This is a genomic window from Inquilinus ginsengisoli (genome assembly GCF_031453975.1).
GTDB lineage: Bacteria > Pseudomonadota > Alphaproteobacteria > DSM-16000 > Inquilinaceae > Inquilinus > Inquilinus ginsengisoli_A.
The window spans coordinates 279,437-388,649 of the sequence record NZ_JAVDPW010000004.1 but is presented as its reverse complement, the minus strand read 5'-3'; the positions used below and the strand labels follow the sequence as shown (position 1 = coordinate 388,649).

General features: G+C 70.0%; 110 protein-coding genes and 2 tRNA genes (1 of these 112 only partly in view). 68 read left to right on the top strand and 44 right to left on the bottom strand.

Annotation, left to right across the window (positions count from 1 at the left end; genetic code table 11):
• Nucleotides 1-741 carry the 5' portion of an ABC transporter substrate-binding protein gene (locus E9232_RS13410; RefSeq protein ID WP_309794631.1) on the bottom strand. The gene continues 903 nt to the left of window position 1, outside the view, so the window shows 741 of its 1,644 coding nt (coding positions 1-741); its start codon is at nucleotides 739-741; its stop codon lies off the left edge, out of view.
• A gap of 44 nt (nucleotides 742-785) precedes the next feature.
• Nucleotides 786-2,144, bottom strand: coding sequence for an LLM class flavin-dependent oxidoreductase (locus tag E9232_RS13405; protein WP_309794629.1), 1,359 nt, complete (start codon nucleotides 2,142-2,144; stop codon nucleotides 786-788).
• 322 nt (nucleotides 2,145-2,466) lie between these two features.
• Between E9232_RS13405 and pgm the strand changes: the two genes are divergently transcribed.
• Nucleotides 2,467-4,140, top strand: a complete 1,674-nt coding sequence (pgm, locus tag E9232_RS13400) for a phosphoglucomutase (alpha-D-glucose-1,6-bisphosphate-dependent) (protein WP_309794628.1) — start codon at nucleotides 2,467-2,469, stop codon at nucleotides 4,138-4,140.
• 79 nt (nucleotides 4,141-4,219) lie between these two features.
• On the opposite strand, the gene E9232_RS13395 is transcribed toward pgm, so the two are convergent.
• Nucleotides 4,220-4,295, bottom strand: a tRNA-Asn gene (locus E9232_RS13395).
• A 239-nt stretch (nucleotides 4,296-4,534) separates the two neighbouring features.
• On the opposite strand from E9232_RS13395, the gene E9232_RS13390 reads away from it, so the two are divergent.
• A complete protein-coding gene (locus E9232_RS13390) occupies nucleotides 4,535-5,716 on the top strand; it encodes a class I SAM-dependent methyltransferase (RefSeq protein WP_309794627.1) in 1,182 nt (393 codons plus the stop codon).
• Nucleotides 5,717-5,795: 79 nt separating this feature from the next.
• On the opposite strand, the gene E9232_RS13385 is transcribed toward E9232_RS13390, so the two are convergent.
• Nucleotides 5,796-5,869 (bottom strand) — tRNA-Cys (locus E9232_RS13385).
• Nucleotides 5,870-6,104: 235 nt separating this feature from the next.
• Here E9232_RS13385 and E9232_RS13380 point away from each other — a divergent pair.
• The 5 genes from E9232_RS13380 to E9232_RS13360 all read left to right on the top strand — a co-directional run bounded on the left by E9232_RS13380 (nucleotide 6,105) and on the right by E9232_RS13360 (nucleotide 11,855).
• Entirely contained in the window at nucleotides 6,105-6,761 is a 657-nt protein-coding gene (locus tag E9232_RS13380; protein WP_309794626.1) for a protein-L-isoaspartate O-methyltransferase family protein, read from the top strand.
• 20 nt (nucleotides 6,762-6,781) lie between these two features.
• On the top strand, nucleotides 6,782-7,105 hold the full coding sequence (locus tag E9232_RS13375; protein WP_309794625.1) for a rhodanese-like domain-containing protein: 324 nt from the start codon (nucleotides 6,782-6,784) through the stop codon (nucleotides 7,103-7,105).
• 2 nt (nucleotides 7,106-7,107) lie between these two features.
• Nucleotides 7,108-8,571, top strand: coding sequence for a TolC family outer membrane protein (locus E9232_RS13370; RefSeq protein WP_309794624.1), 1,464 nt, complete (start codon nucleotides 7,108-7,110; stop codon nucleotides 8,569-8,571).
• Between the two features lie 105 nt (nucleotides 8,572-8,676).
• Entirely contained in the window at nucleotides 8,677-9,150 is a 474-nt protein-coding gene (locus E9232_RS13365; protein WP_309794623.1) for a DUF2497 domain-containing protein, read from the top strand.
• 59 nt (nucleotides 9,151-9,209) lie between these two features.
• The gene (locus E9232_RS13360) at nucleotides 9,210-11,855 is read left to right on the top strand and encodes a valine--tRNA ligase (protein WP_309794622.1); all 2,646 of its coding nucleotides are present in this window, start codon (nucleotides 9,210-9,212) and stop codon (nucleotides 11,853-11,855) included.
• A gap of 56 nt (nucleotides 11,856-11,911) precedes the next feature.
• Here the strand turns inward: E9232_RS13360 and E9232_RS13355 are convergent, their stop codons facing one another.
• Complete coding sequence (locus E9232_RS13355; RefSeq protein ID WP_309794621.1) at nucleotides 11,912-12,613, bottom strand: glutathione S-transferase family protein; 702 nt, start codon at nucleotides 12,611-12,613, stop codon at nucleotides 11,912-11,914.
• A gap of 119 nt (nucleotides 12,614-12,732) precedes the next feature.
• On the opposite strand from E9232_RS13355, the gene E9232_RS13350 reads away from it, so the two are divergent.
• Both E9232_RS13350 and E9232_RS13345 read left to right on the top strand, forming a co-directional pair.
• Nucleotides 12,733-13,071, top strand: coding sequence for a winged helix-turn-helix transcriptional regulator (locus E9232_RS13350; RefSeq protein WP_309794619.1), 339 nt, complete (start codon nucleotides 12,733-12,735; stop codon nucleotides 13,069-13,071).
• 25 nt (nucleotides 13,072-13,096) lie between these two features.
• Nucleotides 13,097-14,215 (top strand): hypothetical protein, encoded by a 1,119-nt coding sequence (locus E9232_RS13345; RefSeq protein ID WP_309794618.1) that lies wholly within the window; start codon nucleotides 13,097-13,099, stop codon nucleotides 14,213-14,215.
• A gap of 46 nt (nucleotides 14,216-14,261) precedes the next feature.
• Here E9232_RS13345 and ada read toward each other — a convergent pair whose 3' ends face one another.
• On the bottom strand, nucleotides 14,262-15,329 hold the full coding sequence (gene ada, locus E9232_RS13340) for a bifunctional DNA-binding transcriptional regulator/O6-methylguanine-DNA methyltransferase Ada (RefSeq protein WP_309794617.1): 1,068 nt from the start codon (nucleotides 15,327-15,329) through the stop codon (nucleotides 14,262-14,264).
• A 229-nt stretch (nucleotides 15,330-15,558) separates the two neighbouring features.
• On the opposite strand from ada, the gene E9232_RS13335 reads away from it, so the two are divergent.
• On the top strand, nucleotides 15,559-16,788 hold the full coding sequence (locus E9232_RS13335; protein WP_309794616.1) for an MFS transporter: 1,230 nt from the start codon (nucleotides 15,559-15,561) through the stop codon (nucleotides 16,786-16,788).
• Between the two features lie 5 nt (nucleotides 16,789-16,793).
• On the opposite strand, the gene E9232_RS13330 is transcribed toward E9232_RS13335, so the two are convergent.
• Nucleotides 16,794-18,020 carry an MFS transporter gene (locus E9232_RS13330; protein WP_309794615.1) on the bottom strand — a complete coding sequence of 409 codons (1,227 nt, stop codon included), beginning with the start codon at nucleotides 18,018-18,020 and terminating at the stop codon, nucleotides 16,794-16,796.
• 103 nt (nucleotides 18,021-18,123) lie between these two features.
• Here E9232_RS13330 and E9232_RS13325 point away from each other — a divergent pair, with 103 nt between their 5' ends.
• Nucleotides 18,124-19,032 (top strand): LysR family transcriptional regulator, encoded by a 909-nt coding sequence (locus tag E9232_RS13325; protein ID WP_309794614.1) that lies wholly within the window; start codon nucleotides 18,124-18,126, stop codon nucleotides 19,030-19,032.
• A gap of 114 nt (nucleotides 19,033-19,146) precedes the next feature.
• Entirely contained in the window at nucleotides 19,147-20,073 is a 927-nt protein-coding gene (locus tag E9232_RS13320; protein WP_309794613.1) for a DMT family transporter, read from the top strand.
• A gap of 25 nt (nucleotides 20,074-20,098) precedes the next feature.
• Here the strand turns inward: E9232_RS13320 and E9232_RS13315 are convergent, their stop codons facing one another.
• The 3 genes from E9232_RS13315 to uvrA form a co-directional block, all read right to left on the bottom strand.
• Nucleotides 20,099-21,124 carry a linear amide C-N hydrolase gene (locus E9232_RS13315; RefSeq protein WP_309794612.1) on the bottom strand — a complete coding sequence of 342 codons (1,026 nt, stop codon included), beginning with the start codon at nucleotides 21,122-21,124 and terminating at the stop codon, nucleotides 20,099-20,101.
• 501 nt (nucleotides 21,125-21,625) lie between these two features.
• Nucleotides 21,626-21,796: a hypothetical protein gene (locus E9232_RS13310; RefSeq protein ID WP_309794611.1), complete on the bottom strand. Its 171-nt coding sequence runs from the start codon at nucleotides 21,794-21,796 to the stop codon at nucleotides 21,626-21,628.
• A gap of 130 nt (nucleotides 21,797-21,926) precedes the next feature.
• A complete protein-coding gene (uvrA, locus tag E9232_RS13305; RefSeq protein WP_309794609.1) occupies nucleotides 21,927-24,776 on the bottom strand; it encodes an excinuclease ABC subunit UvrA in 2,850 nt (949 codons plus the stop codon).
• Between the two features lie 339 nt (nucleotides 24,777-25,115).
• Between uvrA and E9232_RS13300 the strand changes: the two genes are divergently transcribed.
• Together E9232_RS13300 and E9232_RS13295 are read left to right on the top strand one after the other, a co-directional pair.
• Entirely contained in the window at nucleotides 25,116-25,652 is a 537-nt protein-coding gene (locus E9232_RS13300) for an EndoU domain-containing protein (RefSeq protein ID WP_309794608.1), read from the top strand.
• 17 nt (nucleotides 25,653-25,669) lie between these two features.
• On the top strand, nucleotides 25,670-26,011 hold the full coding sequence (locus tag E9232_RS13295; RefSeq protein WP_309794607.1) for a hypothetical protein: 342 nt from the start codon (nucleotides 25,670-25,672) through the stop codon (nucleotides 26,009-26,011).
• A gap of 8 nt (nucleotides 26,012-26,019) precedes the next feature.
• Here E9232_RS13295 and E9232_RS13290 read toward each other — a convergent pair whose 3' ends face one another.
• On the bottom strand, nucleotides 26,020-27,243 hold the full coding sequence (locus E9232_RS13290; protein ID WP_309794606.1) for an MFS transporter: 1,224 nt from the start codon (nucleotides 27,241-27,243) through the stop codon (nucleotides 26,020-26,022).
• A gap of 509 nt (nucleotides 27,244-27,752) precedes the next feature.
• On the opposite strand from E9232_RS13290, the gene E9232_RS13285 reads away from it, so the two are divergent.
• Both E9232_RS13285 and E9232_RS13280 read left to right on the top strand, forming a co-directional pair.
• On the top strand, nucleotides 27,753-28,034 hold the full coding sequence (locus E9232_RS13285) for a hypothetical protein (protein ID WP_309794605.1): 282 nt from the start codon (nucleotides 27,753-27,755) through the stop codon (nucleotides 28,032-28,034).
• Nucleotides 28,035-28,151: 117 nt separating this feature from the next.
• A complete protein-coding gene (locus E9232_RS13280; protein ID WP_309794604.1) occupies nucleotides 28,152-28,790 on the top strand; it encodes a phosphohydrolase in 639 nt (212 codons plus the stop codon).
• 10 nt (nucleotides 28,791-28,800) lie between these two features.
• On the opposite strand, the gene E9232_RS13275 is transcribed toward E9232_RS13280, so the two are convergent.
• Nucleotides 28,801-29,889, bottom strand: coding sequence for an AbrB family protein (locus E9232_RS13275; RefSeq protein WP_309794603.1), 1,089 nt, complete (start codon nucleotides 29,887-29,889; stop codon nucleotides 28,801-28,803).
• Between the two features lie 28 nt (nucleotides 29,890-29,917).
• Nucleotides 29,918-30,490, bottom strand: a complete 573-nt coding sequence (locus E9232_RS13270) for a hydrolase (protein ID WP_309794602.1) — start codon at nucleotides 30,488-30,490, stop codon at nucleotides 29,918-29,920.
• Nucleotides 30,491-30,596: 106 nt separating this feature from the next.
• Between E9232_RS13270 and E9232_RS13265 the strand changes: the two genes are divergently transcribed.
• The gene (locus E9232_RS13265; protein WP_309794601.1) at nucleotides 30,597-31,229 is read left to right on the top strand and encodes a TetR/AcrR family transcriptional regulator; all 633 of its coding nucleotides are present in this window, start codon (nucleotides 30,597-30,599) and stop codon (nucleotides 31,227-31,229) included.
• On the opposite strand, the gene E9232_RS13260 is transcribed toward E9232_RS13265, so the two are convergent.
• From E9232_RS13260 to E9232_RS13245, 4 genes are all read right to left on the bottom strand, one after another.
• Nucleotides 31,226-32,455 (bottom strand): c-type cytochrome, encoded by a 1,230-nt coding sequence (locus E9232_RS13260; RefSeq protein ID WP_309794600.1) that lies wholly within the window; start codon nucleotides 32,453-32,455, stop codon nucleotides 31,226-31,228. The genes E9232_RS13265 and E9232_RS13260 overlap by 4 nt on opposite strands.
• Nucleotides 32,452-34,218 (bottom strand): GMC family oxidoreductase, encoded by a 1,767-nt coding sequence (locus E9232_RS13255; RefSeq protein WP_309794599.1) that lies wholly within the window; start codon nucleotides 34,216-34,218, stop codon nucleotides 32,452-32,454. Before E9232_RS13255 ends, E9232_RS13260 begins: the two co-directional genes overlap by 4 nt.
• 1 nt (nucleotide 34,219) lies before the next feature.
• Nucleotides 34,220-34,969: a gluconate 2-dehydrogenase subunit 3 family protein gene (locus tag E9232_RS13250; protein ID WP_309794598.1), complete on the bottom strand. Its 750-nt coding sequence runs from the start codon at nucleotides 34,967-34,969 to the stop codon at nucleotides 34,220-34,222.
• A 134-nt stretch (nucleotides 34,970-35,103) separates the two neighbouring features.
• On the bottom strand, nucleotides 35,104-36,396 hold the full coding sequence (locus tag E9232_RS13245; protein ID WP_309794597.1) for an MFS transporter: 1,293 nt from the start codon (nucleotides 36,394-36,396) through the stop codon (nucleotides 35,104-35,106).
• A 120-nt stretch (nucleotides 36,397-36,516) separates the two neighbouring features.
• Here E9232_RS13245 and E9232_RS13240 point away from each other — a divergent pair, with 120 nt between their 5' ends.
• The 4 genes from E9232_RS13240 to E9232_RS13225 all read left to right on the top strand — a co-directional run bounded on the left by E9232_RS13240 (nucleotide 36,517) and on the right by E9232_RS13225 (nucleotide 39,789).
• On the top strand, nucleotides 36,517-37,434 hold the full coding sequence (locus tag E9232_RS13240; protein WP_309794596.1) for a LysR family transcriptional regulator: 918 nt from the start codon (nucleotides 36,517-36,519) through the stop codon (nucleotides 37,432-37,434).
• 394 nt (nucleotides 37,435-37,828) lie between these two features.
• Nucleotides 37,829-38,530, top strand: a complete 702-nt coding sequence (locus E9232_RS13235) for a PhoH family protein (RefSeq protein ID WP_309794595.1) — start codon at nucleotides 37,829-37,831, stop codon at nucleotides 38,528-38,530.
• Nucleotides 38,531-38,592: 62 nt separating this feature from the next.
• The gene (locus E9232_RS13230; protein ID WP_309794594.1) at nucleotides 38,593-39,492 is read left to right on the top strand and encodes a cation diffusion facilitator family transporter; all 900 of its coding nucleotides are present in this window, start codon (nucleotides 38,593-38,595) and stop codon (nucleotides 39,490-39,492) included.
• Nucleotides 39,493-39,564: 72 nt separating this feature from the next.
• Nucleotides 39,565-39,789: a DUF2934 domain-containing protein gene (locus E9232_RS13225; protein ID WP_309794593.1), complete on the top strand. Its 225-nt coding sequence runs from the start codon at nucleotides 39,565-39,567 to the stop codon at nucleotides 39,787-39,789.
• Nucleotides 39,790-39,860: 71 nt separating this feature from the next.
• Here E9232_RS13225 and E9232_RS35825 read toward each other — a convergent pair whose 3' ends face one another.
• On the bottom strand, nucleotides 39,861-40,172 hold the full coding sequence (locus E9232_RS35825) for a con-10 family general stress protein (protein ID WP_374710615.1): 312 nt from the start codon (nucleotides 40,170-40,172) through the stop codon (nucleotides 39,861-39,863).
• A gap of 398 nt (nucleotides 40,173-40,570) precedes the next feature.
• Here E9232_RS35825 and E9232_RS13210 point away from each other — a divergent pair, with 398 nt between their 5' ends.
• Complete coding sequence (locus E9232_RS13210; protein ID WP_309794592.1) at nucleotides 40,571-40,951, top strand: winged helix-turn-helix transcriptional regulator; 381 nt, start codon at nucleotides 40,571-40,573, stop codon at nucleotides 40,949-40,951.
• Nucleotides 40,952-40,959: 8 nt separating this feature from the next.
• Here E9232_RS13210 and E9232_RS13205 read toward each other — a convergent pair whose 3' ends face one another.
• Nucleotides 40,960-41,667 (bottom strand): Crp/Fnr family transcriptional regulator, encoded by a 708-nt coding sequence (locus E9232_RS13205; RefSeq protein ID WP_309794591.1) that lies wholly within the window; start codon nucleotides 41,665-41,667, stop codon nucleotides 40,960-40,962.
• A 260-nt stretch (nucleotides 41,668-41,927) separates the two neighbouring features.
• Here E9232_RS13205 and E9232_RS13200 point away from each other — a divergent pair, with 260 nt between their 5' ends.
• From E9232_RS13200 to E9232_RS13175, 6 genes are all read left to right on the top strand, one after another.
• Nucleotides 41,928-43,517 (top strand): ABC transporter substrate-binding protein, encoded by a 1,590-nt coding sequence (locus E9232_RS13200; protein ID WP_309794590.1) that lies wholly within the window; start codon nucleotides 41,928-41,930, stop codon nucleotides 43,515-43,517.
• Nucleotides 43,518-43,536: 19 nt separating this feature from the next.
• Nucleotides 43,537-44,649 (top strand): serine hydrolase domain-containing protein, encoded by a 1,113-nt coding sequence (locus E9232_RS13195; protein ID WP_309794589.1) that lies wholly within the window; start codon nucleotides 43,537-43,539, stop codon nucleotides 44,647-44,649.
• Nucleotides 44,650-44,772: 123 nt separating this feature from the next.
• Nucleotides 44,773-45,291 (top strand): hypothetical protein, encoded by a 519-nt coding sequence (locus tag E9232_RS13190; protein ID WP_309794588.1) that lies wholly within the window; start codon nucleotides 44,773-44,775, stop codon nucleotides 45,289-45,291.
• Nucleotides 45,292-45,304: 13 nt separating this feature from the next.
• The gene (locus E9232_RS13185; RefSeq protein WP_309794587.1) at nucleotides 45,305-45,853 is read left to right on the top strand and encodes an AAA family ATPase; all 549 of its coding nucleotides are present in this window, start codon (nucleotides 45,305-45,307) and stop codon (nucleotides 45,851-45,853) included.
• Entirely contained in the window at nucleotides 45,850-46,470 is a 621-nt protein-coding gene (locus E9232_RS13180; RefSeq protein WP_309794586.1) for a dimethylsulfonioproprionate lyase family protein, read from the top strand. Before E9232_RS13185 ends, E9232_RS13180 begins: the two co-directional genes overlap by 4 nt.
• Nucleotides 46,467-46,934, top strand: a complete 468-nt coding sequence (locus E9232_RS13175) for a nucleoside deaminase (RefSeq protein ID WP_309794585.1) — start codon at nucleotides 46,467-46,469, stop codon at nucleotides 46,932-46,934. Before E9232_RS13180 ends, E9232_RS13175 begins: the two co-directional genes overlap by 4 nt.
• Before the next feature lie 12 nt (nucleotides 46,935-46,946).
• Here the strand turns inward: E9232_RS13175 and E9232_RS13170 are convergent, their stop codons facing one another.
• The 7 genes from E9232_RS13170 to E9232_RS13140 form a co-directional block, all read right to left on the bottom strand.
• Entirely contained in the window at nucleotides 46,947-47,384 is a 438-nt protein-coding gene (locus tag E9232_RS13170; RefSeq protein WP_309794584.1) for a YbaY family lipoprotein, read from the bottom strand.
• A gap of 99 nt (nucleotides 47,385-47,483) precedes the next feature.
• Nucleotides 47,484-47,891 carry a DUF2177 family protein gene (locus E9232_RS13165; protein WP_309794583.1) on the bottom strand — a complete coding sequence of 136 codons (408 nt, stop codon included), beginning with the start codon at nucleotides 47,889-47,891 and terminating at the stop codon, nucleotides 47,484-47,486.
• An 83-nt stretch (nucleotides 47,892-47,974) separates the two neighbouring features.
• Nucleotides 47,975-48,460, bottom strand: coding sequence for a YajQ family cyclic di-GMP-binding protein (locus tag E9232_RS13160; RefSeq protein ID WP_309794582.1), 486 nt, complete (start codon nucleotides 48,458-48,460; stop codon nucleotides 47,975-47,977).
• Nucleotides 48,461-48,494: 34 nt separating this feature from the next.
• Entirely contained in the window at nucleotides 48,495-49,409 is a 915-nt protein-coding gene (locus E9232_RS13155; RefSeq protein ID WP_309794581.1) for a ChbG/HpnK family deacetylase, read from the bottom strand.
• Nucleotides 49,363-50,379 (bottom strand): glycosyltransferase family 2 protein, encoded by a 1,017-nt coding sequence (locus E9232_RS13150; RefSeq protein ID WP_309794580.1) that lies wholly within the window; start codon nucleotides 50,377-50,379, stop codon nucleotides 49,363-49,365. Before E9232_RS13150 ends, E9232_RS13155 begins: the two co-directional genes overlap by 47 nt.
• Nucleotides 50,380-50,390: 11 nt before the next feature.
• Nucleotides 50,391-52,004, bottom strand: a complete 1,614-nt coding sequence (locus E9232_RS13145; RefSeq protein WP_309794579.1) for a glycosyltransferase family 39 protein — start codon at nucleotides 52,002-52,004, stop codon at nucleotides 50,391-50,393.
• A gap of 565 nt (nucleotides 52,005-52,569) precedes the next feature.
• Nucleotides 52,570-53,238, bottom strand: coding sequence for a CHAP domain-containing protein (locus tag E9232_RS13140; protein ID WP_309794578.1), 669 nt, complete (start codon nucleotides 53,236-53,238; stop codon nucleotides 52,570-52,572).
• Nucleotides 53,239-53,953: 715 nt separating this feature from the next.
• Between E9232_RS13140 and gabD the strand changes: the two genes are divergently transcribed.
• From gabD to E9232_RS13120, 4 genes are all read left to right on the top strand, one after another.
• Nucleotides 53,954-55,411 (top strand): NADP-dependent succinate-semialdehyde dehydrogenase, encoded by a 1,458-nt coding sequence (gene gabD, locus E9232_RS13135; RefSeq protein WP_309794577.1) that lies wholly within the window; start codon nucleotides 53,954-53,956, stop codon nucleotides 55,409-55,411.
• A 66-nt stretch (nucleotides 55,412-55,477) separates the two neighbouring features.
• Nucleotides 55,478-56,188 (top strand): ribose-5-phosphate isomerase RpiA, encoded by a 711-nt coding sequence (gene rpiA / locus E9232_RS13130; protein WP_309794576.1) that lies wholly within the window; start codon nucleotides 55,478-55,480, stop codon nucleotides 56,186-56,188.
• 179 nt (nucleotides 56,189-56,367) lie between these two features.
• On the top strand, nucleotides 56,368-57,762 hold the full coding sequence (gor, locus tag E9232_RS13125) for a glutathione-disulfide reductase (RefSeq protein ID WP_309794575.1): 1,395 nt from the start codon (nucleotides 56,368-56,370) through the stop codon (nucleotides 57,760-57,762).
• On the top strand, nucleotides 57,759-58,517 hold the full coding sequence (locus tag E9232_RS13120) for a class I SAM-dependent methyltransferase (protein WP_309794574.1): 759 nt from the start codon (nucleotides 57,759-57,761) through the stop codon (nucleotides 58,515-58,517). Before gor ends, E9232_RS13120 begins: the two co-directional genes overlap by 4 nt.
• A gap of 7 nt (nucleotides 58,518-58,524) precedes the next feature.
• Here E9232_RS13120 and E9232_RS13115 read toward each other — a convergent pair whose 3' ends face one another.
• The gene (locus E9232_RS13115; protein ID WP_309794573.1) at nucleotides 58,525-59,010 is read right to left on the bottom strand and encodes a YbjN domain-containing protein; all 486 of its coding nucleotides are present in this window, start codon (nucleotides 59,008-59,010) and stop codon (nucleotides 58,525-58,527) included.
• Nucleotides 59,011-59,265: 255 nt separating this feature from the next.
• Between E9232_RS13115 and E9232_RS13110 the strand changes: the two genes are divergently transcribed.
• Both E9232_RS13110 and E9232_RS13105 read left to right on the top strand, forming a co-directional pair.
• Nucleotides 59,266-60,654, top strand: a complete 1,389-nt coding sequence (locus E9232_RS13110) for a class II 3-deoxy-7-phosphoheptulonate synthase (protein WP_309794572.1) — start codon at nucleotides 59,266-59,268, stop codon at nucleotides 60,652-60,654.
• Between the two features lie 77 nt (nucleotides 60,655-60,731).
• Nucleotides 60,732-61,904: a nicotinate phosphoribosyltransferase gene (locus tag E9232_RS13105; RefSeq protein WP_309794571.1), complete on the top strand. Its 1,173-nt coding sequence runs from the start codon at nucleotides 60,732-60,734 to the stop codon at nucleotides 61,902-61,904.
• Nucleotides 61,905-61,913: 9 nt separating this feature from the next.
• On the opposite strand, the gene E9232_RS13100 is transcribed toward E9232_RS13105, so the two are convergent.
• The gene (locus tag E9232_RS13100) at nucleotides 61,914-62,441 is read right to left on the bottom strand and encodes a hypothetical protein (protein WP_309794570.1); all 528 of its coding nucleotides are present in this window, start codon (nucleotides 62,439-62,441) and stop codon (nucleotides 61,914-61,916) included.
• A 122-nt stretch (nucleotides 62,442-62,563) separates the two neighbouring features.
• Between E9232_RS13100 and pabB the strand changes: the two genes are divergently transcribed.
• The 3 genes from pabB to E9232_RS13085 are packed head-to-tail and all read left to right on the top strand — an operon-like array spanning nucleotide 62,564 to nucleotide 65,144.
• Entirely contained in the window at nucleotides 62,564-63,949 is a 1,386-nt protein-coding gene (gene pabB, locus E9232_RS13095; RefSeq protein ID WP_309794568.1) for an aminodeoxychorismate synthase component I, read from the top strand.
• The gene (locus tag E9232_RS13090) at nucleotides 63,949-64,752 is read left to right on the top strand and encodes an aminotransferase class IV (RefSeq protein ID WP_309794567.1); all 804 of its coding nucleotides are present in this window, start codon (nucleotides 63,949-63,951) and stop codon (nucleotides 64,750-64,752) included. Before pabB ends, E9232_RS13090 begins: the two co-directional genes overlap by 1 nt.
• Entirely contained in the window at nucleotides 64,749-65,144 is a 396-nt protein-coding gene (locus E9232_RS13085) for a GNAT family N-acetyltransferase (RefSeq protein ID WP_309794566.1), read from the top strand. The genes E9232_RS13090 and E9232_RS13085 overlap by 4 nt, the downstream gene beginning before the upstream one ends.
• Nucleotides 65,145-65,150: 6 nt before the next feature.
• Here the strand turns inward: E9232_RS13085 and E9232_RS13080 are convergent, their stop codons facing one another.
• From E9232_RS13080 to thrS, 3 genes are all read right to left on the bottom strand, one after another.
• Nucleotides 65,151-66,068: an extracellular catalytic domain type 1 short-chain-length polyhydroxyalkanoate depolymerase gene (locus E9232_RS13080; protein ID WP_309794565.1), complete on the bottom strand. Its 918-nt coding sequence runs from the start codon at nucleotides 66,066-66,068 to the stop codon at nucleotides 65,151-65,153.
• 94 nt (nucleotides 66,069-66,162) lie between these two features.
• Nucleotides 66,163-66,879, bottom strand: coding sequence for a hypothetical protein (locus tag E9232_RS13075; protein ID WP_309794564.1), 717 nt, complete (start codon nucleotides 66,877-66,879; stop codon nucleotides 66,163-66,165).
• A 113-nt stretch (nucleotides 66,880-66,992) separates the two neighbouring features.
• Entirely contained in the window at nucleotides 66,993-68,207 is a 1,215-nt protein-coding gene (gene thrS / locus E9232_RS13070) for a threonine--tRNA ligase (RefSeq protein WP_309794563.1), read from the bottom strand.
• A gap of 136 nt (nucleotides 68,208-68,343) precedes the next feature.
• Between thrS and E9232_RS13065 the strand changes: the two genes are divergently transcribed.
• From E9232_RS13065 to E9232_RS13025, 9 genes are all read left to right on the top strand, one after another.
• A complete protein-coding gene (locus E9232_RS13065; RefSeq protein ID WP_309794562.1) occupies nucleotides 68,344-68,544 on the top strand; it encodes a hypothetical protein in 201 nt (66 codons plus the stop codon).
• 19 nt (nucleotides 68,545-68,563) lie between these two features.
• Nucleotides 68,564-68,974, top strand: a complete 411-nt coding sequence (locus E9232_RS13060; protein ID WP_309794561.1) for an antitoxin Xre/MbcA/ParS toxin-binding domain-containing protein — start codon at nucleotides 68,564-68,566, stop codon at nucleotides 68,972-68,974.
• Entirely contained in the window at nucleotides 68,965-69,651 is a 687-nt protein-coding gene (locus tag E9232_RS13055) for an RES family NAD+ phosphorylase (protein ID WP_309794560.1), read from the top strand. Before E9232_RS13060 ends, E9232_RS13055 begins: the two co-directional genes overlap by 10 nt.
• Before the next feature lie 180 nt (nucleotides 69,652-69,831).
• A complete protein-coding gene (locus tag E9232_RS13050) occupies nucleotides 69,832-70,512 on the top strand; it encodes a GTP cyclohydrolase II (RefSeq protein ID WP_309794558.1) in 681 nt (226 codons plus the stop codon).
• Nucleotides 70,509-71,819: a bifunctional diaminohydroxyphosphoribosylaminopyrimidine deaminase/5-amino-6-(5-phosphoribosylamino)uracil reductase RibD gene (gene ribD, locus E9232_RS13045; protein ID WP_309794556.1), complete on the top strand. Its 1,311-nt coding sequence runs from the start codon at nucleotides 70,509-70,511 to the stop codon at nucleotides 71,817-71,819. Before E9232_RS13050 ends, ribD begins: the two co-directional genes overlap by 4 nt.
• 122 nt (nucleotides 71,820-71,941) lie before the next feature.
• Nucleotides 71,942-73,561, top strand: coding sequence for a protein translocase subunit SecD (gene secD, locus E9232_RS13040; protein ID WP_309794555.1), 1,620 nt, complete (start codon nucleotides 71,942-71,944; stop codon nucleotides 73,559-73,561).
• Nucleotides 73,561-74,520 carry a protein translocase subunit SecF gene (secF, locus tag E9232_RS13035; protein WP_309794554.1) on the top strand — a complete coding sequence of 320 codons (960 nt, stop codon included), beginning with the start codon at nucleotides 73,561-73,563 and terminating at the stop codon, nucleotides 74,518-74,520. The genes secD and secF overlap by 1 nt, the downstream gene beginning before the upstream one ends.
• A 7-nt stretch (nucleotides 74,521-74,527) precedes the next feature.
• Nucleotides 74,528-75,646, top strand: coding sequence for an acetoin utilization protein AcuC (locus E9232_RS13030; protein ID WP_309794553.1), 1,119 nt, complete (start codon nucleotides 74,528-74,530; stop codon nucleotides 75,644-75,646).
• A 78-nt stretch (nucleotides 75,647-75,724) separates the two neighbouring features.
• Nucleotides 75,725-76,213 (top strand): DUF192 domain-containing protein, encoded by a 489-nt coding sequence (locus tag E9232_RS13025; RefSeq protein WP_309794552.1) that lies wholly within the window; start codon nucleotides 75,725-75,727, stop codon nucleotides 76,211-76,213.
• Between the two features lie 3 nt (nucleotides 76,214-76,216).
• Here the strand turns inward: E9232_RS13025 and E9232_RS13020 are convergent, their stop codons facing one another.
• Entirely contained in the window at nucleotides 76,217-76,531 is a 315-nt protein-coding gene (locus tag E9232_RS13020; protein ID WP_309794551.1) for a hypothetical protein, read from the bottom strand.
• 271 nt (nucleotides 76,532-76,802) lie between these two features.
• On the opposite strand from E9232_RS13020, the gene E9232_RS13015 reads away from it, so the two are divergent.
• The 4 genes from E9232_RS13015 (at nucleotide 76,803) to E9232_RS13000 (ending at nucleotide 82,605) form a co-directional block, all read left to right on the top strand.
• Nucleotides 76,803-77,951, top strand: coding sequence for an efflux RND transporter periplasmic adaptor subunit (locus E9232_RS13015; RefSeq protein ID WP_309794550.1), 1,149 nt, complete (start codon nucleotides 76,803-76,805; stop codon nucleotides 77,949-77,951).
• Nucleotides 77,952-77,980: 29 nt separating this feature from the next.
• Nucleotides 77,981-79,939 carry a MacB family efflux pump subunit gene (locus E9232_RS13010; RefSeq protein ID WP_309794549.1) on the top strand — a complete coding sequence of 653 codons (1,959 nt, stop codon included), beginning with the start codon at nucleotides 77,981-77,983 and terminating at the stop codon, nucleotides 79,937-79,939.
• 2 nt (nucleotides 79,940-79,941) lie between these two features.
• The gene (locus E9232_RS13005; protein ID WP_309794548.1) at nucleotides 79,942-81,375 is read left to right on the top strand and encodes an efflux transporter outer membrane subunit; all 1,434 of its coding nucleotides are present in this window, start codon (nucleotides 79,942-79,944) and stop codon (nucleotides 81,373-81,375) included.
• Between the two features lie 111 nt (nucleotides 81,376-81,486).
• Complete coding sequence (locus tag E9232_RS13000; RefSeq protein WP_309794546.1) at nucleotides 81,487-82,605, top strand: helix-turn-helix transcriptional regulator; 1,119 nt, start codon at nucleotides 81,487-81,489, stop codon at nucleotides 82,603-82,605.
• A gap of 10 nt (nucleotides 82,606-82,615) precedes the next feature.
• Here the strand turns inward: E9232_RS13000 and E9232_RS12995 are convergent, their stop codons facing one another.
• The 3 genes from E9232_RS12995 to E9232_RS12985 form a co-directional block, all read right to left on the bottom strand.
• The gene (locus E9232_RS12995) at nucleotides 82,616-83,299 is read right to left on the bottom strand and encodes an O-methyltransferase (RefSeq protein ID WP_309794545.1); all 684 of its coding nucleotides are present in this window, start codon (nucleotides 83,297-83,299) and stop codon (nucleotides 82,616-82,618) included.
• Nucleotides 83,300-83,327: 28 nt separating this feature from the next.
• A complete protein-coding gene (gene hydA / locus E9232_RS12990; protein WP_309794544.1) occupies nucleotides 83,328-84,791 on the bottom strand; it encodes a dihydropyrimidinase in 1,464 nt (487 codons plus the stop codon).
• 187 nt (nucleotides 84,792-84,978) lie between these two features.
• Complete coding sequence (locus E9232_RS12985) at nucleotides 84,979-85,584, bottom strand: S24 family peptidase (RefSeq protein ID WP_309794543.1); 606 nt, start codon at nucleotides 85,582-85,584, stop codon at nucleotides 84,979-84,981.
• A gap of 19 nt (nucleotides 85,585-85,603) precedes the next feature.
• Between E9232_RS12985 and E9232_RS12980 the strand changes: the two genes are divergently transcribed.
• From E9232_RS12980 to E9232_RS12970, 3 genes are read left to right on the top strand one after another with little or no spacing between them, the layout of a single operon-like run.
• Complete coding sequence (locus tag E9232_RS12980; protein WP_309794542.1) at nucleotides 85,604-86,179, top strand: hypothetical protein; 576 nt, start codon at nucleotides 85,604-85,606, stop codon at nucleotides 86,177-86,179.
• Nucleotides 86,180-86,192: 13 nt separating this feature from the next.
• A complete protein-coding gene (locus E9232_RS12975; RefSeq protein WP_309794541.1) occupies nucleotides 86,193-86,396 on the top strand; it encodes a hypothetical protein in 204 nt (67 codons plus the stop codon).
• Nucleotides 86,393-86,878, top strand: coding sequence for a hypothetical protein (locus E9232_RS12970; protein WP_309794540.1), 486 nt, complete (start codon nucleotides 86,393-86,395; stop codon nucleotides 86,876-86,878). Before E9232_RS12975 ends, E9232_RS12970 begins: the two co-directional genes overlap by 4 nt.
• A 55-nt stretch (nucleotides 86,879-86,933) precedes the next feature.
• Here the strand turns inward: E9232_RS12970 and E9232_RS12965 are convergent, their stop codons facing one another.
• From E9232_RS12965 to E9232_RS12935, 7 genes are all read right to left on the bottom strand, one after another.
• The gene (locus E9232_RS12965; RefSeq protein WP_309794539.1) at nucleotides 86,934-87,248 is read right to left on the bottom strand and encodes a hypothetical protein; all 315 of its coding nucleotides are present in this window, start codon (nucleotides 87,246-87,248) and stop codon (nucleotides 86,934-86,936) included.
• A gap of 85 nt (nucleotides 87,249-87,333) precedes the next feature.
• Nucleotides 87,334-87,561: a helix-turn-helix domain-containing protein gene (locus E9232_RS12960; protein WP_309794538.1), complete on the bottom strand. Its 228-nt coding sequence runs from the start codon at nucleotides 87,559-87,561 to the stop codon at nucleotides 87,334-87,336.
• Between the two features lie 9 nt (nucleotides 87,562-87,570).
• Entirely contained in the window at nucleotides 87,571-88,122 is a 552-nt protein-coding gene (locus E9232_RS12955) for a DUF2975 domain-containing protein (RefSeq protein ID WP_309794536.1), read from the bottom strand.
• 89 nt (nucleotides 88,123-88,211) lie between these two features.
• Nucleotides 88,212-89,051, bottom strand: a complete 840-nt coding sequence (locus E9232_RS12950; protein ID WP_309794535.1) for an inositol monophosphatase family protein — start codon at nucleotides 89,049-89,051, stop codon at nucleotides 88,212-88,214.
• A gap of 70 nt (nucleotides 89,052-89,121) precedes the next feature.
• Entirely contained in the window at nucleotides 89,122-89,592 is a 471-nt protein-coding gene (locus tag E9232_RS12945; protein ID WP_309794534.1) for a VOC family protein, read from the bottom strand.
• Nucleotides 89,593-89,670: 78 nt separating this feature from the next.
• Entirely contained in the window at nucleotides 89,671-90,417 is a 747-nt protein-coding gene (locus E9232_RS12940) for an HAD family hydrolase (protein WP_309794533.1), read from the bottom strand.
• Nucleotides 90,414-91,631 carry a Bcr/CflA family efflux MFS transporter gene (locus tag E9232_RS12935; protein ID WP_309794531.1) on the bottom strand — a complete coding sequence of 406 codons (1,218 nt, stop codon included), beginning with the start codon at nucleotides 91,629-91,631 and terminating at the stop codon, nucleotides 90,414-90,416. The genes E9232_RS12940 and E9232_RS12935 overlap by 4 nt, the downstream gene beginning before the upstream one ends.
• A 392-nt stretch (nucleotides 91,632-92,023) precedes the next feature.
• Here E9232_RS12935 and E9232_RS12930 point away from each other — a divergent pair, with 392 nt between their 5' ends.
• Genes E9232_RS12930 through E9232_RS12920 form a run of 3 tightly spaced genes read left to right on the top strand, consistent with a single transcriptional unit; the run spans nucleotide 92,024 to nucleotide 93,468 of the window.
• Nucleotides 92,024-92,761, top strand: a complete 738-nt coding sequence (locus E9232_RS12930) for a class I SAM-dependent methyltransferase (protein ID WP_309794530.1) — start codon at nucleotides 92,024-92,026, stop codon at nucleotides 92,759-92,761.
• A 60-nt stretch (nucleotides 92,762-92,821) separates the two neighbouring features.
• The gene (locus E9232_RS12925; protein ID WP_309794529.1) at nucleotides 92,822-93,070 is read left to right on the top strand and encodes a type II toxin-antitoxin system VapB family antitoxin; all 249 of its coding nucleotides are present in this window, start codon (nucleotides 92,822-92,824) and stop codon (nucleotides 93,068-93,070) included.
• A complete protein-coding gene (locus E9232_RS12920; protein ID WP_309794528.1) occupies nucleotides 93,067-93,468 on the top strand; it encodes a type II toxin-antitoxin system VapC family toxin in 402 nt (133 codons plus the stop codon). The genes E9232_RS12925 and E9232_RS12920 overlap by 4 nt, the downstream gene beginning before the upstream one ends.
• Before the next feature lie 51 nt (nucleotides 93,469-93,519).
• On the opposite strand, the gene E9232_RS12915 is transcribed toward E9232_RS12920, so the two are convergent.
• Nucleotides 93,520-95,214, bottom strand: coding sequence for a DEAD/DEAH box helicase (locus E9232_RS12915; RefSeq protein ID WP_309794527.1), 1,695 nt, complete (start codon nucleotides 95,212-95,214; stop codon nucleotides 93,520-93,522).
• A gap of 47 nt (nucleotides 95,215-95,261) precedes the next feature.
• Between E9232_RS12915 and E9232_RS12910 the strand changes: the two genes are divergently transcribed.
• Nucleotides 95,262-95,525 carry a hypothetical protein gene (locus E9232_RS12910; protein ID WP_309794526.1) on the top strand — a complete coding sequence of 88 codons (264 nt, stop codon included), beginning with the start codon at nucleotides 95,262-95,264 and terminating at the stop codon, nucleotides 95,523-95,525.
• Nucleotides 95,522-96,814 (top strand): FAD-dependent oxidoreductase, encoded by a 1,293-nt coding sequence (locus E9232_RS12905; RefSeq protein WP_309794525.1) that lies wholly within the window; start codon nucleotides 95,522-95,524, stop codon nucleotides 96,812-96,814. The genes E9232_RS12910 and E9232_RS12905 overlap by 4 nt, the downstream gene beginning before the upstream one ends.
• 91 nt (nucleotides 96,815-96,905) lie before the next feature.
• On the opposite strand, the gene E9232_RS12900 is transcribed toward E9232_RS12905, so the two are convergent.
• On the bottom strand, nucleotides 96,906-97,916 hold the full coding sequence (locus tag E9232_RS12900) for a LacI family DNA-binding transcriptional regulator (protein ID WP_309794524.1): 1,011 nt from the start codon (nucleotides 97,914-97,916) through the stop codon (nucleotides 96,906-96,908).
• A gap of 168 nt (nucleotides 97,917-98,084) precedes the next feature.
• Here E9232_RS12900 and E9232_RS12895 point away from each other — a divergent pair, with 168 nt between their 5' ends.
• From E9232_RS12895 to E9232_RS12850, 10 genes are all read left to right on the top strand, one after another.
• Complete coding sequence (locus E9232_RS12895) at nucleotides 98,085-100,460, top strand: CaiB/BaiF CoA transferase family protein (protein ID WP_309794522.1); 2,376 nt, start codon at nucleotides 98,085-98,087, stop codon at nucleotides 100,458-100,460.
• Between the two features lie 2 nt (nucleotides 100,461-100,462).
• Nucleotides 100,463-101,269 carry a MaoC family dehydratase gene (locus tag E9232_RS12890; RefSeq protein WP_309794520.1) on the top strand — a complete coding sequence of 269 codons (807 nt, stop codon included), beginning with the start codon at nucleotides 100,463-100,465 and terminating at the stop codon, nucleotides 101,267-101,269.
• Between the two features lie 268 nt (nucleotides 101,270-101,537).
• The gene (locus E9232_RS12885; protein WP_309794519.1) at nucleotides 101,538-102,650 is read left to right on the top strand and encodes a mandelate racemase/muconate lactonizing enzyme family protein; all 1,113 of its coding nucleotides are present in this window, start codon (nucleotides 101,538-101,540) and stop codon (nucleotides 102,648-102,650) included.
• A 43-nt stretch (nucleotides 102,651-102,693) separates the two neighbouring features.
• Nucleotides 102,694-104,295 (top strand): ABC transporter substrate-binding protein, encoded by a 1,602-nt coding sequence (locus E9232_RS12880; protein ID WP_309794516.1) that lies wholly within the window; start codon nucleotides 102,694-102,696, stop codon nucleotides 104,293-104,295.
• Between the two features lie 21 nt (nucleotides 104,296-104,316).
• Complete coding sequence (locus E9232_RS12875; RefSeq protein WP_309794515.1) at nucleotides 104,317-105,252, top strand: ABC transporter permease; 936 nt, start codon at nucleotides 104,317-104,319, stop codon at nucleotides 105,250-105,252.
• Complete coding sequence (locus tag E9232_RS12870; protein ID WP_309794512.1) at nucleotides 105,252-106,133, top strand: ABC transporter permease; 882 nt, start codon at nucleotides 105,252-105,254, stop codon at nucleotides 106,131-106,133. Before E9232_RS12875 ends, E9232_RS12870 begins: the two co-directional genes overlap by 1 nt.
• Entirely contained in the window at nucleotides 106,130-107,143 is a 1,014-nt protein-coding gene (locus E9232_RS12865) for an ABC transporter ATP-binding protein (RefSeq protein WP_309794511.1), read from the top strand. The genes E9232_RS12870 and E9232_RS12865 overlap by 4 nt, the downstream gene beginning before the upstream one ends.
• Nucleotides 107,140-108,138: an ABC transporter ATP-binding protein gene (locus tag E9232_RS12860; protein WP_309794509.1), complete on the top strand. Its 999-nt coding sequence runs from the start codon at nucleotides 107,140-107,142 to the stop codon at nucleotides 108,136-108,138. The genes E9232_RS12865 and E9232_RS12860 overlap by 4 nt, the downstream gene beginning before the upstream one ends.
• 20 nt (nucleotides 108,139-108,158) lie before the next feature.
• Nucleotides 108,159-108,359, top strand: a complete 201-nt coding sequence (locus E9232_RS12855; protein ID WP_309794508.1) for a hypothetical protein — start codon at nucleotides 108,159-108,161, stop codon at nucleotides 108,357-108,359.
• A 20-nt stretch (nucleotides 108,360-108,379) separates the two neighbouring features.
• Nucleotides 108,380-109,003: a sugar phosphate isomerase/epimerase family protein gene (locus tag E9232_RS12850; protein ID WP_309794506.1), complete on the top strand. Its 624-nt coding sequence runs from the start codon at nucleotides 108,380-108,382 to the stop codon at nucleotides 109,001-109,003.
• The last annotated feature ends 210 nt before the right edge of the window (nucleotides 109,004-109,213 follow it).

Sequence of the window (109,213 nt, the reverse complement as noted above, 5' to 3'; positions counted from 1 at the left end):
GTCAGGATTGCGGACGAAGCTGGCGCCGACCTTGGGGCTGTACTGCTCCAGCCGGAACGGCCCGGTGCCGACGAAATTCTTCTCGAAGTCGCCGGCATAATCCGCCGGCAGGATGATCGCGTTGTAGGTGTCGGACGAGATCAGGTAGGGGAAGTTGCCGTTCGGCGCGTCGAGATGGAATTCCACCGTGTGGTCGTCGACCTGCCTGGTGCCGCCCTTGGACAGGATGCCGGCGAGGATCGACAGCGAGGCGGAGCCGTTGGCCGGGTCGGTCAGGCGTTCGAAGGTCGCGACCACGTCGCGGGCGCTCAGGCCCCGCCCGTCATGGAACTTGACGCCCTGGCGGATGGTGACGGTCCACAGCTTCGCGGCGGGGTCGCTCTTCCAGCTTTCGGCCAGGCCGGGGCGCAGCGTCAGGTCGGGATCGTCGACGATCAGGTATTCGCCGACCTGGGTCAGCAGGCCGATGCTGGGCGGGTCGCCGATGGTCACCGGGTCTATCGCGCCGGTTGGCGTCAGCAGGCCGACGCGGACGATGCCGCCGGGCTTGCCGGCCTGCGCCTGGGCCCGTGCGCCCGGCGCCAGCAGGCCGGTCGCGGTTCCCGCCAGGCCCAGCAGGGCGGCGTAGCGCATCAGGTCGCGGCGGCCGAGTGCGCCGGCGGCGAATTCATCCACCGCGGCATTCCACAGCGCGCCGGACTGGCGGCGGAGGATGTCGAGATTCCGGCGACGCGTGATCATGGCTGTCTCTCTTGATGGGGAAACGCAGCGGTGTCGGGGAACGCTCAGGACGCGGCGCGGTGGGTGTCGCGGGCGACGGCGAAGCGGTTGGGCGGCCGGGACAGGCCCAGGCGGTCGCGCAGGGTGCCGGGCTCGTATTCCTGACGGAACACGCCGCGGCGCTGCAGCTCCGGCACCACGGTCTCGGTGAAGTTGACCCAATCCTCGGGCAGCAGCGGGAACATCAGGTTGTAGCCGTCGACCGCGCCGGCCACGAACCATGCCTCCAGCTGGTCGGCCACCTCCTTGGCGGTGCCGGCCACGGTGGGCATCGAACCGCTGTTGGCCAGCTTGCGGGCGATCTGGCGGATCGACAGGTTCTGGTTTGCCAGGCCGCGCACCCGGTTCAGCGAGGTGCGTCCGCCATTGAAGGTGCTCTCGTCCGGCAGCTCCGGCAGCGGCCCGTCCGGCGGATAGGCCGACAGGTCGATGCCGGCCCAGCTCGACAGCAGGTCGATGCCGACCCGCTCCGGCAGCAGCGTCTCCAGGAATTCCTGCCGCTCCTTCGCCTCATCGGCCGAACCGGCGACGATGGGCAGGATGCCGGGCAGGATCTTGAAGCTTTCCGGAGCACGGCCGTGCTTCGCCAGCCGGGCGTTGATGTCGGCGCGGTAGCGCAGGCCCTCGTCGATGCTGCGGATGATGGCGAAATGGACGTCGGCATAGGCGGCGGCCAGGTCCTTGCCCGCCTCTGACGATCCGGCCTGGACGATCAGCGGGTGGCCCTGCGGCGGCCGCGGCACGTTCAGGGGGCCGCGCACCTTGAAGTGCGGCCCGGCATGGTCGATGCGATGCACCTTCCCGGGGTCGGCGAAGTAGCCCGATTCCCGGTCGAGCAGCACCGCCTCGTCCTCCCAGGAATCCCACAGCGCTGTGACGGCATCGAGGTATTCGGCGGCCCGGTCGTAGCGATGGGCGTGCTCGATGTTGCCGTCCCGCCCGAAATTGAGCGCCTCCTCGTCCATCGCCGAGGTCACGACGTTCCAGGCGGCGCGCCCGCCGCTGAGATGATCGAGCGAGGCGAAGGTGCGGGCCAGGTTGTACGGCTCGCTGTAGGAGGACGACGCGGTGGCGATCAGCCCGATATGGCTGGTGACGGCGGACAGCGCCGACAGCAGGGTCAGCGGCTCCAGCCGCGCATTGGCGTAGTGGGCGACGCCGCTTTCGACCGAATCCCAGATCGCGACATGGTCGGCGATGAACAGCGTGTCCAGCTTCGCCCGCTCCGCCGCCTCGGCCAGTTTGCGGTAATAGTCGAGGCCGAAGACCTCGCGGCCGGGCGCGCGGGGATGGCGCCAGGACATCCGGTGGTCGCCCTGCGGATTGAAGAAAAACGCGCTCAGAATCATATGCCTGCGGCGCATGGCGCACTCCTCGACGATCTGGATGGCCGGCATGGTTCCACCGGCAGCCACGAGGCCCGCTTCGAGCGGCCCGTTGGCGACAGTAGATTATCCAATTTATATGAGAATCAAGTGGAAAATATTTACAATATACATGTATTTTAAGTTAAATAACTTATGCGTCAGCCACCCGATGTCTCGATCGTTTGAGGGTCGCCCTGGGTTGCAGCCGGGTTGCGATCCCGGGGATCCAAAAGCGGCCACCGCCGTTTACAGCTGTCGAAGGCTGGCGCAATTTGCTGGCAGGTGTCGGCTCCACGGTTCAGCCCAGGGGATCGTTCAGATGGTGAGTCCGCTTGCGGGAAAGCCCGTCAATCCGTCGGATCTCGTCAATGTGCCGCGGCTGGTGACGGCCTATTTCGCGACCAGGCCCGACCCCGGGATCCCCGCCCAGCGCGTCGCCTTCGGCACGTCGGGGCATCGCGGATCCGCTTTTGCCGGCAGCTTCAACGAGACCCACATTCTCGCCGTCACCCAGGCGATCTGCCTGTACCGCAAGCGCGCCGGGATCGACGGGCCGCTGTTCATCGGCATAGACACCCACGCGCTGTCCGAACCGGCGCTGGCCACCGCGCTGGAGGTGCTGGCCGCCAACGGCGTCGACACCATGATCGACCAGGATGGCGGCTACACCCCGACGCCCGCCGTCTCGCATGCGATCCTCGGCTACAACCGGGGCCGGACCTCAGGGCTGGCCGACGGCATCGTGGTCACGCCCTCGCACAACCCGCCCGAGGATGGCGGCTTCAAGTACAACCCCCCGAACGGGGGCCCAGCCGACACCGAGGTGACCGGCTGGATCGAGCGCACCGCGAATGAGCTGATCGAGCGGTCGCTCGACGGCGTGCTACGGATCCCGCACCAGCGCGCGCTGCGGGCGTCATCGACCCATCGCCACGATTATGTCGGCGGCTATGTCGGCGACCTCGGCAGCGTCGTCGACCTCGACGCCATCCGGTCCTCCGGCGTCAGGATCGGCATCGATCCGCTGGGCGGCGCGGCGGTCCATTACTGGGCGCCGCTAATCGAACGCACCGGCATCGCCGCCACCGTGGTCAGCGACATCGTCGACCCGACCTTCCGCTTCATGACGGCCGATTGGGACGGGAAGATCCGCATGGATTGCTCCTCGCCCTACGCCATGACCCGGCTGCTGGGCCTGCGCGACCAGTTCGACGTGGCCTTCGCCAACGACACCGACGCCGACCGCCACGGCATCGTCACCCGCACCGCCGGGCTGATGAACCCGAATCATTTCCTGGCAGCGTCGATCTCCTACCTCTTCGGCCACCGCAAGGGCTGGCGCGCCGACAGCGCCGTCGGCAAGACGCTGGTCAGCAGCAGCATGATCGACCGGGTCACGGCGCAGCTGGGCCGCCGCCTGCTCGAGGTGCCGGTCGGCTTCAAATGGTTCGTCGACGGCCTCAGCGACGGCTCGGTCGGATTCGGCGGGGAGGAGAGCGCCGGCGCCTCCTTCCTGCGCAAGGACGGCACGGTGTGGACGACGGACAAGGACGGGCTGATTCTCGGCCTGCTGGCGGCCGAGATCACCGCGGTCACCGGCCGCGACCCCAGCGAGCTCTACACCGGGCTCACCGACGAGCTGGGCACCGCCTATTACGCCCGGGCGGACGCGCCGGCGACGGCTGAGCAGAAGAAGGTGTTCAAGGGGCTGACGCCGGAACGGCTGGATGCGCGCCAGCTCGGCGGCGAGCCGGTGCGGCAGACGCTGACCGCGGCGCCGGGCAACGGCCAGCCCTTCGGCGGCATCAAGGTGGTGACCGAGAATGGCTGGTTCGCGGCGCGGCCGTCCGGCACCGAGGACGTCTACAAGATCTACGCCGAGAGCTTCCGCAGCGAGGACCACCTGCGGCAGATCCAGGACGACGCCAAGGCCCTGATCGGCCGGTTGTTCGAGACCTCGTCGCAGCCAGGGGGCAAGCCCGGCGCGGCGTGACCCGGGGGGCGCCGGCCTGCTCTGCGCCGGATTCAGGCCAATGCGGCCAGCCGACGGGATCTTTTAAGATGGGGGAAGATGGCTCCCTGGACTGGACTCGAACCAGTGACCCGCTGATTAACAGTCAGCTGCTCTACCAACTGAGCTACCAGGGAACATGAGCGCCGGATTTCGCCGGGCTGTTGGTGGCGCGGCTTATAGCAACCTCGCCCCGCCGTGCCAAGCCTCCCATTCGCCTCCGACCATTCTTTTTTGGCGGCATCCGGTTCCAGCGCGACCCGAACCGTGCCGGGATCAACCACCTGGCCGGCATGGTGACAGCCTTCCCACCGCTCTGTAGTATGCCGGCCGCCAGCTTTGCATGGTCCGGACTTTATTTTTTCAGGGGCGGCGTATGATCAACGGAACCATTTCTCGTGCGTGTTTCATCTGCGGCTCCCATGACGGCGAGACGGTGTTCCAAACGGCGATCGATGTCTGCGGGCTCGGGCATGTAACCTTCGGCATGCGCTGCTGTTCCGGCTGCGGCATGACCCTGCAGGACCCGGCGGTTTCGCCCGAGACCATGATGCGGCAATACTCGACCTTCTCGAACTACACCGCCTTCGGCGACGGCGAGCCGCCGCTGAACCCGACGGCACGCCGCATGTTGGAGCTGGTGCGGATCGAGGGGATCAAGCCGGGCCGCATGTACGACGTCGGCGCCGCGACCGGCTCGATGCTGTGGCATTTCCGCAAGCAGGGCTGGGCCGTCGCCGGTTGCGACCTGTCGCCCAAGGCGGTGGAGCAGGCGCGGGACCGGAACGACATCGCCATGGATCTGGGCTCCGGCGAGGAGTCGCTGCCGCAGCGCGGCAACCAGGACCTGATCACCTTCTCGCATGTGCTGGAGCACGTCTACGACCCGGTGGAGACGCTGAATCTGGTGCACGAGGCGCTGGCGCCCGGCGGGCTCCTGATGTTCGAGGTCCCCTGCCTCGCGGCGCCGGAGATCAATCCGCCCGGCTTCTTCATGATGGAGCACGTCAATTATTTCGACGAGGTCACCATCGGCAACCTGCTGAAGCGGATCGGCTTCGATGTCCTGCAGGCGCCGATCAACACCTCGCTCGAATACTACTGCTATCCGGTGATCACCGTGCTGGCCCGGAAGCAGGCGCCGCAGCCGGACGCCGCGATCGTGAATGCCCACGGGAAGAACATGGCCTTCCACCGCGCCTTTGCCGCGGTCGAGCAGGGCCGCTGGGACGCGGCGGATGCGAAGCTGCACGCGGCCCTGGCGCCGGGGGAGGAGGTCTATGTCTGGGGGGCGGGCCTGCACACCTCGACCCTGCTGGAACGGACGTCGCTGAACACCCGCACCCGGGTTCGGGCGATCACCGACCGTGACCCGCAGAAGCACGGGCACACGCTGGGGCCGCATCGGGTCATCGCGCCGGCCGAGGTGCTGGCCGACAGCCGGAAGATCGTCCTGTCGAGCTTTCAGTCGGAAGGCAACATCGCCGAGGGGCTGCTCCGCCAGGGCATCCCGGAGGAGCGCATCGTCCGCCCCCACGGCCGCAGCCCGTCGGTCTAGGCCGGCACCTTGCCGAAGCCGTCTCTGCCGGGTGCAGAGCGGCTTCACGCCTGCCGATCCAAGAAGGGGGGGAGGCCGTTGGAGGCGCGAGCCGGAATCGAACCGGCGTGCACGGATTTGCAGTCCGCTGCTTGACCACTCAGCCATCGCGCCCCGACGGCGGCCCCCGTATATCGTCCGGCATGAAGCGGGGTCAAGAGATGAACATGTCTCTTTCTTTGCGGCCGCCGCCCGATCGCCGACATGACGGTGCATGACCTGCATCACATGGCCCGACCTGCATCACATGGATTGTGTTGCGGGCGCGAACGCCGATATAACCGCAGCGTCTGAGCCGTGGCGGCTATCCGGCCGCCCGGGCTCTCCGTCATCAGATGTGCGGATCCTCATGGTCGACTACGCAGCCGCCCGCTACAACATGGTCGAAAGCCAGATCAAGCCCAACAAGGTGACCGACATCGCCTTGACGGATGCGATGATGGCGGTGCCGCGCGAGCGTTTCGTGCCGCCCGACCGGCGCGGCGTGGCCTATGTCGATCAGGATGTCGCGATCGGCGGCGGCCGGGTGGTGATGGAGCCGCGAATCCTGGCCCGGATGCTGAACGATGCCGCGATCGGCCCGGACAGCCGGGTCCTGGTCGTCGGCGCCGGCACCGGCTACAGCGCCGCGATCCTTGCCCGGCTGGCGGCCAAGGTGGTGGCGCTGGAGCAGGACAAGGCGCAGCTGGCCGCGGCGCGCGCCGCGCTGGCCGATCTCGGCGTCCACGGCGTTGCCCTGGTCGAAGGGCCGCTGGCCGCGGGCTGGCCGGCCGAAGGGCCCTACGAGGTGATCCTGGTCGACGGCGCGGTGTCGGCGGTTCCGGCGGCGCTGACCGCGCAACTGGTGCCGGGCGGCCGTCTGCTCACCGTCGTGGATGACGGCGACCGTGTGGCCCGTGCTATGATGTTCACCGCAATCGACGGCACCGTGTCGCAGCGCCCGCTGTTCGACGCGGCGACGGCGACCTTGCCCGGCTTCGAACGCAAGCCGGCCTTCCAGTTCTGAGCGCGGCGGCGGGGTATCGGGTGCAGCAGGAAGAGATCGACGTGGCGACCTTGGCGGAGTGGCGGCGCAGCGGTGCCAGCCATTGCGTCGTGGACGTGCGCGAGCCGCAGGAGCTGGCGGCGTGCCGGCTCGACGGCACGCTCGACATTCCGATGGCCGAGATTCCGGTCCGGCTGGAGGAGATCCCGGGCGATCGCCCGGTTGTCGTCATGTGTCACCACGGGGGGCGCAGCGCGCAGGTGGTGCGATGGCTTTCGGCGAGGGGCATGGACAACGCGGTCAATCTGCGCGGCGGCATCGACGCCTGGGCGCGCGAGGTCGATCCAACCATGGGACGGTATTGACGATGAAACGGTATGGACGTCTCGGGCTCTCCACCACGGCGCTGACGGTCGCGTTGCTGTGGGGTGCCGCACCGGCCTCGGCCCAGTCGATGACCGAGGCGCTGGCCTCGGCCTATGCGACCAACCCGGACCTGGCCGCCGACATCGCCAATCTGAAGGCGGTCAACGAAGGCGTCGCCCAGGCGCTGTCGAACTACCGGCCGACGGTCAGCGCCAGCGCCAGCATCGAAAGCCAGTTCACCAACACGACCAGCGACAAGCCGGGAAAGCTGAGCCAGTTCAATACGGCGACTGCAGGCCTCAGCGGCAACCCCTTGGGCGCCGGCGGCCGTGAAGGCTACTGGCACGAGGTGAACCCGGCCACGCTCGGCATCACCGTGACCCAGCCGATCTACACCGGCGGCCAGACCGAAGCGTCGGTCAACAACGCCGAGAACACGGTCCAGGCCACCCGCGCCGTGGTTCAGACCACGGAGCAGACGGTGCTGCTCGACGCCGCCACCGCCTATGCCGATGTGGTCCAGGCCCAGGCGGCGCTCGACGTGCAGCGCACCAACGAATCGCAGCTGAGCCGCCAGCTCCAGGCCACCCAGGACCGCTTCAATGTCGGTGAGGTGACCCGCACCGACGTCAGCCAGTCCGAGGCCAGCCTGGCCAGCGCCGTCGCCCAGCGGGTCGAGGCGGAAGGCACGCTGCGCGCCAACCGCGCGACCTTTGAGCGCTTCGTCGGCCAGCCGCCGGGAACGTTGGAGACGCCGGCGGTGCCGGGCCGCCTGCCGACCTCGATGCAGGACGCGATCCAGCGGGCCCAGGCCAACAACCCGGGCATTGTCGCGGCGCTGTTCACCGAACGCGCCGCCGCCGACAGCATCGACCTGCAGTTCGGCGCCCTGCTGCCGCAGCTGACGGTCCAGGCCCGCCTGCAGCGTCAGTATTCGACGGTCTCCCATCCCGCCAGCGGCACCGGGGCGCAGTCGCGGATCGATTCGGCTTCGATCATCGCGCAGCTGACCATTCCGATCTATTCGGCCGGCAACCAGGAATCGAAGGTCCGCCAGGCGCGCTACACCCACGGCCAGAAGCGGATCCAGATCGAGAGCCAGCGCCGCATCGCAATCCAGGCGGCGGTGCAGTCCTGGCAGGCGCTGGTCACCGCGCGGGCCGCGATCAAGTCGTTCCAGGCCGCGGTCAAGGCCGAGCAGCTGGCGGTGGAAGGCCTGCAGCAGGAAGCCGCGGTCGGGTCGCGCACCGTGCTCGACGTGCTGACCGAGCAGCAGAACCTGCTCAACGCCCAGCTCAACCTGGTGCAGGCACGGCGCAACGAGGTGGTGGCCGGCTATCAGCTGCTGAACGCGATCGGCACCCTGACCGCACGGGATCTTGCCCTGCCGGTCCAGGTCTATGACCCGGAGCCGGACTATCAGTCCACCCGCGCGCGCTGGATCGGCACGTCGATCGACGAGTAAGGACCGACGGCGCACCCTGGTCTCGGCCTCGTCGCTGCTGTGGCTTTGCAGCGGTGGGCCGGGTGCCTATGGTGCGCCGAAATGTAGGGTGAAGGCGGCGAAGGGATGAGCGAGACGCGGGCACAGCAGGAGCCGTCGATGGAGGAGATCCTGGCCTCCATCCGGCGCATGATCACCGAGGACGATCCGGCCCGTGGCCGGACCGTGGCGGCAGAGGTGGTGCGTCCGCAGACTTCGGCCCCCTCCCTATCGGCGGATGACGATGTGCTGGAGCTGACCGAGGCGCTGGACGATCCGCGCCCGGTCGCCGCGCCGCCGGCCGCCGAATCGGCGCCGGAGGACGAGTCGGTGGTGTCGCCGGCCAGCGCCAGCGCGGCGCTGGCGGCCCTGGCCCGGTTGAACGCGGCGGCCGCCCCGGCCGCGGTGGCGGTGCACAAGAGCCAGACGGTCGACGACCTGGTCCGCGAGATGCTGCGGCCGCTCCTGAAGGAATGGCTCGACGCCAACCTGCCGCGGCTGGTCGAGCAGGCGGTCGAACGGGAAGTATCCCGCATCGCCAACGGCGCCGTACGGCGCTGAGCCGACCCCCGACCCGACGCCTTCATCCTAAGATTTCAGAGAACACGGAAGGTTCAGCCATGCTGGACAAGACCTACGCGCCGCGCGACGTCGAGGCCAAGCTGTATCCGGAATGGGAGAATAGCGGCGCCTTCGCCAACGATGTCCAGTCGAACGCGACCCCCTTCACCATCATGATGCCGCCGCCGAACGTGACCGGCAGCCTGCACATGGGCCATGCCTTCAACATGACCCTGCAGGACGTGCTGACGCGGTTCAACCGGCGGCGCGGCCGCGATGCGCTGTGGCAGCCGGGCACGGACCATGCCGGCATCGCCACCCAGATGGTGGTCGAGCGCGAGCTGGCGAAGCAGGGCGTCAAGCGCCAGGACCTCGGCCGTGATGGCTTTCTGGAGAAGGTCTGGGAGTGGAAGGCGCAGTCCGGCGGCACCATCACCAGCCAGCTCCGCCGGCTCGGCGCCACCCCGAACTGGGCGCGCGAGCGCTTCACCATGGACGAGGGCCTGTCCCGCGCCGTGGTCAAGGTGTTCGTCCAGCTGCACCGCGAGGGCCTGATCTACCGCGACAAGCGGCTGGTCAACTGGGACCCGAAGCTGCGCACCTCGGTCTCCGACCTCGAGGTCGAGCAGAAGGAGACCAGGGGCCATCTCTGGCACTTCCGCTACCCGATCGAGGGCGAGGAAGGGCGCTACATCACCGTCGCCACCACCCGGCCGGAGACGATGCTGGGCGACGCTGCCGTGGCGGTGCACCCGGATGACGAGCGCTACAAGGACCTGGTCGGCAAAAATGCCGTCCTGCCGCTGGTCGGCCGCCGCATCCCGATCGTGGCCGACGAATACTCCGACCCCGAGAAGGGCTCGGGCGCGGTGAAGATCACCCCGGCGCATGATTTCAACGATTTCGAGGTTGGTCGCCGGCACAACCTGCCGCTGATCAACATCCTCGACGAGGAAGCGCGGCTGAACGACGAGGTGCCGGAGGCCTATCGCGGCCTCGACCGCTACGAGGCGCGCAAGCGCGTGGTCGCCGACCTCGAGGCGCTCGGCCTGGTCGAGAAGATCGAGGACCATGTCCATGCGGTGCCGCATGGCGACCGCGGCGGCGTGCCGATCGAGCCGTATCTGACCGAGCAGTGGTACCTGAAGGCCGAGATCCTGGCCAAGCCGGCGATCGAATCGGTGGAGCAGGGCAAGACCGTGCTGCTGCCGAAGATGGCGGAAGGCATCTTCTTCGAGTGGATGCGCAACATCCAGCCCTGGTGCATCAGCCGCCAGCTGTGGTGGGGCCACCAGATTCCGGCCTGGTATGGGCCGGACCGCAAGATCTTCGTCGAGGAGAGCGAGGCCGAAGCCAAGGCCGCGGCCGAGAACCACTACGGCGAGCCGGTCGAGCTGACGCGCGAGACCGACGTGCTCGACACCTGGTTCTCCTCCGCCCTGTGGCCGTTCTCGACCCTGGGCTGGCCGGACAAGACGCCGGAGCTGCGGCGCTACTACCCAGGCGACGTGCTGGTGACCGGCTTCGACATCATCTTCTTCTGGGTCGCCCGGATGATGATGATGGGTCTCCATTTCATGGGCGAGGTGCCGTTCCGCACCGTGTACTTCCACTCCCTGGTCCGCGACGAGAAGGGCCAGAAGATGTCGAAGTCCAAGGGCAACGTCATCGACCCGCTGGAGCTGGTCGACAGCTACGGCACCGACGCGCTGCGCATGACCCTGGTGTCGCTGGCCGCCGGCCGCGACATCAAGCTCGGGCCGCAGCAGGTCGAGGGCTATCGCAACTTCGCGACCAAGATTTGGAACGCCGCGCGCTTCTGCGAGATGAACGAGTGCCGGCCGGTGCCCGGCTATGATCCGGCGGCGAACAAACTGACGCTGAACCGCTGGATCGTCGGCGAGGTGGCGAAGGCGGCGGAGAAGGCGGCGGCGGCGCTGGAGGGTTTCCGCTTCAGCGAGGCGGCGTCGGTGCTGTACCAGTTCACCTGGAACGGCTTCTGCGACTGGTACCTGGAATTCGCCAAGCCGGTGTTCTCCGGCGGCGACGAGGCGGCGAAGGCCGAGACCCGCGCCACCGCGGCCTGGGCGCTGGAGCAGATCCTGCACCTGTTCAACCCGATCATGCCGTTCGAGACCGAGGAGCTGTGGCGGCATTTGGCTGACCGCGGCGACGCCACGCTGATGACCCAGCCCTGGCCGGAGTATCCCGCCGGGCTGGTCGACAGCCAGGCGGCGGCCGAGATGGACTGGGTGATCCGCCTGATCTCGGCGATCCGCACCATCCGGTCGGAGATGAATGTGCCGCCGGCGGCCGAGCTGACCGCGACTTTGCGCGACGCCTCGGCGGAGACGCAGCGCCGGCTCGACACCCACGGCGCGCTGATCCGACGCCTGGCGCGGCTGGCCGCGATCGATGTGTCCGATGCGGCGCCGGCGAAGGGCGCGGCGCAGGCGGTGATCGACGAGGCGACGCTGGTGCTGCCCCTGGCCGGGATCATCGATCTCGACAAGGAGCGGGCGCGGCTGACCAAGGAGATCGACCGGCTGGCCGGCGAGGTCGAGAAGGTCGATCGCAAGCTCGGCAACGCCCAGTTCCTGGAGAAGGCGCCTGACGAGGTGGTGGAGGAGCAGCGCGAGCGCCGCGCCGAAGCCGAGGCGGCGCGCGAGCGGCTGCAGCAGGCCCTGGCGCGTGTCTTCGGCTGATCGCAGGCACCAGCGAGATCGGACGGGCCCCTTCGGGGGCCCGTTTTCGTTCGGGGTCAGGCGGCCAGGCGCGGCACCAGCTCCTCCAGCGAGACGTGGCCGAGGAACCGGCCGCTGGTCGTGGCGGGAAGCCCGTCCTCGATCGCATGGGCGAAGATCACCGCCGGGTCCGCCTCCAGCTTCTGCAGATGGGCGTGGACGCGCGGGTACTCCCGCGCCAGCTCGAACAGGCTGAGATCCTCGCCCCAGCGGGCGATCCCGACCAGATAGGCATCGGCGACGGTCCTGCCATCGCCGCCATCCAGCCAGTCGCGGCCGGCCAGCAGGGCTTCGAGATGGGCGTAGCCCTTCGCCGCCTTGTCATGGGCGATGTCGCGCAGCACCGCCTTCGCCGGGTCGCCCTCGGCCAGCTTGTACGCGATCCAGGCCGGCGCGAAGGCCGAGTGGAAGCTGGTGTGGAGATAGGCGAGGGTGCGGTTGAGCCGGTCATGCGCGCGAGTGCCCTGGGGAAAGCCCAGCTTGCGGTCGAGGTCGCGGGCGGCGATGTGCTGCAGGATGGCGAAGCTCTCGCTCAGCGTCTCGCCGTCCTCCAGCAGCAGCGTCGGGGTCTCCCGGCTGGCGTTCACCCGGCCGTATGGCGCCGGGCTGGCCAGCATGTCGATGCGGCTCAGGCGGTAGGGCTGGCCCAGCCACTCCAACGCGACGATCGATCCGAAGGAGCAGCCATGCGGAATGCCGTAGAAAAGCACCGGTTCCATTGCGAATGATCTTTCTGGTTGGTCAAGGTCTATGGCGGAACCGTGCCGACATCAGTATATATTGTAAAGAAAGCACAATATTGTTAGGTTGGTACAAATTTTATACTGGGAGTTGCGCGATGAAGGAAAGCGTCTCGGGTTGCCCGATGGAAGATGCGATGCGCCTGCTCGGCGGGCGTTGGCGCATCGTGTTGATCTACTATCTCCTGGACGGGACCAGGCGGTTCAGCGAGTTGCGGCGGCTGATGCCGGGAATCTCCCAGCGCATGCTGACGCTGGACCTGCGGGCGCTGGAGGAGGCGGGATTCGTGTCCCGCACCATCCATCCCGAAGTCCCGGTGCGGGTGGAGTATGCGCTGACCGAGGAAGGCCACCGCCTGCGCGCCGTGGTCGACGCGCTGGGCGAGTTCGGCGAGCGTTGGGCGGAACGGCGGCAGCGCCAGGCCGCGGCGGCCTGATCCCGGGCCAACAGGACGGATGACGATGAACAGACTCGCGATGCTGGCCGGCGTCCTGGTCGGCCTGCTGCCGCTTTGCGGCCAGGCCCAGATGCGGATCGACAGCCTGGCCGCCACCCGTCCCGACCTGGATGCGGCGACATACCGCTTTCCGGTGGTCGCCGGCGACAGCGCCGTCGCCCGGCGCATCAACACCTGGCTGCAGGCGGTGGAACTGCACAAGCTGCCCGGCCGCTACCGCAAGACGGCGTTCGAGGACGTCTGGCCGACCGAGGGCTGGCAAGGCACCACCTCGATGGACTACGAGGTCTTCTCCAACCTGCCGGGCTTTCTCAGCCTGGTCGTCAGCGGCGAATACATGGGGGCCTATCCCTCCCAGGGCGCCAGTTCTTACAATTTCGAGACCGCGTCGGGCTTCCCGATCCGGCTGACCGATCTGTTGTCCGGCAAGGGTATGGCGACCTTCCGGCAACGGGTGTCGGAGGCCAGGACCCGGCGCATCGACGCCTTTCTCGCCGGCCAGACCGTCCCCGACAGCCGGACCTCGGGCACGGATGCGTCGGATAGCCTTCGCATCAGCGACGATGCCGAGACCGCGGAGGAGCAGCGGTCGATCTATGCCGATTGCCGGGATTCGGTCGCCGAAGCCGACATGGCCGACGACCAGCTGAGGCTGGGACGGGATCAGCTGACGGTCATCCGCGGGCACTGCGCCGCGCATGTCAACCAGGCGGTCGACGACCTCTGGGATTTCGAGAACAGCTATCGCTACGCCGATCTCGCCCCGCTGCTGAGCGACTATGGGCGGTGCCTGCTGATCGTTCGGCGGACGGATTGCCCGGTTCGGCGCCAGGGACTCGATCGTGCTGTCCTGCGCGGGCGCCTGGGCGGGCGCTACCCGATCACCTTCGTGGTGGAGCGGGTCTATGACGACGGCTCGATCGGGGCCGCCTATTTCTATGACAGTCAGGCCAAATATATCGAGCTGCAGGGCCAGAAGGGCGCGGATGGCGGCTATCGCTTCACCGAACGGCCTGAAGGTGGCGTCGAAGCCGTGTTCGACCTGCGCCTGAGGCCGGATGCCGGACTCAGCGGCACCTGGACCCAGAAGGGCAAGCCCTCGCTCCCCGTCGACCTCGACTGATCGGATGACCCGCGCGGATGGCTTCCCATCCGCGCGGGTCGGATCCTCAGCTGGCCTCGCGGTCCAGCAGGGCACGCTTGCGGGCGACGCCCCAGCGATAGCCGGACAGGGCGCCGTCCGCCCGCACCACGCGGTGGCAGGGGATGGCCACGGCGATGTCGTTGGCGGCGCAGGCCTGGGCCACCGCGCGCACCGCCTTGGGCCGGCCGATCCGCGCCGCGATCTCGGCATAGCTGGCGGTGGTGCCGGCCGGGATGCCCCGCAGCGCCTGCCACACCTTCTGCTGAAAGGCGGTGCCGCGGACGTCCAGCGGCAGATCCAGCCCGCCCGACGGCGCCTCGACGAAGCCGACCACCCGGGCGACCAGCTGTTCGAATTCGGCGTCGCCGCCGACCAGCCGGGCCTTGGGGAAGCGGTCCTGCAGCCCCTCCAGCAGCGCCTGCGGGTCGTCGCCGAACTGGATGGCGACGATGCCCTTCGCGGTGGCCGCCACCAGGATGGCCCCCAGCCGGCACTGGCCGATGGCGAAGCGGATCTCGGTGCCGGTGCCGCCGTCGCGGAACGCGGTCGGGGTCATGCCCAGCCGTTCCGGCACCGCGGCGTAGAAGCGGCCGTTGGAGTTGAAGCCGGCGCCGTAGATCGCCTCGGTCACCGTCGCGGTCTGGGCCAGCTCCTCACGCATGCGGTCGCCGCGATGCGCATCGGCATAGGCCTTGGGCGTGACGCCGGTGATCGCCTTGAACATGCGGTGGAAATGGAACCGGCTCAGCCCCGCGGCCTCGGCCAGCGCGTCCAGGCTCGGCACCTCCTCGGCGGTCTCGATCATGCGGCAGGCCGCGACCACCAGCGCCGACTGGCGCTCGGCCAGTGAGGATTCGTTCGGGCGACAGCGGCGGCAGGCGCGGAAGCCGGCGCGCTCGGCCGCGGCGCAATCGGCGTGGAACGCCACATTCTCCGGCCGGGCCCGGCGCGACGGGCAGCTCGGCCGGCAATAGATCCCGGTGGTGCGCACGGAATAGACGAAGGCGCCGTCGGCGGCATGGTCGCGCTGCTGCACGGCCTGCCAGCGCGCATCCTGATCGGTGAAAGTGGTGGTCGGGGCGATGTGACCCATGGTGGCGCTCCTGGTTCGACGGGCGGGTCGCCCATCCGTCCGCCGACCATGACGGGTCGCTGGACCGCAAGCACTCCGACCCTTGCTCTCAAATTCGCCGGCGGGCGACCCGAATCTTGCGATTCCCCCCGATCGCTTGCGCTCGAATTCGGCGGCAACAACCGGAGCGCGCGGCTTGGCGCGGCGGCGGATGGTTGCGGTCCCGTCACCGACCCGCCGCGAGAGCGCCATGTCCCCGACCGCCATCCCGCCGCTATCCCTACCGTTCCGCCGCTTGGCCTGGTCCAACCTGGCCGCCCAGTCGGCGGAGCAGATCGGCCTGGCCGCCGCGCCGATCGTCGCCGTGCTCGCGCTCGGCGCCGGGGCCGGCGGCACCGGCCTGCTGCAGACCGTGCAGACGCTGCCCTTCCTGCTGCTGTCGCTGCCGGCCGGCCTCCTGGCCGACCGATCCTCGCGCCGTCGGCTGATGGCGGCGGCCGAGGCGCTGCGGGCGCTGTCGCTGATCGCCATCCTGATCCTGGCGGAGACCGGTGGCCTGAGCCTGGGTCTGCTGGCGGCGCTGGGCTTCCTCGGCGCTGCCGGCACGGTGGCCTACAGCGTGGCGGCGCCGTCGCTGATCCCGGACCTGGTGCCGCGCGCGGCGCTGCCGGCCGCGAACGGGCGGATAGAGCTGGCGCGCAGCGCCGCCTTCGCCGCCGGCCCGGCCCTGGCCGGCGCGCTGGTGGCCTGGGCCGGCGGTGGCCTGGCCTTCGCCGCCGCGGCGGCGCTGTCGGTGCTGGCGGTGGTGCTGCTGCGCGGCATCCGCGAACCCGTCCGCCCGGCGCCGCCGCCCCGGCACATCCTGCATGACCTGCGCGAGGGTGCGGTCTTCGTCCTGGCCCATCCGCTGCTGCGGCCGGTGCTGCTGACCGCGGTGTTCTTCAACATCGGCTGGTTCGTGCTGCAGGCGATCTACGTCCCCTATGCGGTGGGCCATCTCGGCCTCAGCGCCGCCGGTGTCGGCGCCACGCTGGCGGTCTACGGCGTCGGCATGGTCCTCGCGGCCCTGGCGGCGCCGCGGGTCGCCCGGGCCCTGCCGTTCGGGACGGTGCTGCTGATCGGGCCGTTCTGCGGCCTCGCCGGCGCCCTGCTGATGCTGCTGACAGTCTGGGTGCCCTCGGCGCTGGTCGCCGGCCTCGCCTTCTTCCTGTTCGGGGCCGGCCCGATCCTGTGGACAATCGCCTCGACCACCCTGCGCCAGGCGGTGACGCCGCCGGCGATGCTCGGTCGGGTCTCGGCGATCATCACCATGGCGACCTATGGCTCTCGCCCGCTCGGCGCCGCCATCGGCGCCCTGGTCGGCGGCAGCCACGGCGCCGCCGCCTGCCTGGCCGTCGCCGTGCTCGGCTTCATCATCCAGGCGCTGGTGATCTCAGGCTCCGCGGTGCCGCGGCTGGCGGCGCTGCCCGAGGCGGCGTGACGGGATCAGCGTGCCCGGCCGAGGATATCCACCACCAGGGCCGCCAGCCCGAAACCGGCACCGATCAGGCAGATCAGCGGCCATCCCCCGATCGACCAGGCGATGCCGGCCAGGGCCGAGCCGGCGGCCCCGCCGAGGAAGAACAAGCCGACGAACAGGCCGTTCAGGCGGCCGCGCGCTTCCGGCCGCAGCTGGTTGATCGCGTACCGGCCGAGCATCTGGTCGCCGGTCGCCCCGACATCGAGCAGCACGGCGCTTGCGACGAGAAGAATCAAGGACCCGACGCCGGCGGCGCCGGCGCCGGCGCCGCCCCAGGCGGCTCCGGCGAAGGCGACGACGATGGCGATATGGGAGGCGACCGTCGCTGGCCGGGTCCAGCCCCGGTCGCCGGCCCGGCCGAAGAGCGGTGTCACCGCCGCGCCGCCGGCGCCGACCAGGGCGAACAGGGCGATGCCGCGCTGGCTCAGCTCGAAGGGCGGCTGCGCCAGCCGCAGAGCCACGGCGGTCCAGAACGCGCTGAACGCCGCCATCACCAGGCTCGCCGTCAGTGCCCGGGTCCGCAGCACCGTCTCGGTCCGCAGGAGATGCCACAGCGAGGCGATCAGGGCGGCATAGCCGATCCGGCCCGCCGGCCGGCGCCGCGGCAGGCGCAGGGCCAGGACCAGGGTCAGCAGGCCCATGACGAGGCCGCTGCCGGCGTAGAAGGCGCGCCAGCCGAACCCGTCGGCCACGGCGCTCGCCAGCGGCCGGGACAGCAGGATGCCGACCATCAGCCCGCTCATGACGTCGCCGATGACGCGACCGCGGCGCTCCGGCGGCGCCATCGACGCGGCGATCGGCACCAGGATCTGGATGGCGGAGCATGCGGCGCCGAGCAGGAACAGGATCGCCAGCAGGGCGGCGGCGGTCGGCGCCAGCGTCACCAGCCCGGCACAGGCCGCCGCGCAGCCGAGCATCCGGACGATCAGCCAGCGATTCTCGACCAGGTCGGCCAGGGGCACCAGCAGGAACAGCCCCGCGGCATAGCCCAGCAGTGTCGCCGTGGCGACCAGCCCGCTGCCGGCCGTCGTCAGGCCGAAGGCCGGCCCGATCAGGCCAACCAGCGTCTGCGGCGCGAAGACATTGGTGACGATGATGCCGACCGACACCGCGAACAGCAGGATGAGCGGCCGGGTGAGGCCCACCTCCGTTCCACCCGGGGCCGTGACGATGGTCTCGCTGGTGACCGACATGGGATCGCCTCGATGATTGATCGGCATATTGAGTGCAATCTTTATTCACCATTATCAAGATGATACAATTCAATTGTCCCTATAAAGATTATGCGGATCTGGCATGAACATTCCGGACCTGGAGGCCTTCATCGCCGTGGTCGAGACCGGCTCGATCGTCGCGGCCTCGGCGCGCCTGAACCTCACCCAGCCGGGGGTGACGCGGCGAGTGCAGAACCTGGAGGACGGCCTCGGCGCGGCCTTGCTCGACCGCCAGTCGAAGCCGTTGAAGCCGACCGCGGCCGGCCGCGAGGCCTATGAGCAGGCGCGCCGCGTGCTGCGATCGGTCGAGGATCTCAGGTCGAGCGTGGCGCCGGATGGCGAGGTGCGGGGCGAGTTCCGGCTCGGCGTCATGCCGTATCTGTCCGAGGCGGCCCTGTCGGTGCCGCTCGACCAGCTGCGCGAGGCCTTTCCGCAGCTGACGCTCCGCATCACCTCCGGCTGGTCGCCGCGGCTGGTGGAACAGGTCTCGCGCAGCGAGCTGGATGCCGCCGCCCTGTGCCTGGTGGACGGCGCCAGCCCGCCGGAGGATCTGGTGGCCGAGGACCTCGGCACCCAGCCGGTGCTGCTGGTCGCGGCGCCGGGGCTCGGCATTTCCAGTCCGGCCAGCCTGGCCGACCTGTCGCGGTTCCCCTGGATCATGAATGAAAGCGGCTGCGGCTTCCGCGCCTTCATCCGGCAGCGCTTCGAGGCGGCGCGCCTGCCGTTCCGCGTCGGGATCGAGGCGTTGAGCGTCGACCTCAGGATGTCGCTGGTGGCGCGCGGGCTCGGGATCGGGGTCCTGACCCCGGCCGCCTTCGCCGACAGCCGCTGGCAAGGGGCGGTCGAGGTGATCGACGCCCCGGAGTTCCGGCCGCAGGTGCGCTGCTGGATGCTGCATCGCCCCCCGGCCGGCCGGCTGGCCCTGCCGATCGCGACCTTCCGCGACGGCCTGGCCCAGGCCCTGGCTCTGCCAGTTCCCTTCGCGTTTTGAGGACCCGTGTCGTGATCACTCGACATCATATATCTTGACGAAAAGATTCTTTTGATCGAGATATTTCCTCTTGGCGCCGCTTCACCTGGCGCCGGATTCTGGAGGGAGGTCGAGTTGGTTGCTGCCGCTGTTCCGTCCATGCCGGTGGGCCGCCTGGTTCCGATCGCCTGCCTGGTGCTGGTCGGCTCGCTGATCGGGCTGACCGCGAACCTGGCGAAGCTGGCGGTCGCCGCGGGGGTTGCGCCGCTGGCCTTCCTGCTGTGGTCGGTGCTCGGCGCCGGGCTGGTGCTGGCGGCACTGGCCGTCGCCAGCGGTCAGGCACCGCCGCTGCGCCGCCGCACGATCGAGTATTTCCTGGTGTCCGGGCTGCTCAGCATCGCCCTGCCGAACGCGCTGATCTTCTCGGCCGTGCCGCATGTCGGCGCCGGCTTCGCCGCCCTGTCCTTCGCCTTCCCGCCGCTCTACACCTACGCCATGGCGCTGTTCGCCCGGATCGAGCGGTTCCGGGCCGCGCGGGCATTCGGGGTCGGCTTCGGCCTGGCCGGCGCGCTGACCCTGGCCCTGTCGAAATCGGCCGAGCCGGATGTCGACCTGCTGTGGGTCGTGGCGATGCTGGCCACCCCGGTCGTGGTCGCGGCCGGCAACATCTACCGCACCTTGCGCTGGCCGGCAGGCGTGTCGTCGCTGGCATTGGCGCCCGGCATGCTGCTCGGCGCCGCCCTGCTGCTGTTCGCCGGCGCCGGGGCTGCAGGCCTGCCGATCGCGTTCCCGACGGACAACGCCGTCGTGCTCGCGCTGCTGGCGGCGCAGGTCGCGACCTTCTCGGCGATGTATGTGCTGTACTTCGTGCTGCAGCGTCTGGCCGGGCCGGTCTATCTCAGCCAGATCGGCTCGGTCGGCGCCGTGGCCGGGGCCGCCATCGCCATCCTGCTGCTGGGCGAGGCGCCGCCGGCCATGCTCGGCCTCGCCGCGGCGATGATCACGGCCGGCGCCGTCCTGGTGGCCCAGCGGGCGCCGGCCGTCCCGCCGCCAGGGCGATGACGACCGGCGCGAGCACGTCGTCCTCCTACTGGGGCCGGAGCGTCGGCGTGATGTCGATCGAGACCGGCTTCGGCGGCAGCGGATGCAGCCGCTCGCCGGGGATCGACAGATCCAATTTCTTGAGGTCGACCTGCATGATTGTCGGGTTGTCGTAGGTGCGGAAGTTGAAGACCTTCTCGGTCAGCGCCTTGACCACCACCCATTGGGTGTAATCGTCCTCCGACTTCTTGATCAGGCCCGGCCGGGAGACGCTTGTGCCCACCGGGATGTCGACGGTGTTGAGCAGGTGCAGAGCCAGGTTGCACGCGGCCTCGCTGTTCGCCGGCCGGGTCGCGAAATGCTTTTGGAACACGGTGCGGATGAAGCGCGAGGGCGGCGTCGAATCGCCGGGCAGCCCGAGCATGCCGCTGCCATGGCCGGGCGGCTTGAACTCCTGGCCGCCGATCCTGATCGGCTCGACATCCTCCGCCTTCAGCCCGACATAGGTGTCGATCTGGGTCAGGTGCCAGGGAAAAGGCGGGGCGTTGGTCAGCACCGCGACGTGGTTGTCGTAGATCTGGGTCTCGCCGCCCATGAATTCGATGACGATGCTGCGGCCCTCCTGGTCGTGGACCGGGAAGTGCAGCGGCATCTCCTCCTGCAGCAGCAGGCTGCCCCACACCGCGACATCGCCCCCCTTCAGCTTCTGCTTCACCTCGTCGACGGTGGCGCAGGTGCCGAGCACCCAGCTGGTGAAGAGGTCGACGGCCAGGGCGCTCGATGGGGTGGCGACCGTCCGGGTGTACTCCGTGCCCGGCAGCCACAGGGCGCCGATGCTCAACCCGACCTCGTTCATGCCGTCGGTGATGATATGGCTGCCACGGGCGTTCATGCCGACATAGCCGTGTTTGGCTGTCCAGCTCAGCCCTTGCCCGAAATCGGGAGCGCCGCTCTGCTTCGGCGTGCCGCGGCCGCCGATCAGGAGTTCGGATTTGAGATCCGAGCCGAACTCCATGCTGCGCCCGTTGACGACGCTGGCATCACCCGCCAGCAACAGAAAATCCGTGCACATAACCTGCCTCCTCGGGTGGGGATCCCGCCCGGAACCGGCGAAATCTGCCGGCCGGCATCCATCCGTGCCAGGACGGGACCCGGGTGACACTGGGTTCAAAAGGTTCGGTGGCGAAATCCTGGGGCCAGTCCTCCCATCGCCGTCCGAACTGAAGCCAGGATGCCAGCAATCCGCCCTGGCCGGTAGGTCCAGATGGCTCCCATCGTTGGATCCAGATCTATAAAATCCAAGATTGTGAACTTCGTCCTGATCTGCAGGACAAGGGGCCGGCGGCTGCACATCCGGCGGCCGGGAGCACGGCGCGGCCCTCGCCCGTGAACGACCGCGGGGCGCGGGCTCCCTTCGTGAACCGGTTCTGCAAGGCTTCGCCGAGACCCGCCCCCATGGGCAGGCCGCAAGGACGCCCGATGCGGTCACGGGCAAAGTGCCCCGGCTGCCGGACGATGTCTGGCTATCCTCGGTCGCCGACCGAGCGAGGCCGCGGCGGTCGGCTCCGCGCGCCTAGCTCTTCTTGTCGGTCGCCGGCGGTGGGGTCTGCGGGATCTGCGACTGGCCGGACTGGGCCTGGATCTGGCTCTGCCCGCCCTGGGCCTGAGCCTGCGCGCTGTACGGGCAGGCGAAGGCGGGTGACGCCACCAGCGTCGCCACGGCAGCAAGGATGATGAGCTTCATGACGGCCTCCCGTTCCTGCGCCGACCGCCGGATCAGGGACCCGAACCGCGACGCGATATGAGGGATCGATCCCGACCATCGTACTCGGCTGCGCCGGATCTGGGAAGCCGTTGTCCGGGGAAGGGGGCGCTCACGCCCGCCGCTTCTGCTTCGCCTGCTCCAGATACGGCGCGAGGTACCGGCCGGTGTAGCTGCGCTCGACCCGCACCACATCCTCCGGCGTGCCGGCGGCGATGATCTCGCCGCCGCCGTCGCCGCCCTCGGGGCCGATGTCGACGATCCAGTCGGCGGTCTTGATCACCTCGAGATTGTGCTCGATCACGATCACCGTGTTGCCCTGGTCGACCAGCTCGTGCAGCACCTCCAGCAGCTTGCGCACATCGTCGAAGTGCAGGCCGGTGGTCGGCTCGTCCAGGATGTAGACGGTCTTGCCGGTGGCGCGGCGCGACAGCTCCTTGGCCAGCTTCACCCGCTGCGCCTCGCCGCCCGACAGGGTGGTCGCGGCCTGGCCGATCTTGACGTAGTCCAGGCCGACCCGGTGCAGCGTCTCCATCTTGTCGCGGATCGACGGCACGGCGCGGAAGAACTCCGCCCCTTCCTCGACCGTCATGTCCAGCACCTCGGCGATCGACTTGTCGCGGTACAGCACCTCCAGGGTCTCGCGGTTGTAGCGATGGCCCTTGCAGACGTCGCATTGGACATAGACGTCGGGCAGGAAGTGCATCTCGATCTTGATCACGCCGTCGCCCTGGCAGGCCTCGCAGCGGCCGCCCTTGACGTTGAACGAGAAGCGGCCCGGCCCGTAGCCGCGGGCCTTCGCCTCCGGCAGCCCGGCGAACCAGTCGCGCATCGGGGTGAAGGCACCGGTGTAGGTGGCAGGGTTCGAGCGCGGGGTGCGGCCGATCGGCGACTGGTCGATGTCGATGATCTTGTCGAGGAACTCGATGCCCTCGATCGCGTCATGCGGCGCCGGATGCTCGTGCGCGCCCATCAGCTGCTTGGCCAGGGTCTTGTACAGGGTCTCGATCACCAACGTCGACTTGCCGCCGCCGGACACGCCGGTGATGCAGGTGAAGGTGCCCAGCGGCACCTCCATGGTGACGTTCTTGAGGTTGTTGCCGCGGGCGCCGACCACCCGCAGCACCTGGCCCTTGTGGCCGGGTCGGCGCTGGGTCGGCACCTCGATCCGCTTCACCCCGGTCAGGTACTGCGCGGTGATGCTGGCGGGGTTGCGCAGCACCTCCTCGGGCGTGCCATGGGCCACCACCTCGCCGCCATGCACGCCGGCGCCCGGCCCCATGTCGACGAGATAGTCGGCGCTGCGGATCGCATCCTCGTCATGCTCGACCACCAGCACGGTGTTGCCGAGGTCGCGCAGCCGCTTCAGCGTGCCCAGCAACCGCTCGTTGTCGCGCTGGTGCAGCCCGATCGACGGCTCGTCGAGGACATAGAGCACGCCGGTCAGGCCGGAGCCGATCTGCGACGCCAGCCGGATGCGCTGGCTCTCGCCACCCGACAGCGAGCCGGAGCCGCGCGCCAGGGTCAGGTAGGTCAGGCCGACGGCGCTGAGGAAGGTCAGCCGCTCGTTGATCTCCTTCAGGATGCGATAGGCGATCTCCTGGTCCTTGGCCGACAGCTTGGCGTTCAGCGCCGCGAACCACTGCCCGGCCTCGGCGATCGACTTCTCCGCCACCTGGCTGACATGCAGCCCGTCGATCTTCACCGCCAGCGCCTCGGGCTTGAGGCGGGCACCGCCGCAGGTCTCGCAGGGCTGGGTGCTCTGGTACTTGCCCAGCTCCTCCCGGGTCCAGGCGCTGTCGGTCTCGCGGAAGCGCCGCTCCATGTTCGGGATCAGCCCCTCGAACGGCTTCTCGGTCTTGTAGGTGCGCAGCCCGTCATCGTAGCGGAAGACGATCGACTCCTTGCCCGAGCCGTGCACGATCGCGTTGCGCACCACCTCCGGCAGGTCGCGCCACGGCGTGGTGGTGCTGGCGCCGTAATGCGCGGCGATCGCGTCCAGGGTCTGGTGGTAGTATTTCGAGGACGATCCCTCCCACGGCGCCACCGCGCCCTTGGCCAGGGACTTGCTGTCGTCCGGCACCACCAGCTCGGGGTCGAACACCAGCTTGGCGCCCAGGCCGTCGCAGGCCGGGCAGGCGCCGTGCGGGCTGTTGAACGAGAACAGCCGCGGCTCGATCTCCGGGATGGTGAAGCCCGAGACCGGGCAGGCGAATTTCGACGAGAACAGGGTGCGGTCGCCGGTCTCGGCGTTCTCGGCGATGGCCAGCCCCTCGGCCAGGCCCAGCGCGGTCTCGATCGAATCGGCCGCGCGGTTGCCCAGGTCGTCGCGCACCACCAGGCGGTCGACCACCACCTCGATGTCGTGCTTCAGCTTCTTGTTGAGGGCCGGCACGTCCTCGATCTCGTACATCGTGCCGTCGACCTTGACCCGCTGGAAGCCGCGGGCCCGCAGCTCCTGCAGCTCCTTGCGGTACTCGCCCTTGCGGCCGCGCACGATCGGGGCCAGCAGGTAGAGGCGGGTGCCGTCGCCCATCGCCATCACCCGGTCGACCATCTGGCTGACCGTCTGGCTCTCGATCGGCAGGCCGGTGGCCGGCGAATAGGGCACGCCGATGCGGGCGAACAGCAGCCGCATGTAGTCGTAGATCTCGGTCACCGTGCCGACGGTCGACCGCGGGTTGCGGCTGGTGGTCTTCTGCTCGATCGAGATCGCTGGCGACAGGCCCTCGATCGAATCGACGTCCGGCTTCTGCATCAGCTCGAGGAACTGGCGGGCATAGGCCGACAGGCTCTCGACGTAACGGCGCTGGCCCTCGGCATAGATGGTGTCGAAGGCCAGCGAGGATTTGCCGGAGCCGCTGAGGCCGGTGATCACGATCAGCTGGTCGCGCGGCAGATCCACGTCGACATTCTTCAGATTGTGCTCGCGCGCGCCACGGACGCTGATGAACTTGTGCATCGCCAGAAATCACTCGTGCGGGAAGAGCGTCCGGCCGTCCGGATACGCCGAGGTGCAATATGGGGCGGGCAGGGACGAAAAGCGACTCCCGGCCCCGCCGCCCGCCCTTGCCCGACCTTGCGCCCGGCCGCAGCCATCTGCCATCGGATCAAGGACAATGGCGAACTCGAACATACCGGGAACAATCCAGTCAAGGGGAAAGCAGCCTCCTCCTGACAGATCCTGACAGGAGGATGGGCTGGCGCCCCCAGGACCGGCGGACCGCCTGTCGCGCAACCCGGTGGCGCGGCGGGGCGGAGGGGGTTAGGATTTCGCGCTGTCCTGTGGCCGGGAGACCTCATGATCGGTCGGATTTGCTTCATCCTGGTTCTGCTGCTGTTGCCGTTGGCGCGCGAGTCGGTGGCGGCCGCCCCGATCGACTGCAGCGACGCTGGCAAGCGGCTGTGGAGCCGCAGCGACCCGCAGGTCAATCTCAGCCATATCTTCTGCGGCGAGCTCGGCCGCAACGGCGACCCCAAGGGCTATCACTCCCGCGCCGTGTCGCTGCCGACCGGCGCGGTCGACCGGGTGGACGAGACCGCGCATCGCGGCGGCGACATCTACGACGCCTCGGTGATCTACAGCAACGGCCGGCGCAAGCGCTCGACCTTCTATCCTGACGACTGCCCGGCCGAGGCGATCCTGCGCTCCGTCCTCTACGCCTACGAGCACCAGACCGGGGCGCATCCGGCGTGGGGCGTGCTCGGGCCTTCGGCGCCTGACGGCGCAACTGGCGACGGGTATTGCCGAGATGGGCGCGGCCGCGCCTTCGAGATCAGGATGGGCACCATCCAGCGCCGTGGGCAGGACGCCATCAACACCGCGTTCCCGAACTGACCGGGGAGACCGAGGACATGATCGAGATCACCCGCGACGCCCAGGGCCGGCCGCGGATCGTGCCCGGCACCGCGGCGCCGATCCTGGCCGATTTCCTCGAGACCGACCTGCGCGGCGACGCCGCCTGGACCAAGGGCGTGGCCGCCCGCCTGGCCGCGGCCGGGGAGGGCGGCGAGCCGATCACCGGCAACCTCTATGCGCTGGAGATCCGCGGCGCCAAATCGGTGCTGCGCAACATCCACGACGCCAAGGTGCCGGCGCTGGTGCTGCCGACCAGGGATCTGGCGGCGGCGGTCGAGGCCTGGCTGGCGGCGCTGCGCCCGCCGCCCAAGGCGGGCGCGCGCCGGCGGAAACCCTGAACGGTCGGTCAGCCCGAGAGCGTCTCGGTCTTGCGCAGGCCCGGGAACAGCCGCATCCACAGCAGCGCGATGACGATGGTGCCGATGCCGCCGAGCACGCCGGCCGGCACCGCGCCCAGCAGCCCGGCCGCCATGCCGGATTCGAATTCGCCGAGCTGGTTCGAGGTGCCGACGAACAGCGAGTTCACGGCGCTGACCCGCCCGCGCATCTCGTCCGGCGTCAGCAGCTGCACCAGCGAGCTGCGGATCACCACGCTGACATTGTCGGCCGCGCCCAGCACGGCCAGGGCCACCAGCGAGACCACCAGGCTGGTCGAGGCGGCGAACACCACGGTGGCGGCGCCGAACACGATCACCGCCGCGAACATCTTGCGCCCGACCCCGCGGCGCAGCGGCACCCGGGTCAGCACCGCCGACATGGTCAGGGCGCCGACGGCGGGGGCCGAGCGCAGCAGGCCCAGGCCCCAGGGCCCGGTCTGCAGGATGTCGTGAGCGTAGATCGGCAGCAGCGCCGTCGCCCCGCCCAGCAGCACCGCGAACATGTCGAGCGAGATGCTGCCCAGGATCACCGGCCGGCTGCGGATGAAGGCGATGCCGGAGAACACCGACCGCAGCGTTGGCGGCTCGCGCCGCGGCACCGACCGCTGCAGCCGCATGAAGGTCATCAGCCCGCAGGCCGCCAGGAAGAAGACGGCGGCGATCACGAAGGGCGCGGTGACGCCGACGGCATAGAGCAGCCCGCCCAGCGACGGGCCAATGATCGTCGCGGTCTGCACCGCGGAGGAGGAGATGGCGAGCGCCCGCGGCAGCGCCACGGCCGGCACCAGCGCCGGCAGCAGCGCCGCCATGGTCGGCTGCTCGAAGGCCCGGGCGGCGCCCAGCACCAGCACCGCCGCGAAGACGCCGGGGATGGTCAGCCAGTCGTCGAAGATCGCGACCGCCAGCACCGCCAGCGTCAGTCCTTCGACCAGCTGGCAGATCTGGACGATCCGGCGCCGGTCGTACTGGTCGGCGACGTGGCCGACCAGCAGCGTCAGCACCACCATCGGCAGGAACTGGAACAGGCCGACCAGGCCGAGGCTGTAGGCGCTGCCGGTCCGGGCATAGACCAGCCAGCCGATGGCGACGGCCGACATCTGGAAGGCGAGGGCCGACAGCACCCGCGCCGCCCAGAACACCGGGAAGGAGGGATGATCGAGCAGCCGGTCCCGATCTACAGCGGTGGTGCCCATGCGGGTGGCCTCGACAGGGGATGGAAGGCCGTCAGGGCGGCGGCGGCCAGGCGCGAAAAGCGAGCGTGTCGAGGCGGTTGCGGATCGACCATCGGATGGTGCGGCGATACCGCATTTCGGCGGTTGCGAGAAGTGCGGCGGTTCGTCCGTCATCAACACGTAACAAAATGTCTTTGCTGATGATTTTCCTTGTCGAGGCCAAACCGCTGGCGCAAAGTGCCGACCCTGCAGGTCGAAGTCGACCCGCGAGGGCACCGCCGAAAGCGGTACGCCTTAAGCCCTCGCTGTTGCGTGTTCGTTGGTTTGGTGCCGTCCCCCGGCACCGATTGCGGTTCACCGGATTCCATCGCATCGCCGATGGACATGCAGAGGTCGGTTTTTCACCTGTTCGACAATCTCGACGCAAAAGCGGGGCATGCAACCCGCGAGACGTCGCAAAGACAAGAGCCGCTGGAGGAATCGCCATGGCTGGTCAGCACCGCAGGCGCCCGAGCACGAGCCCGGCCCTGATGAGGGCGGATGATCGTGAATTGCCTTCCCCGCCCCAGGCTGCGAACGACATCGAGACCGTGCTTCCGGTAAGGGAGGTCATCGAGATGGATCTTTCGGCCGAACCCCGCCGCAACCCCGCGACCCGGCACTCCTGCGTGCAGGCGGCCCTGCGCGCCGAGATCCTGTGCCGCGGCATGCGCATGTCGCAATCGGAATTCACCCGTCGCCACGGGCCGCCCAGCGCGATCGTGCGCAACTGGGCGCGGCTCGAGGCCCGGCCGAACGGGATCAAGGGCTGATCTCTCCGCCAAGCGCCGCCTGACCGGCGTAACCGGCGTTCCCTGGAACGCCGGTCCTGGCGCTGCGCGGGCTTCGGTGCTACCCGGAAACCGGGTGGGCCGGAAGCGGGGGGATGGATGCGCTGGGAAGGACGGACGGTGGCGGCGCGGGCCTGGGTCCGGCTGCCCTCGGGCAAACGGCTGGACCTGCTGAACCCGACGCCGTTCGACTGGGACGATCGCGACCTCGCCCTCGGCTTGGCCCGCACCTATCGCTGGGGCGGGCATTCCGCTTGGCCGCTGCCGCTCTCCGTCGCCCAGCATTCGCTGGCCGTGCTGGCGTTGTGCCGGGCCTGGGCGCCGGCCCCTCTGTCGCCGCTGGCGGAACTGCGCGAGCTGCTGCACGACGCCGATGAGGGGCTGCTGGGCTTCGACCCGCTGTCGGTGATCAAGCCGTTCCTCGGCCAGGAGTTCCGCGACCTGACCATGCGGCTCGAGGATGCGGTGTTCCAGCGCTACGGCCTGCAGCGCTGGACCGCGGAACAGAAGGCCTTCCACAAGCGCGCCGACCGGGTGGCCGCGGCCACCGAGGCGATCCATGTCGTCGGCTGGACCCGGGCCGAGGTGTGGCGCGTGCTGAAGATCCGGTTCCAGCCGGTCGAGGACGACCCCCTGCTGCCCACCTATGGCGGCACCGCCTGGGAGCCCTGGGCGCCGGACCTGGCGGCGGAGCGCTTCCTGGACGAGTTGGCGCGGCTGAAGGCCCTGGCCACCTAAAGGCGGCCACCTAAAGGCGAATGGCGGCGTGCGGCGACCGCCGGGCGATGAAGCGGGCGACGGTCGGGCCCAGCAGCACCACCAGGACGAAGCGCACGGTCTGCAGCGCCATCACGAAGGGCAGGTCGACATCGCTGGCGGCGGCGATGATGGCGATCGAATCCATGCCGCCGGGGCTGGTGGCGAGATAGGCGGTCAGCGGGTCGACCCCCAGCGTCCGGACCAGGATGAAGGCCAGGCCGCCGCAGAAGGCGATCAGCAGCAGGATCGACAGCAGGATCTGCGGCAGCGCGCGCGACGCGTGCACCAGCACCGTGCGGGTGAAGCCCAGGCCGATGCTCCAGCCGATCAGCGCATAGGCGACGGCGAGCAGCCATTCCGGCAGGGCGATGTCGATCGTGCCGGTGGCCTGCAGCACGGACCCGGCCACCAGCGGCACCAGCAGCGGGCCGGCGGGGATGCGCAGCAGCCGGCCGACCGTCGCGCCGATGCCTGCCAGGGCCAGCGTCCCGAGCAACGGCACTGCCTCGATCGGCGGGAACCACACGATCGGGGGTGGTGCTGTGCCCGAAGTGTCGACCCAGAATCGCGCGATCAGCGACGCGGCGGTGGCGACGCAGACCACGCGCAGATACTGCATGAAGGCGACCAGCCGGGCATCGGCGCCGAATGCCTCGGCCATCAGCACCATCGCCGACGCCGCCCCGGGCGAGGAGCCCCAGACGCCGGTGGTGCCGGGCAGCACCTGCCAGCGGCTCATCAGCCAGCCGAGGCCGCTGCTGGCGGCCAGGGTCGACAGCACCACCGCCAGGAACAGCGGCCACGCGCCCAGGAAGGTCGCCAGGATCGACGGGGTGATTGCCCCGGCGATCAGGCAGCCGATGATCGCCTGGGCCCCGAAATAGGGGGCCCGCGGCACCCGGATGGTGCCGCCGCCGGTGCCGACCAGGATGCCGGCGATCATCGGCCCCAGCAGCAGGGCGGCTGGCAGGGCCGCTGCCTCCAGCAGACCGGCGACGACGGCCGAGACGGCCAGCAGGATCGCCCATTGCCCGGCACGCGGCAGCCTGGCCAGGACCGGCAGAGCCGGGCCGTTCACGGAAACCACAGCAGCCTCGCTTTCCGTCTCAGGATTGGTCGAGCACGATGTCCGCAGCCCGGGAGACGACTCCGATGCGGGGCAGGATAGCGTCGATGGCGAAGCCGTGCATCTCCGCGGACATGCTGGTCATCGCATCCTCGGCGAACACCACCGCATAGCCGTGCTCCCAGGCGCTGCGGCCGGTGGATTCCACCCCGAAATTGGTGGCGATGCCGCCCAGCACGATGGTCCTGATGCCGCGCCGGCGCAGCTGCAGGTCCAGCTCGGTGCCGTAGAAGGCGCTCCACTGCCGCTTGGTGATGACGACGTCCCCGGGCGCGGCGACGCCCTCGGCGAGGTCGCTCCAGCCGGCGGGCAGGCCGCCGGCCGGGCGCGCCATCGGCCGGTCGACCGGCTGGGTCAGCCCGTCAGCGAAATCCGCCGACCAGCCGACGCGGACCGGGAAGACCGGGGCGCTGGCGGCGCGGAAGCGGGCGGCCAGCGCCTTGCCGGCGGCCAGCACCTCGGCGCCCGGGCGGGGCGCCAGCGGCATGCCCAGGATGCCGGCCTGCAGGTCGATCAGGACAAGCGCGGTGGTCCGCGGATCGAATGTCGTCATCGGTGTTCGCCTTCTGCCATGACGGTCCTGTCCGGCGCGGCGGGCGCGCTGGATGGACGGCTGGAGCCGCCTGTGGGAATATGAGGAATGCCTCGCAAATAGTTTTATGAGCATGTCCTCACAAAAGTCAACGGCCGATGCCACCACGGCGCGGTCGCCTCAGCGCGAGCGTGGCCGGCTGCGTGTCGCCGCCCTGATGAAGGCGGCGTCGCTGGTGTTCGCCGAGAAGGGCTACGAGGCGGCGACGATGACCGAGATCGCGGCCCGCGCCGGGGCGTCGATCGGCTCGCTCTACCAGTTCTTCCCGAGCAAGGAGGCGCTGGCCGACGCGCTGCTGGCGCAATACGCCGAACAGGTCGAGGCCGGGCTCGGCGCGATCACGGCCGGCGCGGCCGCGCTCGCCGCCCCCGACCTGGCGGATGCGCTGATCGACCTGCTGGTCGGGCTGAAGGATGAGCGCCGCGCGGTGATGGTGCTGTTCGAGGCGCGGCGCGAGGCCACGGCCCCGCCGTCGGAGCTGCGCGACGCGATGCGGCGGGCCATCGCCCGGATCCTGGCCCTCCATGCACCGGGCCTGCCGCCGCCGCGGGCCGCCGCCATGGCCGTGGCGGTGCTGCAGCAGATGAAGGCGGCCGCCCTGCTCAGCGTCGAGCCGGACCTGGAGTCGCGCGACGAAGCCCTGGCCGAGCTGCGGCGCATGACCCGGCTGTACCTCGCCGCCGGGCTGGCGCCGGCCTAATCCGACCGCTGCGACAGGGTGCGGCGCAGGCTGCGCACGTCGCCGGTGCGGACCGGAAGCGCGGCGTTGCCCCAGCTATTGCGCAGATAGGTGATGACCGCGGCGGTCTGGTCGTCGTTCAGGCGCCAGCCGAAGGCGGGCATGGCCGGGGCGGTCGGCGCCGCATCGGTGACGACCGCCTGGCTGCCCTGCAGCACCACCCGGATCAGCGTGGTCGGGTCCGCCGACTGGGCGCTGCCGGTGCCCTTCAGGGCCGGGAACAGCCGCGGGATGCCTTCGCCGGAGGCCTGGTGGCAGGCCGAGCAGTTGTCGGCATAGATCGCCTGGCCCGCCACCATCCGCTTGTCGGTCGCGGCCAGCGGGCGCGGGCCGGTCGCGCCCGCCCCCGGCTGGTCCTTGAGATAGGTGGCGATCGCCGCGAGGTCGGCATCGGTCATCCGCGAGGTCGACAACGCCACCACCTCGGCCATCGGGCCCGAGGCGGCGACCCGCTCGTTGCGGCCGGTCTTGAGATATTCGACGATCTGCGCCGTCGACCAGTCGCCGATGCCGACATGCCGGTCGGCGGTGATGTCGGGCGCGAACCAGCCCTGCAGCGCGCCGCCCCGCAGCGGCGCGCCGGTGTCGTCGCCGCCGAACCAGCTCTTGGCCGTATGGCAGCTGCCGCAATGGCCGAGGCCTTCGACCAGAGCGGCGCCGCGGTTCCACTCCGCCGGCTTGTCCGGCCGCGGCTTCAGCGGCCCGGCCGTGAAATACAGCAGGTTCCAGCCGCGCATGCCCAGCCGCATGTCGAAGGGGAAGGACAGCTGGTTCGGCTCCACCGGATTGCGCACCGGGTCCAGCGTGTCGAGATAGGCGCGGATCGCCAGCAGGTCGTCGCGCTCGACCTTGGTGTAGGCAGTGTAGGGCAGGGCCGGGTACAGGTGTTCGCCGTCGCGCCCGATGCCCTCCTGCAGCGCCCGCACGAATTCGTCGTCGGTCCAGCCGCCGATGCCGGTCTCGCGGTCCGGGGTGATGTTGGTGGCGAGCACGTCGCCGAACGGTGTCTCGATCGCCCGGCCGCCGGCAAAAGGGGTGCCGCCCGGCACCGTGTGGCAGGCGGCGCAGCCGCCCAGGATGGTGAGGTAGCGGCCCTTCTCGACCGTCTCGAAGGCATGGTCGTCGGCCCGGGCCGCCGCGATGCCGAGCGCCAGGGCGATGGCCGCGCCGGCGATCGCGGCCCTCATGCCCGCACCAGCCGGCCGGGGGATTTCAGGTACCGGGTGCGGATCGCCTCCGCCGCCCAATAGGCCAGCGCCCCGACGGTGCCGGTCGGGGTGTAGCCGGGATTCTGCGGGAAGGCCGAGGCGCCGACCACGAAGACGTTGGGGACGTCCCAGCTCTGCAGGTAGCGGTTCACGGCGCTGGTGGCGGGGTCCGCGCCCATGATCGCGCCGCCGGCGGTGTGGGTGGTCTGGTGGGGGACGATCGAATAGGGCCCCTTGCGCGGGTTCGCGATGACCTGCTTGGGCTTCATCGCCCGCGCGATCTCCATCGCCCGGTCGGTGGCATGGGCCGACATCCTCAGGTCGTTGGCCGGGAAGTCGAAGGTCAGGCGCAGCAGCGGGCGGCCGAAGCGGTCGGTGTAGGTCGGGTCGAGGTCCAGGGCGTTGCCGCGGGTGGCGTAGCTCGACCCCTGGGTGGTGACCGCGGTGGCCCTCAGATAGCTCTCCGCCGTCGCCTTCTTCCACGCCGATCCCCAGCGCGGCGTGCCCGGCGGCACCGGACGGGTGCTGATCGGGCCGCCGTTGGTCGGGTTGCAGCTGATCGACGCGCCGCCGACGAAGCCCAGGCCGGAATGGTCGAAATTGTCGCCGTTGAACGCATCCACCACCTGGCCCAGCGCGCCGGCGGCGATGAACGGGTTCAGGATCTTGTTGTCGTAGAACAGCGCGACCGAGGCGTTGGTCTGGCAGGCGTAGTTGCGCCCGACCGCACCCTCGCCGCTGCGCGGGTCGTAGGGCGTGCCGATGCCCGACAGCAGCATCAGCCGCACATTGTGCAGCATCGAGGCGGTGACGATCACCAGCTCGGCCGGCTGGAACCATTCCTCGCCGGAGCTGTCGACATAGGTCACGCCGGCGGCGTGCCGGCGGTCGCCGGTCAGGTCGATCTTCAGCACCTCGCATTCGGTGCGGGCGGTGAAGTTCGGCTTGCGCACCAGCACCGGCAGCACCGTGGTCTGGGCGCTGGCCTTGGAGTAGTTGGCGCAGCCGAAGCCCTCGCAGAAGCCGCAGAAGGTGCAGGGGCCCATGGTGACGCCCAGCGGGTTGGTGTAGGCCTGCGAGGCGTTGGCCGCCGGGGTCGGGAAGGGGTGGTGGCCGATCGACCGCGCCGCCTCCGCGAACAGGGTCGGGGCATAGGTCATCGGCAACGGCGGCAGCGGGTAGTCCCGCGCCCGCGGGCCTTCGAAGGGGTTACCGCCCTCCTGGATCCGCCCCTGGATGTTGCCGGCCTTGCCGGAAATGCCGGCGAGGTATTCGAACTTGTCGAAGGACGGTTCGAGCTCGTCATAGCCCACGCCCCAGTCCTGGATCGCCAGCTCCTCCGGGATCCCGGCGGCGCCGTAGCGTTCGGTCAGATGGCTCTTCAGGTGGAAATCGGTCGGGTTGAAGCGCCAGGTCATGCCGTTCCAGTGGACGCCGGCCCCGCCGACGCCGCTGCTCGGCAGGACCGACCCGAACTGCCGGATCGGCAGCGCCGTCTGGTCGCCATTGTTGCGGAAGGTGAAGGTCTCCTGCGCCGGCCGCAGGAACAGGTCCTGGCGCAGGGCGTAGCGCAGCTCGTCCTGGATGTAGCCGATGCCGAAGTCGGTGGCGGTGTCGCGCCACGGGCCGCGCTCGATGGCGACGACGTGCAGCCCGGCGTCGGTCAGCTCGTTGGCGATGATCGACCCGGCCCAGCCGAGCCCGATGATCACGGCATCAGTTGGTGGAAGACTCCTGGCCATGTCATCGCCTCGGCTGCACCCACTCCGCCCGGCCGGTGATGCTCACGGGCGGCAGCGGATAGGGCTGGTTGTGCTTGGTGACATGGTCGCGGTAGTCGTAGCGAGCGCCGGGGAAGCCGACCAGCTTCCAGCCGATCATGTCGCGGTTGCCGCCATGGATCGGGTCGGCGAAGAAGCCTTCCATGGTGTTCTGCAGCAGCATCTCGAAGAAGGCCTGGCCGTCGGTGCCGTCGAGCCTGACCGTGCCCCTCTCCAGCTCTTGCAGCACCAGGTCCCGCTCCTCGGGCCCCAGCCTGGCGAAGATCCGGCCGACATAGGCGGTCCGGCAATAGGTATCGAGCGCGGCCAGCGCGACGCGGTAGCGGGCGGCCGGCGTCAGCGGGGATTGCAGCCCCTGCTGCGGCGTGCCCTCGGCGAAGGGCGGGCGCACGTACAGCCGCTCCGACGACCCGTAGGACCCGGCGAGCTGCCGGTCGATGAAGATGGCGCAGCTGGCCTCGCGCGCGCCCGGCCCCAGGGCGTCGTTCGGGATCAGCCGCTCGATCGCGGCCTCGACCGCCGTCGCCTCCTCGGGCGTGAAGAAAGCCCAGGGCGCGGGCCAGATGGGGGTTGGTGGATTACCGGCATCGGGGGCCCAGGGCAGGCCGCCGCCGATGGTCCTGGCCTGGATGGTGGATGCCGTCAGCAGCAATGCTGCGGTGGAGCTGAGCAGTCCTCGCCTGGTCACGCCCAGGCGCACCGTGACGGACATGGACGCTCCCTGTCGGAAATATTGGCTGGTGGCCGGGAGGTACGCTGAAGACCAGTGTAAAAATGACTACAATCTTATAATTTACAGTAAAAGGATACAGGTGGCGCGGCGAAAGTCAATGGCACGGCCAAGGCTTATCCTTGACTTTGCCGTGGCGGCAGCACCGTCAGTCGCAGGGCGACGGCCAGCGCCGCCAGGGCCAGCCCGCCGATCAGCAGGGTGACGCCGGGCCAGCCCCAGCCGGTCCAGGCCAGGCCGCCGAGCGAGCCGACCACGCTGGACCCGAGATAGTAGAAGAACAGGTACAGCGAAGACGCCTGGGCGCGGGCCTGCAGGGCGCGGCGGCCGACCCAACTGCTGGCCACCGAATGGGCGCCGAAGAAGCCGAAGGTGAACACCGCGATGCCGGCGATGATCGGCCACAGCCCGTCGCTCCGGGTCAGGGCGACGCCGGCCAGCATCAGCACGATCGGCGCCCAGAACACCCGGCGGCGGCCGAGCAGCCCGGCGAGGTGCCCGACCCAGACCGAGGCGACGATGCCGATCAGATAGACCGCGAAGATCGCTGCGACGGCGGTCTGACTGAGCCCGTAGGGCGGCGCCAATAGACGGAAGCCGGTGTAGTTGTAGAGGGTGACGAAGGCGCCCATCAGCAGGAAGCCCTCGAGGAACAGCCAGCGCAGGCCGGGGTCGCGCAGATGGTCGGCGAAGGCGGACAGCAGGGGCCGCAGCCGCAGCGGGCGCGGCCGGAAATGGGCCGAGGGCGGCAGGCTGCGCCAGAACACGAATCCGGCGACCAGGCCGGTCAGCCCGACCACGCCGAGGCCGAGCCGCCAGGACACCAAATCGGTCAGCACGCCGGCGATCAGCCGGCCGCCCAGCCCGCCCAGGGCGCTGCCGCCGATGAACAGCCCCATGGCCAGGCCGACCGAGCGCGGATGCATCTCCTCGCTGACATAGGCCATGGCGACCGCCGGCAGGCCGCTCAGCGTCAGCCCCATCAGCGCACGCAGGACCAAGAGCCCGTGCCAGGACGGCATCAGCGCCGCCAGGCTGGTCAGCACCGCCGAGGCGAACAGCGACGCCACCATCACCGGCTTGCGGCCCCAGGCCTCGGACAGGGCGCTGGCCACCAGCATGGCGAAGGCCAGCGTGCCGGTGGTCAACGACAGCGACAGGCTGCTTTCCGCCGCCCCGACCTGGAACACATGGGTGAACACCGGCATCAGCGGCTGCACGCAGTACATCAGGGCGAAGGTCGAGAAGCCGGCGGCGAACAGGGCCAGATTGGTGCGGTGGAACGCCGCCATGCCGTGCTCGATATAGGCGACGACGTCCTCGGCCGCGACGACCCCGGCGGTGATCGCCGGCATCGTTGGGGTGGCGGGGGGCAGGGGAAGCGCGGTGGCGCCGGCCGATCGGGTCACGGAAGGTCTCCAGGCGGGCGGCGGACAGACAGCGCCCAGTCTCTACAAAAACATGGCCACCCCGATTGATACTGTCCAATATGTTTCACGGCATGTTTGATAGGCTTGGCGAATGATCGGATGGAGCTGAGGCACCTGCGCTACGCCGTGGCCCTGGCGGAGGAGCTGCATTTCAGCCGCGCCGCCGCCCGGCTGGGGATCTCGCAGCCGCCTCTCAGCCAGCAGATCCAGGCGCTGGAGGACGAACTCGGCGCGCGGCTGTTCGAGCGCACCAACCGCCGGGTGGCGCTGACCGAGGTCGGGCGGCTGTTCGTGGACCAGGCGCGGCTGGTGCTGGCCGGGGCGGACCGGGCGGTCGAGGTGGCGCGCCGGGCCCAGCGCGGCGAGATCGGCCAGGTCCGCATCGCCTTCACCGCCTCGGCGCCCTTCACCACGCTGATCCCGCAGACCATCTTCGCCTTCCGCCAGGCCTATCCCGACGTCCATCTGGAACTGCAGGAGATGGCCACCCGGCAGCAGATCGAGGCGCTGGCCGAACGGCGGCTGCAGGTGGGCTTCCTGCGCAACCCGACCTTCCCGCCGGTGCCCGACACGCTGGCGGTGCGTGAGCTGTTCCGCGACCCGCTGGTGGTGGCGCTGCGGGCCGACCATCCGCTCGCCGCCGGGGCGCCGGCACCGATGCCGCTGGCCGACCTCGCCGGTGAATCCTTCGTCTGCTACCCCCGCGACGCCGGCACCAGCCTGTACGACCAGATGATCGGCCTGTGCCGCGACGCCGGCTTCAGCCCGCGGCTGGGGCAGGAGGCGCGCGAGGTCTCGACCATCGTCGGGCTGGTGGCGGCCGGGCTGGGCGTGTCGCTGCTGCCCGCCTCGCTGCAGCGGATCCAGGTCGAAGGCGTGGTGTTCCGCCGGCTGACCGACCCCGGCGCCTTCACCACGATGTGGCTGACCTGGCGCCATGACGAGACCTCGCCGGCGGCGCGCGCCTTCATCGATCTGGCGACCGGAACCAACGCGCTTCCTGGTGGCAGCCGCTAGATCTGGTTCTCAGTCGCGGCAAGCCCGCCACAATTGGTATGAATTTTCGATGTCGCTCGTTCTTTTCGCTGGTGCAGCAAGAGCGTTGATGAGACCCTGAATCCGACGACGTGATTTCCGTCGTCTGTGATCGGAAAGGTGACATGCAAGGGGCAGCAGCCTGGCATAACCAACCGCTTCCCAGCCCCGACCTGGGCCAGACTCAGCATCGACATTCGTTCGAACGCCCCCTTGCCGGGGCGTTTTTTGCGTCTGGATGTCGGCTTCCGATCCGCCACCTGTCCTGTTCCACCCGACCCGAAGGAGCACTCGGCCGATGAGATCTCCCTGTGAAGGAGGCGGTGTCTGGGATCCTCTCTTCGAGGATGCACGCGAGAGCAAAGGACGACGTACCATGGTCAAACGCAGCGCTTCCACCGCCCGTATCGTCCCGATCAACGAGGGATTTGATGATGATTTCCGGGAGCAGAGCTACCTGAAGACGGTCAAGCCACGGACCGCCAACCAGGAAGTCCTGATGAAGGCGATCGAAGGCCATGCCATGACCCTGGCGCTCGGGCCGGCGGGGACGGGCAAGACTTATCTGGCGGTGTCCAAGGCCGTCGAGGCGCTGAATGCGGAGCGGGTCAGCCGCATCGTCATCACCCGGCCGGTGGTCGAGGCAGGGGAAAGCCTCGGCTATCTCCCGGGCGACATCAACGAGAAGATGGACCCCTGGATGCGCCCGATCTACGACGCGCTGTCCGACCGTCTCGGCGCCAAGCAGGTGCGCCAGATGACCAAGGAAGGCATCGTCGAGATCGCGCCGCTGGCCTATATGCGCGGCCGCACCATCTCGCGCAGCTTCGTCATCGTCGACGAGGCTCAGAACATGACCTTCCAGCAGCTCAAGATGCTGCTGACCCGCCTGGGCTGGCATTCGACCATGGTCATCACCGGCGACCCCGACCAGACCGACCTGCTGCCCGGCCTGTCGGGACTGGAGGAAGCGGCGCGACGGCTGCAACCGTTGGACGGCATCGCCGTGGTGCGGCTGACCACCCAGGACATCGTCCGCCATCCGCTGGTGGCGGCGATGATGCCGCTCCTGGCCTGACGCGACCCCCGGCCGGCCCCGTCCCGGGCCGGCTGGGCTGTCGAGCAGGGAGAGGCTGAGGGATGGGCGGGAGTCACGGCGCCGACCGCGACGGCAATGAGCGCAGCCTGTGGATCGCGCTGCTGCCCACCGCGGGTTTCATGGTGGCGGAGATCGTCGGCGGTCTCGTCACCGGCAGCCTGGCGCTGATTTCCGACGCGGCGCATATGGCGACCGACGTGATCGGGCTGTCCATCGCCATCGTGGCCATCCGCATCGGCCGGCGGCCGCCGGATGCGCGGCGCAGCTTCGGCTATGAGCGGTTCGAGATCCTGGCGGCGGCGTTCAACGCCCTGTTGCTGTTCGGCGTCGCCCTCTACATCCTCTACGAGGCTTGGCGCCGCCTGAGCGAGCCGACCGAGGTCAACTCCACCGCGATGCTGGTGATCGCGGGCCTCGGCCTGCTGGTGAACCTGTTCTCGGTCTGGATGCTGCGGTCCAAGCGCGACGCCAGCCTGAACGTGAAGGGCGCCTATTTCGAGGTGCTGAGCGACCTGCTCGGCTCGGTCGGCGTGATCGTGGCCGCGATCGTCATCCGGCTGACCGGGTGGGAATGGGTGGATTCGCTGATCGCCGTCGCGATCGGCTTCTGGGTGCTGCCGCGCACCTGGATCCTGCTGCGCCAGAGCGTGAACATCCTGCTCGAAGGCGTGCCCGACGGCATCGACCCGGCGGCGGTGGCGCAAGCGCTGCGGGCGCTGCCCGGCGTCACCGACGTCCACGACATGCATGTCTGGGCCCTGACAGGGGGCCGGATCTCGCTGACCGCCCATCTGGTGGTGCCGGGCGACACCGTCGCGATCCCGGCCCTGCTGGACCAGGCCCGGACGATGCTGCATGAGGGGTTCGACATCGGCCATGTCACCCTGCAGTGCGAGCCGGTGCCCTGCGCCGACGCCGCGGCGGGCCATCGCTTCCTCTGACTCCGGGATCGCGACCGGAACCTCCCGCTGCCGGTTCCTGTTTCCCTGGCAGACGGCCAGGAAGGAACAGCCATGGCGACCAGGCGAAGCAGAGGCGAGAGCCCCGATACCAGGACGGTCGACCCCAACGAGCCCTTCGAGGAGATGCCGGTGTCCCCGGATGGTCCGGGCGACACGGATCGCATCCGCGAGCGCGCGCACGAGATCTGGCGGGAAGAGGGCTGCCCCAAGGGCCATGCCGATGAGCATTGGCGGCGGGCGGAGATTGAATTGACCGATCGACCGGTCAGGGAATAGCGGCCGGCGCCGCATCCGGCCTGGACAGGGCAGGGCAGGCCCAAGCCTGCCCTGGCATCACATCGCTGTCGTCAATGCGTCCCGTGGCCCGACTGGCCGCCCTTGCGCCCCGCCTGGGCGGCGCGCTCCCGGTCATTGGCGAAATTGCCGCCGCTCTCCTGGCCGCCCTTGCGGCCGGCCGCCGCCGCGCGCTCCGGATCGTTCTTGAAGTTGCCGCCGCTCTGCTGGCCGCCCTTGCGGCCGGCCTCCGACGCCCGGGCCGGATCGTTGGCGAAATTGCCGCCGCTCCTCTGGCCGCCCTTCCGACCCGCTTCCGCCGCGCGCTCCCGGTTCCGGGCGAAGTTTCCGGCGCCGCCGCGATGTTGGGTTTGGGTGTCCGCCATGATTCAAAGCTCCCTTGCTGCGGGCTCTCGGCAAGGGAATAGGATTTGTCGGGGCAGGGTTCCCAGTGAAATATCCTTCATTTTTCAACCGGTTCGATGGGCTTCGCTGGCCCCTGTCCCACCCGGCCGCGCTGTCAAGATCCCGTGTTTTGGGGGGATTGCCCGCGGCCCGTCCTGTCGTGATTCTGGAGCCAAGCCGACAGGCGACCGCGTTCCCTCCGATCTCCGGCGGTCGCGACGAGCGGCGATGGGCTAGGGGCCTTCCCGGCCTGCGCCCGACCCGGCGCAGGCCGACCTTTCCGTGCGAATGGTGGTCTCCCGAGATCTGGAGGCGGTTCCGTTTCAGCGGTCGGTTACGATATGATACCGATGCCGGGACGTGGAGTGAGGAGCGGCCGATGGTTGCGCGCAAGCTGGTGGATGACGGACTGCACCCCTGTCCGATCCGCAATGTGCTGGACCGGCTCGGCGACCGCTGGAGCCTGCTGGTGCTGCGGACGTTGGCCCCGGGGGCGATGCGCTTCACCGTGGTGAAGCGCACGATCGGCGACATCTCCCAGCGCATGCTGGCACAGACGCTGCGCCGGCTGGAGCAGGACGGGCTGGTGACGCGCACGGTGCACCCGACCATCCCGCCCCGGGTCGATTACGCGCTGACGCCGCTGGGGCAATCGCTGATGGAGCCGCTCGACGCCCTGGTGCGCTGGGCCGACGAGCATCACGGCGCGGTGCGTGCCGCGCGCCAGGCCTATGTGCCGCCGACCGCCGAGGCGGCCTAGCCCCCGGTTCAGCTCGTCGGCTTCTGCGCCACCTGCTCCAGTGCGGCGGCGTCCAGCATCTCCAGCCGGCGGCCCTTGATCCGGAACAGCCCGTCGCGCTGCAGCCGCTTCAGGGTCCGGTTGGCATGCACCAGGGAGATGCCGAGCGCATCGGCGACGTGCTGCTGCGTCACCGGGAAGGGGATGCTGCCGGCCTGCTTCATGTCGCGCGCCTCGGCGCGGTTGTGGATGTCGAGGATCAGCGCCGACACCCGCTCCAGCGCGGTGCGCTGGCCGATCGACAGCAGTTGCTCCTCCATCTGGCGCTTCTGGTCTGCCGCCAGGGCGGCGAAGCGGAAGGCGATGTCCGGCTGGGTCTGGTAGAGGTCGGCGATGTCGCGATAGGCGACGACGCAGAGCGAGACGTCGGTGACCGCCTCGATCGAGGTGACCGCGTTCTCGAAGAACTGCGCCTGGAAGCCGATCACGTCGCCCGGCAGGATGAAGGACAGGATCTGCCGTCGGCCGTCCTGCAGCGTCTTGTAGCGGATCGCCCAGCCTTCGGTGACGCTGTACAGCGGCGGGTTGACATCGCCCTCCAGCATGATGGTAGCGCCCGCGGGGAAGACGACATCCTCGACCCGGCGCCGTTGGATGTAGTCGAGCAGCTCGGGGTCCAGGATCTTGAGCTGCGGCTCGTGGGTGTCGAGCTTCACATTCAGGTCGTGCGGCGACATGGCAGCTCCCTCCGGCACAGAATGGTGCAGCGATCACGTGCCACATCCCGCGGATCAGGCGCGAAACGTGGCGAAGCGGCCGCGGCAGGGCGGCTAACCACTAACGGAACAGTGGTCCGGGCGGTTCCCTGAAGGGGCATTGCCAAGCTCGCTTGACACTGAAAATTCGCTTGCAGCATAGTAAAAATATTGACGCTTCAGAAAAATAACGCTGCCGAAGCCGCAAGCGGCCGGCGCTCACCATGAGCAGGGAGACGGACATGTCGATGGTGCGACGGTCGCTGGTCGCGGCGGCCTTGATCACGCTGGCGGCGCCGGGGCTGCCGGCGGCGGCGAAGACGCTGGTCTATTGCTCCGAGGCCAGCCCGGAGAGCTTCAACCCGATGTTCGCCAGCGCGGACTCCACCATGGATGCGGTGGCGCGCACGGTCTATGACCGGCTGGTCCGGTTCAAGCCGGGCACCACCGAGATCACCCCGTCCCTGGCCGAGCGCTGGGAGATCTCCGACGACGGCCGGATCTACACCTTCCACCTGCGCCCGGACGTCAAGTTCGCGGCCAATGCCGCCTTCACCCCGACCCGGCCCCTGACCGCCGACGACGTGGTCTATTCCTTCGACCGGCAATGGCGGGCGGACAACCCGTTCCACACCCTGGGCGGCAGCAGCTACGAATATTTCGAGGCGCTGGGTCTGGGGGCCATGCTGCAGTCGATCGACAAGGTCGATGACCTCACCGTCCGCTTCACCCTCAAGGCCCCCAACGCCACCTTCCTGGCGACCATCGCGCTCGACTTCGCCTCGATCCAGTCGCTTGAGATGGCGCAGGCGATGGTGGCCAAGGGCACGCCGGAGGCGCTGGACCAGACGCCGGTCGGCACCGGGCCCTTCGTGCTGCAGGCCTACGACCCGGATTCGCGCATCCGCTACAAGGCCAACCCCGACTATTGGGACGGCAAGCCGCCGATCGACACGCTGGTGTTCGACATCACCCCGGACGCGACGGTGCGGGTGTCCAAGCTGCAGGCGGGGGAATGCCAGATCACCACCCAGCCGCTGGCCTCGGCGGTGCCGCAGCTGAAGCAGGACCCGAACATCACGGTGCTGCAGCGCCCGGGCGACAATCTCGGCTATCTCGGCTTCAACCTGGAGAAGAAGCCGCTCGGCGACGTCAGGGTGCGGCGCGCCCTGGCCATGGCGATCAACCGCCAGGCGATCGTCGAGGCGGTGTACCAGGGCGCCGGCACGCTGGTGAATTCGGCGCTGTCGCCGGTCGAATGGGGCGCGGCGAAGGATCTCAAGGGCTACGCCTACGACCCCAAGGCGGCCAAGGCGCTGCTGGCCGAGGCCGGCTATCCCGACGGCTTCTCGCTGTCCCTGTGGGCGATGCCGGTGTCACGGCCCTACAACCCCGACGCCCGGCGGATGGCGGAGCTGATCCAGGCCGACTGGGCGGCGATCGGGGTGAAGGCCGAGATCGTCAGCATGGAATGGGGTGCCTATCTCAACCGCACCCAGGCGGGCGAGCATGACGCGCTGCTGCTGGGCGGCACCAGCGACAATGGCGACCCCGACAACACCCTGACCTTCGTCCTGGCCTGCGGCGAACAGAACCGCATGAAGTGGTGCGACAAGCCGTTCAACGCCCTGCTGGACGAGGCGCGCAGCACCACCGACCAGGCCAGGCGGACCGAGCTTTACGTCAAGGCGCAGCAGATCGTGGAGGACCAGGTGCCGCTGGTGCCGATCGCCAGCTCGATCGTCTCGATGCCGATCCGCAAGAACGTGCTGAACTACGTGCTCGACCCGTTCGGCCGGCAGAATTTCTCCAAGCTCGACCTGGCGGAATAGCCGGGCGGGGAGAGGCAGCATGGCAAGCGATGTGACAACGGCGATCAAGGATATTCTCGACGACTTCGTGGCCAAGGGCATCGTCGGCGCTTCGGTCGCAGTGGTGATGCCTGGCGATGCGCTGCTGACGGTCTGCGCCGGCCTGGCCGACCGGGAGCGGGGGAATGCGGTCGAACCGCACCATCTGTTCAAGAACGGCAGCTGCACCAAGACCTTCGTCGCCGCCACGCTGATGCGGCTGGCGCGGGCCGGGGTGGTGCCGCTCGACCAGCCGGTGGCGGAATGGTTCCCGGACCTGCCCAAGGGCGGGCAGATCCAGGTGCGCCAGCTGGTCAACCACCGCAGCGGCCTGCCGGAATTCGAGTTCGACATCCCGATGATGCCCGGCCGGGTCTGGGCGCCGCAGGAGATCGTCGACCTTGCCTTCCGGGTGCGGCCGCAGGAGGAGCCGGGGCAACGCTGCTCCTACAGCAACACCGGCTATGTCCTGGCCGGCATGCTGATCGAGAAGCTGACCGGCGGCACGCTGGCGGCGCAGGTGCGGCGCCAGGTGCTGCAGCCGCTCGGCCTGGCGGACAGCTTCTCGGCCGCCGGCGAGGCCTTCCCGGAGGACCGGCTGGTGCGCGGCTACTACCACCGCCCGCCGCCACCGCCGGGCGGCCCGCTGCCGCTGGAGCAGGGCGGCGAGATGTGGAACATGAACGGCGTGCTCGAGCCCTCCGACGCGCTGCAGGATTCGACCGCGCTGTTCCCGTTCTCCGAGGCCTATGCCGCCGGCGACATGGTGGCGACGCCGCGGGACATGGCGCTGTTCCTCGACGGGCTGTTCGGCGGCCGGCTGTTCGAACCGGAATGGCTGCAGGAGATGGCGGAGAACCGCTGGCCCGCCGGCTTCCCGGGCACGCGGATGCGGGAATCCGGGGCCGGTCTGTTCCTGTCCTCCTATGCCGGCCGGATGACCCTGGGCCACCAGGGCAGCCTGCCGGGCTATGTCTCGGTGATGCAGCATGATCCGGCGACCGGCATCAGCGCGGCGCTGGTGACCAACACCGGCTCGGGCAACCGGCTCAGCTTCCAGGCCTCCGGCCTGCATGGGGCGTTCGACGAGATCCTGGCCGCCGCGTCGGCTTGATCCGGGCGGCAAGCCCGCATCGGCCGGCTCGGCCGGAAGGCCGCATCGGATTGACCCCGCCGCGGCGGCGGGGCTATGTCGGGGCGGGGCGATCGGGCCCCGCCGGAAACCGTCGGAGCCCCCATGCCGCGTCGCCTGCCGCTCGCCCTCGCTCTCCTCGTCGCCGCCTGCGCCGCCCAGCCGGGGCCGCAGGGGCCGCGCACGGGCTACCAGCCGCAGACCACCGCGCATCTGACCGGTTCGGTCGCGGTCAACCCGATGGGCTACCGGCCGCGCACCGGGGCCGCGCCGCAGGGCAGCGTGCAGGACGTGCCCGGCTACATCACCGGCGCCCTGAAGGCGGAGCTGCGGCGCGCCGGCGCCCGGCTGGATTCCACCCGCTGCACCCTCGACGGCACGATCCGCGACTTCAATGTCGAGAGGGCGGGGGCGGAGGAGCATTACGGCATCGACATCCGCTACGTCCTGACCGTCGGCAACGATGTCCCGTTCGACCAGGCGATCGGCACCACCTTCACCGTGCCGCGGGGCCAGTCGGTCGATCGCGCGGTCGACGCCGGGATCGCCAAGAACCTCAACATCCTGCTGAAGGACGACTGGTTCCAGACGCTGCTGGTGCGCGAGTGCAGCGGCCGGAGCTAGAGCGGAGTCCGCCATGCCATTTGAGACCGTGCCGGACATCATCGTCATCACCGGCATCATGGCGGCGGGCAAGTCGACCGTGGCCCAGGCCCTGGCCGAGCGGCTGCCCCGGGCGGTGCATCTGCGCGGCGACCTGTTCCGGCGGATGATCGTCTCCGGCCGGGTCGAGGTGACGCCCGACCTGCCGGCCGAGGCGCTGCGGCAGCTCGACCTGCGCCACGACCTCGCGGCGATGGCGGCGGGCCGCTATGCCGAGGCCGGCTTCACCGTGGTGTGGCAGGACGTGATCCTGGGGCCGACGCTGGCGCGGATGGTCGAACGGCTGCGGGGCCGGTCCTTCGGCGTCGTGGTGCTGTGCCCGTCGCCCGAGGCGGTGGCGGCACGCGAGGCCGGCCGCCCCAAGACCGGCTACGGCGCCTGGACGCCGGAAGACCTGGATCGCGGCCTGCGCGCCGACACGCCGCGGATCGGGCTGTGGCTCGACAGCTCCGGCCTCAGCGTCGCCGCCACGGTCGACGCCCTTCTCGAGCGGATCGCGGAGACCCGGCGGGGGCTGCCGTGAGCGCGGACGCCGCAAGTCGGCTGCTCGCCCTGGCCCGGGTGCTGCTCGACGGCATCGACCGGCCGGAGCTCGCCGCCTTCCTCGCCGACTGGCCTACGCCGGAGGCGATGCGGCGGGTGACCGAGCCCCGGCCGCTGCCGGTGCTGCGTTGGCTCGATGCGCTGGCGCCGGTCGCGGACACCCGCGCTTTGGTCGCGGACCTCGTCGACGCCGCGCCGGACCTGGCCTGGGGCCAGACCTATGGGGCCGGCGATGTGGACCCGCACTTCCTCGAGCGCTATGGCTGGACCGAGCTGGCCGGCCTCAGGGGGCCGGTCGCCGATGACCGCCTCGCCTGCGGTTTCCTGCTGCTGGGGCCTGATGTGGAATACCCGCCGCACAACCACGCCGCCGAGGAGATCTACCTGCCCCTGGCCGGCACGGCCGACTGGCTGCGCGGCGACGAGGGCTGGGCGCGGCGCCGCCCCGGCACGCTGATCCATCATCCCACCTGGATCCCGCACGCCATGCGCACCGACGGGCAGCCCTTGCTGGCGCTCTATCTCTGGCGCGGCGGCGACCTGGCGCAGAAATCGACGATGCTGCCGGCCGGTCCGGGCACAGGGGAGGAGAGATGACCGCCCATGAACCGTTTCTGATCCAGGCGATCGATCTGGCCCGCCGGAACGTCGAGGAGCAGGGCGGCCGGCCCTTCGGCGCCGTGCTGGTGCGCGACGGCACGGTGATCGCCACCGGCGTCAACCAGATGGGCGCCACGGGCGACCCGACGGCGCATGCCGAACTGCAGGCGATCCGGGCGGCCAGCCGCGATCTCGGATCGCTGCGCCTGGACGGCTGCACCGTCTATGCCAGCGGCCATCCCTGCCCGATGTGCCTCGCGGCCATGACCATGACCGGGATCGACGCCGTCTATTATGCCCATTCGAACGAGGATGGGGCGCCGTTCGGCCTGTCGACCGCCGGGGTCTATGCCGAGCTGGCCAAGCCGCTGGGCGAGCGGGCCATGACCGTCCGGCACCTGCCGGTGCGGGTGGCGGGCACCGACCTCTACGCGCTGTGGCGGCACCGGCAGCCGGGCTGATCCGTTACCGCCTCAGTGCGGCTGGACCTTGATCATCACGATCTCGGCCGTATTGCCGGCCCCCTGGGTCAGCACCGCATGACGGGTGTCGGTGGTGAACAGCAGCTTGCCGGCGCGCTCGACCCGGGCCGACACGGCGTAGCTGTGACGCGGGTCGATCTGGGCCGGGTCGTAGGACAGGGTGAACGGCGACGGCACCCGGACCGGGGCGATGCGCTGCTCGGCCACCACCGTCGACGGCGCGTCGGCCAGCGAGACGTCGGCCAGTTGCACGATCAGCTCCGCATCTGCCGGCAGGGCGATGCGTTCGCGATAGGTCGCGGTGCCGGTGACGCTGGCGCTGGCGACCGGGGCAGGCGACGACGGCATGGCGGTCTCTCCGGTCCGGCCGCAGGCGGCAAGCGCAAACGCCGCGGCGAGGGCGGCGACGGCAAGGGATGGGCGCGTCATCTCATGTCTCCTGGCCCCAAGGGCCGCAACGGTCTCCCGGGATGAACGCTTGGCGGCGAAATCCGTTGCCGATCGGACGATGACGGGGTGCGAAGACGCTTAGCGGCCCAGGACGGCCTGCACGATGGCGACGCCGGCTGCGGCCGAGACGGCGGTGACGAAGGCGCCCCAGGCGAGGTCGACCACGGTCAGGGCCACCGGCCAGTTGCGCAGCGTCGCCAGGTTGGTCAGGTCGTAAGCGGCATAGGCGACGCAGCCGAACAGCGCGCCGCGGATCGCCGCCCGGCCCCAGGACCCGGCCTCATAGGCGGGGAGGGCGACGAAGACGACGATGCCGAGGACATAGACGGCATAGAACAGCCCGGCGACGGCGAAGTTCGGCCGGTCCGCCAGCAGCGTGCCCAGGCTGGCGGCGTAGAAGCCCTTCGCCACCAGGCCGAGCCAGATCGCGTCGAGGCCGAGGAAGACAACCGCGACCGCGCCGTACAAGCAGAGAATGGTGAGCATCGTCCCCTCGGATCCGTCGCGCGCCTGGTGTCGAGGATACGCGGCCGTCTCCGCGGTGGATCAGAGGGACTTCGCCGCCGCCGTCAGTCCCGGAAGTTCAGGTACTGCAGCGGCATCTCGATCTTCAGCCCGCGCACCAGGGCGATGACGGCCTGCAGGTCGTCCAGCTTCTTGCCGGTGACGCGCAACTCGTCGCCCTGGACCGCGGCCTGCACCTTCTGCTTGCTGTCCTTGATCGCCTTGATGATGGTCTTGGCCAAGTCGCGGTCGATGCCCTGCTTCACCACCACCTCCTGCCGCACCATGTTGCCGGAGGCCTTCTCGACCGGTTTGAAGTCGAGCGCGCCGGCATCGAGCTTGCGGCGGGAGAAGTAGCCGCGCAGCAGTTCGTGCATCTGCTTCAGCTTCAGGTCGTCGTCGGCCATGATCGTCAGCTTGTCGTCGCTGCGCTCGACCGAGCATTTCGATCCCTTGAAGTCGAAGCGCTGGGCGACCTCGCGCATCACGCCGGCGACGGCGTTGTCGACTTCGGTGAGGTCGGTTTTCGAGACGATGTCGAAGGAGGGCATGGACGTCCGGCTCTGCGGTGCTGGGCCGGGGAGTCTAGCCGATTCCGCGACGGAAGGGAGTCTCCGGTTCTGCCGCGGCCTCGGCCGGCATGCCGAACGGCGCCAGGGCCACGTCGTGCCGCCGCAGCGCGTGGCGGAATCCCGGCCCGGCGAAGTAGCGGCATTCGGCCTCGCGCGCCGTGGTGACGGGGTCGAGCGCGGCCAGCGACCGGTCGACCAGGCCGGGGTGGCACATCACCACGGCCTCGTCCGGCACCGTGGCCAGCCAGCGGTCGAACAGGGCGGGATAGTCCCGCGCCGCGAAGTCATAGATGCCGCAGAAGCTGGCGTTGCGGCGCCGGGCCAGGGGGCCGAGCACCGCATCCGACCGCCGGCTCAGGGCCTGGAGGAAGAACGACTTGGCGGCGAAGGGGCGGCGCAGGATGCGGCGGGCATGGTCGCCGCAGCGCCGGATCCAGCGCGGCCGGGCACCGACGCTCTGCAGGGTCAGGCCCAGCGTCTCGGCGATTCCGGGCAGCAGATGCACATGCTGGTGCCCGTCGATGAAGTCGGGCGGCCGGCCCAGGGCATCGGTGAAGGCCGCGTACTGGGCCTCGATCTCGGCCGACAGGGCCCCCAGCGGCAGGCGCCGGCCCAGGCTGAGCCGGAACAGGCCGGCGAGGGTCGGGAAGCGTCGCCAGCCCGCTCCGCTGCGCAGCTGCGGCGACAGGGGGGCGAACGGCCCGGTCAGGCTCAGATGCAGGCCGAGTTCGACCCGGGGGCCGGCCGCGGCGGCGAGGCCGTGCAGGGCGCCGGCCGCATCCGGCCAGAACGCCCCGACCGTCATGCAACTGGTGCCGGACAGCGCGCCCGCCGACAGCAGCTGCCGGATCGCCAGCGACACGCCGGGGGCCAGGCCGTAGTCATCGGCGATCAGCGTGATGCGCCTGGAGGGTGCGAGACAGCTCATCGGCAGGTTCCCGCCGCATGTGTTCGGCGATGACGTAGAGGGGACGGTCCTTCACCTCGTCGAGGATCTCGCCGAGATACTCGCCGAGAATCCCGAGGTTGATCAGCAGCACCCCGCCGATCAGGACCAGGATGGCGATGACGCCGGGCACCCCCGGCAGGGCCACGCCGTGGACCAGGCAGACGATGGTGATCCACAGCCCGTAGGTGAAGGCGGTGAGGGCCATGGCGAAGCCCAGCAGCGTCGAGATCCGCAGCGGCATGCGGCTGAACGAGGTGACGCCGTTCAGCGACAGCAGCAGCAGCTTCCAGAACGACCATTTGGTGGTGCCGCCGATCCGCTCCGCCGGCTGGTAGTCGATCTTGCGCTGCTTGAACCCGACCCAGATCGACAGGCCCTTGAAGAAGCGGCCGCGCTCCCGCATGCCGCGCAGGGCGGCCGCCGCCTTGGCCGACAACAGCCGGAAATCGGCCGCGTCCGGCGTGATCCTGAAGGTGTTTCCGGCGTTCATCAGGTTGTAGAAGGACTTGACCAGCAGGCGGTAGCCCAGCCCCTCCTGCCGCCGGCGGCGCACGGCGTAGACGATGTCGTCGCCATCGACCAGCCAGTGCCGGACGAAGGTGTCGATCAGCTCCGGCGGGTGCTGGCCGTCCGCATCCATGAACACCACGGCGTCGCCGGTCGCGGCGTCCAGGCCGGCGGTCAGCGCCGCCTCCTTGCCGAAGTTGCGGCTGAACCGGATCAGCTCCACCCGCAGCCGGTCGCTGCGCAGGCCGGAGATGACGTCGGCGCTGCCGTCGCGGCTGCCGTCATCGACATAGATGACGTCGACCGCGAGGCCATGGACCTGGTCGAGCCGCCCGGCCAGGGCCTCCAGCGCGCGGTGCAGGTCGGCCACCGATTCCGCCTCGTTGAACAGGGGCACGACGATGGAGAGGCGCCGCGGGATGGTGGTGATGGCGTAGTTCATCGTGGCCCTCGTCAGCCGGGGCAGGTGATGGCGGGGGCGGCGCGGCCGGGAAGCACGGCGATCCAGACCGTCCGGTCCTGCAGCGCGGTGCCGAGGGCGGTCCGCGCCGGCCAGGGATAGGCGGTGACCGACTGCGGGCACAGGCCGGCGATCGGCTGCCCGGGCACCGGCTGGCGGCGCGAGGCGTAGGCGGCGCCGGTCTGCAGCAGCCGGGCCGGGTCGACCCAGGGGGACAGCGCCGGGTCGGCATCCTCGAACACCTGCGGCCGCGACCCGGCGTAGAGGGCGACGGTGCCGGCCTCCGGGATCGTCCCGATCACGGTCTCCAGCGGCCCGCTCTGGCTGCGCCGCCACAGCGCGTCCACCGCCGTCGACAGGGCGGGGCCGTCGAGATTCATGATGTTCGGCGTGCCCGACAGGCCCGGCTTGACCAGCATCAGGACGGTGAAGCCGACCAGGAACAGCGGCGCCAGCGCCAGGGCGGCGATGCGGAAGCGGGGTGCGATCCCGCCCGAGAGGCCTTGCCCGGTGAGCGCGGGCAGGGCGAGGGCCAGCAGCGGCGGCGCCGCCAGGACGAAGCTCATGCCCCACATCGTCCGGATCCGGATGCCGGTCACCGCGGACGCGATCGCCAAGGCGAGGATCGGGACGAGATAGACGAAGACGAGATAGCCGCCGGCCGGGGAGCGGAGCCGCTGGCGGGCGAGCCGGACCAGGCGGCCGGTCCTCTCGCGCCCCAGGGCGCCGAGGCCGATGGCGGCCGCCAGCAGCATCGGGGCGATGGCGAACAGCTGGTCGCCGAGGAAGCTGAGCGGGCCGACCAGGTGGCCGGAGGGGCCGATCAGGGTCTCGTCGCCGCGATCGGCAAGATAGCCGAGGGTGACGAAGTCGTTCTGCAGCAGCCAGATCAGGTGCGGCGCGATCACGGCCAGGAAGGCGGCGAGACCGATGTAGAAGCCGGGCCGGGCGAAGTGCCGCCGGCCGGACGGCGACAGCAGGAGATAGGCGAGGAGGGTGGCGAGCAGCACTCCGATCGAATACTTCGACAGGACGCCCAGGCCCGCGGCGACCCCGGTCAGCCCCCACCACACCGCCCGGTCGCGGGTCAGGGCGCGCCAGAACAAGGCCACGGTCCAGGCCCAGAAGGCGAACTGGACGGTGTTCGGGTTGAAGCGCGGCGCGGCGTAGGTGGTGTAGTGGGTCAGGGCCAGCAGCACCACCGCGACCAGCGCCGCCCGCCGCCCGGCGATGTCCCGGGTCAGCAGCCAGATGCCGGCGAAGGCGGCGGCGATGTAGGCTTGGCTCAGCGCGTAATAGGCCCAGTTGGCGCTGCCGAAGGCGGCATGGACCAGTTCGGACGACCAGGCCGCCAGGGGCGGGTGCTTGTGATAGCCCCACAGCCAGTGCTGCCCCCAGTAGAGGCCCTCGAGCGTGTCCGGATGCAGGTTGCCCGCCAGCCAGGCCGGCAGCAGCGTCCACGCCACGAAGCCGGCGCCGAGCAGGGCCGGGACCCACAGCGTCCCGCTCCAGGACGGGGTCCGGGCCGGGGCGGTGACGATGCTGAGCGGGGGGTGGCTGCCCTCGCTGCGGAGGTCGAGGCCGGCCAGGGCGGGATCTGAGGGCATGGGTCCGGGGCTGTTCGATCGTGTCCGGCCTCTATGCGACCCGGAAATATTGTCCGTCAATAATGATTTATCGATATTCGATAAATCTTTCGTAAGCTGTGCGATGATCAGACTGCCGGTGAGCAGGCGGCGGCGCCCCGTCTCGACGGCGGTGTCGATGGCAGATGGGGTCCGGGCCGCCTTGGTGCTCACAGTGCCGTCGCTGGTCAGTGTCTGGGCACGCGCCCGCCCTGGCGAAGCCATGGCTGTCGAAAGCCGGACGTCGCGGTGCAACTAACGATAGCGATCCGTCGGCAGGTTCGATAATTACAATTTTGTATATGGGATTTACTGAATGCTATATTTCAGTAGACCAGGGCATGGTCTCTCGGGCGCTATCTGGACGAAGAAATATTGATGGGATAGTGACGTCCTGGCGAGAGGTTTTTATTTCGATATTACTGTGACCGCCGGGCGGCTGATGCCGTGTGCATGGCGGGCAGGGATCCTCCGCTCCCTCAACGCAAAAGGCCCGTCCGCGATTGCGGACGGGCCTTTTGCGGGGCCGGTTCGGAAGGGGGCGCCGTCAGTCGGCGCGTTCGGCGACCTGGGTGGTCGAGGCGTAGATGAAGCCGTAGGTGGGGTAGACGGTGGTGCCCATCTGGCCGGTGGGCTGGTGCCAGAAGCGGGTCTGGCTCCAATCATTCTTCGCCGACACGTCGATCACCCGGCTGGGCTCGTTCACCCGGCCACGCGGCGCCCAGTTGGCCTGGTCGACGATGATCTCCCGGGCGCTCACCACCCGGCGCACCACGGCGACATGGCCGCGCCGCATCGAGCCGCTGCGCTTGAGGACGATGACCGAGCCGACCGCCGGCATGCGGCCCCGGTTGTAGCGGCCGGAAGCGCCATCCCACCAGCGCCAGGCGTCGCCGGAGATGGCGAAGCCGGTCAGCTCGCGGGCGAAGGGCACGCAGGACCAGCGGCGGTTCTCGGATTTCAGCGCGGCGACGCGCTGGACCAGCCGCTGCTCGGTGCCGCTGCGGGCGACCGCAGGCTGGGCCCGCGGAACATCGAGAGTGGCGACGGCGCGGCGGGCCTGGGTGGCCTGCCGGGGCGACGGGGTGGCCGGCGCCTTGTCATCGGCTGCCGCGGCCCGCGCGGGGGCTGCCTGGCTGGTCGTCGCGGCGTTCTGGACCGCGCCTTCGACCTGCTGGGCCGACCGGCCGTCAGCGGCCGCGGCGGCCAGGTTCAATTCGCGTGTGGTGCGGGATCCCGCCTGCGCAGTCTGGGTCAGGAACCCAATGCTGCAGGCGAGCGTTAACAGACTAACAGTGAGGGACCTGATGGGGCGCTTGGCCCGGTTGCGGAATCGTGGTGCATGATCAGTGTCGCGGGTCATCACTGGCCCGTCCCCCCTGCGCTGTTCAATCGGACTTCACTCGCTCCTTGGCGCTCCAATCGGATGCAGCGCCCTTCCGTCCGGCTCGTCCGATGACCCCAGTCATCGCCCCCTCACCGGCAAGGACGTCTAGTAACATTCTGAAATAATCCCGCCAAGGAAAAATGACATCCTACGGCCAGATTTTCGCCCGATTTGGAACACCAGTACTGAAGCGATGCCGCAACATGTATTCCTGTCGGGCGTTAAAAAATTATTCGGTTTTTCCAGAATGCATGGGTCGCTCCGATCGGTTAATCGGCTGGCCCTCGACACGATGCTGGAAAGTCGAGTGGTTCAATTGACTGCCATCGCTACTTGAATGACGGCAGTCACAATGCCTGTTAACCCCTTCATCGTCCGACAAATGATCGGGATGTTCCGGTTCTGGACCTTGGCGCGGACGCGTCAGCTCCGCGTCTGACGCATGGCTGCGCTCCGGCTCGCTTTGCTGCCTCCCGCCGGCTGGGCTAGAACCTCTATCGGAACGACGGCGGATATTTCGCTGCGGAAACGGAGATCGAGACCGATGAAACTCAGCGACTCGAAGCTTTTCCGGCAACAATGTTACATCGATGGCGCCTGGGTCGATGCCGATGACGGCCGCACCATCGCCGTCACCAACCCCGCCGGCGGCACCCAACTGGGCACCGTGCCGCGCGCCGGCGCCGCCGAGACCCGCCGGGCGATCGCCGCAGCCGACAAGGCCTGGCCGGCTTGGCGCGCCAAGACCGCGCAGGAGCGTTTCACCATCCTGCGCCGCTGGTTCGACCTGATGATGGCGAATCAGGAGGATCTGGCGGTGCTGATGACGGCGGAGCAGGGCAAGCCTCTGGCCGAGAGCCGCGGCGAGATCGCCTATGCCGCCAGCTTCGTCGAATGGTTCGCCGAGGAGGGCAAGCGGATCTACGGCGACACCATCCCAGCGCCGGCCGGCGACCGCCGCATCATCGTGCTCAAGCAGCCGATCGGCGTCTGCGCCGCGATCACGCCGTGGAACTTCCCGGCGGCGATGATCACCCGCAAGGCCGGCGCCGCCCTGGCCGCCGGCTGCCCGATGGTGGTGAAGCCGGCCAGCGAGACTCCCTATTCCGCTTTGGCCCTGGCCGAGCTGGCGGAGCGTGCCGGCATCCCCGCGGGCGTGTTCTCGGTCGTCACCGGCGCCTCAAGCGAGATCGGCGGCGAGATGACCGGCAGCCCGATCGTGCGCAAGGTCACCTTCACCGGCTCGACCGAGATCGGCAAGCTGCTGATCCAGCAAGCCGCCGCCACGGTGAAGAAGGTGTCGATGGAGCTGGGCGGCAACGCGCCCTTCATCGTGTTCGACGACGCCGACCTCGACGCCGCGGTGGTCGGGGCGATCGCCTCGAAGTACCGCAACACCGGCCAGACCTGCGTCTGCGCCAACCGGATCCTGGTGCAGGACGGCGTCTACGATGCCTTCGCCGCCAAGCTGGCCGAGGCGGTCCGCGCGCTCAAGGTCTCCGACGGCATGACCGATGGCGCCCAGCAGGGGCCGCTGATCAACATGAAGGCGGTCGAGAAGATCGAGGAGCACATCGCCGACGCGGTGGAGAAGGGCGCGCATGTCGCGCTAGGCGGCAAGCGCCACGCGCTGGGCGGCACCTTCTTCGAGCCGACCATCCTGACCGACGTGACGCCTGATATGAAGGTGGCGAAGGAGGAGACCTTCGGCCCGCTGGCGCCCTTGTTCCGCTTCAAGACCGAGGCGGAGGCGATCCAGATGGCCAACGACACCGAGTTCGGTCTGGCCTCCTATTTCTACAGCCGCGACATCGGCCGGATCTGGCGGGTGGGCGAGGCGCTGGAATACGGCATCGTCGGCATCAATGAAGGCCTGATCTCCACCGCCGTCGCCCCGTTCGGCGGCGTGAAGGAGAGCGGGCTGGGCCGCGAGGGCTCGAAATACGGCATCGAGGACTATCTCGAGATCAAGTATCTGTGCATGGGCGGCCTCAACCGCTGAAGGTCGCTTCGCCCGGCCTCCAGCGGGGCCGGGCGTCTCTTTTCGATCGAAATGGCGGGGTGAATGATGGCGGAGCCGGTCCTGTCACCGCAAGAAGAGGGCAAGCGCGCCGCCGGCGAGGCCGCGGCGGCGCTGGTCGAGGACGGCATGCGGCTGGGCCTCGGCACCGGCTCGACCGTCCGCTGGGTGCTGGAGGCGTTGGGGCGGCGCATCCGGGACGAGGGCCTGCGCATCACCGGCATCCCGACCTCGGAGCAGACCGCGGCGCGGGCGCGGGAGCTCGGCATCCCGCTGACCGATTTCGCCGCGACCGAGGCGCTCGACCTCTGCATCGACGGCGCCGACGAGGTCGAGCGCGGCACGCTGCGGCTGATCAAGGGGCTGGGCGGCGCGCTGCTGCGCGAAAAGATCGTGGCCGAGGCGGCCGGGCGCTTCGTTGCCGTGGTCGACGCCTCGAAGATCGTCGAAATGCTCGGCGTCAAGGCGCCGTTGCCGGTTGAGGTCACGGAATTCGGCTGGGAATCGACCGCGCGGCGGCTGGCGGCCCTGGGCGGCTCCCCGGTGCTGCGCCGGCGCGACGGCGCGGTGCTGCGCACCGACGGCGGCAACCTTATTCTGGACTGCGCCGGCTTCGCCCCGATCCGCGACCCGTTGGGGCTGCAGCGCGAGCTCAAGACCATCGCCGGCGTGGTCGAGACCGGGCTGTTCCTGGCCGGTGCCGAGCAGGCCATCGTGGGCGGCGCCGATGGCGGGGTCGAGGTGTTGCGCCGGGCATAGGTGCCTTCACCCATCCGGCGGATGACGATGCGACGGGGCGGCGATAGAGTCGCCGTCCTTCCGCGGGCCGGCCGTGATCCGGCGCCGCAGTACCGGACACGGCGCAAATGCCCATATGGGCTTGGCGGCGCGGCCGGTTTCACCGCACCGTTTCCATTGCGTCACCCTCGGGACTCATCATGGTCAGCTACGATTTCGACTATTTCGTCATCGGCGGCGGGTCGGGCGGCGTGCGCTCGGCCCGCATCGCGGCGCAGCACGGCGCGCGCGTCGGCATCGCCGAGGAACGCTACTGGGGCGGCACCTGCGTCAATGTCGGCTGCGTGCCCAAGAAGCTGCTGGCCATGGCGTCGCATTTCGCCGCGGATTTCGAGGATGCCGCCGGCTTCGGCTGGACCGTGCCCGCGGCATCGCATGACTGGGCGACGCTGATCGCGCGCAAGGATGCCGAGATCGGGCGGCTGAACGGGATCTACCGCACGCTGCTGACCAATGCCGGCGTCACCATGTTCGACGCCCGCGCCGTGCTGGTCGACGCCCACACCATCCAGCTGGGGGGCGACGCCGGCGGCAAGCGCGTCACCGCGGACCGCATCCTGGTCGCCACCGGCGGCTGGCCGGTGCTGCCGGACCGTCCGGGGGTCAAGGAGCACGCCTTCACCTCGAACGAGGCGTTCCACCTCGAGCGGATGCCGCAGCGCATCGTCATCGTCGGCGGCGGCTACATCGCGGTCGAATTCGCCGGCATCTTCCACGGCCTCGGCGCCGAAGTGACGCTGGTGCATCGCGGCGCCATGGTGCTGCGCGGCTTCGACGACGACCTGCGCGGCCATCTCGCCGCCGAGATGGGCAAGTCCGGCATCACCCTGCGCCTCAGCGCCGAGATCGATCGCATCGACAAGGTCGGCCACGCCCTGGCGGTGACGCTGGCCGGTGGCGAGGTGATCGCCGCCGACGGCGTGATGTACTGCACCGGCCGCAAGCCGAACTCGACGGGGCTGGGGCTCGAGGATCTCGGCATCGCCCGCGACGCCGACGGCGCGATCATCGTCGACGACCAGTACCGCACCAGCGTCTCCAACATCTACGCGCTGGGCGACGTCACCGACCGGCTGAACCTGACCCCGGTGGCGATCGCCGAAGGCCACGCCCTGGCCGACACGCTGTTCGGCGGCCGGCCGCGGGTGCCGTCCTACGAGAACGTGGCGACCGCGGTGTTCTCGAACCCGCCGATCGGCACGGTCGGGCTGACCGAGGCGGCGGCGCGGCAGCGCCACGGCGCGGTCGACGTCTACCGCGCGCTGTTCCGGCCGATGCGCCACACCCTGTCGGGCCGCGACGAGCGCACGCTGATGAAGCTGGTGGTCGACCCCAAGACCGACCGGGTGCTGGGCTGCCACATGGTCGGGATCGACGCGCCGGAGATCGTGCAGGGGCTGGCGATCGCGCTGACCTGCGGCGCGACCAAGGCGCAGTTCGACGCCACCATCGGCATCCATCCGACCGCGGCCGAGGAGTTCGTCACCATGCGGACCAAGGTCGAGGCCCCGGCGAGCCCCGGGCTGGCGGAATGACGCCAGGGCCGGACGCGCCGCAGAACATCTACGACGATCCGGCCTTCTTCGCCGGCTATGCCGCCCTGCGCGAGGCGGAAAGCGGGCTGAACGCGGTGCTGGAGCAGCCGGCCTTCGCCCGGCTGCTGCCGGCCTCGCTGGCGGGCCTGCGCATCCTCGATCTCGGCTGCGGCTTCGGCGACTTCGCCCGCACCGCCCGGGCGCAGGGCGCAGCCTCGGTGCTGGCGGTGGATGTTTCGGCGAAGATGCTGGCCGCGGCGCGGGAGCGGACCGAGGACTCCGCCATCCGCTATGAGCAGTCGTCGATCGAGACGGTGGCGATAGGGGAGGGGGCGTTCGACCTGGTCGTGTCCTCGCTGGCCCTGCACTACGTCGCCGACTATCCGGCCGTGGTCCGGCGTATCGCGGCTGCGCTGGCGCCAGGCGGGCGTTTCGCCTTCTCGGTCGAACATCCGATGTGCACGGCGCTGGGCGGCAGCCAATGGCAGCGCGACGCCGAAGGGCGAAGGCTGCACTGGCGGGTCGACCGCTATGGTGAGGAAGGGCCGCGGCAGACCCAGTGGTTCGTCGACGGCGTGATCAAGCACCATCGCACGACGGAGACTTATGTCGGCACCCTGATCGCCGCCGGGCTGGTGCTGGCGCGGCTGGACGAACCCGGCCCGGTGCCGGAGGCGCTGGCGTCCCGCCCGGATCTGGAGCAGGAGCGCCGCCGGCCGCCCTTCCTGCTGATCGCCGCGGACCGCCCGAAATAGGCCGGCCCTACGGCTTCACGCCGATATGGGTGGCAAAGTCCGACACGGCGGTGAAGTACGTGTTCAGCAGCACCTCGAGCGCCGCCTTGCCGATGCCGCCGGTGGCGTTGACGTCCATCTCCAGCACCGGCGACTTGACGCTGTTGATGTAGGCGCGGGTCCAGCGGTTGTCGGAGTTCCAGGCGTTGATCACGCTGGCGTAGACCGTCTTCTCGGTCGAGTAGTTGCCCTGCAGCATGATGTCTTCGCACAGGCCCTTGGCATTGCATTCGAAGAAATAGACGCGGACGTCGTCGGCGCCGCTGTCGCCGCCCGGCAGGGTCAGCATCGGATCGCCGGAATCGTCCTTGCCGACGGTGTAGTCGGCATGGCCGGCGCTCTTCAGCGCCTTGCCCACGCTGTCGGTGGTGAACTTCAGCAGGGTGTCGTCGGCGAAAGCGGGGGCGGCGGCCAGCAGGACGGCGGCGGCAAGCAGGGCAACGGCGCGCATCATCGGAACTCCTGATCTCTCCCAGCCAAGACATGCAGGGCAATCGTGGCCGGGTCGAGGCGAAAGGGCCCCGGTCGCAAAAATACCGCCTTTGCGTGGGATGGTCTTGGTGACGGCCGGACGACCACGGTCCTTGCCAGCGAGGCCCGGCGCTGCGACGCTGGAAATGCCGGAAATGGGGGCGTATAGGCTCGGGTCCGGTCGCCGCCCGCCCGATCGGAGCAAGCGGGCGGCATCGCATGTGGTGGAGTGACGGTGATGGCGGAACGGTGGACCCCTGAGTCCTGGCGCGCGAAGCCGGTGAAGCAGATGCCCCAATACGCCGACGCGGCCAGGCTCGCGGCGGCGGAACAGACCCTGTCGAAGTATCCGCCGCTGGTCTTCGCCGGTGAGGCCCGCTCGCTCAAGGCCGCGCTCGGCCGCGTCGCCGACGGCAAGGCGTTCCTGCTGCAGGGCGGCGACTGCGCCGAGAGCTTCGCCGAATTCCACCCGGACAAGATCCGCGACACCTTCCGCGTGCTGCTGCAGATGGCGGTGGTGCTGACCTTCGGCGGCGGCCTGCCGGTGGTGAAGGTCGGCCGCATGGCCGGCCAGTTCGCCAAGCCGCGCTCCGCCGACATGGAGACGATCGACGGCGTCACGCTGCCCTCCTACCGCGGCGACATCATCAACGGCGTCGATTTCGACGAGGCCTCGCGCCTGCCGGACCCGGCCCGCATGGTCCAGGCCTTCAACCAGTCGGCCGCCACGCTGAACCTGCTGCGCGCCTTCGCCCAGGGCGGCTACGCCGACCTGCACAAGGTGCACCAGTGGAACCTCGGCTTCGTCACCCGGTCGCCGCAGGGCGAACGCTACGAGGCTTTCGCCAGCCGGATCGACGAGGCGCTGCAGTTCATGGCGGCCTGCGGCGTCAATGCCGAGACCACGCCGGCGATCCGCGAGACCGATTTCTACACCAGCCATGAGGCGCTGCTGCTGCCCTATGAGCAGGCGCTGACCCGGATCGACAGCACCACGGGCGACTGGTACGACGTCTCGGCCCATCTGCTGTGGGTCGGCGACCGCACCCGCCAGGCCGACGGCGCGCATGTCGAATTCCTGCGCGGCGTGAAGAACCCGCTGGGCCTGAAATGCGGCCCGTCGCTCGACCCCGACGACCTGATCCGGCTGATCGACGCGCTGAACCCGGACAACGAGGCCGGGCGGCTGACGCTGATCGTGCGCATGGGCTCCGACAAGGTCACCGACAAGTTCCCGCCGCTGCTGCGCCGGGTGCGGGATGAAGGCCGCAACGTGGTGTGGTGCTGCGACCCGATGCACGGCAACACCATCACCTCGCCCTCCGGCTACAAGACCCGGCCGTTCGACCGCATCCTGTCCGAGGTGCGCGACTTCTTCGACGTGCACCGGGCCGAGGGCACCCATCCCGGCGGCGTGCATTTCGAGATGACCGGCCAGGACGTCACCGAATGCACCGGCGGCGCCCAGGCGATCACCGACGAGGCGCTGTCGCTGCGCTACCAGACCGCGGTCGACCCGCGGCTGAACGCCAGCCAATCGCTCGAACTCGCCTTCCTGATCGCCGAGAAGCTGAAGCAGGAACGCAGCGCCCAGGACGCGGCGCGGCGCGCCGCGGCGGCGGAGTAACAACCCGTGCCGGCTGGCCCCGTCTCGCGCTGGATGGCCGGCCGCTGCGCGTCCTGCCCGTCAAAGGAATGGTGGCCATGACCCCTTCGGTCGAAGATCTGTCACGCTGGACCGACAAGTACTTCATGCGCACCAAGGGGATCGTGGAGCGCTTCGGCGACACCCGCGTCACCTACGCCATCTTCATGCGCCGGCCGGTGGTCTCGGCGCCGCGGCTGGCGGTCGAATGGCTGCAGCAGGTGGCGAAGGAGCGCGGCTTCGCGGTCGAGATCGAGCTGCGCTACCCCGAGGGCAAATGGGTTGGCTCGGGTGAGCCGATGCTCTACATCACCGGCCCGCTGCGCCACCTGGTCGATTGCGAAACGGTGCTGCTGCAGAAGCTGGGTCCCGCCTGCGTCGCCGCCTACAACGCCTACACCATGTGTGCGGAACTGCCGCGCGCCGGCTTCCTGGCGATGGACGCCCGGCACTGCGCCGGGACCGAGATGGCGGAGGAGATGGCCTACGCCGCCAGCGTCGGCTCGGCCCGGGCCAAGCGCAAGCACGACGCCAAGGGCTTCATCGGCAACGCCACCGACGCGACGGCGCATTTCTTCGGCCAGCCCGCCGGCTTCGGCACCATGCCGCATGCCCTGATCGGCTATGCCGGGTCGACCGTGCGGGCGGCCGAGATGTTCCATGAGGTCTTCCCCGAGGAATCGCTGACCGTGCTGGTCGACTATTTCGCGCGGGAGGTCAGCGACGGGCTCGAGGTCTGCCGCCGCTTCCCCGACATGGCGGCGGCCGGCCGGCTGGCGGTGCGCATCGACACCGGCGGCGGCCGCTACATGGAGGGGCTGGACCCCGGCGCATCCTATGCGGTGCTGGAGCGCCACGTGCCCGAGGCGGTGCGCGGCTATCGCAGCGAGGAGGAATTGCGCCACCTGATCGGCACCGGCGTCTCCGCCGCCGCCATCCACCACCTGCGCGACAAGCTGGACGAGGCCGGCTTCGGCAAGGTGCGGATCGTGGTGTCCAGCGGCTTCAGCCCGGCCAAGTGCCGGGTGATGGCGCTGGCCCGGGCGCCGATCGACGTGGTCGGCACCGGCAGCTTCCTGCCGGAGCGGTGGAGCGAGACCTACGCCACCGCCGACATCGTCGAATATGACGGCAAGCCGATGGTCAAGGTCGGCCGCGAATGGCTGCTGCGGCTGCGGCCCGACGGCACCGCCCGGCCGGGGCCGGACACCATCGCCGGCTCTGGCATCTGACGGCCGGCGTCAGGGCAGGGCCGGTTTCGATCGCCTGCGCCGAGGCGTGTCGGATTTGCGGTCGTCCGGGTCGTCGTCGACGGTACCGGCCTCTACATCCTGCTCCACCGACGCGCTGAGCCGCTGGAACAGGCCGAGGCCGAGCATCATGCCGGTGCCGGCCACGATCAGCGCAGTCGGGTACAGCAGCAGGTTCACGTCGTCGCGCGCGACCTTGAAGATCACCACCAGGGCTTCGAGGAAGACGGCGATGACCATGGTCGACATGAACTTGGTCAGGCTCTTCCGCACTTCGGACGCGCGCCGCCGCTCCTGGCCGCGGTCGACCTCCTCCTCCAGCAGGTATTTGGCGACGTCGAACACCGCGATGGCGATGATGAGGTAGCCGATGACGTCGAGCAGGGCGGTGTCCATCGCGCCCTCGGGCGCCTGCAGCGCGGTCCACACCGAATAGACCGCATAGGCCATCAGCCCGCCGGCCAGAAGCATCAGGATGACGCTGACGAGAAAGAATACCGCGCGCGAAACCTGTTCCATGGACGCCTCCCGAGGGCGTGGTGCGCCGGCTGTGTCCGCGCCCGCCGCGTGCTAGCTTCGGGCCGACTGTCACAGAGCCCACCCGACACGTGAACGACCGCCTCGCCACTCGGTTCCCTCCCATGCCCGCCACCGCGTCGGGTGTCGTGTGCCGCCCGATCGCCTGGTGCGATCCGGTCGACGCCTTTGCCGCCATCCGGCATCGCCCCTGGCCGGTGCTGCTCGATTCGGCCCTGGTCGACGGCACGCGCGGCCGCTGGTCGCTGATCGCGGCCGAACCGTTCCACCGGATCGAGGTCGCGGCCGATGCGGCCGGGAATCCCTTCGCGGCCCTTGCCGACCTGCTCGCGCGCTACCGGATCGATCCCGAGGACGGCCTGCCGCGGCTCGGGCCGGGCGCGATCGGCTGGCTCGGCTACGAGGCCGGGCGCTTCGCCGACCGCATGCCGGCGCCGGTGCCGGAAGGGCTCGACCTGCCCGACGCCGCCTTCGGCCTCTATGATTGCGTCGCCGTGTTCGACGCGGTGGAACGGCGGGCCTTCGTGCTGTCCGCCGGCTGGCCGGAGACCGGACCCGCCGCACGCCGCCGCCGGGCCACGACCCGCGCCGAGGATCTCGCCGCCGCCATCGCCGCCGCGCCGGCCCTGCCGCCGCCGGACCCGGCGCCACGTGGGGTGTGGCGGGCCGAGATGCCGGCCGAGGGCTATCGCGACGGGGTGCGGCGCATCCGCGACTGGATCGCCGCCGGCGACATCTACCAGGCCAACCTGACCCAGCGCTTCCTGGCCGACCTGCCGGATGGGCTGGACCCCTTCACCCTGCACCGCCGGTTGCGCGCGCTGTCGCCCGCACCCTTCGCCGCCTTCCTCGATTTCGGCGCCGGCCGCTGGATCGCCAGCGCCTCGCCGGAACGGTTCCTGTCGGTCGATGCTGCGGGGCGGGTCGAGACCCGGCCGATCAAGGGCACCCGGCCGCGCGGTGCCGATCCGGCAACGGATGCGGCCCTGGCGGCAGAGCTGCAGACCAGTGAGAAGGACCGGGCCGAGAACCTGATGATCGTGGACCTGCTGCGCAACGACCTGTCCCGGGTCTGCGCCGTCGGCAGCGTCCGGGTGCCGGTGCTGTGCGGCCTGGAAAGCTTTCCGCGCGTCCATCACCTGGTGTCGGTGGTCGAGGGGCGCCTGGCGCCGGGGCGCGGGGCGATCGACCTGCTGCGCGCCTGCTTCCCCGGGGGATCGATCACCGGCGCGCCGAAGATCCGGGCGATGGAGATCATCCGTACGCTGGAACCGGCGCGGCGCGGCCCCTATTGCGGGTCGATCGTCCATCTCGGCTTCGACGGGTCGCTGGATTCCAGCATCGTGATCCGGACGCTGTGCGGCGCCGGCGGGCGGGTGGCGGCCCAGGCCGGCGGCGGCATCGTCTACGATTCCGACCCGGACGCCGAGTTTGACGAGGCGATGGTCAAGGTGCGGCCGCTGCTGCAGGCGCTGGCAGGGGTGGCCTGATGCCCTGGCTGAACGGGTGGATGCAGGCGGCCGAGGCCGCGCGGATCGACCCCGCCGACCGCGGTTTCACTTTGGGCGACGGGCTGTTCGAGACCATCCGGGTCCGGGACGGTGTCACCGTCTGGCTGGACCGGCACCTCGCCCGCCTCGCCGCGGGTTGTGCCGTCCTGGGCATTCCGCCGCGCTTCGACGATGCGGCCCTGGCCGAGGCCTGCGCCGCGGTGATCGCCGAGGCGGGGATCGCGGCCGGGGCGCTGCGCCTGACGGTCAGCCGGGGCGTGGGGCCGCGCGGTGTCCTGCCGCCGGCCGCGCCGTCGCCGACCGTGCTGATCGCCGGCCATGCCGGCCCGGCGCCGCAGACGCCGGTGGCGCTCGTCCTGGCCCGTTCCACCTGCCGCAACGAGCGGTCGCCGCTGAGCCGGATCAAATCGCTGAATTATCTCGATGCCGTCCTGGCCCGGCGCGAGGCAGCGGAGCAGGGCGCCGACGACTCGGTGATGACGAACACGGCCGGCCGGGTGGCGGAGACCACCATCGCCAACCTGTTCGCCCGGATCGACGGCGCCTGGGTCACCCCGCCGGCGGCCGAAGGCGCCCTGCCGGGGATCATGCGCGGCGAGGTCCTGGCCCGGCTGGGCGCGGCGGAACAGCCGCTGGGCCTGGACGAGCTGGCGCGGGCGGATGCGGTGATCCTGACCAACGCTCTGTCGATCCGCGCGGCGGCGCGGCTGGGCAGCGAGGCCATGGCCGGGGGCGACGCCGTGGCCGCAGGGCTGCGCCGGGATCTGGGACTGCCTGAATGACCGGGATCGTCTTCGCTGTCGACCCGGTGCTGGATCCGGCCGCTTTCGCGCGGCTCGTGCAGGCGGCCTGGGGCGGGCCGCCGTCGTCGGACCTCGAGACGATCCATCAGCGAAGCCTGGGCTGGATCGGCGCCTATGCCGGCGATCGGCTGGTGGGATACGTCAACATCGCCTGGGATGGCGGGCAGCACGCCTTCCTCCTGGACACCACCGTCGACCCGGCGTGGCAGCGCCAGGGCATCGGCCAGGCGCTGGTGCGACAGGCCACCAACCTGGCACGGGCGCGTGGCGCCCGCTGGCTGCATGTGGATTTCGAACCGCACCTGGCCGGCTTCTACCGCGGCTGCGGCTTCCGCCCGACCCAAGCCGGGCTGATCGACCTGTCGGCCTGAGGGCAGCTACAGCCGCGGATGGTCGGCGAAGAAATGCCAGATTCGCGGCGTGGCGACGAAGCCCGGGGTCATGCTGCCGTCGGGCCAGGCGTGATAGCCGCCATCGACCACGTCGTAGCGGACCGCGGTGCCGTCCCGGCAGTCCGGATAGTCCTGCGCCTGGACGCCCGGCACCGATTCCAGCGCCACCGGCTGCGCCTGGCAACCGTTGAAGGCGGCCCAGAACGCCACCGATTCGCGCACCGGCGGGAACTTGGCCCGGGCGTAGCTCTCCCGCTCCGGGGTGCCGTCGATCGGGACCGCGTTGTCGTCGGTGCCGTGGATGTCGATCACCGAGACCGGCCGCGTCGGCGTGCAGGACGGGACCAGGATCGCGCCCGAGACCACGGCGACGGCGGCGAAGACATCGTCGGCCTCGCAGGCCAGGCGATAGGCCATCATGCCGCCGGCGGAAAAGCCTGCGGCGTAGATGCGTCGGTGGTCGATCGTGCGGTCGTGCTCGATCTTCGCCACCAGGGCGCGGACGAAGCCGATGTCGTCGGCATCCTGCCGCATCGCCGAACCGCAGCAGTCTCCGGCGTTCCAGCTGAACTGGTTGGCGGTCTCGGGGGTCGGCTTGGCGCGGCCGGTGCCGTTGGGATAGGCGACGACGAAGCCCTCCTCGTCGGCCTCGGCGCTGAAGCCGGTCAGGGCGACGGCGGCGGGGGCGTTGGCGCCGCCGCCATGCAGCACGATCACCAGCGGCAACGGCTCGCTACCCGCCGCGGCCGGGGGCAGGTGCAGGGTGTAGCTTCGGGGAACCCCGTCGACGGCCAGGGTCGCCTCGACATCGGTGCCGGCCGCGCGGCCCGAATTCGCCATCAGCAGGGTGGTGAGGACAGCGAGCCCGGAGAGGGCCAAAGCTGTCGAAGTCAGTCGTGCCATGCGTACCGTTTCGAAGACTATTGCCGGCAGAATAGCGCGTCCGGTGCGGCTGTCCGCCCGCGATGAAGGGTCGCGGGCAGGGCAGAGGGCTCGGTCATCGGCCCGCCACGCTGCGCCGCGCGCCGACGTCCCGCGCCAGCTGCTCAATCAACCCGACGAGCTCGCGATGGGCCGGGGTGGCGGGATCGTGCAGGATGGCGATCGACTGCGCCTGGGTCAGGCGGCCCAGGTGCGCCAGGGTGCGGATGCGCTGCCGCCGCGTCTGCTTGAGATCGGACGAGCGGTGCCGAAACAGGATCCGCGCCAGCTCGCCATCCCCGAACAGGTCGTTCAGCTCGGCGGCCGTCGTGTAGATCAGGAACAGCACCAGGATCCAGGTCTGGATGAAGAGGAAGCGGTTCCAGGAAAAGTTCTCCAGCAGGTCGGCGCCGAAGCCACCGATCCTGCCCGTGTCCACGGCGTGGTGGATGAAAGCTTCGAGCAGCCGGGCGATGAAGACGAAGGCCCAGTAGACGAAGGTCTTGAACAGGATCGGCTGGACCAGCGGCGCGTTGTCGAAGCGGCGCAGGAACGGCATCCGGTCGGCCACCAGCACCGACTTGCCCACCACCAGCGCCGCCGTGGTCGCGACCAGGAAGTTGATCGACCGGGCGAGATGCTCGGCCAGCACCAGGTTCTGGGTGAACACGATCAGGTTGAAGCCGACCAGGAAGAACAGGGTCGGCGGCAGGACGTGGCGCAGCTCCTTGCCGAGATGGCGCAGGATGCGGTGCAGGCGACCGTCCGGCGCCGCCAAGGAGGTGCTGGCCATCGATGGTCTCCGACGATCTGGGGCGGCCCGGGACGGACGGATCCTGGGGCCGAACCCGGGCGCGGCAAAGCCCAAAACTGCCGCGCCCGGCCCGAACTGCCGCGCCTCAATGGTCAGGCGGCGAGGGCAGGGGGCTCCGCCGGCGACACCGCCTCGGCGCGCAGCCGGGCGATCGCGCCCGCCAGCGGCAGCGCCTCCTGCCGGCCGTCGCGGAAGCGCAGCGCCACGGTGTTGTCCCGCGCCTCCCGCGCGCCGATCGCGGCCAGCACCGGGACGCCGTCCCCATGTGCGTCGAGGATCTTGCGCGACAGCCGCTCCGGCCGCGCATCCAGGGCCACGCGCAGCCCCGCGGCCTCGAACGCCTCGGCGACATGACACGCCGGGGCGACCTCCGCCGCGCCGATCGAGGCGACCACCAGCTGCTCGGGCGCCAGCCACAGCGGCAGGCGGCCCTCATGATGCTCGAGCAGGATGCCGATGAACCGTTCCAGGCTGCCCAGCACCGCATGGTGCAGCATCACCGGCACGGCCCGGCCGTTCTGCTCGGTGACATAGGCGGCGTCCAGCCGTTCCGGCATCACGAAGTCGAGCTGGATCGTGCCGCATTGCCAGCGCCGGCCCAGGCGGTCGCGCAGGTGGAACTCAAGCTTCGGCCCGTAGAAGGCGCCTTCGCCGGGCAGGGTCTCGAAATCGAAGCCGGCCTGCCGCGCGGCCCCTGCCAGCGCCGCTTCGGCCCGGTCCCACACCGCATCCGACCCGGCGCGCTGGGCCGGACGCGTGGCGAGGGCCACGTCGAAGCCGTCGAAGCCGAAATCGGCGTAGATCTGCCGCAGCAGGCCGCAGAACCGCGCCACCTCGGCCTCGATCTGGTGGTCCAGGCAGAACACATGGGCGTCGTCCTGGACGAAGGCGCGGGCCCGCATCAGCCCCTGCAGCGCGCCCGACGGCTCGTTGCGGTGCACGGCGCCGAACTCGAAATAGCGGATCGGCAGCTCGCGATGCGACCGCAGGCGCTTGTTGAAGATCTGGATGTGGCCGGGGCAACTCATCGGCTTCAGCGCCATCAGCCGGCCCTCATCGGCCAAGGCGAACATCTGGGCGCCGAACTTCTCCCAATGGCCGCTGCGGTTCCACAGGCTGCGCGCCATCATCTGCGGCGTGCGCACCTCGCGATAGCCGGCCCGGGCCATGCGCCTTCGCATGTAGTCCTCCACCACCCGGTACAGCGCCCAGCCGCGCGGGTGCCAGAACACCATGCCCGGCCCGTCTTCCTGCTGGTGGAAGAGGTCGAGGCGGTTGCCCAGGCTGCGATGATCGATGTCGTCCATGAGATGTCTCCGTTGCGTGAGGACCGGCGCAGGGAGACCCAGACAGACCAAGGGCCCCGTCCGTTGCCGGCGGGGCCCTTTGGTGGTCGGTAAGACGCTATCCGATCAGCGCACACGACCCCCGCACGACCCGCCCGTGGTGGCGGTAATCGTTTTGGTGGTCGCAGTGATCATCGGACGGTTCGCGTTCATGACCGAATTAGAGGCATGGCCGATCGACAGCGTCAATCGCCATGAAACGCAGGCAAGCGATGCGGTGTTGATGGGGCGGGCCCTTGCGTCAAGTCGCGCCGGCGCCTACATTGCTATCTCAAATGAGATGAGAAATCTCGTTTGATTGATAGAGGAGCGGTTCGATGGCAGCGCAGGGAGGGGCGGCGGTGGCGCCGGGCGAGGCCGAGGGGCGGGCGGCCAGGGCGGGGCTGAGCGCCTTCTTCGCCATCGTCGAGGCCTGGGGGCTGAAGGACGAGGAGAAGCGCGTGCTGCTCGGCCGCCCATCGAAGGCGACCTTCTATCGCTGGAAGGCCGGCGCCACCGGGCACCCCTCGGCCGACACGCTGGAGCGGGTTTCCTACATCCTCGGCATCTACCGGGCGCTGCAGATCCTGTTCAAGGACGCCAAGCTGGCCGATGGCTGGGTGCGGCGGCCGAACACGGCCTCGCCCTTCGGCGGGCGCTCGGCGCTCGACCGCATGCTGTCCGGCAATGTCGCCGACCTGTTCGTGGTCCGCCGCTACCTCGACGCGGAGCGCGGCGGTTGGGCCTGACGCTGCCAGTCCATCGCGTCGAGTGGGAGCAGTGCTGGCGCATCATCCCCAGCCGGTTTCCGCCGATCGACCTGTTCGAGCGTATCGCCCCGCCGGAGGATTGGGAGGCGCTGATCGAACTGGAATCCCGCACCAACGACCGGCTGCGCGACCAGGCCGGCCAGATCGCGCTGGTCCCGCCGGAGGAGCGGATGAGCGGCCCGGGCACCAGCTTCATCATGGCCGCCTTCACCCATCTGCATCCGGACGGCAGCCGCTTCACCGACGGCAGCTTCGGCGCCTATTACGGGGCCGCGGCGCTGGAGACGGCGGTGGCGGAGGCCCGCTACCACCGCGGTCGCTTCTTCGCCGCGACGGCGACGCCGCCGACCAGCATCGACATGCGGGTGCTGATCAACCGCCTGTCGGGCGACCTGCACGACATCCGCGGCGCCGACCTGCCCGGGGTCTATGATCCGGTGGACTATTCGGCCGGCCAGGCGCTGGGGCGGCGGCTGCGCGGCGAGGGCTCCCACGGCATCGCCTATGACAGCGTCCGCCATGTCAGTGGGCAGTGCGCCGCGGTGTTCCGGCCGCGCGGCGTGCTGACACCGGTGATCCAGGAGCGGCACCTGTCCTACCACTGGGACGGGACGAAGATCGCATCCGTGCACGAGATCCGCGATATCGGGGCCTGACTGGGCGTCGGTGTGACGAACGGAACAGGCCTGGGCTTTCGGTTGTGCTAGACGGAAGTTGCCCATCGGCTCTCGCATGGCGGCTTTCCGTCCGGCGGGGCTGGGAATGTGCCGGTGGCCGACCGATATTGTGGCCAGACTTCACGAGGCTCGGTCGCGATACGGCCGGCGGGGTACCCGATGCAGACACCGGTCGAGATCCGCAACACCGTCACCATCCCGATCCTGGACGGTGCGGGCAGCGGCATCTTCCACACCTTCACCAGCTTCGAGGATGGTGGTGAGCATTTCGCCATCGCGCTCGGACCGCAGGGCCATGACGTGCCGCTGGTGCGGGTGCATTCGGAATGCCTGACCGGCGACGTGTTCGGCTCGCAGCGCTGCGATTGCGGCCCGCAGCTGATCGACGCCCTGCACCGCATCGGCCGCGAGGGCGGCTTCGTCCTCTACCTCCGGCAGGAGGGCAGGGGCATCGGCCTCTACGCCAAGCTCGACGCCTATGTGCTGCAGGACCAGGGGCTCGACACCTTCGAAGCGAATGAGCGGCTGAACTTCCCGCACGACATGCGCGACTTCACGCCGGCGGCGCAGATGCTGCTGGCGCTCGGGGTCAAGCGGATCAGGCTGTTGACCAACAATCCTGACAAGGCGCAGCAGCTCGAAGCCGCCGGCATCGAGATCGTCGAGATCGTGCCGACCGGGGTGTTCGTCACCGCGCATAACATCCAGTACCTCGAAGCCAAGGTCAGGAAGCACGCGCACCAGATTGATCTGCCGGAGCTTTCCGCCCAGATTGAGCGGCTGCCCAAGGTGGTTGGCGCGGGCGGCGTGGCGGCGCTGCGGCGCCTGGGCAAGCCTTGACGCTGGCGGCCGGGTTCTCGCTGCGGCCGGGCTTCGGCTTCGGCGGAGTCCTGCGGGACACCTTGCCCGAGGCGCTGCGCGAAGCCGTCCCCGCGCCCCCCATCTGGGGTGAAGACGAAGGCTGGATGCTGGAGACGCTGCGGATGGCGATGACCCATCATGGGTTGTCGGATCCGAATCCGGTGGTCGGCTGCGTGGTGGTGCGCGACGGCCGGGTGGTGTCGCGCGGCGCCACCGAGCGGATCGGCGAGCGCCACGCCGAGCGCGTCGCCATCGAGGCGGCGGCCGACCGGTCGGTGTTCCAGGGCGCCACCGCCTATGTGACCCTCGAACCCTGCAGCCATCATGGCCGCCAGCCGCCCTGCGCCGACCTGCTGGCTTCGGTCGGGCTGGCCCGCTGCGTCGTGGCGCTGCGCGACCCCAACCCGCTGGTCGACGGCGCCGGCCTGGCCCGGCTGCAGGCGGCGGGCATCGCCGTCAGCGTCGGCGCCCTGGCGCCGGAGGCCGCGGCCTGGCATGCGCCCTTCCTGCTGGGGCAGCGGCTGGGCCGGCCGCTGGTGGCGGCGAAATGGGCGCAGACCCTGGACGGCCAGCTGGCCTATGACGACGGCGCCGAACGCTGGCTGACCGGCAAGGCGGCGCGGGCCCACACCCATTGGCTGCGCCAGAAATACGACGCCATCCTGGTCGGCGCCGGCACCGTGCTGGCCGACGACCCGGCCCTGACCGTGCGCGACGCGGCGGGCGACCGTCACCGCCAGCCGCTGCGCCTGGTCTACGACCCCAACGGCCGGGCGCTGGCGGCGCTGCCGCAGCGGCTGGACCGCTGGAAGGCGGGGCTGCTCTCCGCCGATGCGCCGACCGTGTTCCTGCTCGGCGCCGCAGCCGCCCGCCAGGCAGCACCCCTGGCCGCGCTGCTGCCGCCGTCGGCCGCCATGCTGGCGCTGCCCGAAGGCGAGCCGGTCGATGCGTTGTTCGAGGTCCTGGCCGGGCCGGCCATGGTGGCGCGGCTGGGCCGGCCGGTCGCCTCGGTCATGGTCGAGGGCGGGCCGCGCCTGCTGGGGCTGCTGCTCGAGGCCGGCCGGGTCGACCTCGCCCATGTCTTCATCGCGCCGGTGATCGGCGGCGGCGAGCGCAACCGCATCGCCTTCCCCGGCAGCGTCGCCGCCACCCGGGGCTGGCGCCCGATCGCGACCGCGGCGCTGGGTCCCGACCTCCTGGCCGAATACGTTCCGGCCGCGACAGCCACTCACTTGGCGCGGCTTGTCGGCCCTCATCCGGCGGGCTCCCCACTTCGGCATGGATAAACCGCCGCGCGCATTGTACCGTGCGCGCCCTGCGGTCCAGGCACGCCGGGCCTAGCCACGTCCACGCGTGGCGCTCCGGCCGGCCCAGCCCGAACCGAGTGATTTTTGAGAGCTTGCCGTCGATGATGTATTTCGCCCCGTGGAAGAAGGTCACCATCTGGGTGGTGTGCCTCCTCGGCGTGATCCTGAGCCTGCCGAACATCCTGCCGCGCAGCACGCTCGACGCGCTGCCGTCCTGGATTCCGACGCGCCAGATCAATCTCGGTCTCGACCTGCGGGGCGGGTCCTACCTGCTGCTCGAAGTGGATATGAAGGCGGTGGTCGACGGCCGTCTGAACAACATCCAGGATTCGATCCGGGGCCTGCTGCGGCGTGAGAACATCGCCTACACCGATCTGGCGGTGAAGGACCGGTCGGTGGGCTTCACCCTGACCGATCCCAGCCAGGCCGACCGGGTGCGCACGCTCCTGGCCGAGAACATGCAGAGCGGCAATGTCGATCCCCTGGCCAGCGGCCAGCGCGACATCGACATCAGCGTCGGCAGCGACGGCAAGGCTGCCCTGACCCTGACCGAGGTGGGCCTGCGCGACCGCGAGACCCGGGCGGTCGAGCAGTCGATCGAGATCGTCCGCCGCCGCGTCGACGAGAGCGGCACCAAGGAGCCGCTGATCTCGCGCCAGGGCACCAGCCGCATCCTGCTGCAGCTGCCGGGCGAACAGAATCCCGACCGCATCCGCCGCCTGCTGGGCCAGACGGCGAAGATGACCTTCCACCTGGTCAGCCAGGACTACCAGCCCGGCCAGCCCGGCCCGGTGCCGCCCGACACCGAGGTGCTGCCGCTCGAGGACAGCCGCAGCGCGCAGCCGCAGTCCATCGCGGTCAAGAAGCGGATCGAGGTCGACGGTGCCAACCTGATCGACGCCCGCGCCGGCACCAATTCGCAGAACGGCCAGTGGGTGGTGAACTTCGAATTCGACAGCGCCGGGGCGCGCCGCTTCGGCCAGGTCACCCAGGCCAACACCGGCCGGCCCTTCGCCATCGTCCTCGACGACAAGGTGATCAGCGCGCCGCGGATCAACGAGCCGATCCTGGGCGGCCGCGGCCAGATCAGCGGCAACTTCACGGCCCAGAGCGCCAACGACCTGGCCGTGCTGCTGCGCGCCGGCGCGCTGCCGGCGCCGCTGACCATCATCGAGGAGCGCACGGTCGGGCCGGATCTCGGCGCCGACGCGATCCAGGCCGGCATCATCGCCGTGGGGGTCGGCTTCCTCCTGGTCATCACCTATATGACCGCGGCGTATGGGCTGTTCGGCATATTCGCCAATATCGCCCTGATCATGAACCTGGTGATCACACTGGCGGTCCTGTCGCTGCTGGAGGCGACGCTGACGCTGCCCGGCATCGCCGGCCTGCTGCTGACGCTCGGCCTGTCGGTCGACGCCAACATCCTGATCAACGAACGCCTGCATGAAGAAACCAAACGTGGCCGGTCGCCCTTCTCGGCGATGGATGCGGGCTTCAGTCGTGCCTTCGGCACGATCTTCGACGCCAACGTGACCTCGCTGATCAAGATGGGGATCCTGTACTCGCTGAGTTCGGGTCCGGTGCGCGGCTTCGCCGTCACCACGGCGATCGGCATCCTGACCTCGATGTTCACCGCGATCGTGCTGGTGCGTTTCATGATGGTCGGCTGGATCCGCCGCAAGCGGCCCACCGTCCTGCCCGTGCTGAGGAAAGCGTAATGTTTTGGCTCCGTCTCGTCCCGGACGACACCAAGATCCAGTTCATGCGGGGCCGGATCATCGGTCTCGCCACCTCGGCCTTCCTCAGCACCGCATCGGTCATCCTGTTCTTCTATCCGGGGCTGAACTACGGCGTTGATTTCAAGGGCGGCATCACCTTCCAGATCAACACGCCGCAGCCGGCGGATTTCACCACGTTGCGGTCGGACATCGACAGCCTCGGCTTCGGCCAGGTGCAACTCCAGCAGTTCGGGTCGCCCCGCGACGTGCTGGTGCGGATGGAGGCGCAGCCGACCGACGCGCAGCAGCAGCAGGCCTACCAGACGATCAAGCAGACGCTGGTCGACAAGGTGCCGGGCGTCACCGTCGGCGCGAGCGATTCCGTGGGCGGCACGGTGTCGGGCGAATTGTTCCAGAACGGCATGATGGCGCTGGGCCTCGCGCTCGTCGCTATGCTGTTCTACATCTGGTTCCGCTTCGAATGGCAGTTCGGCGTCGGCGCCGTCGTCACGATGATTCTCGACGTCACCAAGATGGTCGGCGTCTATGCCGTCACCGGCTTCGAGTTCAACCTGACCTCGATCGCGGCGCTCCTGACCGTCCTCGGCTACTCCGTCAACGACAAGGTCGTGGTTTATGACCGGGTGCGTGAGAACCTGCGGCTGTTCAAGTCGATGCCGCTGCGCCAGCTGATCGACCTGTCGATCAACCAGACGCTGAACCGCACCATCGGCACCTCGCTGGCCACCTTCCTGGCCTGCCTGCCGCTGGCGATCTGGAGCGGCGAGACCCTGCAGCAATTCGCCTTCGTGATCCTGATCGGCGTCGTCGTCGCGACGACCTCGTCGATCTTCATCGCGGCGCCGATCCTGCTGTTCCTCGGCGAGGACAAGCTGTTCCGCAAGAAGGCGCCGCCGCCGGCCAAGGGCGACGGGGCCGCCGCCGGCAAGGGGGCCTGATCCGGGCATGGCGGCGGCGCGGCCGATCCTGATCGGCAGCGAGGTCTATCGGCATTCCAGCTACGGGCCGAAGCATCCGCTCGCCATCCCGCGGGTCTCCACCGCGATCGACCTGATCCGGGCGCAGGGCTGGCTGCAGCCCGGACAGTATCGCGAAGGCCCCATGGCAGACGCCGCGGCGCTGGCCCGGTTCCACGATCCGGACTATGTCGCGGCGGTGCAGGACGCCGAGCGCGACCAGGACCTCGATCCGGCACGCCGGCAGCGGCACAATCTCGGCGGGGTCGAGAACCCGATCTTCGGCGAGGTGTTCCGCCGCCCGGCGACGGCCTGCGGCTCCTCCCTGCTCGGCGCCGGCCTGCTGGCCGAAGCGGACGAGGGCGCCGTGGTCTACAACCCGGCCGGCGGGCTGCACCACGGCCGGCCCGACCGCGCTTCGGGTTTCTGCTACTTCAACGACCCCGCGCTGGCGATCCTGGCGCTGCTCGACCGCGGGATCGATCGGATCGCCTATCTCGACGTCGACGCCCATCATGGCGACGGGGTGCAGGACGCCTTCGCCGGCGAACCGCGCGTCCTCACCGTGTCGGTGCATGAGGCGAAGCGCTGGCCCTTCACCGGCGCGGTCGACGATCGCGGCGGCGGCAACGCCCGCAACCTGGCCGTGCCGCGTGAGCTGAACGACGACGAGATGGCGGCGATCCGCGACGACGCGCTGCTGCCGCTGGTCGACCGCTTCCGGCCCCAGGTCGTGCTGCTGCAATGCGGTGCAGACGCGTTGCATGACGATCCGCTGAGCCGCCTGTCGCTGTCGAACCACGCCCTGTGGGATGTGGTGGGCGCCGTGCGCCGGGTGGCGCCCCGGCTGTTGGTGCTGGGCGGGGGCGGCTACAATCCCTGGACGGTGGGCCGCTGCTGGGCCGGGGTCTGGGCGATGCTGGCCGGGCTGGACCCGACCGCGCCGCTGACCGACGCGGCGCGCAAGGTGCTGTCCGGCCTGTCCTGGTCGCGCCGCCGGGGCCTGCCGCCGGAGCCCCATTGGTTCGACCGGATGGACGACCCGCCGCGGCCCGGCCCGGTGCGGCCGGAGATCCGTGAGATGATCCGCGCCGTCACGGCGCCATGATCGGACGGCGCTCGCGCCGCCGAGAGACAACGGCTTGACCGGACGGCGCTCGCGCCGCCTTGAGACAACGGGATGATGATGAAGAAGACGCTCTTCGCCGCCCTCGCCCTCCTGCTCCTCGCCGTCGGCGCCGCCCGGGCGCAGGGCGAGGCTGCGCCCTCGGTCCGGCCGACCGATGCCGACCTGACCATCGAGACCGCGGCCGGCAAGCAGTTCCACTTCACGGTCGAACTGGCGCTGACGCCCGAGGCGCAGCAGCGTGGCCTGATGTTCCGCAAGGCCATGGCGCCCGACGCTGGCATGCTGTTCGTCTTCGATCAGACCGAGGACCGCGCCTTCTGGATGAAGAACACGCTGATCCCGCTGGACATGATCTTCATCCGGACCGACGGCACCATCGCCAACATCGTCGAGGGCGCCGAGCCCCAGACCCTGACCCCGCGCACCTCCGAGGGGCCGGCCAAGGCGGTGCTGGAGCTGAATGGCGGCATCACGCGGTTCCTCAGCATCAAGCCGGGCGACCGCGTCATCCATCCGCTGATCACCACCACCGCACCCAAAAACTAGTGGTCAGCGCGGACGCGAGGCGTCGTTCTCCACCGGCGGCGGGGCCCAGCCGCGCCCGGCCGCGACCATGCAGGACTGCCCGTCCGGCCCGGTGTAGAGCAGGGTCCAGCTGCGCCCCTTGGGACCCGTGAACAGCTCCATCCGGCCGCCGCTGTTGGCGGTGCCGGCGCCGGCCGGCGCCTCCTGGAAGGACCGCGCGAGATAGTCGACCACCACGTCATGCGGGCCGCAGGAAGCCGGCGCCGCCAGGGCGGAACCCGTGGCGAACAGGGAGGTAAACAGGACGCCGGAAAGCGCGATCGTCGCCGCGCGGACCATGGGTGCCTCGGAAGCCGTGACGGAGTGTGCGGCCAAGCGGCCCCGGACACGATATAATCGGCCGGCCGCGCCCTGACCAGCCGGGATGGCGGCGGATGCGCGCCGGAATTGCCCGGTCGGGCCGTGAAGGGGCGAGATCAACACGGACCGTATGGGAATGCCGGACACCAGGACCGAGATCGAGCCGAAGCTGAGAGAGACGGCGCCTCCGCCTGTTCCGAAGCCCATCGCAGCTGTGCGCCCGCAGCGCCCCCGCCGGCGCCGGACACTCATGCTCCTGGCCCTGGTCGTCCTCGTGCTGGCCGTGGCCGGCGCCTGGTATCGCTGGGGCCGCCCCGCCGCCACCGACCAGCAGTATCTCACTGCGACGGCGGAGCGCGGCGACATCGAGGACGCGACCACGGCGCTGGGCACGCTGCAGCCCCTCAGCTACGTCGATGTCGGCACCCAGGTCTCCGGCCAGCTGAAGACCCTGCATGTCGCGATCGGCGACCGGGTCAAGGCCGGCGACCTGCTGGCCGAGATCGATCCCACCGTCTACCAGTCGCGGGTCGAGGCCGACCGGGCGCAGCTGGCCAATCTTGAGGCGCAGCAGGCGGAGAAGCAGGCCCAGCTGCTGCTCGCCGGGCAGCAGGCGGAACGGCAGCGCAACCTGAAGGCGGCGCGCGCCACCAGCGACGACGCCCTGCAGGTGGCCGAGGCGACGCTGGCCTCCGCCAAGGCCCAGCTCGACGCCATCGGCGCCCAGATCCGGCAGACCCAGTCGACCCTCCGGGGCGACGAGGCCAATCTCGGCTACACCAAGATCTACGCCCCGATCGACGGCACGGTGGTGTCGCAGTCGGCACGGCAGGGCCAGACCCTGAACGCCAACCAGTCGGCCCCGATCATCGTCCAGATCGCCGACCTGTCGACCATGACCATCAAGGCCCAGGTCTCCGAGGCCGATGTCAGCCGGTTGCGCCTGGGCATGACCGCCTATTTCACCACGCTCGGCACGCCGCAGAAGCGCTGGTACGGCGCGCTGCGGCAGATCCTGCCGACGCCCGAGGTGGTCAACAACGTCGTGCTCTACGACTCGCTGTTCGACGTGCCGAACGAGGGCGGGGTGCTGATGACGCAGATGACGGCGCAGGTCTTCTTCGTCTCGGCCGCGGCCCAGGACACGCTGCTGGTGCCGGTCGGCGCCCTGTCGGCGGTGGCCGCCGGGACATCGTCCGCGGCCCCCGGCCGGGCGACCGTCCGGGTGCTGCGGCCCAGCGGCGCGATCGACACCCGCACCGTGGCCGTCGGCGTCACCAACCGCGTCCAGGCGGAGATCCTGAGCGGGCTGGAGCCGGGCGAGCAGGTGATCACCGGCACCACCACCGCCGGATCGTCCTCGGGGACAGCGCGGCCGGGCCGGAGCCCGCGGCTGTAATGGACATCCACGAGCACGGGATACCGGCGATGCCCGGCCAGGCCGGGCCGCAGCCGCTGATCGCCCTGCGCGACGTGACCAAGACCTATGTCAACGGCGACCTGGCGGTGGAGGTGCTGCACGGCATCTCGCTCGACATCCATGCCGGCGAATTCGTCGCCATCATGGGCGCGTCGGGGTCCGGTAAATCGACCCTGATGAACATCCTCGGCTGCCTTGACCGGCCGACCACGGGCGAATACCGCGTCGACGGCATCGATGCGGCGACGCTGGGGGGCGATTCCTTGGCGCATCTGCGGCGCGAGACCTTCGGCTTCATCTTCCAGAGCTACAACCTGATCCCCTCGGCCACCGCCGCCGAGAATGTCGAGGTGCCGGCGATCTATGCCGGCCTGTCCGCCGCCGCGCGGCGGGAACGGGCGGCACAGCTCTTGTCGTCGCTCGGCCTCGCCGACCGCATGGACCACCGGCCGAACCAGCTGTCTGGCGGTCAGCAGCAGCGCGTCTCGATCGCCCGGGCGCTGATGAACGGCGGCCGGGTGATCCTGGCCGACGAGCCGACCGGCGCCCTGGACAGCCGCAGCGGCGCCGAGGTCATGGCGCTGCTGCGGCGCATGAGCGACGCCGGCCAGACCGTGATCCTGATCACCCATGACCGGGTGGTGGCCGACCATGCGCATCGCCTGATCGAGATCCGCGACGGGCATATCGTCGGCGACAGCGGCGCGCGCCGGCCCGCGGCCGCCCCGGCCGGGGTGGCGGCGGAGGGCGGCGGCGATGCCGGCGCGCTCGGCGTCGCCGACATGGCCGAGGCGGTGAAGATGGCGCTGCGGGCCCTGCGCGCCAACCTGTTCCGCACCGTGCTGACCCTGCTCGGCATCGTCATCGGGGTCGGCGCCGTCATCGCCATGCTGGCGATCGGCGGCGGGGCGAAGCAGTCGGTGGTCGACCGCATCTCGGCGATGGGCACCGACCTGCTGCTGATACGGCCGGCACAGACCAACAGCCGCACCGCCGACGGCGTGATCGCGACCCTGGTGCCGGAGGATGCGGACGCGCTCGCCGAACTGCCGAACGTCGCCGCGGCGGTGCCGGAGCTGCTGGGCAACGTCACGATGCGCTACGGCAACACCGACTACCAGACCCAGGCCGACGCCACGACCCCATCCTTCACCGTCGCGCGCAACTGGCCGGTGGACCGCGGCGGCTTCATCGCGCCGCGCGACGAGGCCGGCTACGCCCCGGTGATCGTGCTGGGCCAGACCGTGGCGCGGGTGCTGTTCCCGGAGGGCGTCGACCCGATGGGCCGCTACGTCCTGGTCAACAACATCCCGTTCCAGGTGATCGGGCTGATGCAGGCCAAGGGCGCCACCCCCTATGGCGCCGATCAGGACGACGTCGTGTTCATGCCGCTGTCGACCGGCAGCATGCGGGTCTTCGGCAAGCGCTTCGTCCGGTCGATCACGGTGCAGGTCCAGGACACGGCGCGGATCGACGAGACCCAGGCCGCGGTGCAGGCGCTGCTGGAGCAGCGGCACCGCCGCCAGGATGTGCAGATCCGCAACATGTCGTCGCTGCTGGAAACCGTCTCGGCGACCCAGAACACCCTGACCATCCTGCTCGGCTCGGTCGCCGCGATCTCGCTGCTGGTCGGCGGCATCGGGGTGATGAACATCATGCTGGTCAGCGTCACCGAGCGGACACGCGAGATCGGGGTGCGGATGGCGACCGGCGCCCGGATGCGGGACATCCTGCAGCAGTTCATCACCGAATCCGTGGTGGTCTCGGCGATCGGCGGGGCGATCGGTGCCGTCGGCGGCCTCGGGGTCGCGGCGGTGCTGCGCGCCTTCGGCACGCCGATCCTGTTCTCGCCCGGGCCGGTGCTGCTGGCCTTCGGCTGCGCCTTCCTGACCGGCCTGGTGTTCGGCTATATGCCGGCGCGCAAGGCTGCCACGCTCGACCCCGTCGTCGCCCTCTCAGCCGAGTGACCATGCCCTATCGCCTTCATCGCTCCCTCGCGGCGGTCCTGGTCGCGGCGGCGCTCGCCGGCTGCGGCGCGGGCCCGGAAGACCAGCGGCCGGCCCTCGACGTGCCCGGCGGCTGGAAGGCGGAAGGACCGGCCGGCACCTCCTGGCCCGAGACGACGTGGTGGCACAGCTTCGGGTCGCCCCAGCTCGACGCTCTGATCCGCACCGCGCAGCAGAACAACCAGGACATCGGCGCGGCCGCCGCCCGGGTGCTGCAGGCCGACGCCCAGGCGCGGATCGCCGGCGCCCCGCTCTTGCCCACAGTCGAGGGCTCGGGCGGCGCCTCGCACTCGGTGTCGCCGGAGACCCGCAGCAGCACCTTCTCGGGCGGCAGCGTCAGCCGCCGCTCGATCAGCGACCAGTATTCGGCCCAGCTCGCGGTCAGCTACGAACTCGATCTCTGGGGCAAGAACCGGGCGGCACTGCAATCGGCCGAGGCCTCGGCCCTGGCCAGCCGCTATGATCGCGACACCGTTGCCCTGACCGTCACCTCCGGCGCCGCCACCACCTACATCCAGATCCTGGAGCTGCAGGACCGGCTGGCCATCGCCCGGGACAACCTGGCCAACGCCCAGCAGGTGCTGGCCGTGGTCCAGGCGCGGGTGACCGCCGGCGCCGCCTCGGCCCTGGACCTCGCCCAGCAGCGCACCGTGGTGGCGCAGCAGAAATCCGCGATCCCGCCGCTGGAGCAGCAGCGCCAGCAGTCGGAGACCGCGCTGGCCCTGCTGCTGGGCGAGCCGCCGGAGCGGCTGTCGCTGGCGCGCCAGTCGCTCGACGATCTCAAGATCCCGGTGGTGGCGGCCGGCCTGCCGTCCTCGCTGCTGGACCGGCGGCCGGACATCCAGAACGCCGATGCGCAGCTGGCCGCCTCCCGGGCCAATGTGAAGGAGGCGCGGGCGGCGCTGTTCCCCTCGATCCAGCTGACCGGCCAGGGCGGGTTCCAGAGCGCCGCGCTCGGCACCCTGTTCAACTCGGCCAGTACTCTCTACAGCCTCGCCGCTTCGCTGACCCAGCCGATCTTCGAGGGCGGCAGCCTGCGCGGCGCGATCCAGCTGACCCAGGCCCAGTACCAGGAGCTGGCGCAGACCTATGTGAAGACCGTGCTGGCCGCCTTCGGCGACGTCGAGAACGCCCTGATCGCCCTGCGCCAGTCCGGCCTGCTGTACCAGGCGCAGCAGGAGGTGCTGGCACAGTCGCGCGAGGCCTTCCGCCTCTCCGACGCCCAGTACCGGGCCGGGGCGGTCGACCTCCTCACCGTCCTGACGGCGCAGCAGAGCTACTTCTCCGCCCGCGACCAGCTGGTGCAGGCCAAGTCGGACCGGCTGCAGGCGGTGGTGGCGCTGTACAAGGCGCTGGGCGGCGGCTGGTCGGTCGGCTCGGTCAAGGCCGGAAGCTGACGGGACGTGGGCCCCGCTCACCCGAACGGGGTATGCGGGGCTGCCCGAAATCGGTCACTCTCCCGCCGGATGCTGCGGCTCCAAGGTGCGGGGCTTGCGAAGGGGACCGGTTTGACTGGGAGTGATCGCGCCGGCGTTCTGATCGACCGCGTCTATGCGGCGCTGGTCGGAGAGATCGGCTGGGAGCAGTTCCTGCAGGAGGTCGCGACCTGCCTGCCAAACGGCAAGGCGTCGCTGTTCTTCCACGATGCCGACAGCGGTTTCGGTGCGTTGTCGCTGAGCGCCGGCTTCTCGGCCGACGCCGTCACCGCCTATGGCCGCCACTTTAGCCGGGTGAACCCCTGGATGCAGGCCGCGGCGCGACGCCCGGTGGGGCTGGCCGTGCGGTCGGAGCAGATGCTGCCGCGCGACGCGCTGCTGCGGACCGAGTTCCATGCCGACTTCCTGCGCCCGAACGGGCTGGGCACCGCCGTCGGGGTCACCATCCACAGGGAAGACGACTGCAACTTCATGCTGAGCGTCCTGGGCGCGGAGGCCGATGACGCCACCGTCGATGCCGCGCGGGCCGTGCTGGGGCAGCTGGTGCCGCATCTGCGCCGGGTCTTCACCTACTACCGTAAGTCGCCGCAGGCGGGCGCCGCCGTGCATGGCGGCATCTCGGTGCTCGACCTGCTCGGCATCGGCGTGATCCTGGTCTCGGCGGACCGCCGGATCCGCCATTGCAACCCGCCGGCCGAGGCGATGATCGCCAAGGGCGATGCGGTGGGCGAGGATGGCGAGGGCCGGCTGCGCTTCCACGCGCCCGACGCCACCGCGGCGCTGGAGCGGGCGCTGGGCGCGATCCAGCTGGGCATCCCGCGCGGCGTCCTCGACACCCAGCTGCTGCCGCGCGACGGCGGCCGCCAGCCGATGCGGGCCCGGGTCGTGCAGCTCGACCCGTCATCGCCGCAGGTGTTCTTCTCCGGCGCCGCGGCGCTGATCCTGATCGAGGATCCGTCGGTCTCCACGGCGGGGGCGCGGATCGACAGCGCCCGCGCCGTCTACGGCCTGACCGCGGCCGAGCTGCGGGTGGCGCGCCGGCTGATCGAGGGGCTGACCCTCACCGAGATCGCGGCGGTCGACGGCGTCTCGCCCCTGACCGTGCGCAGCCAGCTGAAGAGCATCTTCGCCAAGACCGACACCCGCCGCCAGGCCGAGGTGGTGCGCAAGCTGTCGGCCGGCGTTCTGTAGGGCAGGGGCGTCAGGTCTCGCCAGCGGTCCGCTTGCGGGCCAGGATCAAGCCGTCGCCGACCGGAAGCAGCGACAGGTCGACGCGCGGGTCGTCGCGCAGCATCGTGTTGGTCCGGCGGATCGCCTCGGTGCCGGCCGACCGGTCGGTGGGATCGGCGACCTGGCCGTGCCACAGCACATTGTCGACCAGCAGCAGCCCGCCCGGCCGCAGCAGCCCGATCGCGGCCTCGCAATAGGCGGGATAATTCGGCTTGTCGGCATCGACGAAGATCATGTCGACCGTGCCGGACCAGCCGTCCCGCACCAAACCCGCCAGCGTGTCCAGGGCCGGCGCCAGGCGCAGCTCGATCCGCTCCGCCAGCCCGGCCTCGGCCCAATAACGGCGGGCGATCGACGTCCACTCCGCATTGACGTCGCAGCACAGCAGGCGCGCCTCGGCCGGCAAGGCCAGCATCACCGCCAGCGCGCTGTAGCCGGTGAAGGTGCCGACCTCGATCAGCCGCCGGGCGCCGACCAGGCGGGCCAGCAGGGCCATCAGCTGGCCCTGTTCCGGCGCGATCTGCATGCCGGCATGGGCGCCGACGGCGCGCTGCGTCTCCTGGCGCAGCCGGGCCAGGATGGGCGCCTCACGCAGCGAGGCATCGAGCAGATAGCCGTGCAGCGCGTCGCTCAGGCCGATGGTGCGCGGGCTCATGCGCCGGGGTTCCTTTCGCCGTGATCGATCATGGCGTCACATGCACGCTGGGGTCGCGCTTGACCGGGGTGGGGCGGGTCAGCTCGTTGCGGATCTTCATCGCCTCGAACACCGGGGCGGTGCCCTGGCGTGGCACGAAGCGGCCCTCGCCGCGCTGCACCTTCAGCTCGTTGCCTTCCCACACCACCTTGCCCTGGCTGATGGTGATGGCGGGCAGGCCGCGCAGCGCCATGCCCTCGAACACGTTGACCTCGATGTTGGAATGCTGGGTCGCGGCGCTGACCGTCTTGGTCGCGGCCGGGTCCCAGATCACGATATCGGCATCGGCGCCGGGCGCGATCACGCCCTTCTGCGGGTAGATGTTGAAGGCCTTGGCGGCGTTGGCCGAGGTGACGGCGACGAACTCGTTCGGCGTCAGCCGGCCGGTGTTGACGCCGTTGGTCCACAGCACCGCCATGCGGTCCTCGATGCCGCCGGTGCCATTCGGGATCAGGGTGAAGTCATCGATCCCCATCCGCTTCTGCGCGGTGTTGAAGGCGCAATGGTCGGTGGCGACCACCTGCAGGCTGCCGGCGGTCAGCCCGTCCCACAGCGACTTCTGGTGGTCCTTCGACCGGAAGGGCGGGCTCATCACCCGCGCGGCGGCATAGGCCCAGTCCTTGTTGCGGTATTCGCCCTCGTCCAGGGTCAGGTGCTGGATCAGCGATTCGCCATAGACCCGCTGGCCGTTGGCGCGGGCCCGGGCGATCGCCTCATGCGCCTCGCGGCACGAGGTGTGGACGATGTAGAGCGGCACCCCGGCGGCGCCGGCGATCATGATGGCGCGGTTGGCGGCCTCGCCCTCGACCTCGGGCGGGCGTGACAGGGCGTGGCCCTCCGGCCCGGTGATGCCGGCCTCCAGCAGTGCCTTCTGCAGCAGCCAGACGATGTCGCCGTTCTCGGCATGGACCATCGGCAGGGCGCCAAGCTCGCGGCAGCGGCTGAAGCTGTGCATCAGCACGTCGTCATCGACCATCAGGGCGTTCTTGTACGCCATGAAGTGCTTGAAGCTGTTGACGCCGTGGTCGGCGACCAGCGTGCCCATCTCCTCCCGCACCTGGTCGGACCACCAGGTGATAGCGACGTGCAGCGACCAGTCGGCGCAGGCCTTCTCGCCCCATTCGCGCCATTGGCGATAGCCGTCCAGCAGGCTCTGCTGCGGCCCGGGGATGCAGAAGTCGATGATCATGGTGGTGCCGCCGGCCAGCGCCGCGGCGGTGCCGGTGTAGTAGTCGTCCGACGCCACCGTGCCCATGAACGGGAACTGCATGTGGGTGTGGGGGTCGATGCCGCCCGGCAGCAGGAAGCTGCCCGAGGCGTCGATCACCCGGGCGCCGGTCGGGGCCGCCAGGTCGGGGCCCACCGCGACGATCCTGCCGTCGTCGCAGATCACGTCGGCGCGGAAGCTGCGGTCGGCATTCACCACCGTACCGCCCTTGAGTGCGATCGTCATGGCCGGCGTTCTCCTTCTTGTCGCGTGCCTGTCCCTGTCGCCGAAGATTGGGACGGATCGGGCAATGAGGCAAGACCGATCCTGACCGTTTGGTCAGGGTGGCCGGCGAGGTCGCGAGAGGAGATGACGTTACATTACGTAACTATTCTATCGTATACGATGCGAATCGTATCACAGACGGGCAGTCTCAGTCCCGCATGACCCATTTCACCGGCACGGCCCATTCCACCACGACGTCGGAGATCAGCGGCGCGTTGTAGCTGAACAGGGTGAAGAAGCCGGGGCCGTTGCCGCGCATCAGGATCTTGACGAAGGTCCGGCCGTCGGCCAGCCGGATGACGCATTCCCGGCCGATCAGCTGGTCCGGTTCGGCGCGGACGTTGCGGTAGTAGATGACGTCGCGGTCGCGGAAGGCCGGGACCATCGAATCGCCGCGCACGATCACCGCGACCGTGTGCTCGTCGGCCGCCGGCGGGGCGTCGGCCTCGTCGATCTGCTCGGAGGAAAGGTCGCCGTCGAACAGGTGGACCTCCGCCCCGGCGCCGACATAGCCGACCACCGGCACGGTCGAGCGGATGCCCGCGGGCGCGCCCTGGCCGGTCAGCAGCCAGGCCTCGGACACGCCGAAGGCGGCGGCGTAGCGGGCGGCGGCGTCGCGGCGCAGGCCACGCAGGCCGGATTCATGCGCGCGATAGGTGATCGGGCTCCAGCCGAAGGCGCGCGCCGCATCCGCCGCGGTTTCGTGTCCGGCCTTGGTCCGCGCCAGCACCAGGCGTTCATGGGGTTCGAGCATGCCGGGGATTTAGCACGTTTTGTATCGCACGGACAATTCGTTTCGTATTGCGTTAAGAGATTACGAAACGTATCGTCAGCCCATGGATACGCCCATCACCGATTTCGACGCTCTCTTCGACCGCTGGGAACGGCCGGCCCGCCTGGCCGCCGATCTCGGCATCTCGCCCCAACACCTCCGGATGATCCGGGTCCGCCGGTCCATCCCGGTGCGGTTCTGGCCCCGGCTGATCGCCAGCGCCAAACGGCGCGGGATCGCGGGGCTCAGCTACGACCTGCTGGTCCGGCTGCACGTCCCCGACGAATTCGCCGGTCCGCCATCCATCAACCTTTCATCCCAAGGAGACTCCATGACCCACCATCCCACCATCGACCAGATCGAGAGCATGCCGACCGCGGAGATCGCGGCGCTGCCGGCGGAGGCGCTGGCGGCGCTGGTCGAGGACCTGATCGTCCTCGCCGAACGCTGCCGAGCGATCCGGGGGGCCGTCTTTGCCGCCCTGGCCCTGCGCCATGGCGACCCGGCCGAAATGCCGCTCGCCGCCGACGCCGCGCCCGGTCTCGCCGTGGTGCGGCCGCACCCCAAAGCCGCCTGATCGGGAGGGGATGATGAGGGACCTTCGCAGCAGCCTGGCGCGCCACATGCCGCGCTCGCCGGCCGAGGCCGAACAACTGCACCGGATGCGGGCCGCGGTCTGGCACGGCCAGGGCATCGCCGTGCTCCGTCCGGACGATGTAAGCGACGACTGGATCCGCCAGGCGATCGTGAACGAGGCGGACCGCCTCTACGGCAAGCGGAAGGAGGAGGCATGAGGGCGGCGAAGCGGCATGCCGTTCGCCGGGCCCCCGAGGATCAAGGGTCGCCGGAGCGGGCACGCCAGGCCCAGGGTCTGGTGCTGGAACCACTGACGGGCCCGCGACAGGGCGCGGCCGCGGCCTGCCGCGCCCGGGCGCGGATCGAATGCCGGCTCGACCAGCTTCGCAGCCAGGGGCTGGTGACGCGGCAGCAGGCGGAGGCGGGGCTGCGGTTCCGCCGGCACCACCTGGCGGCCGGCCGCCAGCCGAAGGTGACGATGAGCTACGGTCCGCGCGGCGACCGGATCTGGCAGGACCAGGCCGAGCCGGGCCCGGACGAGATCGCGGTCGATGAGGCGCTGGGGCTGCTGGCGCCCGATGGGCGCCGGGCGGTGCTGCAGGTCTGCTGCCTTGACGGCGAGCCTCCGGCCGAGATCGTGGTGCTCCACCGCGCGCTCGACCGGCTCGCCAAGCATTGGGGCGTGCCGGCCGATGCGTGAGGGTCGAGTCCGGGAAGGCACTGCCGATCGCCAGCAGCGCCTTCCACGCGTCCGATCAGGCGCCGCAGCGGGTCTTGTGCGGCTGGTCGACGGCGGTGACCTCCGACTTGAACTGGCGCACATTCGACGAGGTCATGCCCAGCATGCCCTGGCAGACCTCGTAGATGCCGCCCAGCGACTTCATCTGCTCGATCAGCTGGGTTTCGGTGCGGCAGATGTCGGCGGCCCGCGCCCCAGTGGCCTGCTGGTTGGAAAGCTGCTGCTGCAGCACCGCGATGTCGGCTTTCTTCGCGTCGACATCCTGCGGACAATCGGCCAGGGCCGGGCCAGCCATCAGGGCGACGACGGCCACGATCAGGAAACGGGTCATGAGATCCTCCAAACGCTTGCACTCCCGCAGGGAACGAGGCGGTGCGGCGGCTGGTTCCACCCGGGCGCCATCGGGCCACGGCCGGTCAGGCGTCCGGCGGCTCCCCATCACCGGGCTCGTTCTCGAGCAGGTCGCCCGGCTGGCAGTCGAGGATGTCGCAGATCTTGGCCAGCGTCTCGAAGCGGATGCCGCGGACCTTGCCGGTGCGCAGCAGCGACAGGTTCGATTCGGTGATCCCGACCCGGGCGGCGAGGTCCTTCGACCGCATCTTGCGGCGGGCCAGCATGACGTCGAGGGTCACCCGGATCGGCATGCCGGGTCCTCAGATGATGGCGGCGTTGTCTTCGGCGATGGCCTCCGCCTCCCGCATCACCTGGGCGATGCCGAGGATCACGAAGCCGAGGACGACCAGCCAGAGCTGGTCGGTGCCCAGCGACACCGCGACGTCGTCGGTCGCACCGGCGGCGTACAGCACGGCCGACAGCAGGGTCGAGCCGATCGGCTGGACACAGGCCGAGGCCAGGATGCCGAAGGCGATGCGCCGCAGGGCGACCGTCGCCGCCGGGGTGAACAGCGACCCCCGCGCGTAGTCGCGGAACAGCCGCCGCGCCGCCCAGATCGCGAACAGCCGGGGCCCCGACCCCAGCAGCAGGATCGCGAAGGCGGCCAGCGTCCAGCCGAAGGGCAGGGGGCTGCGCGTGGCCTCCAGATCCGCCACCCAGGGATGGCCCATCACGGCCGTGGGAAAGGCGAAGGTATAGACCGCGATCGCCGTCGGCAGCAGGATGAGGATTCCGGTCAGCAGCCAGGCGATGCGGGCGCTGTAGCGGCGCAGCCTGGCGGTGCGGGCAGCCTCGGTGGGTGCGAAGGTCATCATGGCTCCCGGCGCATCGCTCAGCGATACCAGTTTCTGTAAGACAGAAACTAATTGCCGTAAAGGAGAGACTCGCTGCCCCAAGGCGATCAGGCCGACGCTGTCGACTCCAAGAGCGTTTCGGCCACCGTCGCCCAAACCGCCGGGCTGCGGGCCACCAGCAGGCCGGGGAGATCCCCGCGGGGACGATAGGGCGCGCCGTCGAGTCGGGCGGTGCGGCCGCCGGCCTCCTCCAGGAACAGGGCGCCGGGCGCGTGGTCCCAGGGCAGGCCGCGCCAGAACAGGACGAAATCCTGCTCGCCGGTCGCGATGTCAGGATAGTCGCGGCCGGAACAGCGCCAGCCCGGCAGGATCGCGGCAAGCCGCCCGGACCGCGCCTCGATCTGCGCCTTGAGCGGCGGCGGCAGGAAGCGGGTCAGCACTGCGCCGCGCAGGGTGCCGGCCTCGGCCGGATCCTGCGGCGTCCGGATGCGTGCGCCGTCCAGGAAGGCGCCGCCGCCACGGACCGCCACCGCCAGCCGGTCGGCGACGGGATCGAGCATCCAGGCGGCGACTGTCTCCCGGCCTTCGACCAACGCGACCATCACCGCGAAGGGCTCGTTGCCGGCGGCGAAATTGGCAGTGCCGTCCAGCGGGTCGACCAGCCAGGTCGGGGCGTCGCCGGCATGGAAGGCGGGCAGCAGGCCCGGGTCGGCGGCGGCCGCCTCCTCGCCCAGCACCAGCACACCCGGCCGCAGTGCGCTGAGGCCGTGGGTCAGGATCGCCTCGGCCTCGCGGTCGGCGATGGTGACGATCTCGCCGGGCGACTTCTCCTCCGCCTCGCCTTCGGCCAGGGCGCGGAAGCGCGGCAGGATCGCCTCCCGGGCGGCGTGGCGCAGCAATTCCGCCACCCGGTCGATCAGGGCGGCGTCGATCGGAAGGACGGGCATGGGCGGGCCTTTCGCAACGGGTCCAGGCCCTATGCCGGACCCGCCCGGCCTGGGCAAGCCCGAACTCGGGCTATGCCGGGCCGGCCAGTGCTGCCGCGCGCCGCCGCATCTCGTCCGGCGGCACGTCCTCGACATGGGTGGCGATGGTCCAGACATGGCCGAAGGGGTCGATGACGGTGCCGGACCGGTCGCCGTAGAACTGGTCGGCGACCGGGCGCGACAGCGTGGCGCCGGCGGCGACGGCGCGCTCGACCACGGCATCGACATCCCCGACATAAAGCATCAGCGACACCGGCGTGCCGCCGACGGCCTCGGGGCCGGAATAGCCCATCTCCGGCATCTCGTCGGCCAGCATCAGCAGGCTGCCGCCGATCAGCAGCTCGGCATGGCCGATCGCGCCGCCCGGCGCGTCCATCCGCATGCGCTCGGCGGCGCCGAAGGCGACCTGGTAGAACTCGATCGCCGCGGCGGCATTGCGGATGATGAGATAGGGGGTGAGGGTCGGATACCCCTCGGGAACCGGCTTCACCTTGGCGGCCATCGGTCTCCTCCCTGGTTCTGTATCGGCGCTGGTCGGTCGCACCGCTCAAGGCATCATACAGGAGGAGGGGCCTCGGTGTTATGCCTCGCCGCCGATCGGCCCGGGCATCAGCTCGGCCAACGCCCGGATGATGCGGTCCGGCCGGATGACGGATCCCGGCGGCAGCCCTTCGCCGGCCACGTCGTGCCAGATCGCATGGATGCCCAGGCGCTGCGGCGCGGCCACCTCCCACTCCAGATTGTCGCCGACCATCCAGGTCTCGTCTGGGGTCGTCCCCAGCACCTGCAGGGCGTGGCGATAGGCCCGCTCGTCGGGCTTGCCGAAGCCGTGCTCGCCCTCGATCTGGATATGGTCGAACCGGTGGCCCAGGTCGAAGCGCGCGATCTTGGCGCGCTGGCCCTCGGCCGAGCCGTTGGTGACCAGGGCCAGGCGCACGCCGCGCGCCTTCAGCGCGTCCACCAGCGCATGGGCGTCCGGGAACAGGTGCATCTGTTCGTCGCGATAGGCGGTGAAGCGGTCGGCGAGCCGGTGGACGACATCGGCCGGCGGCACCGGGCGGCCCAAGGCGGCGAGGCCGTCGAAGGCGCCGGCCACGATCACGCGCCGGGCCTCGCCGATCCGCTGGCGCCAGATCCGGTGGCGCTCGGCATCGGCCCAGAAGTCGCGGGCATAGGCGCCGACCGCGGCGGCGATCTCGGCGGCGGCCAGCGGGGCCAGCACCTCCGCGAATTCGGCGGTGACGGTCAGCCATGCCACCTCCGGCCGGCCATAGGCGGAGATCAGCGTGTCGTCGAGGTCGAACAGGATGGCGCGTGGCAACATCATGACGGGTCCGCCGGTCCAGGGATTGCAGGGTTCGGCTTGAGCCGGTTCAGCCGGATGGCCGCGGCCGCCGCCAGCAGGCCGATGAAGGAGGACAGCAGCATCAGCCCGAGCAGGAGCATAGGCGATGGCGTGCCGGACAGCGCAAGCCCCGTCAGCGTCGTCGTCAGCGCGCCGCCCAGGACGGTCAGCGCACCGGTGATGCCGGCCGCGCTTCCGGCCAGCCGCGGGCGCACCGACATCGCCCCGGCGTTGCTGTTCGGCGTCGTCATGCCGTTGCCCAGCCCGACGAAGATGGTGCATCCGAAATACAGGGCCGGCGTCAGATAGCCCATGGCGATGATCGCGAGGCCGACGAGCAGGCCCAAGCAGGCCAGCATCCGCCCCATCAGCATGACCGTTGCCGGCGGATGCCGGCCGACCAGACGGCTTCCCAGCCAGGCGCCGGCCATGAAGCCGGCGGTGATGCTGCCGACGATCGCCCCCAGCTTTGCCGTGCCGATCCCGAAGACGCGGGTGGCGACCAGGGGCGCCCCGGCCAGGAAGATGTAGAAGGCGCCGGTCGAGAAGGCCGTGCACAGCGCGTAACACCAGAACACCGGCTCCCGCAGCAGCGCGGTCAGGCGGGTGCCGTCCTGTCCTGCGTCAGCCGGCGGCCGCATGGTTTCGCCCACATCCGACCAGGCCAGGCACAACAGCCCCGCTCCGGCTGTGGCATAGAGCAGGAAGACCATGCGCCATCCGAAGGCCGCGTCCAGGACGCTGCCCAACATCGGCCCCAGCATCGGGGCCAGCGCCATCGCCATGCCGATGCGGCCCAGCAGCCGCGCGGCCTCAGCCTCCTCGGCGGTGTCGCGGACGATCGCGAGCGACAGGACGGAGCCTGAAACCACGGCCGCCTGCAGCATCCGGAACCCCAGCAGCATCCACACGGTCTGGGCCATCGCGCAGCCAAGCGATGCCAGGGTGAAGATCCCCAGCGCCGCCAGCAGCACCGGACGCCGGCCGATGCGGTCGGCAAGCGGGCCGACGCTGAGCTGGACCACGGCCGAAACGGTGAGGTACCCGCCGAGGGCAAGGCTGACCAGGGCGTAATCGGCCTCCAGATCCCGCGCGATATTGGCCAGCGACGGTACGATCATGTTCAGCGTCACCGTCGAGGTGGCGGTCATCAGGATCAGTGTCGCCAGGGCCGGCGGGGCGCTTGCCTTGCGCATCGGTTTCTAAGCCCCCAGAAAACAAAAAAGCCCCCGAACGGCGGTTCGGGGGCGCATGGCGAACGGAGATGGCTTCCGTTACCGGACCATGCACCTTTCGCCTACGACTGCGTAATTTGATCGAAGCATCCGCTGTCTCCTGCGCAACAAACCTATTATCCGACGGCCTTGTTGCGCAAGAGGTGTTCGGGCGTCCGCATGGCCGCCATCGGTCACGGTCCCGACCTTGGCGACCGGGAACCGGCAGCCGTCACCGACGGCCATGCCCCTGAGGTAAACGATTTGTTCATTGCGGCAACGGCCAGAGGGGGCTTTACTTGGTGCCGGCGCGTCATGCCCGAATGAAACTCCACAACTTCACTCGGAAACTCGGTTTCGCAGGGCGGCGCGGAATGATCCAAGACACGCACTACACCGATCCGCGGCTGGCGGCGCTGTACGACGCGCTGAATCCCCCGGGCGCGGACACCGATTTCTATCTCGGTCTGGCCGATGGCGCGCCGAAGCGGGTGCTCGATCTCGGCTGTGGCACCGGGCAGCTCGCCGCCGCCTTGGCCGGGCAGGGGCATGCGGTCACCGGCGTGGACCCGGCGGCGGCCATGCTGGAGATCGGGCGCCGCCAGCCCGACGGCGGGCGGGTGGACTGGGTCGAGGGCGATGCCCGCTGCGTCGCGCTCGACCAAAGGTTCGACCTCGTCATCATGACCGGCCATGCCTTCCAGGTCTTCCTGGCCGACACGGATGTCCGGGCGGTCCTGGCCAATGCCCGGCGCCATCTGGCGCCCGATGGCCGCTTCGCCTTCGAGACGCGGAACCCGGCGGCCCGGGCCTGGGAGGGCTGGACGCCCGAGGCCACACGCCGCCATGTCACCCTCGCCGGCATCGGCGCGGTCGAGATCCACATCAGGGTGACATCCGTGGCCGGCGACGTTGTCGGCTTCGAGACGCATCACCGCTTCATGGCGGACGGCGCGCTGCGGATCAGCCGCAGCCGGCTGCGCTTCCTGGACCAGGCGGCGCTGGCCGGTCGCCTGGCGGAAGCCGGGTTCGGCCAGGTGCGCTGGGCAGGCGACTGGGACGGGTCGCCCATCACGCCGCACAGCCGCGAGATCATCGCGGTGGCGGGATAGGATGCCATCTTCGCTGGAGTATGGTAGAAAATCGAACGGCATTCTACCATCTGGATCGTCATGCATCTGAACATCAAGAATGACGAGGCCCATCGGCTGGCGTCCGAACTGGCGCGGCTGACAGGCGAGAACCTGACCTCGGCGGTCACGACGGCGTTGCGGGAGACGCTGGAACGGGAACGCCGGCGACGCGGCGGCGTGGCCGACCGGCTGATGGAGATCGGCCGGCGCTACGCGGCGCTGCCGGATCGCGACACTCGAAGCGCGGATGAGATCATCGGCTATGACGAGAACGGACTGCCGAGGTGATCGTCATCGATACTTCGGCGATCGTCGCGATCTTCCGCCAGGAGGATGACGCGGCATGGCATGCGCAGCGGATCGGGGAGGACGATCAGCCGGTGATGTCGGCGGCCAATCTGCTCGAGGTCTCGATGGTGCTGCGGGGATTGAAGCAGCTCTCCGCCGATGAGGCCGAACGCTGGCTGGACAGCTTCATCCAGACGGCCGCGATCCGGATCGAACCCGTGACGCTGGAACAGGTCGACATCGCCCGATCGGCGCATGGCCACTTCGGCAAGGGCACCGGGCATCCCGCCGGGCTCAACTACGGCGATTGCTTTGCCTATGCGCTGGCAAAGCGGCTGGCCGCGCCCCTGCTGTTCAAGGGAGATGATTTCCGGCGGACCGACATCGTCCCGGTTTGACCCGGAAGGACATCGGTCTTTTCGGAGCCGGGGCGTCAGCCCGGCCGCGGCTCAGCCGACGGCGGGTTTCGCCCGGGGAGGGCCGGCGCGCTTCGGGGCGGGGCGGCCGCCGGCGCGCTCTTCCTCGATGCGGATGTGCCGGTCCTGCGTGTCCGGCCGCCGGATCGAGGAGGAGAAGCGGCCGGCGGCGTGGCGGGCGATCTCGACCCGGCACTGCCGTTCGGCGATCTCGATGCGGCCGATCTCGGCCTTGGTGATGTGGCCGCGGCGGCACAGGAAGGGCACCAGCCAGCGCGGATCGGCATTGTTGGCGCGGCCGACATTCATGCGGAACCACACCGAACCGTCGCCGCCACCGCCGGCCTCCGACGGGCCGTCATTCGCCGGGCGGGGTTGCCGGCGCTCGGTCGACCGGGCCGGCGCCTGGGAGCGTTCGGGCTGCGGGGTCAGTTCTTCGGGCGAGGGCAGGAGGCTGCGATGCAGGCGCACCAGGGCGACGGCGACATCCTCGGCGCTGCGGTCCGCCAGCAGCGCGCGGGCGCCGACCAGATCATCCTCGGTCGCCGGCTCGGTCAGCAGGGTCTCGGACGCCAGCCGGGCCTGGTCGCGGTTGCGGATCTCCTCGGCCGAGGGCGGCGGCGTCCAGGTCGCCTCGATCCGCGCGGTGTTCAGCAGCCGTTCGGCCTGGTAGCGGCGGTTGTAGGGCACCAGCACGACGCTGACGCCCTTGCGCCCGGCCCGGCCGGTGCGGCCGCTGCGGTGCTGCAGCACCTGCGCGTCATGCGGCAGCTCGGCATGGACGACGAGGCCGAGGTCGGGCAGGTCGAGGCCGCGGGCGGCGACGTCGGTGGCGACGCAGACCCGGGCCCGGCCGTCGCGCAGCGACTGCAGCGCCCGGTTGCGCTCGAGCTGGCTCAGCTCGCCGGACAGCGCCACCACGGCGAAGCCACGCTCGAGCAGGTTGCCCTGCAGGCGGCGGACCGCCTCGCGGGTGGCGCAGAACACGATGGCGCCGTTCGCCTCGAAGAAGCGCAGGATGTTGACGATGGCGCGCTCCGCCTCATGCGGTGCGACCGGCATGGCGCGGTATTCGATGTCGCGATGCGGCTCGTCGCGCGACGACATGGCGATCCGCAGCGCGTCCTTCTGGTAGCGCCGGGCGAGGCCGGTGATCTCCTTCGGCAGCGTGGCCGAGAACAGCAGGGTCCGGCGCTCGGTCGGCGCGGCGTCGAGGATGGCCTCGAGGTCCTCGCGGAAGCCGAGGTCGAGCATCTCGTCGGCCTCGTCCAGCACCACGGCGCGGATGGCGGAAAGGTCGAGCTGGCCACGCTCGATGTGGTCGCGCAGGCGGCCGGGGGTGCCGACGACGATGTGGCAGCCGGCGGACAGCAGGCGCTGCTCACGCCGCGCGTCCATGCCGCCGACGCAGGCCAGCACGCGGGCGCCGGCGGCCTGGTACAGCCATTCCAGCTCACGCTGGACCTGCAGCGCCAGCTCGCGGGTCGGCGCGATCACCAGCGCGAGGGGCGCCCGTCCGGGGCCCATGCGCTCGGCATCACCCAGCAGGGTGGAGCCGAGGGCTAGGCCATAGGCCACGGTCTTGCCGGAGCCGGTCTGGGCGGAGACCAGCAGGTCGCGCTCGGCGCTGTCGGGCTGCAGCACGGCGGCCTGGACCGGGGTCGGTTCGGCGTAGCCGCGCTCGGACAGGGCGCGGAGAAGACTGGCGGGGGCAGGGGAAAATGGCATGTCGCGCGTGACCCTTAAAGTTCGAGCCGTGCTGACACTGCTCCTGATTGAGGGAAATCCAGACTCTCTTTCCATCGCGGTCGGGCGGCCATCGCTTCGGCGCGGGCCAGCCTGACGCCCGAGATCACTGGATCGTCGCGCGCATCGATACGCGACAAGGCCTTTCGGCACAAGCGCCCGGCGTCGTTCCGGGTGCGACCTTCTCGACATTTTCGACCGATCAACCCACCGGCATGGAGGATGACATGGCGGATTCGATCCGTTGGTTCAACGGCAGCGGCCGGTTCGGCCCGTCCCGGGTGCGGCCATGACCCGGCTCTTCGACGCCGTCATCTACGGCGCCACCATGGCCGGCATCGTCGCCGCCAAACGGCTCGCCAAGGCCGGCTATTCCAGCGTGATCCTGGAATGGACCAGCCATGTCGGCGGCATGGTCACCGGCGGGCCCGGCCTGACCGACAGGACCCTCGCGGCGGTGTGGAAATGGGGGCTGACCCACGACTTCTTCAAGCTGATCGGCGCCCAGTACGGCCTGGCCGGCCCGCAATGGAATTTCGCCGCGTCGGAGGCCGGGATTGCGCTGACCGGGTTCCTGCACGCCGACCCGCACATCACCATCCTGACCGGGCAGCGGCTGCTGCGCCTGGCCAAGGACCCCGCCACGCTGGAGATCACCGAGGTCACGACGGCGACCGGCAGCTTCGCCGGCAAGGTCTTCCTCGACTGCTCCTACGAGGGCGACCTGGCCGCCATGTCCGGTGTGACCATGATCTCTGGCCGCGAAGGCGACGCCGGGGCCCAGGCCTGCGGTTTCCGGCCGATGCTGTCGAAGGCGGCCCACCGGCAGCCCTGGCCGAAACCGCCGGGCTATCGCCGCGAGGATTTCCTGCCCTATCTGCCGGCCCTGCCGCGCCGCCCCATCGCCCCGGCGGAGTACCGCACCCACCTCGTCGGGGCCGACCGGGACCGCTACGCCACCACCGGCGGCGACGTCGTCGGGCAGTCCCGGGACTATTCCTGGCAGGACTACGGTGGCCGCGATCGCATCAAGGCCCGGATCTTCTACCAGGCGGCCGGGCGGCTGTACTTCCAGGCCAACGACCCCGCCGTGCCGCCGGGCGACCGGATCTTCGCGCGCTCGCTCGGCCTTTGCGCCGACGAGTTCCAGGACGACTGGTACGGCGTGCTGGGCTGGCCGCCGGCGCTGCATGTCCGTGATGCCCGCCGCATCGTCGGCCGTTACGTGATGACCACCGGCGACATGGCCCCGGCCGTGACGGCTCAGACCGAGCCGGACCCGATTGCGCTGGGCGGCTCCCATGGCGACGGCAAGGGCGGCTTCGGCAGGATCTATCAGGTCCCGCTGCGCTCGGTGCTGCCGCATGAGCGCGAAGTGACCAACCTGATCGTGCCGGTGGCGGCCTCGGTCTCGCGCGCCGGCTTCATGTCGTACCGGATGGAGCCGACCTGGATGCTGATGGCGCAGAGCTGCGGCGTGCTGGCCGCGATCGCGATCGCCAGCGACCGGCCGGCCGGGCTGGTGCCCTATGCCGAGCTGCGCCCGCGGCTCGACGCCGACGGCGCCATTCTCAGCTCGTGACAGGAGGGATGGTGTTCACCGGATCGGGAGATCCCGGCGCCGCCGCATGACGGTGCCGGTCCGCCGCGCGGTTCGGCCCTATCGTCCCGTCTCAGCGGCCCGCGGTGGTGTTGCGGACGACCAACTCGCCCGGCAGCAGATGGATGCTGGTCTCGGCCGGTTCCGCCTTGCCGGTCACCAGCTGGACCGTCCGCTCGACCATCGCGTCGAGTGGCTGGCGGAAGGTGGTCAGCGAATAGCGCGGCCAGCTGGCCATGGCGATGTCGTCGAAGCCGGCGACCGCGACGTCGCCGGGCACGGACAGGCCGGCCTCGTCGCGCAACGCGTCGAGGCCGCCGACCGCCAGGATGTCGTTGGCGAAGAAGATCGCCTCGGTGTGGCCGGCACGGCCGACTTCGAGCGCCGAGCGGTAGCCGGCCTCGTAGCTGTACTCGCCGCCGGCGACGGAGGCGGAGAGGGTCATGCCCAGCTCCGCCAGCCGCTCGATGAAGGCGTGCTGGCGCTCCAGATTGGCGCTGGCATGCGGCACGCCGGCGACGAAGGCGACCCGGCGGCGGCCGAGCGCGTGGAAGTGGTCTGCGATGGCCCGGGCGCCCTCGGCGTTGTTGCAGCAGACGCTGCTCAGTCCCGAATCCGGAACCGTGCGGTTGATCATGATCGTCGTGCGGCCCTCGGTCGCCCAGCTCAGCGCCGCGCCGGAGAGGGGGGCGGCCGATACGATGACGACGGCGTCGACATTGTACTGCCGCAGGGCCGCCAGCTGCTGCTTGATGTCGGCGCCATGGGTCAGGTTGAACAGCAGGCTCTGCTGCCCGACCTGCTGCAGGCCGCGCGACAGCTTCTCGATCAGCACCGGGTAGAACGGGTTCTGCATCGCCGAGACGACGATGCCGACGATGTTGCTGCGCCGCTTCGACAGGGTGCTGGCGATGGCATTGGGGCTGTAGCCCATGCTGTCCGCCATCGACAGGATGCGCCGGCGCATCTCGCTCGAGATCGAGGCGCCGGGCGTATAGGCGCGCGAGACCGCGGACTGGCTGACGCCGATCAGCCGGGCCAGCTGGCGCGCGGTGATCGGTTTGCGCAGATCACTGGAGCTCACGGTCGCTTCCCTTCGCAGTCGCCCGCTTCTGCCATAGCACGGGCGGGAGCGGAAGCCTGCCCCGGCCGCTGCCGGTCCCGGCTCCGGCACTATGACGGGGTGTTGCATACGGATGCAACACTCGATATCGTCCTGGTCAAAGGGAAAGCCAGGGGAGACGGCGTCGCCATGTCTGCACTGACCGGGCTGAACGTCGTCGACCTGTCCGACACCGTCGGCGGGCAGTACTGCGCCAGGCTGCTGGCCGATTTCGGCGCCGAGGTCGTGCTGGTCGAGCCGCCGGAGGGCTCGGCCCTCCGCCGCCTGCCGCCCTTCAACGAGGCGGGCGAACGCGGATCCCTGCTGTTCTTCCATCTCAACACCGGCAAGCGTTCGGTCAGCCTCGATCCGGGCAGCACCGCGGGGCGCGAGGCGCTGGACAGGCTGCTGCGCGGTGCCGATGTCGCGATCCTGCCGCCGGGATCCGAGCCGCGGGACGTGCTGGGCCCCAACCCGCGCTGTGTCGCCGCGGTGATCAGTCCCTTCGGCGCCGACGGGCCGCTCGCCGCCTGGAAAGGGCCGGAGATCGTGCTCCAGGCCCTGTCGGGCATGATGCACAACAACGGCGCCCATGGGCGTGAGCCGCTCTATGGCTGCGGCCGCCGGGCGTCTTTCGCCGCCGGCATCGCTGCCTATGTCGGCATCGCCGCGGCTCTGTTCGCACGCGAACGCACTGGGCTGGGGCAGGCCGTCACGGTGGATGAAGCCGAGACCGCCGCGGCGATGTGCTTCCCCTATGTGCTGCAGCATCTCTACAACGGCACGGTGAAGGGCCGGGGCGACCCGAACATCCCGGCCGGCCAGGTGCGCTGCCGCGACGGCTGGGTCTGCATCTGGATCTACAACCATCGCTGGAGCGCGGTCTGCCGGGCGCTCGGCCTTGAGCACATCGAGCGGGACGAGCGCTTCAGCGCCCCGGTCCCGCGCCGCGCCCATTGGGCGGCGCTGTTCGCGATCATCCAGGACAGGGTCGCGGATCTCAGCGCCGAAGACCTGGTCGCCACGCTGCAGCGGGAAGAGGTGATCGCCGCCAAGGCCTATCGCCCGACCGAGCTGCACGGCAGCACCCATCTCGCCGCGCGAGGCTATTGGGAGACGGCGGAGGGGCGGCCGATCCTCGGGCCGCCTTGGCGACTGAGCCGCACGCCGCGCCGGGTGCGCTCCGGCACGCCGCGTCTCGGCGCCGACAACGGCAAGATGCCGGTGACGACGGCCCCGCGGCCGGGGACAGGCTCCGTCCCCCCCGGAACCGGCCCCCTGGCGGGTTTGCGCGTGCTCGAGCTGACCACAGCCTGGGCCGGGCCGATGGCGGGCCGGGTCCTGGGCTTCCTCGGGGCCGAGCCGATCCACGTCGAATCCCCGACCCGGGTCAATTCCTGGCGCCTCAACAAGGAGGTGCCGAACCCGGTCAACTTTCCGGACGGCGTCCCTGGCGACCGGCCCTATGACCGCGCCTTCCACTTCAACTCGCAGAACGTCAACAAGCTGTCCTGCATCCTCGACCTGAAGACGGGGGAGGGGCGCGACATCGTCCGGCGCCTGGCGGCGGTCAGCGACGTGGTGATCTGCAATTTCCGCGCCGGCACGCTGGCCAAGCTGGGCCTCGACCACGACAGCCTGCGCCGGATCAAGCCGGACATCATCGTGGCCGAGCTGCCGGCCTTCGGTGCCGAAGGCCCGATGGCGCGTTACGCCGCGCTGGGCCCGACTATGGAGATGTCGACCGGCATGTCCAGCATGATCGGCTATCCCGGCGGCCAGCCGGAGACCACCGGCCCGTCCTATCTCGATCCGATCGGCGGGTTCAACGCCGCCGCCGCCATCCTGACCGCGCTGCTGCACCGGCAGCGGACCGGCGAGGGCCAGTATATCGAGGTCCCGCAGGTCGAGGCCGCGATGCAGCTGATCGGGCCGGAGCTGCTGGCGGCGATCGAGTCCGGCCGGGATCCCGCGCCGAACGGCAACCGGTCGCCCCATGCCGCGCCGCATGACGCCTTCCCGGCGCTCGGCGACGACCAGTGGGTGGTGATCGCGGCCGAGACCGAGGCGGAGTGGCAGGCCTTGTGCGGCGTGATGGGTCAAGCCGGCCTCGCCGCCGATCCGCGCTTCGCTTCCCTTGCGGCGCGGCAGCGGAACATCGAGGCGCTGACCGCGATCATCGCTGACTGGACCCGGGGCCGGGACAAGCATGCGGTCGCGGCCCGGCTGCAGGCGGCCGGCATTCCCGCCGCGCCGGTGCAGACCCCGCACGACCTGGCGCGCAGCGACTACCTGGCGCATCGCGGCTTCTTCACGATGCTGGAGCATCCCGATGCCGGCCGCCATCCGCATCCCGGCCTGCCGATCCATCTCGACGCCACGCCGGGCAGCCAGCGCCGGGCGGCGCCGCGCTTCGGCGCCGACAACCGCCGCGTGCTGCGCGACATCCTCGGTTTGACGCCGGAGGAGATCGCGGCGGTCGAGGCCAGCGGCGCGATGGCGACCGAACCCCGGCCGGGAGCCTGATCATGGCCAAATTCCCTCGGACGCTGCGCATCCCGATCCGCCTCGACGACGATCCCGGCTATCGCGGGTCGGTGCATGACGATGCGGTGGCGCGCGGCATGGGCTTCCGCGCGGCGCTGATCCCCGGAGCCTTCGTCTATGGCCATGTCAGTCGCCTTGCGGTCGACGCCTGGGGCGCCGACTGGGTCCGGCGGGGCAGCATGGGGGCACGGTTCCGCCGGCCGGTGCATGACGGCGACGTGCTGACCGCCGAGGTCTCGGGCCTGGTGGACGCCGGCTCCGGACAGCGCGCGGAGGTGACCCTGCGCAACCAGGAGGGCGAGGAGGTTGCGACCGGCTGGGTGGCGATGCCGCGGCAGGATCCCGTGCCGCCGCGGATCGAGGACTGTCCGGTCCTGCCATTGCCGGAGCCGCCGCATGCCGTGGAGCCGGGCGGCATGATGGTCGGGACGCGCCTCGGCTCGCGCAATGCGGTCCTGACCGAGGAGGAGTTCCACCGGTCGCTCGCCGCCTTCGACGAGCGTCATCCGCTCTATCGCGACGGCGGGCTGGTTCATTCCGGCTGCCTGATCCGGCGGACCATGGCCGACGCCAACCGCAGCTTCCGCCTCCCGGCCCCGGTCGTGTTCGTGTCCGGCGAGGCCCAGCATTTCGCGCCGGTGTCCCCCGGCCAGCGCCTCGCCACCTCCGGCACCGTGACCGCGGTCTACGAGCGCAACGGCCGGCACTACTTCGAGACCGAGGAGATCCTGGTGGTCGACGGCGCCCGGGTGGCGGCCCGATTCCGCCGGACCTCGATCTATGCGTAGCAGGCTGGCGCAGCGATATTGCATACGGATGCAAAAAGAGTAAGGTAGGGCAAATGTTCGGCAGGATGCAGCGGCCCCGAATGCCGCCACCAGCCGGTTCCAGGGAGGCTCGCGTGACGATCGAACCCTTCGCGACACGCCATGTCCGTCCGCCATCGCCCGACCGGCGATGCCGAGGGGACGACATCCGCATCCCCTAAGCCTGCCCACCCTCCAGCCGTGCCCGCCCATGCGGGCCGGAGAACCAACACGACGCGGGAGCGAAACCGTGGCCCCAAGCGCCAGCATCAGATCGGTCGAAGCCTTCCAGGTCAGCTGGCAGCCCGGCGACCCGCCCGGCCGGCGCAGCGCCCTGGTGCGGATCACCACGGAGGACGGCGTCGTCGGCTGGGGCGAGGCCTCGCCGATGCAGGGCGGGCTGCACTCGATCGGCATCGTCGAGCGCGACCTGGCGCCGGGGCTGATCGGCGCCGATGCCTTCGACACCGCGGTGCTGTACGACCGGCAGCTCCACCGCAACATCAAGCTGGGGCCGGAAGGGGCGCTGACCGGCGCGCTGGCCGCGGTCGACATCGCGCTGTGGGACATCAAGGGCAAGACGCTCGGTCTGCCGGTGCACAAGCTGCTGGGCGGCGCCTGGCGCAGCGACGTGCCGTTCTACGCCTCGATCGGCGGCAACGCCGCGCGCACGGTGGACGAGACGGTGCGGGTGGTCGAGGCGCGCTGGCGGCGCGAGACGCCGGCGGCGATCAAGATCCGCCGGGATGGCGATCGCTCGACGCTCGACCTCGACATCCCCGGCGACATCGCCAAGGCCAGGGCCGTGCGCCAGCTGGTCGGCGACGGCTATCCGCTCGCCTTCGACGCCAACAACGGCTACTCGGTCGGCGGCGCCATGCGGGTCGGCCGCGCGCTCGAGGAGCTCGGCTACGTCTGGTTCGAGGAGCCGGTGCAGCACTACGACGTGCGCGGCATGGGCGAGGTGGCGCAGCGGCTCGACATCACCGTGTCGGCGGCGGAGCAGACCTACACGCTGCAGGCGCTGGTCGACATGATCCATGCCGGGGTGCGCATGGTGCAGCCCGACATCGTCAAGATGGGCGGCATCACCGGGCTGATGCAATGCGCCGCGATCTGCCACGCCCATGGGGTCGAGCTGGTGCCGCACCAGACCCAGCCGATCATCGGCCATGTCGCCAACCTGCATGTGCTGGCGGCGCTGATGCACCTGACCAAGCCGGCGGAATACGCCGACGCGGCCGGCCGGATGGATGTCGGCTTCAAGAATCCGCCCCGGCCGGCGGATGGCCGCTTCCTGGTGCCACAGGGGCCGGGGCTCGGGCTCGAGGTCGACGAGATGGAAATCAACAAGCGGCGCTGAAAGCGGTACGCGCGGGCGCCGACAAGCGACAGGGGAGACGGCCATGGGATTCAGCAGGCGAAACGTGCTTCAGCTCGGCGTCGCGACCGCGGCGTTGGCGGGCTTCGGCGGCGCCCGGGCACAGGACGCATCCCAGAACGCGGATGTGATCCGCATGGGCATCGCCGCGAAGGGGCCGCGCTACAGCGACCCGAACCTGACGACCCAGGGCTCGGACAACTGGGCGACCGAGCAGATCTACGAACAGCTGGTCCGCCCGGAGGACGGCACCTTCGCGATCAAGCCGGAGGAGTACCTGCCGACGCTCGCGACCAGCTGGACGTCATCGCCGGACGCCAAGACCTGGACCTTCCAGCTGCGCCAGGGCGTGCAGTTCCACAAGGGCTTCGGCGAGATGACCTCGGAGGACGTGGTCTACTCGTTCAAGCGCGCCATAACCGCGGGCACCAACACGACGGTGCTGGGCAACATCGCCGACGTCGTCGCCAACGGGCCCTATCAGGTGACCATCACCCTGAAGAGCCCGGACGCGCTGTTCCTGGGCACCTCGGTGTTCAACAACAACACCTCGATCGTCAGCAAGAAGGCGGCCGAGCAGATGGGCGAGGCCTTCGGCACCGACGCCGTCGGCACCGGCCCCTATGAGCTGACGAAGTTCGACACCCAGGTCGGCACGGTGATGAAGCGCCATGACGGCTACTGGGGCCAGAAGGCCAAGATCAGCACCGTCGAATGCGTCTACATCGCCGACACCTCGGCGCGGACGCTGGCGCTCCTGTCCGGCAACATCGACATCATGGAGGCGGTGCGCGCCCCGGGCTGGGTCGCCTCGGTGCAGCAGCGCGACCCGACGCTGAAGATCGACATGACGGTGCCGGGGTCGTTCAACACCCTGCACATCAACCTGACGCGTAAGCCCTTCGACGACCTGAAGGTGCGGCAGGCGCTGATGCATGCGATCGACCGGCCGGCCGTGGCCCAGGCGCTGGCGCCGATGGGCGGCACCATGGTGGGGCTGCAGCCCGACTTCTTCCCGGCCGGCTTCAAGACCGAGGACCTGCCGGAAGAGCTGCGCTACCCCTACGACCCGGACAAGGCGAAGGCGCTCCTGGCCGAGGCGGGCCACCCGGACGGGATCAGCTTCTCCTCCCTGTGCAGCCAGCGCGAGGACTATGCCTCGACCATGCTGATCGTGCAGGAGCAGATCCGCCTGGCCGGCTTCAACATGGACCTCAAGATCGGGGACCACACCGCCTATCACGCCGACAATCGCTCGGACAAGAACACCCTGGCGATGCATTCGGCGAGTTATCCGCCGATCCCGACGCAGCTCTACTTCCAGCAGCTGTCGGCGCAGTCCGAGGTCAAGTCGGACGGAAAGGGCGGCGGCAACTACAGCCATTACGGCGTGGTGATGCCGGGCATCGACGACCTGCTGGCCCAGGCCCTGCAGGCGACCGACTTCGCGACCTATGACAGCCTCTGCCGCAAGATCGAGCTGCAGGTGCTGCGCGACCTGCCGCTGATCGGCCTGTCCACCCTGTCCTTCACCACCGCGCGGCGCGGCAATGTCGATCTCGGCTACCCGGTGAAGAGCGGCTATGCGCGCTGGCGCTTCCACCGGGCGACCAAGACCATCGTCTGACCCCGCAGGGAAGGGCCCGCCATGGTGCGGTATCTGATGTGGCGACTGCTGGATGCGGTTCCGACCATCCTGCTGGTGCTGACGCTGGTGTTCGTCTGCATGCGCATCCTGCCCGGCGACCCGGCGCTGGCGGCGCTGGGGGACAACGCGCTGCCGGACCAGCTTGCGGCCTTCCGCGAGAAAATGGGGCTGAACGTCCCGCTCTGGCAGCAATACCTGAACTTCCTCGGCGGCGTCCTGACCCTGGATTTCGGGCGGTCGCTGATGAACAACACCTCGGTCCTGCAACTGCTGGCCTACAACCTGCCCTACACGATCGAGCTGACGGTCGCCGCGATGGTGATGGGCATCGTCGCCGGCATCCCGCTGGGCGTGCTGGCGGCGACCCACCGCAACCGCCCGGCCGATGCCGGGGTCCGGGTGTTCTCGCTGATCGGCTACGCCATCCCGGACTTCTATCTGGGCGCGCTGCTGCTGATCACCTTCTCGCTCAATCTCGGCTGGTTCCCGATCAATGGCGGCGGCGACGGCTTCGTTGACCGCCTGCACCACATCGTGCTGCCGGCGCTGACCCTGGCCTTCGTCAAGGCCGCCTTCCTCGGCCGGCTGACCCGCACCTCGCTGCTCGAGGTGTTCGGCAAGGACTATGTGCGGACGGCGCGGGCCAAGGGCGCCAGCGAGCGCCGGGTCATCTACCGGCACGGGCTGCGCAATGCGCTGCTGCCGCTCTCCACCGGCTTGGGCCTCAGCCTGCTGGCGACGCTCTCCGGCTCGGTGGCGATCGAGCTGGTGTTCAACCGCCCGGGCATCGGCAGGCTGCTGATCGGCGCGATCACCGAGCGCGACTACGCCGTCATCCAGGGCGGCGTGATCGTCTTCGCCCTGTTCGTGGTGCTGGTGAACCTGCTGATGGACTTCGTCTACATCATCGTCGATCCGCGGATCCGGGTGACCTGATGGCCGCGATCCTCGACACAGTCGAACCGATCGCCCCGGCGCCGAACCGGTCCGCGATCCTGCTGCGCATCATGCTGGGCCGCCCGGCCACCATCTTCGCCGCCCTGACCATCGCGGTCTTCGTCGCGGTGGCGGTGATGGCGCCCTGGATCGCACCGTACAACCCGCTAGCGCAGAGCATCCTCAAGATCAACCAGACCCCGTCCTGGGCGCATTGGCTGGGCACCGACCAGTTCGGCCGCGACGTGCTGTCCCGGATGATCTACGGCTCGCGCAACTCGCTGATCTTCGGCCTGCTCTCGCCGGCCCTGGCGGCGATGGTCGGCACCACGCTCGGCGTCGTCGCCGGCTATTTCGGCGGCGTGGTCGACCGCGTCATCTCCCGCCTCGTCGACCTGCTGCTGGCGTTCCCGGAGCTGCTGCTGGCGATCATCATCGCGGCGGCGCTGGGCGGCGGCTTCTGGAACGTCGTCGCCGTGCTGACGGTCGCCTTCGTGCCCGGCTTCGCCCGCGTCGCCCGGGCCCAGACCCTGTCGGTGAAGCAGGAGCCCTATATCGAGGCCGCGATCGCGGTCGGGGTCAGCACGCCGGTCATCATCTTCCGCCACATCCTGCCGAACATCTCCGCGCCGATCGTCGTGCTGGTGACGCTGTGGGTCGCCTCGGCCATCCGGCTCGAAGCCTCGCTCAGCTTCCTCGGGCTCGGGACACAGCCGCCGAACCCGAGCTGGGGCAACATCATTCGCGACGGGCTCAACAACCTGTTCGGATCGCCCTGGCCGATCATCGGCGCCGGCTTCGCCATCACCTGCGTCGTCCTCGCCTTCAACCTGTTCGGCGATGCGATGCGCGACGCCCTGGACCCGGAGACCGCCGCGTGACCGCGCCCCTGCTCAAGGTCGAGAACCTGGTCGTCGAATTCGGCCCGAAGGCCGCGCCGCTGCGGGTGGTCGATGGCGTCGGCTTCGAGATCCAGGCCGGCGGGTCGCTCGGCATCGTCGGCGAATCCGGCTCCGGCAAGTCGATGACCTCGCTGTCGATCCTGCGCCTGGTCCCGGAGCCGCCGGGCCGGATCGCGCAGGGCCGCATCCTGTTCGAGGGCACCGACCTCCTGGCCCTGCCGCGGGCGCGGATGCCGGAGATCCGCGGCCGCGACATCGCCATGATCTTCCAGGAGCCGATGAGCTCGCTGAACCCGGTCATGACCATCGGCGACCAGATCGGCGAGGCCATTCTGCTGCATGAGCCTGTCAGCCGGGAGGAGCGCCGCCGCAAGGTCGTGGAGATGCTGCGGCTGGTCGGCATGCCCGATCCCGAGCGCCGGCTCGGCGCCTATCCGCACCAGTTCTCCGGCGGCATGCGCCAGCGGGTGATGATCGCCATGGCCATCGCCTGCAATCCGAAGCTGCTGATCGCGGACGAGCCGACCACCGCGCTTGATGTGACCATCCAGGCCCAGGTGCTGGACCTGATGAAGAAGATCAGGGCGACGCTGAACACGGCGGTGCTGCTGATCTCGCACGATCTCGGCGTCATCGCCGACATTTGCGAGCGGGTGATCGTGATGTATGCCGGCCGGGTGGTGGAGGATGCCGACGTCCGGTCGATCTTCCGGCGGCCGTCGCACCCCTACACCCAGGCGTTGCTGCAGTCGATCCCGCGGCTCAACGACGACCGCCGGCGGCTGTACCAGATCGCCGGGTCGGTGCCCCAGGCCGGCGGCGTCGGCGCCGGCTGCCCGTTCCAGCCGCGCTGCCCGCTGCGGATCGACCGCTGCGCCATCGAACGGCCGCCGATGTTCGATTTCGGCCCGCAGCACCGCGCCGCCTGCTGGGTCACGGCCCAGGCGCTCCCGGCCGAGCCGGCGCCCAGCGCGAGGGCCATGCGATGAACGGCGGGGCGACCCTGGTCCGGGCCGAGGGGCTGACCAAGACCTTCCAGGACGGCGGCGGCCTGTCCTTCGGGCGGCCGCGACCGGCGGTGCGCGCGGTCGACGACGTCTCGCTGGAGATCCGCCGCGGCGAGACGCTGGCGCTGGTCGGCGAATCCGGTTGCGGCAAGTCCACGCTCGGCCGGCTGCTGCTGCGGCTGATCGAGCCCAGCGCCGGCCATGTCTTCGTCGACGGCACCGACCTGACCGGCCTGTCGCACGGGCAGATGCGGGCGATGCGCCGGCAGGTCCAGATGATCTTCCAGGACCCGTACGGTTCGCTGAGTCCGCGGCGCAGCATCGCCGAGATCATCGCCGAGCCGCTCGAGGTGTTCGGCCTGGTGAAGTCGCGACGGGAGCGGCGCGACAAGGTGGCGGACCTGCTGCGCCAGGTCGGGCTGCCGCCCTCCACCATGGACCGCTATCCGCGCCAGTTCTCCGGCGGCCAGCGCCAGCGCATCGGCATCGCCCGGGCGATCTCGCTCGACCCCGCCTTCATCGTGGCGGACGAGCCGGTCTCGGCCCTCGACGTCTCGATCCAGGCCCAGATCGTCAACCTGCTGCAGGATCTGCAGGAGCAGAAGAACCTGTCCTACCTGTTCATCGCCCATGACCTGGCGGTGGTGCGCCACATCGCCGACCGGGTCGCGGTGATGTATCTCGGGCGGATCGTCGAGACGGGGCCGAAGGCGGCGGTCTACGGCGCACCGCACCATCCCTACACCCAGGCGCTGCTCTCCGCCGCGCCGGAGCCGGATCCCGACCGGCCGCAAAAGCGCATCATCCTGCAGGGCGACGTGCCGAGCCCCTCCGCCGTCCCCTCCGGCTGCAGCTTCCGCACCCGCTGCCCGTTGGCGCAGGAAGTCTGCGCCCGCGAACGGCCGGCGCTGGTGCCGATCGGCAACGGGCATCTCGCGGCCTGCCATTTCGCCGAGGCCAACCCGATCCCGATCTGACGCGCCGACGGCGAGCCGCGGTGATCGGCGGCACCAGCCTGGCCGGCGGCGTCGGCCGCATCACCGGCATCGTGATCGGCACGGTGATCCTTGGGGTGATGACCAGCGGCTTCACCTTCCTCGGCATCGACGCCTGCTACCAGGACATCGTGAAGGGCGGCATCATCGTCGCCGCGGTCGCTGCGGACCAGTACCGCCAGCGCCGCCGGCGGAAAGCGTGATCAATCGAGAGGGGCAGGGGATGCAGCGGCTTCTGGTGCTTCAATCGCTCTGGGCGATGGAGCGGCGCCACACCGACGGCTTCGAGCGCACGCTCGAAACCAATGTCGAGATGATCGCGGGGGCCGGTTTCGACGGCATCAGCGCGCCGTGGACCGACCGCGAGGCGGTCCGCCGGATGGTCGATTGCCTGCGCGGCCCGGGCATGGTCGCGGAGGGCGTGTGCTTCCCGAAGACCGTCGACGAGCTGAAGCCGGTGCTCGAGATCGCGGCGGAGTTCGGGGTTCACCACCTCAACCTGCAGCCGGACGTACGGCCGCGCCGGATCGAGGACTGCGTGCCCCTGATCGAAGGTTGGCGCCGCCTGGCCGAGGAGGTGGATTTCCCGGTCCTGATCGAGACCCACCGCGACCGGATGACGACGGACCTGTACTTCACCCTGGACCTGCTCGACCGGTTCCCGGACCTGCCGCTGCTCGCCGACCTGTCGCATTTCCTGGTGGGGCGCGAGTTCGCCTGGCCGGTGTCGGACGAAAATCACACGCTGATCCGCCGGATCCTCGACAACGCCTGGGCCTTCCACGGGCGCGTCGCCTCGCGCGAGCAGGTCCAGATCGAGATCTCGTTCCCGCATCACCGGATGTAGGTCGACCTGTTCCTCGACTGGTGGGGACACGGCTTCCGCAGCTGGCGCCGGCGTGCCGCCGCGGACGCGTCGCTGTCCTTTACCTGCGAGCTGGGCCCGAAGCCCTATGCGATCACCGGACCGGACGGCAACGACACCGCCGACCGCTGGGCCGAATCCCTGATCCTCGCGGGGTTGGTGCGTGACCTCTGGGCCGGGACGGCCCCGGAG

What these genes read in the sequence shown, in the direction of transcription:
- E9232_RS13195 (WP_309794589.1), top strand. Translation starts at nt 43,537, where the DNA reads ATGGCAAGCGATGTGACAACGGCGATCAAGGATATTCTCGACGACTTC.
- E9232_RS13335 (WP_309794616.1), top strand. Translation starts at nt 15,559, where the DNA reads ATGTCCCCGACCGCCATCCCGCCGCTATCCCTACCGTTCCGCCGCTTG.
- E9232_RS12945 (WP_309794534.1), bottom strand. Translation starts at nt 89,592, where the DNA reads ATGGCCGCCAAGGTGAAGCCGGTTCCCGAGGGGTATCCGACCCTCACC.
- E9232_RS12880 (WP_309794516.1), top strand. Translation starts at nt 102,694, where the DNA reads ATGGGATTCAGCAGGCGAAACGTGCTTCAGCTCGGCGTCGCGACCGCG.
- thrS (WP_309794563.1), bottom strand. Translation starts at nt 68,207, where the DNA reads ATGGACGACATCGATCATCGCAGCCTGGGCAACCGCCTCGACCTCTTC.
- E9232_RS13145 (WP_309794579.1), bottom strand. Translation starts at nt 52,004, where the DNA reads ATGCCCTCAGATCCCGCCCTGGCCGGCCTCGACCTCCGCAGCGAGGGC.
- gabD (WP_309794577.1), top strand. Translation starts at nt 53,954, where the DNA reads ATGAAACTCAGCGACTCGAAGCTTTTCCGGCAACAATGTTACATCGAT.
- E9232_RS13080 (WP_309794565.1), bottom strand. Translation starts at nt 66,068, where the DNA reads ATGGCACGACTGACTTCGACAGCTTTGGCCCTCTCCGGGCTCGCTGTC.
- E9232_RS13110 (WP_309794572.1), top strand. Translation starts at nt 59,266, where the DNA reads ATGGCGGAACGGTGGACCCCTGAGTCCTGGCGCGCGAAGCCGGTGAAG.
- E9232_RS13060 (WP_309794561.1), top strand. Translation starts at nt 68,564, where the DNA reads ATGGCAGCGCAGGGAGGGGCGGCGGTGGCGCCGGGCGAGGCCGAGGGG.
- E9232_RS13020 (WP_309794551.1), bottom strand. Translation starts at nt 76,531, where the DNA reads ATGGTCCGCGCGGCGACGATCGCGCTTTCCGGCGTCCTGTTTACCTCC.
- E9232_RS13165 (WP_309794583.1), bottom strand. Translation starts at nt 47,891, where the DNA reads ATGCTCACCATTCTCTGCTTGTACGGCGCGGTCGCGGTTGTCTTCCTC.
- E9232_RS35825 (WP_374710615.1), bottom strand. Translation starts at nt 40,172, where the DNA reads ATGGCGGACACCCAAACCCAACATCGCGGCGGCGCCGGAAACTTCGCC.
- E9232_RS12970 (WP_309794540.1), top strand. Translation starts at nt 86,393, where the DNA reads ATGAGGGCGGCGAAGCGGCATGCCGTTCGCCGGGCCCCCGAGGATCAA.
- E9232_RS12935 (WP_309794531.1), bottom strand. Translation starts at nt 91,631, where the DNA reads ATGCGCAAGGCAAGCGCCCCGCCGGCCCTGGCGACACTGATCCTGATG.
- E9232_RS13295 (WP_309794607.1), top strand. Translation starts at nt 25,670, where the DNA reads ATGATCGAGATCACCCGCGACGCCCAGGGCCGGCCGCGGATCGTGCCC.
- E9232_RS13300 (WP_309794608.1), top strand. Translation starts at nt 25,116, where the DNA reads ATGATCGGTCGGATTTGCTTCATCCTGGTTCTGCTGCTGTTGCCGTTG.
- E9232_RS13250 (WP_309794598.1), bottom strand. Translation starts at nt 34,969, where the DNA reads ATGTCCGTCACGGTGCGCCTGGGCGTGACCAGGCGAGGACTGCTCAGC.
- E9232_RS13010 (WP_309794549.1), top strand. Translation starts at nt 77,981, where the DNA reads ATGCCCGGCCAGGCCGGGCCGCAGCCGCTGATCGCCCTGCGCGACGTG.
- E9232_RS12930 (WP_309794530.1), top strand. Translation starts at nt 92,024, where the DNA reads ATGATCCAAGACACGCACTACACCGATCCGCGGCTGGCGGCGCTGTAC.
- E9232_RS12890 (WP_309794520.1), top strand. Translation starts at nt 100,463, where the DNA reads ATGGCCAAATTCCCTCGGACGCTGCGCATCCCGATCCGCCTCGACGAC.
- E9232_RS13330 (WP_309794615.1), bottom strand. Translation starts at nt 18,020, where the DNA reads ATGTCGGTCACCAGCGAGACCATCGTCACGGCCCCGGGTGGAACGGAG.
- E9232_RS13240 (WP_309794596.1), top strand. Translation starts at nt 36,517, where the DNA reads ATGGAGCTGAGGCACCTGCGCTACGCCGTGGCCCTGGCGGAGGAGCTG.
- E9232_RS12875 (WP_309794515.1), top strand. Translation starts at nt 104,317, where the DNA reads ATGGTGCGGTATCTGATGTGGCGACTGCTGGATGCGGTTCCGACCATC.
- E9232_RS13005 (WP_309794548.1), top strand. Translation starts at nt 79,942, where the DNA reads ATGCCCTATCGCCTTCATCGCTCCCTCGCGGCGGTCCTGGTCGCGGCG.
- E9232_RS13160 (WP_309794582.1), bottom strand. Translation starts at nt 48,460, where the DNA reads ATGCCCTCCTTCGACATCGTCTCGAAAACCGACCTCACCGAAGTCGAC.
- E9232_RS13150 (WP_309794580.1), bottom strand. Translation starts at nt 50,379, where the DNA reads ATGAACTACGCCATCACCACCATCCCGCGGCGCCTCTCCATCGTCGTG.
- E9232_RS13405 (WP_309794629.1), bottom strand. Translation starts at nt 2,144, where the DNA reads ATGCGCCGCAGGCATATGATTCTGAGCGCGTTTTTCTTCAATCCGCAG.
- E9232_RS13200 (WP_309794590.1), top strand. Translation starts at nt 41,928, where the DNA reads ATGTCGATGGTGCGACGGTCGCTGGTCGCGGCGGCCTTGATCACGCTG.
- E9232_RS12965 (WP_309794539.1), bottom strand. Translation starts at nt 87,248, where the DNA reads ATGACCCGTTTCCTGATCGTGGCCGTCGTCGCCCTGATGGCTGGCCCG.
- E9232_RS13325 (WP_309794614.1), top strand. Translation starts at nt 18,124, where the DNA reads ATGAACATTCCGGACCTGGAGGCCTTCATCGCCGTGGTCGAGACCGGC.
- E9232_RS13205 (WP_309794591.1), bottom strand. Translation starts at nt 41,667, where the DNA reads ATGTCGCCGCACGACCTGAATGTGAAGCTCGACACCCACGAGCCGCAG.
- E9232_RS12915 (WP_309794527.1), bottom strand. Translation starts at nt 95,214, where the DNA reads ATGCCATTTTCCCCTGCCCCCGCCAGTCTTCTCCGCGCCCTGTCCGAG.
- hydA (WP_309794544.1), bottom strand. Translation starts at nt 84,791, where the DNA reads ATGACGATCGCACTCAAGGGCGGTACGGTGGTGAATGCCGACCGCAGC.
- pabB (WP_309794568.1), top strand. Translation starts at nt 62,564, where the DNA reads ATGCCCGCCACCGCGTCGGGTGTCGTGTGCCGCCCGATCGCCTGGTGC.
- E9232_RS12895 (WP_309794522.1), top strand. Translation starts at nt 98,085, where the DNA reads ATGTCTGCACTGACCGGGCTGAACGTCGTCGACCTGTCCGACACCGTC.
- rpiA (WP_309794576.1), top strand. Translation starts at nt 55,478, where the DNA reads ATGGCGGAGCCGGTCCTGTCACCGCAAGAAGAGGGCAAGCGCGCCGCC.
- uvrA (WP_309794609.1), bottom strand. Translation starts at nt 24,776, where the DNA reads ATGCACAAGTTCATCAGCGTCCGTGGCGCGCGCGAGCACAATCTGAAG.
- E9232_RS13050 (WP_309794558.1), top strand. Translation starts at nt 69,832, where the DNA reads ATGCAGACACCGGTCGAGATCCGCAACACCGTCACCATCCCGATCCTG.
- E9232_RS13210 (WP_309794592.1), top strand. Translation starts at nt 40,571, where the DNA reads ATGGTTGCGCGCAAGCTGGTGGATGACGGACTGCACCCCTGTCCGATC.
- E9232_RS13270 (WP_309794602.1), bottom strand. Translation starts at nt 30,490, where the DNA reads ATGACGACATTCGATCCGCGGACCACCGCGCTTGTCCTGATCGACCTG.
- E9232_RS12985 (WP_309794543.1), bottom strand. Translation starts at nt 85,584, where the DNA reads ATGCTCGAACCCCATGAACGCCTGGTGCTGGCGCGGACCAAGGCCGGA.
- E9232_RS12975 (WP_309794541.1), top strand. Translation starts at nt 86,193, where the DNA reads ATGAGGGACCTTCGCAGCAGCCTGGCGCGCCACATGCCGCGCTCGCCG.
- E9232_RS13360 (WP_309794622.1), top strand. Translation starts at nt 9,210, where the DNA reads ATGCTGGACAAGACCTACGCGCCGCGCGACGTCGAGGCCAAGCTGTAT.
- E9232_RS12955 (WP_309794536.1), bottom strand. Translation starts at nt 88,122, where the DNA reads ATGACCTTCGCACCCACCGAGGCTGCCCGCACCGCCAGGCTGCGCCGC.
- ada (WP_309794617.1), bottom strand. Translation starts at nt 15,329, where the DNA reads ATGGGTCACATCGCCCCGACCACCACTTTCACCGATCAGGATGCGCGC.
- E9232_RS13265 (WP_309794601.1), top strand. Translation starts at nt 30,597, where the DNA reads ATGAGCATGTCCTCACAAAAGTCAACGGCCGATGCCACCACGGCGCGG.
- E9232_RS12925 (WP_309794529.1), top strand. Translation starts at nt 92,822, where the DNA reads ATGCATCTGAACATCAAGAATGACGAGGCCCATCGGCTGGCGTCCGAA.
- E9232_RS13390 (WP_309794627.1), top strand. Translation starts at nt 4,535, where the DNA reads ATGATCAACGGAACCATTTCTCGTGCGTGTTTCATCTGCGGCTCCCAT.
- E9232_RS13015 (WP_309794550.1), top strand. Translation starts at nt 76,803, where the DNA reads ATGCTCCTGGCCCTGGTCGTCCTCGTGCTGGCCGTGGCCGGCGCCTGG.
- E9232_RS13315 (WP_309794612.1), bottom strand. Translation starts at nt 21,124, where the DNA reads ATGTGCACGGATTTTCTGTTGCTGGCGGGTGATGCCAGCGTCGTCAAC.
- E9232_RS13380 (WP_309794626.1), top strand. Translation starts at nt 6,105, where the DNA reads ATGGTCGACTACGCAGCCGCCCGCTACAACATGGTCGAAAGCCAGATC.
- E9232_RS13175 (WP_309794585.1), top strand. Translation starts at nt 46,467, where the DNA reads ATGACCGCCCATGAACCGTTTCTGATCCAGGCGATCGATCTGGCCCGC.
- E9232_RS13235 (WP_309794595.1), top strand. Translation starts at nt 37,829, where the DNA reads ATGGTCAAACGCAGCGCTTCCACCGCCCGTATCGTCCCGATCAACGAG.
- E9232_RS13370 (WP_309794624.1), top strand. Translation starts at nt 7,108, where the DNA reads ATGAAACGGTATGGACGTCTCGGGCTCTCCACCACGGCGCTGACGGTC.
- E9232_RS12860 (WP_309794509.1), top strand. Translation starts at nt 107,140, where the DNA reads ATGAACGGCGGGGCGACCCTGGTCCGGGCCGAGGGGCTGACCAAGACC.
- E9232_RS13190 (WP_309794588.1), top strand. Translation starts at nt 44,773, where the DNA reads ATGCCGCGTCGCCTGCCGCTCGCCCTCGCTCTCCTCGTCGCCGCCTGC.
- E9232_RS13365 (WP_309794623.1), top strand. Translation starts at nt 8,677, where the DNA reads ATGAGCGAGACGCGGGCACAGCAGGAGCCGTCGATGGAGGAGATCCTG.
- E9232_RS13185 (WP_309794587.1), top strand. Translation starts at nt 45,305, where the DNA reads ATGCCATTTGAGACCGTGCCGGACATCATCGTCATCACCGGCATCATG.
- E9232_RS13085 (WP_309794566.1), top strand. Translation starts at nt 64,749, where the DNA reads ATGACCGGGATCGTCTTCGCTGTCGACCCGGTGCTGGATCCGGCCGCT.
- E9232_RS13105 (WP_309794571.1), top strand. Translation starts at nt 60,732, where the DNA reads ATGACCCCTTCGGTCGAAGATCTGTCACGCTGGACCGACAAGTACTTC.
- E9232_RS13120 (WP_309794574.1), top strand. Translation starts at nt 57,759, where the DNA reads ATGACGCCAGGGCCGGACGCGCCGCAGAACATCTACGACGATCCGGCC.
- E9232_RS13030 (WP_309794553.1), top strand. Translation starts at nt 74,528, where the DNA reads ATGGCGGCGGCGCGGCCGATCCTGATCGGCAGCGAGGTCTATCGGCAT.
- E9232_RS12960 (WP_309794538.1), bottom strand. Translation starts at nt 87,561, where the DNA reads ATGCCGATCCGGGTGACCCTCGACGTCATGCTGGCCCGCCGCAAGATG.
- E9232_RS13255 (WP_309794599.1), bottom strand. Translation starts at nt 34,218, where the DNA reads ATGGCCAGGAGTCTTCCACCAACTGATGCCGTGATCATCGGGCTCGGC.
- E9232_RS12905 (WP_309794525.1), top strand. Translation starts at nt 95,522, where the DNA reads ATGACCCGGCTCTTCGACGCCGTCATCTACGGCGCCACCATGGCCGGC.
- E9232_RS13345 (WP_309794618.1), top strand. Translation starts at nt 13,097, where the DNA reads ATGAACAGACTCGCGATGCTGGCCGGCGTCCTGGTCGGCCTGCTGCCG.
- pgm (WP_309794628.1), top strand. Translation starts at nt 2,467, where the DNA reads ATGGTGAGTCCGCTTGCGGGAAAGCCCGTCAATCCGTCGGATCTCGTC.
- E9232_RS13225 (WP_309794593.1), top strand. Translation starts at nt 39,565, where the DNA reads ATGGCGACCAGGCGAAGCAGAGGCGAGAGCCCCGATACCAGGACGGTC.
- E9232_RS12940 (WP_309794533.1), bottom strand. Translation starts at nt 90,417, where the DNA reads ATGATGTTGCCACGCGCCATCCTGTTCGACCTCGACGACACGCTGATC.
- E9232_RS13090 (WP_309794567.1), top strand. Translation starts at nt 63,949, where the DNA reads ATGCCCTGGCTGAACGGGTGGATGCAGGCGGCCGAGGCCGCGCGGATC.
- E9232_RS13170 (WP_309794584.1), bottom strand. Translation starts at nt 47,384, where the DNA reads ATGACGCGCCCATCCCTTGCCGTCGCCGCCCTCGCCGCGGCGTTTGCG.
- secD (WP_309794555.1), top strand. Translation starts at nt 71,942, where the DNA reads ATGATGTATTTCGCCCCGTGGAAGAAGGTCACCATCTGGGTGGTGTGC.
- secF (WP_309794554.1), top strand. Translation starts at nt 73,561, where the DNA reads ATGTTTTGGCTCCGTCTCGTCCCGGACGACACCAAGATCCAGTTCATG.
- E9232_RS13355 (WP_309794621.1), bottom strand. Translation starts at nt 12,613, where the DNA reads ATGGAACCGGTGCTTTTCTACGGCATTCCGCATGGCTGCTCCTTCGGA.
- E9232_RS12950 (WP_309794535.1), bottom strand. Translation starts at nt 89,051, where the DNA reads ATGCCCGTCCTTCCGATCGACGCCGCCCTGATCGACCGGGTGGCGGAA.
- E9232_RS12870 (WP_309794512.1), top strand. Translation starts at nt 105,252, where the DNA reads ATGGCCGCGATCCTCGACACAGTCGAACCGATCGCCCCGGCGCCGAAC.
- E9232_RS13025 (WP_309794552.1), top strand. Translation starts at nt 75,725, where the DNA reads ATGAAGAAGACGCTCTTCGCCGCCCTCGCCCTCCTGCTCCTCGCCGTC.
- E9232_RS13350 (WP_309794619.1), top strand. Translation starts at nt 12,733, where the DNA reads ATGAAGGAAAGCGTCTCGGGTTGCCCGATGGAAGATGCGATGCGCCTG.
- E9232_RS13155 (WP_309794581.1), bottom strand. Translation starts at nt 49,409, where the DNA reads ATGAGCTGTCTCGCACCCTCCAGGCGCATCACGCTGATCGCCGATGAC.
- E9232_RS13285 (WP_309794605.1), top strand. Translation starts at nt 27,753, where the DNA reads ATGAGGGCGGATGATCGTGAATTGCCTTCCCCGCCCCAGGCTGCGAAC.
- E9232_RS12995 (WP_309794545.1), bottom strand. Translation starts at nt 83,299, where the DNA reads ATGAGCCCGCGCACCATCGGCCTGAGCGACGCGCTGCACGGCTATCTG.
- E9232_RS13290 (WP_309794606.1), bottom strand. Translation starts at nt 27,243, where the DNA reads ATGGGCACCACCGCTGTAGATCGGGACCGGCTGCTCGATCATCCCTCC.
- E9232_RS13260 (WP_309794600.1), bottom strand. Translation starts at nt 32,455, where the DNA reads ATGAGGGCCGCGATCGCCGGCGCGGCCATCGCCCTGGCGCTCGGCATC.
- E9232_RS13310 (WP_309794611.1), bottom strand. Translation starts at nt 21,796, where the DNA reads ATGAAGCTCATCATCCTTGCTGCCGTGGCGACGCTGGTGGCGTCACCC.
- E9232_RS13115 (WP_309794573.1), bottom strand. Translation starts at nt 59,010, where the DNA reads ATGATGCGCGCCGTTGCCCTGCTTGCCGCCGCCGTCCTGCTGGCCGCC.
- E9232_RS13230 (WP_309794594.1), top strand. Translation starts at nt 38,593, where the DNA reads ATGGGCGGGAGTCACGGCGCCGACCGCGACGGCAATGAGCGCAGCCTG.
- E9232_RS13075 (WP_309794564.1), bottom strand. Translation starts at nt 66,879, where the DNA reads ATGGCCAGCACCTCCTTGGCGGCGCCGGACGGTCGCCTGCACCGCATC.
- E9232_RS13280 (WP_309794604.1), top strand. Translation starts at nt 28,152, where the DNA reads ATGCGCTGGGAAGGACGGACGGTGGCGGCGCGGGCCTGGGTCCGGCTG.
- E9232_RS12850 (WP_309794506.1), top strand. Translation starts at nt 108,380, where the DNA reads ATGCAGCGGCTTCTGGTGCTTCAATCGCTCTGGGCGATGGAGCGGCGC.
- gor (WP_309794575.1), top strand. Translation starts at nt 56,368, where the DNA reads ATGGTCAGCTACGATTTCGACTATTTCGTCATCGGCGGCGGGTCGGGC.
- E9232_RS13100 (WP_309794570.1), bottom strand. Translation starts at nt 62,441, where the DNA reads ATGGAACAGGTTTCGCGCGCGGTATTCTTTCTCGTCAGCGTCATCCTG.